The organism is Puia sp., assembly GCF_035546395.1.
Taxonomy (GTDB): Bacteria; Bacteroidota; Bacteroidia; order Chitinophagales; family Chitinophagaceae; genus Puia.
This window is the reverse complement of the sequence record NZ_DASZXR010000016.1, coordinates 400,630-515,972: the sequence shown is the minus strand read 5'-3', so window position 1 is coordinate 515,972 and position 115,343 is coordinate 400,630. Positions and strand designations below refer to the sequence as shown.

Here is a 115,343-nt window from a genome sequence, read left to right as displayed (position 1 = left end):
CGAAGGCCGTAGCCGGCGCGCCCGGCAACAATTTCCTGTCCGTGTTCAGGAACCAATTCATATACCCATAGCCCGGGTTGGCCGGGGTAGGGGTCAGGGCCTGTTTTACCCACTGCTCCGACAACAGCGATCTCCCATTCCAGTTTCCGCGATGCAGCGTCAGCAATCCGAACCGCCCCATATCGTATGCGTTGATGAACATCCCGCCGCCCCAGTGACCGCCGCCACTCACCGACTGTACGGGCTGGCCGTCCAGCACGATCCATGAATTGCGATAGCCGTTCCAGCGCCAGGTGGTCGAAGCCCCGATCGGATCCATGATCGTTTCCTTCAGCACCTGCGGCAGCGGTCTTCGCCAGACGCAGGTGGCCGCCAGCGCCAACGCATTTACCCGGACATCATTGTATTTCCATACGGCGCCCGGTGCATTGCGCGGCCGGGCGGTCCACTCTTCGGGTTTGCCTTGCGGCCGGTCTGCCCAATCGGGTTTTCCCCACAAGATGCCTTCCCAGTCGCTGGTCTGCCGCAGCATTACGTCCCAGGTGAGCAGGCGGTCATGGGCGCCTGCAAAGGGATAGAGGAGATCCTGTTTCATCGAAACAGGATCATACACTTCTACCGGCGGAACATAATCCGCCACGGTATCGAAGACGCTGCCGATGAGCCCCCGGTCCACCGCTATGCCGATCACCGATGACAAAAAGCTCTTGGTCACGCTATGGGTCATGTCCACGCGTTTCGGCTCGCCCCATTCGGCGACGATATATCCCTTGTAAATGATGATGCCCGTCGGCTCGCCCCGCGTCTTCATCGGCCCGACGATGTCGTCGAAGGGCTCGGCCTTGCCGAAACTTTCGGACTGCGCCAATGCCTGGTCCCGCGGCGCCTTCGACTCATGCTCGCGGGCAAACGCGATGGCAGAAGCCAACGCACCGGAATCCAGGTTGAGCGCCGAAGGGGCACGATGCGCCCATTCGCCGCGTGGCGGGAAATAGGCGCCGCTGCCGGGAATTTCGGCCGGATGTTTTCGGGCATTGGCACTGTTGGCTTGCGCAAAAAGGGAAAACGCCGCAAACAGAAGCGGCAAAAAAAGGAGGGCTCGTCTCATAGCCCTCCGAATATACTACAATTTCTTTCTTAACACGGCGAGATCCACCCGCTTATCATACGTCTTCATCGTTCCCGCCAGCTTCACCAGCAGGCTCCGGGCCTTGCCCCAGTCGTCGGATCGGAACACGGGCGCATTCAGGCTCATCACCTGGTCATCAAACAACGTGGATACATATATCTGGCGGCTGATCAATTTCTCGTTCTCCGGGGCGTCGAAGTACCAAACGAGAAATTGCCGGCCCTGCAAAGTCATCCATTCTTTTTGTAAGTTGCTGTACCGTTGCTTCAGTTTCTTCCGGTAATAGTCCAGCTCGTACTCCATATACTTCTGCAATATGTCCCGCTCCCGGGCCTCCGACATCGAACGCAGATCGATGTTCTTGTCCACGGGGATGACCGTGGCCTGCAGGATCTGTTTGTCGATGGTGATAAATCCCGGGACGTCCGAAGGCTTGGCGTTATGCGCGACCTCCAACGTAAAGGAATGGCCCGCACCGGCATAGGCGATCAGCGAGCGCCTCTTTCCGGTCAGCAACCGGGCATGTTGGTCATCGGCCGGACCACCCGGCCGGGCGGTTGCAGAAATCGCCCAAAACAGGGCCAAAGCCGAAGCCAGACAGCGCATCGCAGGAATTGGGATAGGTCTCAATTTTTTTATCTTTTTAACGTATTAACAGCCAAAAATCGTATAGTTTTACCCCCCTCATATGAACTTAATCAAGAATGCCATTTGGATGGCGGCGATTGCCGTAGCAACGATCTCCCCCGCACTCGCCCAACGCAGACATCGCCCCACGACCCCGGCGCCCGCCGACACCTCCAAACCCAAGCTTCCCGTCTTTCCCGGCTTCGGTATGCCGAAACAAGGCCCCAAACCCTATAAAGAGGTCATCACCGACAAAGCGATCAGCCACCAGGGGCTTTTCACCGTCCACAAGGTGGACGAAAAATGGTTCTTCGAGATACCCGACTCCATGCTCGGCCGCGAATTTATGGCCATCACCCGCTTCAGCAAAACGGCCGCCGGCGGCGGACTTTATGGCGGTGAGCTGGCCAACCAGCAAACCCTCCAATGGGAGAAAGGCCCCTCCAACGTCCTGTTCCTGCGGGTAGTCACTCTCGTCAGCATGGCCGACACCACCAATAAGATCTATAAGGCCGTAAAGAGTTCCAGCGTCAACCCCATCGCCGCCGCCTTCGAGATCCGCGCCTATGGCAAGGACTCCACAAGCGTCGTCATCGACGTGACCGACTTTTTCAAAGGCGATAACCTCATCATCAGTATCCCGCAGGGCATCAAAAGCCGCATGCGCCTCGGCGGCCTGGCTTCGGACAGAAGCTATATCGAACATATCAACACCTACCCGATAAATACCGAAGTAAGAAGTGTAAAGACCTTCTCCTCGGGTGGAATGGGTGCTTCTTTCGGACTTTCGTTCTCTTCACCCACCGATGCCGCCGGCGCCGTCACCCTCGAGCTGAACACTTCGTTCATCCTCCTGCCGCCGACCCCGATGGCGAAGAGACTCTTCGACTCCCGGGTGGGCTATTTTGCGGACGACTATGTCGTCTATAGCGACGAACAACAGAAAATAGAGAACCAGGAATTCGTCGTTCGCTGGCGCCTCGAGCCCCGTCCCGAGGACCGGGAGAAATGGCGTCGCGGGGAATTGGTCCGCCCTGCCAAACCGATCATTTACTATATCGATCCGGCAACACCGCGCAAATGGGTGCCTTATCTCATCCAGGGGGTCAATGACTGGCAGCGGGCCTTCGAGTCCGCGGGCTTCAAAGACGCCATCGAGGCGCGCGAATGGCCGGAGTCGGATACGACCATGAGCCTCGAGGACGCCCGCTATTCCGTCCTCCGCTATTTTGCGTCGGATATAGAAAATGCTTACGGTCCCAATATCCACGATCCCCGCAGCGGCGAGATAATCGAAAGCCATATCGGCTGGTACCACAATATCATGGAGATCCTCCACGACTGGTACATGATCCAGGCCGGCGCGGTAGACCCCCGCGCCCGGGCGATGCACCTCGACGACAGCCTCATGGGTCAGCTCATCCGCTTCGTGTCGTCTCATGAAGTGGGCCACACGCTTGGCCTCCGCCACAATATGGGTAGCAGCAGCACTGTTCCCGTTGAAAAATTACGCGACAAGGCCTGGCTCGACGTTCATGGTCATACGCCCTCGATCATGGACTATGCCCGTTTCAACTATGTCGCCCAGCCGGGGGACAATATCCCCGAAGCAGACCTCTTCCCGCGCATCGGGGAATATGATCGTTGGGCCATCCGCTGGGGCTATGCCTACGCCGGCGGAAAAGATCCGAAGGAGGAGGCAAAGATCCTCAATAAGTGGACCATCGACAGCCTTCATTCCAATCCCCGCCTCTGGTTCGGCGGTGAAGGCTTCAACCAGGACCCCCGCTCGCAGACGGAAGACCTGGGGGACAACAGTATAAAAGCGAGTGAGTACGGCATCCTCAACCTCCGGCGCATCATCGCCGGCCTGCCCGAATGGACCAAAGAGGATGGGGACAAATATGAGAACCTCGCCGAAATGTACCGCCAGGCAACCGCACAGTTCAACCGGTACATGAACCACGTGCTGAAGAACGTCGGAGGCGTCTATGAGACCTTCCACAGCGTCGAGCAACCGGGAGACGTTTATGCACCCGCCCCCCGCGCGCGCCAGCACGAAGCGGTCGTTTTCCTCAATGCGCAACTCTTCGAAACACCTCACTGGCTGATGGTCGACAGCATCCTGAATAAGATCAGCAGTCCCAGCAGCGGCGACCCTGTCTCCCCGATCCAGACCGGGGTCCTCTCCAGCCTGCTGTCGACAAACCGGCTGAACGGCCTCCTTTTGTCGGCAAACCGCTATGGTCAAACGAAAGTATACACGGTTGAAAATCTGCTCGGGGATGTCCGCAAGGGCGTCTGGAGCGAACTCGACAGCCACCGGCCGACCGACCCCTGGCGAAGGGCCCTGCAGAAGACCTATGTGGAATCGCTGATCTCGGCTGCGGGTTCTTCGTCCGGCGGCACATCCGGCAGCTTCCAGGGACTCGTCATCTTTTTCGGTCCGAACACAAAGAATACCGATCTGCCCTCCATCGCAAAGGCCGAGCTCACCAGGCTCCGCCAAAAGCTGCTCACGGCAATTCCGCTGACGACCGATACCCTGACGAAATACCACCTGGAAGACCTCGCGCAACGTATCAGGCTGGCTTTGAACCCGAAGGGATAGCGGCACGCGTCCGCGTCCTTTCGACCGCATTGGCGGGAAGCATGATTTTGATGAACTTCTTTAGTTGATCGTCATAATATTTGCAACGGATCGCTCCACTGCTCTCAAACACCTCCTCGACGATCAGCCTGATATCCAGTAACCCGGGAAAGATGACCTCATCCCCCGCCTTTAAAAACTCATACATAGGTGAGATTTATATAATATAAATATAGGAAAACCATGGCAAATCTTTTGCAAAGCCCTGTCTAAAAAGGCTTATGCAAACCCAAACACACGCCCGGGCCGATATCGGTGAAGGCCAGCGCGTCCTCTCCGCCATCGGCGGTTCTTTACTCGTCTACCTGGTAACGAAGAAGCACAAGGCCGAATCCCTGCTTCTGCTCGGCGGCGGCTACCTTCTCTACCGGGCCGTCTCCGGTCACTGTCCCCTTAGCCAGGCCTTACAGACCCGACACCGGCGGACCCACCCCTCGAATGTCAACGTAAGGACCCATGTCATCGTCGCCAGGCCGCCCGAAGAGGTATATCCCCTCTGGCGCAGCCTCGAGAACTGGCCCCTCTTCATGCGCCATCTCGCCAATGTCGACGAGCTGGATAACAATACCTCTGCCTGGACAATGACCATGCCAGGCATCGGCGATGTCCGCTGGGAGGCCAACATCGTCCGGGATGAAAAAAACCGCGAATTGTCCATTTCCTCCGTGCCCGGCGCACCCATCGATGTCACAGCGAAGATCAACTTCTCACCCACTCCCGGCAATGCCACCCGTGTCGATGTCATGCTTTCCTATCGTGCGCCGGCCGGTCCCATCGGCGAACGGATCGCGCGCCTGCTGACGCCTGTTCTTCGCGACAAGATCGAATCCGATATCGCCAACTTCAAGCACTTTACCGAGAACCTGGGAAAAAAGGGGGTAGAGTAAACCATGCGCTATAGGGTATTCGCATCGGGCTACGACGGCAAGCTTGCCGCGCACGGCCGGGTCGGCGGAGGCCCTGCGTGACCCGGGCGCCAGCCGCCGTCAAATTCTTACCTTTATAAACAGTAAATACTGCGGGTAATGCTTACAAAACATCGGCAAAAGGAATACCTCGACAAGAAGAACCGGGAATGGCAACAACATCTTCGGGAATTCGTCGATTCCCGCGACCCCGAAGCCCTGCATCAGCTCCGCGTTACCCTGAAGAAGGTGAAGGCCCTTGCCCGCTTCATAAAAGCCTGCTCCGGCGGCGATTCCGTCAAAGACTTCAACGGCCTCAAAAAGATGTTCAAGCAGGCCGGCATTATCCGGGATGCAGGCAACCATCTTCAATTGCTGGAACAGTTCCACCCCGCCCCGCAGGAATACAAAGCGCAACAGGAGCAGGTCCAAACGACCGAAACGGAAAAATTCATCCGGGGGGCAAAAAAACATCGCCGCAACGGTAAACGCGCGGGCCGCCGCCTCCTTTCCGGCGTTCACTCTATTCCCGCCGCCTGTATCCACGATTGGTATGCGGTGCAGATGGTGGCGACAGGCATCCTGCTCACCGCCTCCGGCGACGAGCTCCATAAGGCCCGCAAACAGATAAAGGATATGCTCTATGTAGAAAAGCTGCTGCCGGACTCCGTCAGCGGCAGCCTCCGACTCGACAAGGATTACCTGGACAAACTGCAGGATGCCATCGGCAAATGGCACGATGCCTCCATCGTCGTGTCTTCGTGGGCCGGCAAAGACCTGGGCGCCAGCCAGGCCATGCTGCGGGATTGCCGGGAAAAAGAAGCCGCGGTCCGCAGCATGGCCTCGGAGTTCTATCTCCGGGCCCACCGTGCCAGCAATTCCCTTTGAACAAGGGTGATCTCTTTTCCCGCCGTCACGAGTACAGCTTCTGCGGTCCACTCGTTGAATAATTTGAACACTGTCTCATACGTCGTTCCGGCATATGCCGCGATATCCTGCCTCGTCAGGTTCATCGCGATCCGTCCTTCGGTATCCCGGCCAAAGATCTCTTCGATATCCAGCAAGGCGTTGGCGATCCTTCCTTTTACTTCCAGGTGCGTCAGATCGCGCATCCGCTTTTCCGCCTTTTGCAGTTCCGCGGCATAAAAATGCATGAGGGTATAGCTTAGCGAGGGGTTGGCTTTCAGGCTGGCTTCCAGGAATTCATTGGGGACGAAGCAAGCCGTCGTGTCTTCCAGCGCCGTGGCGGAGATAGGGTAGAGGGCTGTGCCCCGTGCGCTTCCTTCACCGCCCGCACCGCCCGGGCCGGCCCACAGACCGCGATGCCCCGCGATCTCCCCGCCGCGGGCAAACCGGAAAATGATCTCCCGGCCATCCGCCCAGGGAGCGTGGATCTTAACGGCCCCGCTGTAGAGGAAAAAGATGCCCTCCACCTTCTCGCCCTGCCGAAACAGCATCTTGCCTTTCTTTATCGACAACGTCTTCTTCTTCAAGGCGATCAGCTCCTTCCATGCCGGAATGCAGTTTCTGCATAAAAAGCAACGTGTCAAATCACAGGTTAATTCATTCATAATATTGTTTATACAATATTTTTATTGATAGTTCGCAAAATTATGACGCAAAAATATGGTTTATGCAATATCTTTGCGACATGTCTCGACATACAGTCAACCGGCGGGTCTTTTACCTGAGCCTCCAGGTAACGGCCAACGCCCTGATCATCGGAATTGTAGCCAAAGGTCTTGTTTATCTGATTGACGGCATCACTAATCTTGCTTTTTACGGTCGCCTTTCGTTCGAACCGGCTTCGCCTGCCGGCAACCACCTGGGTACGCTGGTCATTGCCGTTCCCATCATCGGCGCCCTGCTGGTAGGGCTGATGGCCCGGTTCGGCTCGAGGGCCATCGGCGGTCACGGCATCCCCGAAGCCATGGAGAAGATAATCCTGGCGGAAAGCCGCATCCCACCCGCCATCACCTTTCTGAAACCCCTGTCGGCAGCCATCTCTATCGGCACCGGCGGTCCCTTTGGCGCGGAAGGACCCATTATCGCGACGGGCGGCGCCTTTGGGTCGCTCACCGGTCAGTGGATCCATATTTCCGCCAGTGAGCGAAAGATCGTGCTGGCGGCAGGCGCCTGTGCCGGTATGGCCGCCATCTTCGGCAGCCCGCTGGCCGCGGTCCTGCTGGCGATAGAATTACTGTTGTTCGAGTTCTCTGCGCGCTCGGTCATCCCGGTCGCCCTCGCCTGCGTCACCGGTGCGGGGATGCACTTCCTGCTCTTTGGTCACGAGCCGGTATTTTCGATGCCGGCCATCCCGGCAGCTCCTAACGGCGCGCTGGCCATCTACGTTGTCCTCGGCGCGTTCGTTGGCGTTGTAGCCGCGGGCGTCTCGCGTTCCATCTACTGGATCGAAGATATGTTCGAACACCTGCCCATTCACTGGATGTGGTGGCCCGCCATCGGCGCCATCGCCATCGGAGTCGTCGGCTACTTTGCCCCGCATACGATGGGCGTCGGTTATGATAATATCACCCGGCTGCTGACCGGATCGACCCCGCTGAAGGTGGTTATCTTCCTATGCGCGCTCAAATACCTCAGTTGGTCGATCAGCCTGGGCAGCGGCACCTCGGGCGGTACCCTGGCCCCGCTTTTCACCATTGGCGGCGCCCTCGGCGCACTGCTGGGTAGCGTTATCCTCAGTTGGTTTCCAAACTCGGGCATCAATATCCCCACCGCCGCGCTGGTCGGCATGGCTGCCATGTTCGCCGGCGCCTCCCGCGCCTGGCTGACGTCCATCGTCTTTGCGCTCGAGACGACCGGCCAGTTCAACGGCCTCCTGCCGCTTCTCGCCGGTTGCATTGCTGCCTATTTCATCTCGTTCTTCCTGATGAAGGGCAGCATCATGACCGAAAAGATCCTCCGCCGCGGGGTCAAGACGCCCGACGCCTACGAACCCGATATCCTGAGAAATGTCGCCGTCCGCCAGCTGGTAACCCCGGCCGACGCGGATACCGTCGCGGAATATTCCATCAACGCCTCCGATGATGCCGGCGTGGCCGCGGAATTGATGGGACAGCATAATCTCGACACCCTCCTCGTAAAAGAAGGGGAAAAGGTGATCGGGACCGTCACTTCCAGGGCGCTCATCGACTATTACAGCCGTCAGCGTCAGAAGGAGGTCCGATACGAATCCCCCGCCCGTACCCGCCGGATGCTGGTACAGGGAAGAAAATTATTGCGTCACTCTAAAATTATGGGTATATGAACAACGATAAACAATCCGCTTTCTTCAAGGCCATGATGACCGGCCTCTTTATAGGCATCATCGACACCATCATCTGTCTCGCCTACAACATCGGCTATCGCAGTGAGACCGGATTCCTTCCTTCGGCCATCATCAACGTCTCTTCGCTGATCTTTGCGGTCAACATCCTGCTGACCGTTATCGGCATTCTCTTTTTCTTTTTCCATCGCTATATCCGCGGCGGGGACGTCGTCTACACGATCTTTTTCCTGGCGCTGACTGCCTGGCTTGCGTTTAAAACCTTCTCTTCGGTCCGTTTCGGGGATGCACGCCTCGACAGCGGCTGGCATGGATTGATGGGTGGTGTCGTACTCATCTGTGGCATCAGCGCTACCTGTCTCCCGCTCCTTTACCGGAGCCAGAAGTTCCAGGACGCCGTTATTTAGCTTCCAGTTTCTTCAACGCCTTCGACAGATCCACGCCCTTCCCCAGCACGGGGGTAAACAGGTCCCCCACTTTTTTCAGCCGGTCGCCCATCGTGCGGATCGTAAAATCCTGCATGCTCAGCCCCTTCTTCACCTCTTCCCAACGCAAGGGCGCCGACACCGTCGCCCCCGGCTTCGGCCGGACTGCATAGGGCGCAGCGATCGTCGCCTGCGGCCGGTTTTGCAAAAAGTCTAAATACATCTTTCCCTTCCGGGCGGACACCGTCCGCTCGAGCGAGGTAAAGGCCGGAATTTGCTTATTGACCATCTGCACAACCACCCGCGCAAACTCCTTCGATTCCTCATACGTGTATTTTGCGCCCAACGGGAAGTAAACGTGGATACCCGTCGAGCCGGAGGTCTTTGGATAGCTTTCGATCCCCGCTCCCTCAAGCACCTGCCTGGTCACCTGCGCCGCCTCGATCACCTGGTCGAAGCTGGTCTCCTTGCCCGGATCCAGATCGATGATGCACCAGTCGGGATTATCCGGGGCCTGTACCCGGCTGCTCCAGGGATTCACCTCGATACAGCCCAGGGAGATGATATACATCAGGCTGGCCTCGTCCGTACAAACCAGGAATTCCTTGTCCTCGTTATCCCCTTCCGAATGATAGGGGAAGGTTTCGATCCAGTCCGGCGCCTTCCCCTTTACGTTCTTTTGGTAAAAGCTCGGCCCGTTGATGCCGTTCGGGTACCGGTTCATCGACTGCGGCCGGTCCTTCAGATACGGCAGGATATACGGCGCCACCTGGTAATAATAGTTCAGCAGATCGCGCTTGGTATATTTCTCTTTCGGCCAAAATACCTTGCTCAAATTCGTAAAGCTCAATTCATGCCCGTTGATTTCCCGCGTCTGCGACTCGTCTGCCGGGTTCAACAGCGTCTTCCGATCGCCGCTTTTCACCGGCTTCAGTATCGTGTTCGCCATTTTTTTCTGTTTTGGTTTATCCACCACCGCTTCCGTCTCCGCCGCCGTCTCGCGGACCACGTCCTTTGCCGGTTTATCCTCCCGCATCCCCTCAAAAGAAGGATGCCGCATCACCCCGTCTTCCGTCATCTCCCGGAAGGCCAATTCGCACACCAGCTTCGGCTTCAGCCAGGTCGCTTTCGCATCCGGCGGATCGGGCCGGAACCGGGACGGCTTATTGACATCCGGCACGGTCGTAAACGGCGATTGCTTCTGTTCCAGCGGCTTGAACTGCTTCATCATCTCTTTCTGCATCTTTTCCGTGAAGCCGGTGCCGATCTTCCCGGTATACACCAGTTTCCTTTTTTCGTATACGCCCACCAGCAGGCTGCTGAACAGCTTCGAGGTCCCTTCATTTCGCGTATAACCGCCGATGACCACCTCCTGCCGCATCGAGGTCTTGATCTTCAGCCATTCCCTCGTTCGTATCCCCGGCGTGTAATGGCTCTCCGTCTTTTTTGCCATGATGCCCTCCAATCCCATCTTTTGCGCCGCCGCATAGAACTCCGTCCCGCTGGCGGCAAAGCTTTGGCTATAACGCACAAGACCATCCGCCGGAACGATGCCTTCAAGCAACTTTCGCCGTTGTGCGAGCGGCAGGCCCGTCAGGTCCTTGCCCTCCAGCCACAAAAGATCGAATACATAATAGATCAGCTCGCCGTCCGCCTCGCTCCGCCAGTTCTGCAGCGCGTTGAAATTGGATTGTCCTTTTTCATTCAGCACCACGAGTTCGCCATCCAGCACCGCGCTGACGGACCACTGCTTCAAGGCGTCATAGACGGGGTAGTATTTCTCAAAGGATTTGTTGTTGCGGCTCCGCAATTCTACTTTCCCCTTCTTCAGGTAGGCCAGCGCCCGGTACCCATCCCACTTGATCTCATACTCCCAACCCTCTTCGTCAAAGGGTTTGTCCACCAGGGTCGCCAGCATTGGCGCCACATCCGCCGGCATCGGCGCTTTCCTGCCCTGCGCGGGAGCGGCGGTTCTTGCCGCGCGTGCTGCGGGGGCGGGTTTCGATGCTCTTGCCACGGGGGCGGCTGCGCGGCTTTTTTTCGCCGGCTTATCACTCACCCATTCCCTCGCCTTCGGATTCTTTGCGATCTGCTCCAGGGTCTTCTTCGACAACACCGACTTATCCTTATCCGTCACCGGATCCTCCGACGCATACCGGTCCCGGTGCTTGATCAGCAACCAGCTGTTCTCCCCACGTCCCTTTGTCCGCACCAGCGCAAACTCCCCCTTCAACTTCTTCCCGTTGAGGCGGAACTTCAGCGATCCCTCGCGCAACTCCTTTAACAAGACCTTCTCCTGTGCCTTTTTGGTGTCACCCGCGACGCGTCGCTGACCATTGGTCTCTTCCATCGCTTCGTAAGTCCCCTCGTCCCAGACCATAACCGTTCCCGCGCCATAGTTTCCCTCCGGGATGATCCCCTCGAAGTCCTTATAGTCCCAGGGATGATCCTCTACCATCATCGCCAGCCGCTTGTCCGCCGGGTTCAGCGACGGTCCCTTGGGAATCGCCCAACTCTTCAGCACTCCATTCATCTCCAGCCGGAAATCATAATGCAGATGCGATGCGGCGTGCTTCTGCACCACAAACTGCAATGTCTTTCCCGAGGCCTTCCCGCCCTGCGGCTCCGGAGTGGCCGCGAATTTGCGCTTTTGTTTGTATTCTTTTAGTGCCATAACTTTGCCGGACGGCCCACAGGGTCGGCGCCCGAAGGGCAGATAGCAGGGCTCCCCCAATGGGTGCCGAAGTCGCCGTCAAGGTCACCAACCTCAAAATATAGACCAACAGGACGGATCACCCATCCGGCGCCCGAAGGGCAATAATAAGCGAAATGAGCCGAAGGCGCGAAGGGACTACCACTAAAAACGAGCAAGATGACAACAAATAAGAGCAAATCGACGAAAAAAGACCCCATCCGCGATGCGGAAGAGCAAGCCGAAAAGGATATCCTCGGTGACCCCGAGCTCAGCGACAGCGATCCTACCGATGACCTCGACGAAGGTGAGCTGGCCCAACTGGACAACTCCGACGAGGAGGCTTTCGACGCGGAAGAAAAGGAACGTCCTAAAAAGCACCATCCCGGTAAAGGCAAGTAGAAACAGAGCGGTTCGGCAATAATCCCCTATATTCGCGACGCTCAAAAATGCACACTCGTCAATGCCGTTACTCGAAGATCAGCTACTCGTCAAACGTAGTACCCTCAAAGGCGCCGGAAAAGGCCTCTTCACGACCAAGGATATTCCCAGAGGTAAGAAGATCGTTGAATACAAGGGCAAGATCGTCAAATGGAAGGACGTCGATAGCCGCGACGGCCTCAACGGATACATCTATTATGTCGATCGCAACCATGTCATCGACGCCTTCCCCACGAAGGAAGCCCTTGCCAGATACGCCAACGACGCAAAAGGTATCGTCCGCACCGAAGGTCTGAATAACAACTGTACGTATCGCATCGAAGGCCGCCGCGTATTCATTTATTCGATGAAGAAAATCTCCGCCGGCAGCGAACTCTTCGTCGGCTACGGCAAGGAATACTGGGACATTATAAAAGAGAACCTGGGACTCAAATAGCTACCCTCTCAATAACTGTTTGGCCCTGGCCACGACATTCTCTACGGTGAACCCGAACTCTTTGAAAACATCGGCGGCGGGGGCCGACTCGCCAAATCGTGTCATCCCGATGATATCGCCCTCGTCCGTGATATATTTGTGCCAGCACATCGGACTCGCCGCCTCCACCGCCAGCCGCTTCCGGATGCCTTTGGGGAAGACACGCTGCTTATAGGCGTCATCCTGTTTTTCGAAGATTTCCATGCTCGGCATGCTCACAACCCTTGCGGCTATGCCGTTCTCCCGCAATTTCTTCTGCGCCTTCACGATCAGCTCCACCTCGGATCCTGTAGCGATCAGGATCAGTTCGGGCGCCCGTTCGGGCTCGGACAGGATATAGGCGCCTCTACTGACATCCCCGGTCGTCTTATAGCCACCCGTCTCGATAATGGCCACATTCTGCCTCGTCAGCACGAGCGCCACGGGTCCCCCCTTGTGCAACAGGGCGACCCTGACGGCCTGTGCCGTCTCATTGGCGTCCGCCGGGCGCAGGACGGTCATATTCGGGATGGCCCGGAGGGAAGCCAGTTGTTCGACCGGCTGGTGGGTGGTTCCATCCTCGCCGAGCCCGATGCTGTCATGCGTATAGATGTAGATGGGGCGTATTTTCATGATGGCGGCAAGCCGGATGGGCGGCCGCATATAATCCGAAAAGATCAGGAAGGTGGCGCCATACGGGATCAACCCTTTTGTGACGGCCATCCCGTTCAAAATGGCCCCCATCGCATGCTCACGAACGCCGAAGTGGAAGTTGCGGCCACCGAAATCACCCGGTTGGAAGTCGGTATACTCCTTCAGATGGGTCTCCGTGCTTGGTGCGAGATCGGCTGCGCCGCCGAGGAGCCCCGGCAGGGCGGCCGCGATGCTGTTCAAGGTCTTGCCCAGGGCGACCCGGGTAGACAGCTTCCCCTCTTTTCCATCCGCGGCCTGGAAGCCGGGGATCTTCTTTTCCCATCCCGTCGGCAGCTTGTCCTGCAGGGCCAGCTCATAGGCGCCGGCCAGCTCGGGGTGTTCTTTCTTATAACGATCGTACAGCTGGTCCCATTCCTCCTGCAGCCCTATCCCGCGTTCTCCCGCGGCACGATAATATTCCAGCACCTTGCCCGGAACGACGAACGATTCCTCCGGATCGAAGCCGAAGAATTTCTTCACCAGCCTGACTTCGTCGGCGCCAAGCGGGGAGCCGTGCGCGCCGGCCGTATCCACTTTGTTCGGGCTGCCATAGGCAATATGCGTCCGCACCCGGATCAGCGAGGGGCGATCGGTCTCCGCGCGGGCCGACTGGATAGCCTTGTCAAGCGCCTGCAGGTCGTTCCCGTCTTCGACCGCCTGGACATGCCAGCCATAGGCTTCGAACCGCTTGCCTACGTCTTCCTGGAAGGTAATATTGGTATTCCCCTCGATGGAGATATGATTGTCGTCATAGAGGTAAACGATGTTCCCGAGCCCCAGGTGGCCGGCAAGAGAAGCAGCTTCGCCGCTGACCCCTTCCATCATATCCCCGTCGCTGCAGATGGCGTAGATGGTATAGTTGAAGAGTTGGAAACCGGGTTGGTTGAATCGCGCCGCGAGATGTTTTTGGGCGATGGCCATCCCGATGCCGTTGGCGAAGCCCTGTCCGAGCGGGCCCGTGGTGATCTCGATCCCCGGGGTCAATCCGTATTCCGGGTGTCCGGGCGTCTTGCTGTGCAACTGCCGGAAGTTCCTGATATCCTCGAGCGAGAGATCATAACCGGTGAGATAGAGAAAACTGTATTGCAACATACAGGCATGACCCGCGGAGAGGACAAACCGATCGCGATTGGGCCATGCCGGGTCCCTTGGATTGTATCGCATATGTTTTCCCCACAATAGATGTCCCATGGGCGCGGTGGCCATCGGCGTTCCCGGATGACCCGAATTGGCTTTTTGTACCGCATCGGCGGACAAGACCCTTACCGTATCGATACACAACTGTTCGTCATTGGCAGCAGCGGCTGCCGGCTCTTTCGCTAAGATAGTGGTAGGCATGACTATTGATTTGCTTCAGGCGAGAAAACTCAATTTCTATGCCGCTTCAGGACCTCATCATCGATACGATCCGCACCCAGGGCCCGCTGTCTTTTCACGATTTCATGGAAATGGCGCTTTACCATCCCGGACAGGGCTATTACGCCGCGTCCCGCGATGCCATCGGTGAGGCGGGGGATTTCTATACCAGCCCGTACCTGAGTGACCTTTTCGGCGAGATCGTCGCCGGCCAGCTCGAGGAAATGTGGATGTGGCTGGACCGCCGGCCCTTTACGATCGTGGAGTGCGGTGCGGGCGCGGGTCTCCTCTGCCGCGATATCCTTCACCGGCTGAGGAATAATCCCGGGATGTTCGATCATCTTCAATATATCATCATCGAAAAAAGTGAGTGGATGCGCAAAAAGGAACAGGCGCTGCTCGCTGCCGAAGGCCTTTTGCCAAAGCTGCGTTGGGCCTCCTCGCTGCGCGAGCTGCCCCACATCCACGGCTGCATCCTGTCGAACGAGCTTTTCGACAACTTCCCGGTCCACCAGGTGGTGATGGGCGACAGGCTTATGGAAGTATTTGTGGGGTATGAAAATGGGTTTAGAGAAGTACTTCGGCCTGCATCCCCCGCGTTGACCGGCTATCTGCGGGAATTCCAAATCGTCTTGCCGAACGGTTTCCGCGCCGAGATCAATCTACAAGCCACCGAATGGATCCGCGACGCCGCGGCTGCCCTGGCCTCGGGCTTCGTCCTGACCATCGACTATGGGCACTGCGCCGCCGATCTCTACAGCCGCCAAACCGGAACGCTCGCCTGCTATCACCGCCATCGCGTGGCCCGCTGTCCTTTCGAACATATCGGGAAACAGGACATCACCACCCATGTCAACTTCTCCGCCCTCGACCACTGGGGCCGCCGCTATGGACTCGAATATTGCGGCTACACCAGCCAGACGCGTTTTCTCCAGGGCCTCGGCATGACTGCGCGCCTTCGCCGGGAGGGGGTCGCCACTCCCCAGCTCCGCAAGCTGATCGAGATGAGCGAACGGTTTAAGGTCCTGATACAGCGCAAGGGCCTCCCGCGGGTCTTCCTCTCGGGCCTTCAATTCGCGCAAGCCCTTGTCTAGGCTACGGCTGTCCCCCTGGCCCAATGTTTGCAAAAAACCCGGTAAAACCACCGATGAGCTACCAACCCATCGAAAACTACGGCATTGTCGGCAACCCCCATTCCGTTGCACTAGTGGGCCTCGACGGCTCTATCGATTTCATGTGTTTCCCCCACTTCGATTCTCCCTCGGTCTTCGCGAAGCTCCTCGACGACAAGAAAGGCGGCTACTTCTGCATCGTCCCGGACTTTAAGGAGATGAAGCAAAAACAGCTCTATCTTCCCGACACCAACGTCCTGCTCACCCGTTTTCTCTCACCCGACGGGGTGGGGGAGATCACCGACTTCATGCCCGCGGGGACACAGGAGGAGAGAAAGCTGATCCGGAGGGTCACCACTATCCGGGGCGAGGTAAAATACAGGCTATCCTGTGTACCCCGTTTCAATTATGGAAGGGACGAACACAAGGCTACGAAGCAAGGCGCCAACGAGATAGTTTTCCACGCCGACGGTCCCAACGGACTCAACGTCAGGCTGAAGGCAAACGTCGAATTAACGGTGAAGGACCTCGACGCCACCGCCGAATTCACGCTGGCTGCCGGCGATTCGGCCGACTTTATGCTCGAGAATGCCGACAATGAAAATGTGCCGGCAAAACAGCTCAAGGAAAAGGTCACCCAGCTGCTGATCGCGACCATCAATTACTGGAAGGCCTGGATCGGCCGCTCAACCTACCAGGGCCGATGGCGCGAGACGGTCAACCGCTCGGCGCTGGTCCTCAAGCTGCTCACTTCCGCGCAATACGGTTCCATCATCGCGGCGCCCACCTTTGGGCTTCCGGAGACCATCGGCGGAAAACGCAACTGGGACTATCGCTATACCTGGATCCGCGACGCTTCCTTCACCGTCTATTCCTTTATCCGTCTCGGCTATACGAAGGAGGCGGGTGCGTTTATGGATTGGATCGAAAAGATCTGCCGCCAGATCAAAGGAGACGAACGCATGGGCATCCTATATTCCATCGACGGATCCCGCCAGCTGACCGAAGCCACGCTCGACAATCTCGAGGGCTATAAGGGCAGCTCCCCCGTCCGCATCGGTAACGACGCCTACGGCCAGCTGCAGCTGGACATCTATGGCGAGCTGATGGATTCCGTATATTTGTATAACAAGTATGGGGAACCCATCTCCTATGATTTCTGGAAGGACCTGGAGCGGCAGGTCGAATGGCTGAGCCGCAACTGGGATCAACCCGACGACGGCATCTGGGAGGTAAGAGGAGGCAAGCAGACCTTTCTTTTCTCCCGCCTTGCGTGTTGGGTGGCGCTCGACAGGGCTATGAAGATCGCAAAGGCCCGGTCCTTTCCCCGCAATGGTAGCTGGAAGAAGCAACGCGACAAAATATACAATAGTATCTTCATGGATTTCTGGGACGAGAAAAAGCAGGCCTTCATGCAGTACCCCGGCGCGGAGACCGTTGACGCAAGCTGCCTGCTGATGCCGTTGTTCCGGTTCATCAGTCCAAAGGACCCGCGTTTCCTGTCCACGCTTAAGCGGGTAGAGGAGGAGCTGGTGACCGACTCGCTGGTCTATCGCTATCGGCCGGAGGTCGCCGCACCGGACGGCTTTACCAGCAAGGAAGGGAGCTTTTCGGCGTGCACCTTCTGGTATGTGGAATGCCTGTCGCGGTCCGGACAGCTGGAAAAGGCCCGGTTCTATTTCGAAAAGATGCTGGGCTATGCCAATCACCTGGGACTGTATTCGGAGCAGCTGGGCTTCGAAGGCGAGCACCTCGGTAACTTCCCACAGGCATTCACCCATCTGGGCCTGATCAGCGCCGCGTTGAACCTCGACCAGCAATTTAATGACAGTCGCAATAAGAACATCAACCTCGACGAGATCTAATGGCATCCACCACCCAACCCGCCGGCAAGGCCCGCATCCGGCAGCGCAAATCTTCATCGCGGTTAAAAACCTTGCTGAAGAACCTCGGACCCGGCCTCATCACCGGCGCCAGTGACGACGATCCATCCGGTATCATCACCTATACCCAGGCCGGCTCACAGTTCGGGCTGGCGACCCTCTGGACCGCCCTGCTGACCTTTCCGCTGATGGCAGCCATGCAGGGGATGGCCGCGCGCATCGGCCTGGTCACCAGCCAGGGCCTCACGGGCACTCTCCGGGTTCACTATCCCAAATGGCTGCTCTTCTTTGTCCTGCTCTTTTGCTTCCCCGCGGTGATACTCAACATCGGCGCCGATATCCAGAGCATGGGCGCCGTCACCCACCTGCTCTTCCCCGTTATCCCCGCCTTTTCGGCAAGCATCTTCTTCGCCGGCCTGCTCCTGTTCGTCATCATCCGGTATCCCTATCAAAAGATGGCGGGGATACTGAAATGGCTCTGCATCGGCCTGCTGCTGTACCTCATCGTGCCTTTCCTGGTCCATCCCCACTGGCCCGAGGTCGCCAAAAGCACCTTCATCCCCACCATCCGTTTCGACAAGGACTTTCTCGGTATCCTCGTCGCCATTCTCGGCACCACGATATCCCCTTATCTCTTTTTCTGGCAGGCGACGATGGAAGCGGAAGAGGAGCAACACAATACCCGGAAAAAACGCATCGTCGTCGATAAGAAGACACTCGACAATATGCGCAGCGACGTCAATATCGGGATGTTCTTCTCCAACTTCGTCATGTTCTTCGTCATCCTGACAGCGGGCAGCGTGCTGTTCGTCGCCGGAACCAAACACATCGAGACCGTCGAACAGGCCGCCCAGGCCCTCAAGCCCCTGGCGGGTGATCTCAGCTATACCTTATTTGCCGTGGGCGTCATCGGCACCGGTCTGCTCGCCATCCCCGTACTGGCCGGCAGCATATCCTACATGCTGGCCGAAACCCTCCAATTCTCGATGGGACTCGACAAAAAATTCAACGAGGCCCGGCGCTTCTATAGCGTCATCTTCCTCAGCCTCCTCGCCGGCCTGGCCATGCAGTTCTCCGGGATCTCGCCCGTAAAAGCGCTATTGTACACCGCCATTCTCTACGGGCTTACCTCGCCGGTCCTCATCGCCGTGATCCTGCATATCGGCAACAACAAAAAGATCATGGGCAAGCACACCAATACCCGCCTTTCCAATATCCTCGGCTTCCTGACCCTTATCCTCATGACGGCTTCCGCCGTCGCCCTCGTTTATTTTTCCTTCTGATGGTCCTTTTTCAACTCATCCCTGGCCTTTGTCAACACTTTCTTCCTCGCCGCGGATAAATTTTTCCCCGCCCGGTTGATATAAAAATTCAACATCGACATTGCCGACTGATACGCGGTCCCTTTCTTCCGCTTGCTCTCCGCCGCGCTCTTTTCCAGGGAATGCGCGATCTTTTTGGGGTTATTCCCCTTGAACACTCCCTTCTCGAGGTCCAAAGCATTACTGTGTTTGGTGACCTCTCCCGACCATTTCTTTTTCATGGTATGTAATTTGCCAACATACCCGCAAAACCAAGTCCCACATGGAAAAGGTAAATACCCCGGACACGATGACCACCTCCTCGGAGATACTGGAACGGCTCCGCAAGAAACATATGGATAACGAATTCCGCTGGACCCCGAAAGGTTTTACGACCTGCAACGGCAAGACCTATCGCGCCGAAGAGCTCGAGATCATCCGTATACTGCGATTCGAAGGCATCAGCGATCCCTCCGATACGGAAATTTTGTATATCATCAGGACGAACGACGGGCTGGTCGGCTACAGCCTCGATGCGTATGGCGCCTATAGCAGCCACGACAGCGAATTCGGGTACAATAACTTCATCCGGCAGATCCCGCAGGCCGGCCACGACGAACAGCTTTTATTTCAGCTCTAGCCAGGGCGGCGGGGAAAATCTTTCGCGATGGCGGCTTTTTTCTACGGTCCGGAAATACAAACTAAAACAGACCAACATGACGGTATATCCCGGAAACCCTTATCCTTTGGGTTCTTATTGGGATGGGAAGGGCGTCAACTTCGCCCTCTATTCCCACCACGCAACGGGCGTCGAGCTCTGTCTTTTCGATGAAGCCGAAGGGCGGAACGAATCCCTGAAGATCAGGCTCAGCGAGCGCACGCACGATATCTGGCATTGCTACCTCGAGGGGTGTGGCCCGGGTCAACTCTATGGCTTTCGCGTTCACGGACCATACGAACCTGCGAACGGCCACCGGTTCAACCCGGCAAAGGTCCTTCTCGATCCTTATGCGAAGGCCATCTGCTCGATCGGCAAATGGGATGATACGCTCTTCGGCTATACCATCGGCCAGGACGACCTATCCTGCGACACCCGGGATAACGCGCTTGCCGCCCCCAAATCGGTCGTCATCGACCATTCTTTCGACTGGGAGGACGACAAACCCCCATTGGTCGCTTATTACAATACGATCATCTACGAGGTCCATGTCAAAGGCTTCACCAAATGCTTCACCGGCATACCCGGGAACATTCGCGGCACCTACGCCGCGCTCGCCCATCCCAAGGTCATCGACTACCTGAAAAGGTTGGGTATAACGACTGTCGAGCTGATGCCCGTTCATCAATTCCTTCCCGACCGCCATCTCGTGGACAAAGGCCTGACCAATTACTGGGGATACAATACAATAGGTTTCTTCGCCCCCCACATCCAGTTTTACAGCGGCAAGGAACATGGCGGCCAGGTAAGGGAATTCAAAGAGATGGTCAAACAGCTGCATAAGGCCGGCATCGAGGTTATCCTCGACGTCGTATACAACCATACCGCCGAAGGCAATCAAATGGGGCCGACGCTGGCTTATCGCGGTATCGATAACAGCGAATATTACCGGCTTGCCGATGACAAGCGTTATTATTACGACTATACGGGGACGGGCAACACGCTCAACGCCCGGCTGCCGAACGTGCTGGCGCTGATCATGGACAGCCTTCGGTATTGGGTGACCGAAATGCACGTCGACGGGTTCCGCTTCGATCTCGCCGCGGCCCTGGCTCGGGAGCTTAACGATGTCAACCGCCTCAGCGCCTTCTTCAGCATCATCTACCAGGACCCGGTCATTTCCCGCGTAAAGCTCATCGCAGAGCCCTGGGACGTCGGCGAGAACGGCAACCAGATCGGTCAGTTCCCCCCCGGCTGGGCGGAATGGAACGGTAAATACCGCGATTGTATGCGCGACTATTGGCGCGGCGCCGACAGCGTTCTGGGCGAATTCGCGGAACGCTTCACCGGCAGCTCCGATCTGTATAAGAACGACAATCGAAATCCCACGGCAAGCATCAACTTTGTCACCGCCCACGATGGGTTCACGTTGCATGACCTGGTCTCCTACAACGGGAAACATAACGAAGCCAACGGCGAAGACAACAAGGATGGCACGGAGGACAACCGCAGCTGGAACTGTGGCGCCGAGGGCCCCACGGACGACACCGCCATTATCCAGCTCCGCGGCCGGCAGAAAAAGAACTTCCTCGCCACTTTGCTCCTTTCCCAGGGGGTTCCCATGCTCCTTGCGGGGGATGAAATGGGACATACGCAAAGAGGCAATAACAACGCCTACTGCCAGGACAACGACATCTCCTGGCTCGACTGGAGCACCGCCGACCAGGACCTCATCGAATTCACCAGCCGGCTGATCCGGTTCCGGAAGTCTCATCCTGCCTTTTCCCGCAAACATTGGTTCAAAGGAAAACCTATCCGGCGATCGGACCTGAACGATATCGCCTGGTTCCTGCCGGATGGCAATCAAATGACCGATGAGCATTGGAATACCGGCTTTGCCAAATCGCTGGGGATATTCCTGTACGGGGATGGTCTGCACAGCATCGGCCAGGATAACCAATCCCTCAAGGACGACAGCTTCTATCTCATTTTCAACGCCCATTCAGGCCCGCTCGACTTCAAGCTCCCGGACGAGCAGTATGGTCCAAAATGGACCAAATGCTGGGACACGTCCGGTTCTGCCGCCGAGCGGAAAAAGAGCTATGCTCCCGGCGACACGGTAAAGGCCGGTGAACGGTGCATTATTCTCCTGCAGGCGCCACTACCCGTCGCTCGAACACGGCGAAGCTTCGCGGCGGCACGAAGTCCCCGATCGGACAGGAAACCAACAACGGCTTCCAGTCCCGGTGATCTCGTCCAAAAGGCATAGGCGAATAAGCGGAGAAATTCAGCAGGCAAAGCAGTTCAAGATCGCGCCGCGCCGACCATCGAAGAAGGGCCAACCCGTTCTCGCCGGTGACATCTACGCGTATCCGGTGTTTGGAAAGTTCGGCCAGTAACGGATGTTCGCGCCGAAGCCGGAGCAGCTCCGCTGTCAACGCCAGCAGTTGCGCATGCGGCCCTTCCAGGCGCTTCTCCCACCGTAACCGGGAGTCTTCGAAGGTCTGCATGTCCTGCGGATCGCGGGGGTCGCCGTCGAATTGAAAGGAGGCAAATTGGGTTCGCCGGCCCTCGATCAGCCCTTTTTTCGTGTCTTCTTCCTGGTAGTCGGAGAAGAAATAAAAGGGCGCCTCTTCTCCATATTCCTCTCCCATGAACAGCATTGGAATATAGGGCGAAAGCAACAAAGCGGCCGCTGCCAGTTTCAATGTCGGGGCGTCTACGAGGGCCGCCAGCCGCTTGCCATCCGGCCGGTTGCCGGGCAGATCATGGTTTTGATTGAAAACGATAAAATGTCCGCCGGATATTCCAGCAGCCGATGCCCCATGCCGGCGATGCCGGAAGTAAACATATTCTCCGCTGTGTACAAATCCTTGCTCGTAGGCTTTGGCCAGCTGACCGATGGCGCCGAAATCCCGGTAGTTGCGCCATCCCCCGGGGTCCAGCAACACGTACAAGGCATGATGAAAATCGTCGAGCCATTGCGCGTCAAAACCTTTCCCGCCCAGCTCCGGTGACTGGGTGGTCCGCGGATCGTTGGTGTCGCTTTCGGCGACCAGGTAATATCGCCGTCCGGACCGGGCCTCCCACTGTTTCACTGCTGTATACAACTCATCCCAGATACGGATGGCATTGCGATCGTACATCTCATGGATCGCATCCAGCCGAAGGCCGTCGAGATGATATTCGTCTGCCCAATATACGACGTTGGCGATGACAAATTCCCGCACGCCGTCGGACCATTCTCCGTCGAAATTCATCGCCTTGCCCCATGGCGTCCCATACTTATCCGAGAAATAAGGCCCGAAATGGCCGAGGACGTTCCCTTCCCGGCCGATATGGTTATACACGACATCCAAAAACACCGCAATTCCGCGCCGGTGGCAGGCGTCGATCAATCGCTTCAATCCCACCGGTCCACCATAGCTGTTCTGTACGGCATAGAGGAATACCCCGTCATAACCCCAGTTGCGGCTTCCCGGGCATTGTGCGACCGGCATCAGTTGAATGGCGTTGATCCCTATATTGGCGAGCTCATCCAGCCGTGGGATCATCGCCTCGAAACTCCCTTCCGGCGTGAATGTTCCGACATGTACCTCGTAGAACACCAGGTTGGTGAGCGACTTACCGCGCCAGTCGCCGTCGGTCCACGGGAACGCGTCATGATCCACCACTTCTGAAGCGGCGCAGACTCCCTCCGGCTGGAACGCCGAACAGGGATCGGGATATAAATTCCCTTCGACGACGTAGCCATATCTTGTTCCCGGGCCTGCATCGGGCACATCCACGGAAAAATAACCGCAGGCATCCTTTTCCATGGGAATATCGTTGGCTACGTCGCGCCTGGCTCCGAAGGAGCCAGGCAAGATCCTAAGAAGCATCGCATCTTTCTGCGGCGCCCATACGCGAAACAGGCAACCTTCTTTATGGCATTGCGGCAAGCTCATGAGGATTGGGATTTGTGGACACGGCCCGCCAGTCATCGAGCCGCACGATGAGGCCTTCATCTCCGAACAAGTCGAGGGAATCCTTGACGGATACCTGCTCCTGCTCGGGAAAGCTGTCGACGACGATGACCCCGGTGAAGCGAATGGTCGAAGGAGTGAAATAACCCGGCCGGTGCGTAAGGTTGAGCACGATCAGGAAACCCGGGTGTCCGTCGGCCTGCCGGATATAGGCCAACAGCTGGGTATCCGAATAGACCGGCTTATACGCACCCACCATCAGCGAAGGCTCCTGCTGCCGCAGCCGGATCAGTTTGTGATAAAGACAAAGCGGGGAGTATTCGTCCTTTTCCTGTGTGGCGACATTGCGCCGGCGAAAGCTTCGGTCGATCCGCAGCCAGGGCTGACCCGCGGTGAATCCCCCATTCCGCGTTTGATCCCACTGCATCGGCGTCCGCTCGGGGTCCCGGCTCAGGTTCTTTCCAGGCATATTGAGCCCCTGCGGGTCCTGCACTTCGCCCGGGGGGATGGGCACGTCCCGCATCCCGATCTCGTCGCCATAGTATAGGGTTGGGGTGCCTCTTAGCGTAAGAAGCAGCACTGCGGCCACCTTTGACTGGCCGAGTCCCACGCGACTGCTGATCCTTGGCTGATCGTGGTTGCCCATCACCCAGTTGGGCCAGTCGGTATCCGGCAGCGCGGCCTCGTATTCGTCGATGGCGGCCGCAATCGACCGGGAATCCCAGGGAAGGCTGGTCAGCGTGAAATTGAACGGCAGATGCGCCTCGCGGTCATGCGTACCGTAATAGGCCACCAGCCGGTGCACCGGCAGATAGATCTCGGCGATCATTAGCCGCTGATGGTACTCATCCAGCACCTTGCGCATCCTTGCAGCGATACCATGCATCTCCGGCTGGTCGGTGGAATACACAGGCAACAACTGCTCGTAGCTACCCATGGATTCCTTATAGTCGGGATTCCGCGGGTTGTCCCGCCATTGCGCATCCTTGATCATATGCCACATGGCATCCACCCGGAACCCGTCGACGCCCTTGTCCAGCCACCATCGCATGATATCCAGCATTGCCTTCTCCACCTGGGGATTGCGCCAGTTCAGATCGGGCTGTTTGACGTGAAAGGCGTGATAATAATATTGGCCGGTCTTCCCGTCCCATTCCCAGGCCGGCCCGCCAAAGACACTCAGCCAGTTGTTGGGCAATCCGCCGTCCGGCTTCGCATCCTTCCAGATATACCAGTCCCGTTTGGGATTGTCTCTTGAAGATCGCGACTCCAGGAACCACGGATGTTCATCGCTGCTATGATTGGGCACCAGGTCGAGTATCAGCTTCATTCCCATTGCATGCACGTTGGCCAGCAGCTCGTCGAAGTCGGCCATTGACCCGAATGTCGGCCAGATGCCCCGGTAGTCGGAAATGTCATACCCGAAATCGGCCATCGGCGAAGGATAGATAGGGGAGAGCCAGATCGCTTTGACCCCCAATGTCTTCAAATATTCAAGGCGCAGGATCATCCCCCGCAGGTCTCCGATACCATCACCATTGGCGTCCTGGAAAGACCGCGGATAGACCTGGTAGATGATCCCATCCTGCCACCAGAGGTATTGTTTTTGATTGTTCTCTTGCATGGTATCGTCAGACATGCAACGCAAATGCCATCCCGCCTGGTGGCGCTGTGCCGTGATATACCAGGTCTACCCCCGCAGTTTCCAGGATTCGAACGCGGACGGTATCGGCGATCTGCGGGGAATTCTCTCCCGTATCGACTACATCGCCTCCCTCGGCGTCGATGCCCTTTGGATCAATCCGGTCTTCTCCTCCCCCGGAAAGGACAACGGTTATGACATCAGCGACTATCGGTCCATCGGGCCCGCATACGGGACGATGACCGATATGGAAGAACTGATCCTCAGGGCCCACGAGAAGGGGCTGCGCATCATCCTCGATATGGTCTTCAATCACACCAGCAATGTGCACGAATGGTTCCGCCAGGCCTGCCTGTCGCGCGACAATCCTTTTTACTCTTACTACCACTGGTGGCCCGCTGAAAGGGGAAGGCCGCCCTATCGCTGTGGCTTCTTCGACGCCGCCGGCGAAGCCTGGCAATACAATGCTCCGACCGACTCCTGGTATCTACACTATTTCTCGCCCGAGCAACCCGACCTTAACTGGGAAAATCCGCGCGTCCGCCGGGAACTCTATGACATCCTTCGCTTCTGGATCGGCAAAGGTGTGGACGGTTTTCGGTTCGACGCCATCACCTTTGTGGCGAAAGATACCAGTTGGCCGGAGATTGCCCTTTCGACGCTCAGAGACAACTATCAGGGTGACTGGGGGAACTATTATGCATCCTCTCCTCACCTGCATGGCTATCTGAAGGAGATGCGCCGGGAGATACTGGGAGCGCCTGGCGGACCGGGCGGCAGCGACGGGGGAGCCCCGGAGATACTCCTGTTCGGCGAAGCGCCCGGTGTTCCACCCGAACAGTCGCTGCTGTTTGTCGGCGAAGACCGCGGTGAGCTGGACCTCATCTCGCATTTCGACGGAATGGTCCTTGGCTATCTCCAGGGGGAATACCGAAAGCCGGACCCTAACGGCTATAACCGATCGCAATTTAAGCAGGTCTATTCCACCTGGACGGACTTATTCCGGCGGGACGGGTGGGGGACCGTCTATCTCGGCAGCCATGATCAGCCCCGTATGGTCAGCCGCTGGGGGGACGACCGGGGCGAGTTCCGGATCCGCTCGGCAAAATTGTTACTCACCTTCCTGCTGACGATGCGCGCAACTCCAATTATTTACAATGGCGATGAACTCGGCATGCGCAATATCCGGTTCGCGAGTATCGACGACTATCGCGATATCGAAACGATTCAGAACTATCAACGCATCGCAACCGCGGGCGGCGATCCCGAAGCGTTTCTCCGCGATCAGCAGCTGGCCGGCCGCGACAACGGCCGCACTCCCTTCCAATGGACTGCGGGGCCGCAGGGCGGCTTTACTACCGCGACGCCCTGGCTCCGGGTCAACCCCGACCATCGGTGGGTCAATCGCGAAGCGGAAGAGGCGGACCCCGGCTCCGTACTCAACTATACCCGGGCGCTCCTCCGCCTCAGGCGCCGGTTTGCGGCCCTGACGGCCGGAGACTTCAACCTTTTGAACCACGATGACAGCCCGGTATTGGCCTACTCCCGGTCCCTTGGAAGGACCACTATCGCCGTCCTGCTCAATTTTTCGGGCGAAGAGGCGCCGTTCGATGGCTTGCTTTCGCTTTCCGGTCAGGTCCTCATCAACAACGATGCTTCGGTGAGCCGGGCCGGCAAAAGTCTGCGGCTGGCGCCCTGGCAGGCACTCGTCTTTGATTGTTGAACAGCGGAACGGCCTGGAAGGCCGTTGGCCGAAGGCCCGACATTAGCGGTGGCCCCGCGCCCCGAAGAGGCGCGAAAATTGCTATATTCGGTCCCATGACACCCATCGTAAAAGAGCTCGAAGCCGCGCTTCAAAGGGGCAATGCCCATGCCGTCTTCGAAGACGCGGTAAAGGATATTCCCTATAAACTCCTCGGCACGGTCCCCGAAGGTCTGCCATACAGTCTCTGGCAACTGATCGAACACATCCGGATTACTCAGTGGGATATCCTGGAATTCTCCCGCAACCCCCAACACCAGAGTCCCGCCTGGCCGGAAGGTTACTGGCCAAAGGAAAGGGCTCCTGCTCATCTCAGCGATGTCAAAAAGTCGGTCGACCAGGTCATTGCCGATCGCCAGGCCTTCATCCGCCTGCTTGGCAAAGCAGGCGACGATCTCCACAAGCCTTTTCCGTACGGCGACGGCCAGACCCTTTTCCGCGAGGCCCTGCTCATCATCGACCATACTTCTTATCACACGGGCGAGATCATCGTCCTGCGGCGGTTGCTGGGGAATTGGGGCTAGGCCGGCGCCTCGAAGAGGCGCAAGAATTCTTATCTTAGCCATGTGAAAGAGATCCGAACCATCGTCGCTGCCTGGCAATCCCTCGATCTTGTTGCAACAAAGGCGGCCCTTGCCACCGTCGTACGCGTGGAAGGCTCCTCCTACCGGCGGGCCGGCGCGCGTATGCTCGTCCTCGACGACGGCACTTATCTCGGCGGCATCAGCGGTGGCTGCCTCGAAGGCGACGCCCTTCGTCGCGCCCGGAAAGGCATCGCCCTCCAGCGCCCATCCGTCATCACTTATGACACGACCCAGGACGATGACTACCAGATCGGCGTTGGCCTTGGCTGCCAGGGTATCATCGACGTTCTATTTACTCCCCTGCGGCCCGATGACCCGACCTGTCCCCTTCGCCTCCTCGCCGGCCTCACGACCATCCGCCAACCCGCAGCCCTCATCACCATCACCGGCGCCTCCGATCCCGGCCGGCTGGGCGCCTGCTGGTTGCACGGCGATGCAACCCCCGTTGCGGTTGGCCCGGAGGTCGATCGGGCACTTGCCGATCGCCAATCCCGCACAGTCACCGTAGGCGACACCCGCTATTTCATTGAAATAATCCTCCCGGCCATCCACATCGCCGCCTACGGCGGCAGCTACGACATCCACACCCTTCGCCGGCAAACGGTCGAACTGGGCTGGGATTTTACCGTCGTCAACAAATCAAACCCCCAACCGCCGGTCATCGACGACTATACCGCGGTCCTGCTGATGTCCCATGACTACAATACCGACAAGCGGAACCTCGAATCGATCCTCCCTTCCCCCGCCACGTATATCGGCATCCTTGGCCCGCACAAACGTGCTGCAAAACTCTTCGCCGAACTCGCCGTCAAAGAAGACGATGTCCGTCGCATCTACGCTCCCGCGGGCCTCGACATCGGCGCCGCAACTCCGGAAGAGATCGCGCTCTCCATTCTCGCGGAGGTCCGCGGCCATTTTGCCGATCGACAGGGGACTTCTCTTCGCCTGCGCGAAGGGTCTATCTATAATTGACCGACCATGCCGCGCAACGCCTGCGCATTCAAAAGCGCCTCTCCGATGGTATTGTTGAAATAGACATATACTTCCCGCCCTTCGTTGAGCCAGCTCTTCATTCTTCTCGCATCCCGCAACAACAGTTCCTCCCCATAGCTTCCCTTATAATCCCCGGTGAGGCCGTGATAGCGAATGTAGATAAATAAGGTCCTCCCTGAGGGCGTTTCGCGTTTGGATCCCGGCATGTCGTGCAGGACCATCCCCGCCTTGTACCGTTCCAGCAGTGTGGCCGTCTCGGCCCGGTACCAGCTGGGATGGCGGAACTCCACCGCCACCCGCCATCCCCTGCCCGGATCGGCGACCCCGATACGCTCCAGCAACCGTTCCAGTTGCGGCGCCTTGTCCGCGTGCAACCCCGGCGGAAGCTGCACCAGCAGGCAACCCTTTTTCTTTCCCAGTTCTCCCGCCTCATGCAGGAATTTGTTGACATCGACCGGCATAAAATTCAGTCCCTTCCCGTGAGTGATCCCGCGCCATAGCTTCACGGTGAATTTAAACTCTTCCGGCACCTCGTGCGCCCATTTCCCAAAGGTTGCCGGCTGCGGGATCTTGTAAAAACTGCTGTTGATCTCGATCGTGTTGAACAGCGAAGCATAATATCTCAGCCGGGTACCCGAACGGTATTCTTCTGGAAAATGCAGTTTGTTCGGCACGGGCAAAACCAACCCGCTGGTTCCGACATAAAAATGGCTCATGCCCGGACTATGCAAATGCGCGGCCAGCGGCGGAGGCACATTTCTCCCTGGGCCGCAGCGCAATCCAGGCCGGGTCACGGACCCGGCGGCCGAAGGCCCGACATAAGCGGAACGATTGCGGCGGAGGCACATTTCTCCCTGGGCCGCAGCGCAATCGTTCCCGGGAACGAATGCGTAAATAAAGGCCGCCGTACGCACTGATTTTCAAAATCTTCTGCTTAGACTTACGCCACGTTTCCATCCGATTGCCAATAAAAAAAAACTACACTGCCATATGAAGAGAATCCCAATTCTCCTGCCCCTGGCGCTTCTGATCAACGTCGCCCTACAGGCCCAGACCCTCCGGGGCCGCGTCGTCGACGACAGCACAGGCACAGGCCTTCCGCAAGTTTCCGTGATCCTATCGGGTACCCGTATAGGCGCCTCCACGGGCTCCGACGGGCAATTCACGATCCAGCTGCCCCCGGACGGGAAAAAGCATTCCCTGACCATTTCCTCCACAGGCTACCTCGCCGTGACCGTCCCCGTCTCCGCATCTACGCCCGGCATCGTCGTCCGGCTGAAACATGCAGCCACATCCCTGGATGATGTCGTCGTCATCGGGTACCAGTCGGTGCGCAGAAAGGATGTGCTGGCATCGGTGTCCTCCGTCAGCTCGAAGGACCTCAAAGACATTCCCATCAATTCCGCCCAACAGGCCCTCACGGGCCGCCTGGCCGGCGTCCAGGTCACCGGTTCCGAAGGTTCACCTAATGCCCAGGTGCTCATCCGCGTCAGGGGCGGCGGCAGCGTCACGCAGGACAACTCCCCTCTCTACGTCGTAGATGGCATCCAACTGGATAACGCCCTCAATTTCATCTCCCCGCAGGACATCGCCTCGATCGATGTTCTAAAGGACGCAGCCTCCACCGCCATCTATGGGGCCCGCGGCTCCAACGGCGTCGTCATCATCACGACCAAGGGCGGCCGCAATACCGGCGGTAAGACCACCGTCGCCTACAATGGCTTTGTTGGCTTCAACAAGCTCTCCAAAGAGCTGTCCGTCCTTTCGCCCTATGACTTCATGTACTATCAGTATGAACGGGCAAAGCTTACCGGCGACAGCTCCGGGATCTCTCCGTATGGCTACAGCTGGGACACGGTACAGAAATACCGCACCGTCAAACCCTACGACTGGCAAAACAAGATGCTCGGCCGCAATGCCTTCCAAACGACCCATAACGTCAGCATGTTTGGGGGAACGGAGGAAACCCAGTATAACCTTAGCCTGACCGACAACCACTCCGATGGGGTCATGCTCCTCTCCGGTTATGACCGCAAGCTCGTCAACTTCCGCCTCGATCACCAGGCCAGCAGTATCCTGAAGGTCGGCTTTAACGCCAGGTATAACAATACGAGCATCGATGGGGCCGGTACCTCCAACCCCGGTTCTTCCTCGCTCAACTTCCTGCGACAGGTTATTCGCTACCAGCCCTTCCTCCGGGCGGGACAAACGGCTACCACGTTCGACCCCAACTATTACTCGGAGACCAACGCCAACAGCCTCGCTCTCGTCAATCCCGTGCTGCTTAACCAGCAGACCTATCGGAAGACCTATACGAATGTTCTTGACCTCAATGGGTATGCGAACCTGAGGCTCACCAAATGGCTCTCTTTCCGGAGCACGTTCGGGTATGACAATAACAGCATGCGCGGCGATGCTTTTGACGACACCCTCACCACCAATGCAAAGAACAACGGCGCCGGGCTGCCCATCGCCGATATCACTACCACCAACGTTCAAACGGTTGACAATTCCAACGTGCTTACCTTCAACAACGGCGAAATGCGGGGCGGATGGAAAGACAAGCACCGGGTGATCCTGCTGGCGGGCCAGGAGACCTACCAGACGCATGAGAGGGATGGTTATGTAGAGACGCGGTATTTTCCGCTTGGGACGACCCATACCGCCGCACTCGGCAATATGAACCTCGGGACTCCTCCCAACAGTACGCTGATTGAGCCAAAGCCCACCACCTCGGATGTAAGCGTCCGGCTGCTGTCCTTCTTCACCCGTCTGAACTACGGATATGACAATAAATACCTGGGCTATCTCAGCTTCCGGGCAGATGCCTCGTCGCTTTTTGCCGAGAAGAATCGCTGGGGATATTTTCCCTCGGCGACCGTCGCCTGGCGGGTCTCGCAGGAGAACTTCATGCAACGGGTCGGCTGGATCAACGATCTGAAACTCCGGGGTTCGTACGGATCGGCGGGGAACAACCGCATCAGTCCCTATCTCTACACGACCAATTTCAGCACCACAGTGCAGGACGGGCTTAGCAACAACCTTGTGACGACCTTTACCTCGCCCTCCCTTGCCAACCCCAACCTGAAATGGGAAACGACGATCTCCCGGAACATCGGTTTGGACGCGACGATGTTCAACAACCGTTTCGGCGTTACCGTCGACCTCTATAGCAACAAAACCCATAACCTGCTGGTGGCTACGCCCATTCCCACCAATACGGGATATACCAGCCAGTTGCAGAATGTAGGGTCCACGACCAACCGCGGAGTGGAGGTGCAGCTTACGGCAACCGTCATGCAGCGGCAGTCGTTGCAGTGGACAGCCAATTTCAACATCTCGTTCAACCAGAACAAGGTCACCGATCTCGGTCCCCAGTTGTCCTATCTGCAAAACTCGGGCTGGGCGGGCAGCGGCAACCCTTCCGACTTCATCGTCAAAGTGGGTCAGCCCGTCGGCGCCATGTGGGGTCTGAAGAACGATGGATTCTATAAGACCAGCGACTTCAACTATAATCCCGCCACGCGCGTCTATACTCCGAAGCCGGGCCTGGTCAACGACGCAACCATTACCGCATCTACGCCGATGCCGGGATCGATCAAATACAAAAGCCTCGATGGGGATAGCATCGTCACGGCCAATGACCGGACCATCATCGGCAACGCCCGGCCCAAATTCTTCGGCGGCCTCGCACAGAACTTCTCCTACAAAGGGTTCGATCTGAGCGTCTTTATCAACTTCCAGTACGGTAACAAGGTCTTCAACTACAACAAGCTCGAGTTCTCCAGCGGGTATACTCCCGGCGCCAACCTCATGGGCTTTATGAAGTCCCGCTGGCATATCGTCGATGGCAACGGCGTGGTATACGAAGGGCTCAACTCCGCGGGCCAGATCGTTGGCGCCTCCCCCGACAGCCTCAACCGGCTGAACGCCGGCGCGAAATACTGGATCCCGCTCGTTGGCTCCAGCGCCACCACCTTCAGCCCCAACTCCTGGGCCGTGGAAGACGCTTCCTTTATCCGCATCAACAATATCACCCTTGGTTATACACTGCCGCGATCTGTCGTCAGTAAGATGAAGATCTCGCGTCTCCGGGTCTACGCGACAGTGAACAACGTGGCGACGATCACCGGTTACAGCGGTTATGATCCCGAAGTAAGCACCCGGCTCAACACTCCGGTCACGCCCGGCGTCGATTATTCCGCCTATCCCCGTAGCCGCAGCTACGTGGCCGGCGTAAACGTAACCTTCTAATCGAAAAAAAATGACTATGCGACATCAATCACCCATACTCCGAATAGCAGCCCTCTCCCTGGCAGCGGTATTCCTCCTGGTGGGTTCCTGTAAGAAATACCTCGAGCCGCAAGCCGTCTCCTCCTTCAGCCCCGACTATGTCTTCAGCAATGTCCAAAACGCGCAAAAGGCCGTACTGGGAGCCTACCAGGACCTGGAAGGCGATAACGGCTACGGGATCCGGATCAGCATGTACTACCCTTATGACAATGATGAGATGATGGGCCTCCACCAGATCGGAGACAACGACCGCGGCGATATCGCCCACTACAACGTCAACGCCGGCAACGCCCAGCTATATTCTCCCTGGAACCAGCTCTACCAGGGCATCGAACGCGCCAATATCTGCATCTACAATATCCCTAAAATGGCGCTCTATTCGAATGGTACCCCGGCACAAGTCGGCGAATTGAAGCGCCTTGTGGGAGAGGCGCTCACCCTCCGCGCTCAATACTACTTCGAGCTGGTCCGCAACTGGGGGGACGTTCCCGCCCAATGGGTTCCCTCCTCCCAGTTGACCAATTTCTTCCTCGGTAAGACCGATCGGGACACGATCTATAACCATCTCCTTGACGATCTTCTGCAGGCGGAAAGCCTCGTCCCCTGGCGCACCGAGGTCGCCGCCCTCGGTGATCCCGTCAACGATGAACGCATCACCCAGGGTGCCGTAAGAGGCCTGCGCGCCCGCATTGCCCTGTTCCGCGGCGGCTACTCCCTGCGCAGCGCCGCAAGTTCCTACGGTCAGACGATGGCCCGGCCCGCCGACTATAAGACCTATTACCAGATCGCCCACGACGAATGCCAGGCGATCATGGCCCGTCCCGATCAACACGCACTGAACGCCAGCTTCAACACCGTATTCAAGGGATCCCTGGACGCCCATTCCCCCGACCCTGTCGGCGAGATCCTGTTCCGCGTGGCCATGACCGGCGGAGCCGGAGCCAATGACAGCAAGCTGGGATATTACGACGGCAACAAGGTCAATGGCCTCGGTAATGCCGCCATCGCCGTTCTGCCCACCTACTTTTATCTCTTCGATTCCACCGACAGCCGCCGCGACGTAACCTGCGCCGGCTATGACGTCGGAAAAGATCTCAATATCCTCGCTCCCCGCACCCCGACGACGCTTGTAGAGGGCAAGTTCAGAAGAGACTGGATCTCCAATCCCTCTCAGCTGAACAGCTCCACCGCCCAATATTTCGGCATCGACTGGCCGTTGCAGCGGTATTCGGACATCCTGCTTATGTTCGCCGAGACCGAGAACGAACTGAACAATGGACCCACGCCCGCGGCCATTACGGCCTTTCAAAGCGTGAGAAAACGGGCTTATGGCAAAAACTCCATCGGAACGACCCCGGCCGACTACACCGGCTTCTTCAATGCGATCGTACTGGAACGTTCGCTGGAATTCGGCGGCGAAGGCATCCGCAAATTCGATCTTATCCGCTGGAACCTCATCGCGCAGCGTCTTGCCGATGCAAAGGCCAACCTCAACGCCATGGCGGCGAGAAAAGGCGGATTCACCGGTAGCTACAACACCAACCCGCTCAACTTCGCCAACCTGCCCGACTCGATATTCTATGACTCGGCAAAATCCGTCGTCGCCACCGGCCTCCAATTCAAGACTTCCTTTTATACCCCGCGCCAGGGCTCGACAGACTCGAGCTTCAAACGTATCCTTTGGATCTCGAAGGCCGTGAACGGCATCCTGAGCGCCTCCGGTTCATCCAACGGTTACGCCTACTATTTCACGCCCAATCACAGCGAACTGCTGCCCATACCCCAGCAGGCGCTGGATGCCAATAAGAACCTAAAACAGGACTATGGATATTAAGCGGATCGCATCTACATTCGCTCTCCTCACGCTGACGGCTTTCGTCCCGCGTCCGACCCGCACCACGGTCTGGCTCATCGGGGACAGCACGATGTCCGATAAAGAGATAAAGGCATACCCCGAGACCGGTTGGGGTATGCCTTTTGAACATTTCTTCGATTCCACCATTCTCGTCGACAACCGGGCAAAGAACGGCCGGAGCACGAAGTCCTTTATCGCCGAAGGCCGCTGGGACGCGGTGGTGAAGGACCTTCATCCCGGGGATTATGTGTTGATCCAGTTCGGCCACAATGACGAAGTGCCTACGAAAGCCACTTACACTCCCGAAGACGCCTTTGCGGCTAATTTGATCCGGTTTATAAAAGAATCCCGGGATAAGGGGGCCATTCCTATCCTGATCACTCCCGTTGCCCGCCGGAAATTCGACGCCGGGGGACATATCGTGGAGACGCATCCGGTGTACGCACCGATCGTTCGGAGGGTGGCCGGGGAACAGAGGACGCCGCTGATCGATCTTGACAAAGAAAGTATGAGCCTGCTGCAGGAGGCCGGTCCCGAGGGCTCAAAATGGCTGTTCAACTATCTCCGCCCGGGCGAACACCCGAATTATCCCGATGGGAGACAGGACGACACCCACTTCAGCGAGCTGGGCGCGCGGAAGATGGCTGAGCTGGTGCTGGCGGATATCCGCAGCCTCAAGACCGGACTTGCCGATCATATCGTAAGCGCCAACGCGGTCGCGGCAAATGGAGTTGCAGCAACGGCAGCCGGCGCCGGGCAGGCGCAGATGGATCCCGGGCCATTCGCCGACAATGCCGGCCACTGGTACGCCATCTTCAACAGGGAAAACATTATCAACCCGCTTCCCGGCCGGCCCCGCCATCGACCCACGGAAGTAAAAGCCATCGCCGACAACATCCTCCTGCTGCAAAAAGCCAACGGCGGCTGGCCAAAGAACTACGATCCGTTCGCGGTGCTCAGCGCCGCTCAAAAGGACAGCCTGCTGGCCGCCAAAACCCAGACCAACACCACCTTCGACAACGGCGCCACGTATAGCCACATCGCGGCGCTGGCCTTCGCGTGGAACTCCCTCCATGATGACCGTTACAGCGATGCTGCAAAAAAGGGTCTCGAATTCATCCTTGCCGCCCAATACAACAACGGCGGCTGGCCCCAGTACTATCCCCTCGAGAACAACTACAGCCGCCGGATCACTTTCAACGACGGCGCCTATGAAGGCATCATGCGCGTATTGAAAGACGTCAGGGATAACAAACCCCAATACGCTTTCGTCGACGGCCGTCTCCGTCAACGCCTCGGCGCCGCCTTCGACAAAGGCCTGGAATGCATCCTGAAGACCCAGATCGATGACGCGGGCAAACCCACCGCCTGGTGCCAGCAGTACGACGAAAAAACGCTCAAGCCCGCCTGGGCCCGCAAATTCGAACCGCCCTCCATCTGTAATAAGGAAAGCGCCGACCTTGTGCTCTTCCTCATGAGCCTCGACAACCCCAGCCCGGCTGTCAAAACCGCCATCGATAATGCCGTCGCCTGGTTCCGCGAGTCGGCCATCGCCAACACCCGCATCCAGACCATCCCCGCCGACCGCATGGTCACCCCCTTCCGCGTCAGCAACAGCGACCGCATCGTGGTCGTCGATTCCACGGCCCCGCCCATCTGGACCCGGTATTACGAGTTGAAGACCCACCGGCCGCTCTTCTGCAATCGCGACAGCAAGGTTGTTTATTCCCTCGCCGAAGTCGACCGCGAACGCCGTGACGGTTATGGCTGGTACACCTATTCGCCCCAACGCGTCCTCGACGAATATCGGGGGTGGAAGGCGAAGTATTCCTTACATCGCATCAGCGTGCCGCCCCTGGCGTCCCTATGCCAGTGTCGTCTATGTGCACTGCCGGCCCGGAAAACATATCCCGCCCGGAACGTTTTCGGAGATTGGACACCCGGAGGGTGACCGCCGAAGGCCAATAATTAAATTAAATGTCACGTTGACAGCATATCTTTATGGCAAATAAATCGACCTGTATGCGTGCTTTATGGACAACTGTGATGGTGCTTACCGCTCACACTCTTTTCGCCCAAAATTACTCCTGGGCCAACCTGCCCCGGGTCCATAAACCTTCTTTCAAAAAAGATACGTTCAATATAACCCGATTCGGCGCCGTCGCAGATGGCGTCACCCTGAACACGAAAGCGATAAACGCGGCTATCGACGAATGCAGCCGCAAGGGTGGGGGAGTCGTGAATGTCCCGGCGGGCCTCTGGCTCACCGGTCCTGTTGTCATGAAGTCCAACGTCAACCTTCACATCGATCGCGCAGCGATCCTCCAGTTCACCGCCGACAAGGACCAATACCCCATTATCGCCGGCAACTGGGAAGGCCACCCGGCGGCCCGCTGCCAGTCACCGCTGTCGGGCACCGGCCTCATCAACATCGCCATTACCGGCGGCGGCATCATCGACGGCAATGGCGACGGCTGGCGTTGGATCGCCAAAGACCGGCTCACGGAGGGTGAATGGAAACATAAGGTCGCCTCCGGCGGGGTCGTTACCGAAGACGGCAAGACCTGGTTTCCCTCCGAACGATCGCTGAAAGGCTATCGTACAAAGGATGCGGGTTGGCTAAAACCCGGGATGACGGTTGCAGATTTTGCCGACATCCGCGATTTCCTCCGGCCCAACCTCCTCGTCCTCAACAATTGCAAAAAAGTGCTCCTTGAAGGCGCCACCTTCCGGAACTCTCCCGCCTGGTGCCTCCATACCCTGCTTTGCGAAGACCTTTCCGTCGACGACGTCCACGTCCGCAACCCCTGGTATGCCGCCAACGGCGACGGCATCGATGTCGAATCCTGCCGGCGGGTCCTCATCGAGAACAGCACCTTCGATGCGGGCGACGATGGCATCTGCGTCAAGTCAGGCCGTGACGAGGATGGCCGCAAACGAGGGCGTCCTACCGAAGAAATGATCGTGCGTAATGATGTTGTTTACCGGGCGCACGGGGGCTTTGTTATCGGCAGCGAAATGTCCGGCGGCGCGAGGAACATCTTCGTCTCCGACTGCTCCTTCATCGGCACCGATATCGGCCTGCGGTTCAAAACCGTCCGCGGCCGCGGCGGCATAGTGGAAAAGATTTATGTAAAGAACATCAATATGCGGGACATCGTCCACCAGGCCGTCTTCCTCGATATGTACTATTTTGCCCACCCGCCCGCCATTGCGGATGTCTATTCCGGCAAGACGACCGTCGATGTCCCGGCCGTCACCGAGGCGACACCCCGATTCCGGGACATTCATATCAGCAATATTGTCTGTGATGGGGCCGAAGAGGGTATATTTGTGCGTGGACTGCCTGAAATGAACATCCGGGAGATCGAACTCTCGGATATGGTGCTAAAGGCTGCTAAAGGCGCCGAGCTTATCGAAGCACAAAACATCGGCCTGAAGAATATCCGGCTGATCACTACCGATACGGCCCAACCCGTCGTGTACGTGGAGAACAGCAGCAACCTGCATTTTGATACCATCGGCTACAATGCAGGCGCCGGCTTGCTTTTTAGCATCAACGGGAATAAAAGCGCGAATATATCCGTCGCCAATACCGATCGTTCCAAAGCAGTCCACGAGGCGGCCTTTAACTATGGGGCCGCGCAAAATGCTTTGCAACAAAAATGATGATCAATATGACACCCATCAAGACGGCCATCTGCAGCTTCGGTATGTCGGGACGCGTATTCCACGCCCCCTTTCTGCACGTAAACCCCGGTTTCGAATTCTACTCGGTATGGGAACGCGAGAAGAACCTCGCAAAAGCCATCTATCCCGATGTAAAGGTCGTCCGCACCTATGAAGAGTTGCTGTCCGACCCGGCCGTCGAGCTGGTGATCGTCAACACCCCGAACTTTACGCATTTCGAGTACGCCCGGCAAGCCCTCCTCGCCGGAAAGCATGTTATCGTCGAGAAACCCTTCGCCGTCACCGAGGAAGAAGGATGGCAGCTGATCGACCTGGCAGAAGAACAGGGCAAAAAGATATCCTCCTACCAAAGCCGCCGCTTCGACAGCGACTACCGGACCGTAAAAAAAGTCATCGACTCGGGCGTACTCGGCAAACTCGTCGAAGCGGAGTTCCACTACGACCGCTATACGCCTGCCCTGAGCCCCAAGGTCCATAAGGAAACACCCGGTCCCGGCCGCGGCCTGCTATACGACCTCGGCTCTCATATGATCGACCAGGCCTTGCAACTCTTTGGCGACCCCGATGCAGTGTTCGCCGATATCTTTATCATCCGCGAACACTCGCTGGTAGACGATTACATGGAAGTCCTCCTCTTCTACCCGGGATTCCGCTGCCGCATCAAGTCGAGCTACCTGGTGCGCGAGCCGATTCCCGCCTATAGCGTGTTCGGTCATATGGGTACCTTCCTCAAGAACCGAACCGACGTGCAGGAACGGCGCCTGCTGGCCGGTGAGATGCCCGTCGGCGACGATTGGGGAGTCGAGTCGCAAACCGAGCAGGGACTGCTTCATACCGAGATCGACGGAAAAGAGGTAAGAGAACGCGTCCCCACCGAACGCGGCAACTATATGGACTATTTCACCGGGATGTACGAGGCGATCCGCAATAATGCCCCGTTGCCCGTTACGCCGGAAGAAGGCGTCCGGATCATCCGGGTCATCGAAAAAGCCTATGAGAGCGTCAGAACAAAATGCACGGTAACGTTTGCGTAAAAAAACGGGCGATATTAAAATAGAGTCCCGAAATTAACGATATGAAGCTGCTTCTCGCCATTACGATCATCGTCGATGCGTCAGGTCACGGTAATTTCACCAGCGTTCAGGCTGCCATCAACAGCCTGGCGCCCGACTCTGTCGCGCCCCGCCATATCCTGGTCAAAAAGGGCGTCTACAACGAGAAGATCTTTATCGAAAAGAACAATATCATCCTCGAGGGCGAAGACAGGGAGAAGACCATTCTCGCTTTCGCCCTCGCCCGCGACGCCTGGCGCTGCGAGCACGAAACCGACTGGGGCGTCGCCACGCTCAACCTCCGCGGTAGCGATATCACTCTGAAGAACCTTACGATAGAGAACACGTACGGCTACGATAACCCTGCACCCAACACGACCATCCGATGCGGGGACTCGGCAAAGACGATCGGCCGCGAAGGGCATCAGATGGCGTTGAGAAGCTTCCAGACCACAAGATTGAAAGCCATCAACTGCATCTTCAAGGCCTATGGCGGCGATACGGTAAGCCCCTGGAACGTTACCGACGGCTTGTTTTACTTTAAGGACTGTTATATGGAAGGGGGTGTCGACTTTTATTGTCCGCGTGGCTGGGCCTGGGCCGAACATTGTACCTTTAAGGCCGATAACGGACCTGCCTGCATCTGGCACGACGGCTCCGCAGACCCCGACTCGAAGACCGTCCTCAAGGACTGTACCTTCACCGGGTACGATGGGTTTAGGCTCGGCCGCTATCATCGCGACGCCCAATTCTATCTCATCGGCTGCCATTTCGCCGCTAACATGGCCGACCAGGATATCTATCTCGTCCCCACGACCAATGTGATCCGGTGGGGCCGCCGGATCTACTACTACGGCTGCGATAAACCGGGCAAGGCCTATTCGTGGTATGCGAATAACCTGGCGATCCCTCCGCGGTCCATCACTTTGGCCTGGCTTTTCCATGACAAATGGGATCCCACATTAAACTAGATACATGAAAAAACCATCCATAATCGTCCTTGCGATCCTGATCGGCGCCGGCGCCGCCGCTCAATCCGGCGGCGGACCTTCGGACGCCGCCGATCCCGCGATTTCCATGGCCTCCACCGTCCTGCAACTCTGGCCCGACACGGGCGACTCCACAAAGATCCACTGGGCCTATGACAATGGCGTCGTTTGGAAAGGCCTCGAAGGCCTCTGGTACAACACCGGCGACGCCCGCTATTTCAAATATATCCAACACCAGATGGACCGGCTGGTCGACAAAGAAGGCAATATCCGCACTTACAAGTCCGAAGACTATAACCTCGACAACATCCTCTGCGGCCGCCTCCTGCTGATGCTCTACAACGTCACCGGTCAAAAGCAATACTACAAGGCCGCAAATACGCTCCGCGAGCAATTAAGGCAGCAACCCCGCACCTCCCAGGGCAGCTTCTGGCATAAAAAGAAATACACCGAGCAGGTCTGGCTCGACGGCCTGTATATGGCCCAGCCCTTCTTCGCCGAATACGCCGCCGAATTTCATGAGGACAGTGTCTTCGGCGACATCGTAAAACAATTCACGGCGATCGAGGCCAACACCCGCGACAAGGCCACCGGCCTCCTTTATCATGGCTGGGATGAATCCAAAAAGGAGAAATGGGCCGACAAGGAAACCGGCCGTTCCCCCCATTTCTGGGCCCGCGCCATGGGCTGGTATGGCATGGCCCTCGTCGACGCAATGGACTATCTACCTGCCAACCGGCGCGTATTCCTCGAACCTATCCTCACCCGCTATGCCGCCGCGATAAAAAAAGTCCAGGACCCCGCCACCGGCTGCTGGTGGGACATCCTCGACAAACCCAACGAAAAAGGCAACTACCTTGAAGCCTCTGCCAGCTGTATGTTTGTCTATACCCTTGCCAAAGCCGTCCGGAAAGGCTATCTGCCCGACACCTACCGCCCCGAAAAAGGCTGGCAGGGTATCCAAAAGAAGTTTTTCAGCAATGGCGCCCTCGAGGGCACGGTCAGCGTCAGCGGCCTCGGCGGTAATCCCTACCGGGACGGCAGCTACCATTACTATACCAGCGAAAAGGTGGTCCCCAACGACCCCAAAGGCGTCGGCGCCTTTCTGCTGGCCGCGGACGAAATGGCCATGAAGCCGCCAACGGGCAAAACCGTCCTGCTGGACCAATATTTCAACAACGAACACCATAAGGACATCACCGGAGCGAGCGTCCGTTTCCACTATATCTGGGACGAATTGGATAACAACGGGTATGCCATCTGGGGCCATATCTTCAACAAACTGGGCGCCCGGACCGACACGCTTTCCATAGCGCCCTCTGCCGGCAACCTCGCAAAAGCCTCCGTTTATATCATCGTCGATCCCGACAACGAAAGAGAATCGCCTGTTCCCAATTATCCCAGTGACGCCGATATCGATGCCATCGAAAATTGGGTAAAGGCCGGGGGCGTCCTGGTCCTGATGGCCAATGACTCCGCTAACTGCGAATTCACTCATTTCAACCGGCTGGCCGCCCGTTTTGGCGTCCAGTTCAACTACGACTGTTACCACAAGGTAACGGGCAGCCAGTTCGAAATGGGCGCCTTTGCCATGACGGGGCAGGATGGCCAGGCCAACGGAGTTGGCTATTTTCATGAGATTTTCAGGAATACCCGAAAAATTTACATCAAGGAACTCAGCACCCTGACCTTATCCGGACGCGCCAAACCGGCATTTACGGACGCAGGCCACAACATTATGGCCGTCGCCAGGGTGGGGAAGGGCGTCGTCTTCGCCGTCGGCGACCCCTGGTTCTATAATGAATACACCGACGGAAGAAAGCTTCCGGCCGATTTTGAGAACTACAATGCTGCCCGCGATCTGGCCCAGTGGCTGTTGGCCGGAGCACATACAAAATGAGAAAAACATGAAAAATTTCCTGGACGAGAATTTCCTGCTAAACAGCGAAGCCGCCCGCAGGCTTTACCATGACTATGCCCGCGAAATGCCGGTGATCGACTACCACTGTCACCTGTCCCCGCAACAGATAGCCGCCGATCACCAGTTCCAAAACCTGACGCAGGCGTGGTTGGCCGGCGATCACTACAAATGGCGGGCCATGCGCACTAACGGTGTAGACGAAGGCTATTGTACGGGCGACCGCCCCGACTGGGATAAATTTCAGAAATGGGCCGAAACGGTTCCCTATACCCTGCGCAATCCTCTCTATCACTGGACCCATCTCGAACTCCAGCGGTATTTCGATATTCATGACATCCTCTCGCCCCGCACGGCGAAGAAGGTTTACGACACCTGTTCGGCTAAACTCCAGACAAAGGAATACTCCGTCCGCAACCTCCTTCGCCGGATGAATGTCCGCACCGTCTGTACGACCGACGATCCCGTCGACACCCTCGAATTCCACGCCCAACTGAAACAGGAGGGGTTCGAGATACCGATCCTTCCGGCCTTCCGCCCCGATACGGCAATGAATGTCGACGAGCCGTCAAAATTCAATGCGTATATAAAGCGGCTCGAGGCCAGCACGAATGTCGCCATCTCCAATTTCAACGACTATCTCTTCGCCCTCGAGAATCGCCACGACTTCTTCGCCTCCATGGGCTGCACCGTCAGCGACCACGGCCTCGAGGAGATCTATGTCGAGGAATTCACCGGCTGGGAAGTGGAAGCCATCTTCAATAAGGTCCGTGCGGGCAAAGAGCTCAATGATACCGAGCGCCGGAAATTCAAGTCCGCCATGCTCGTTCACTTCGCCGAATGGGATTGGGAGAAAGGATGGGTCCAGCAGTACCATCTCGGGGCCCTGCGCAACAACAACAGCCGGATGATGCAAAAGCTCGGGCCCGACACCGGCTGGGACTCGATCGGCGACTTCTCCCAGGGCCGCGCTCTCGCGCGGTTCCTCGATCGCCTCGACAAGGAAGACAAGCTGGCCCGCACGATCCTCTATAATCTCAATCCCGCCGACAACGAGCTCTTTGCAACCATGATCGGCAACTTCAACGACGGCTCCATCGCCGGTAAAGTGCAGTTCGGTTCGGGCTGGTGGTTTCTCGATCAAAAGGACGGGATGATCCGGCAGATCAACGCGCTCTCCAATATGGGCTTGCTCAGCCGTTTCGTGGGGATGTTGACGGATTCCCGCAGCTTCCTTTCCTTTCCCCGTCATGAGTACTTCCGCCGTCTGCTCTGCAACCTTTTCGGCGAGGAGATGACCAACGGGGAATTGCCCGATGACCTGGAATGGATCGGCAAGATCGTCCGGGATATCTGCTACTACAATGCCCGTCAATACTTTAATTTTCAACCCGCCGGAGCGCTGGCGTATTCGGAATAAGATTCAGGCTGCACTTTTTCAATAGGATAATTGGTATTATGGCGATTATCCTATTGTTTTTTGACCAAGGAATGTAAAATTATCAAGGGATAATCGGTTTTCTGCCAATTATCCAACTGATTTATTACATTTGTGGAGTTGGACATCCATCAGACCATACGATCATTTGCCACTCAACCCTTGACACACCAGGTATTGCTTTCACTGTTAAAGGGTTATAAGCGGCCGAACGAGAAGGTACACGACCTGCGGCGCAAGGGGATATTATCGCCCGTTCGCAAGGGACTCTACGTCGCCGGTCCTGCACTTGGCGGCGGCCGGCCCGAACCCTTTCTTCTCGCCAACCATATCCTCGGTCCAAGCTATGTATCTCTCGATTCGGCCCTGTCTTACTATGGGCTGATCCCCGAAAGGGTATTTGAAACGACTTCTATGACCACAAAGACATCGAGGACATTCCATACGCCCCTTGGAACTTTCAGTTACACGAGCCTGCCGTTGCCTTACTATGCCTTCGGGATTCGCCGTATCGGACTCTCCGAAGATCAATATGCCCTCATTGCTGTTCCGGAAAAGGCTTTAGCCGATAAGGTGATTTCCACCTCCGGGCTCATCATCAGAAGCCGAAAGGCCGCGAGTGAATGGTTATTGGAAAATTTGCGAATGGACGAAACGCAACTCCGGGAATTAAATACCCGGATAATGGGCGAATGGCTAAAGGATGCACCAAAGAAGACCAGTCTGCAAATGCTGATAAATGCAATTCAGGGCTTATGATAAAAGAATGGTTGGAAACCTATCATCCTGCCAATAAAGAGGAGGCTATGCAGGCGCTACGCGAGATCATGCAGGATATTGCGCTTGCCGGCCTCTCGAGGACGGGCTTCTTTGAAAAGGCGGCTTTCTATGGGGGGACGGCCTTGCGGATCTTTCACGGTCTCGATCGGTATTCGGAGGACCTGGATTTTTCCCTGCTGCAGGTGGATCCGAAATTTTCCCTGGATCATTACCTGGACGGGATCCGCAATGAATTTGCGGCAGTGGGAATGGAGGTCTCGGTACGAGAAAAGGACAAAACGAATAAAACGAATATCGAATCCGCCTTTCTGAAATCCGAAACCGTGTGGAAAGAACTGGTGCTGGAAAGCATTATCCCTCAAAATGGCCTGGACCAAAAGGCCAATATAAAGATCAAATTGGAAGTGGATACAAAGCCGCCGCCTGGCTTTGAAACGGAAGAAAGGCTTCTGCTTCAACCGTTCTCATTTTACGTCAAATGCTTCACGCCCGACAACCTGTTTGCTGGAAAAATGCACGCATTCTTATTTCGAAAATGGAAGAACAATGTAAAAGGCCGTGACTGGTATGATCTCGAATGGTACATCAGGAAAGGCGTCCCGCTGAACCTGCATCATTTTTTGTTGCGTGCGCAGGACAGCGGCGATTGGCATAAACCGGCTATCTCGGAACCGGAACTTCGACAACTGATCAGCACCAGGATCGACTCCGTTGACATGCAACGGGTCAAAGCCGATATCAGCCGTTTCATTGCCCATCCGGAAAAAATAGCGCTTTGGTCTCCTAAATATTTTCATGATCTTGTCCAGCAATTGAAAATCGAACAAAAATGAGAACTCTTGCCATCGCCCTGTCACTTCTCGCCCTCACTGCCTGCGCCCAGGGGCAATCCAACTACAAACTGGTCTGGTCCGACGAGTTCAACTACGGCGGTCTGCCGGATTCCACCAAATGGTCATACGACGTTGGCGGTAATGGTTGGGGCAATAACGAGCTCGAATACTATACCCGGGCCGATACCAGTAATGCCGTGGTTCGCGAGGGATATCTTTGGATCACGGCCCGCAAGCAGGAAAAAGGGAGCAAGGACTATACTTCGGCGCGATTGGTGACCAAGGGCAAGGGCGACTGGCTCTACGGCCGCATCGAAGTGCGCGCGAAACTCCCCGCGGGCCGCGGCTGCTGGCCCGCTATCTGGATGCTGCCCACCGACTGGAAATATGGCGGCTGGCCGGCCTCCGGCGAGATCGACATCATGGAGAACGTCGGCTTTATGCCCGACAGCGTGTTCGGCAGCATCCACACAAAGAGTTTCAACCATGTCATCCACACTCAAAAGACAAAGGGCCTTTTTCTAAAAGACCCTTACACCGCCTTTCATGTATATGCCGTCGAATGGGACGCAAAAGAGATCCGCTTCTTCGTGGATGGCAACAAATACACTTCCTTTGCAAACACGGGCAGAGGCTTCGCCGAATGGCCCTTCGATCAGCGTTTCCACCTCATCCTCAACATCGCCGTCGGTGGCGGCTGGGGAGGCCAGAAAGGGGTGGATGAGGCTGTTTTCCCCAGCTCGATGATAGTCGATTATGTGCGGGTCTATAAGTCTGCGGGATAGCCGCGCTAAAAACCGCTAAAAAATGAAAAACCCGGTATGAAAATACCGGGTAGTGAGTCGACTCGAATTTAGACCTTATCCTACTGCTAATGTAAGGAAGTTCTAAATATAACCCTTATTATTTATGGAGAATTCATTGATTTTTATATAAAAAACTTACTCTTTTTAAAATTAATAACTAATGAATAAGGGTTTTTTATATTTATAGTAGATAAAACGTATTAGCAAAAAATACTGTTTAAATCCTGAATTCGCTCTCCGGGGCATTCCTATTGCATAACCAACCCATTCCCGGCGATCCACAGTCCAATTCACCCCTTAGCCCAACTCAAAAATCAAGTAACTTACAAGTCTAAAACGTTTGGTATGGCAAAGAAAGACAAGAATTCGATCGACCTCCCGGAGGTGAAGGACATTCCAGGACAGGAAAATGTAAAGCCGCCCCGGCTTGGGGAACTGGCCGACACCACCGCTTCCTCCGACGATGAGGAAGGGGACGACGTGCTCGAGCCCGATGATCTTCTCGACTCCGAGAGCAATGTGACCCGTGAAGAACGCATTGCGCTGGCCCGTGTGGGTGGCCGTGAGGTGGGCACCGAAGACGATGTGCTCGACGAAGCAGCCCTCGACAGCACCGACGACGACGGCGACCCGCTCAACGAGGGCAGTTTCGGCCGTGACGTCACCGGCGACGACCTCGACGTTCCCGGCGCCGATGAGGATGATGCCGATGAAGCCATTGGCGAAGAAGATGAGGAGAACAACGAATACAGCACCGACAAGAACGACGACGACAGCGACATTAACTACGATGCATAGCTATTGCCGGAACCCTCTGCCGCCGGCGGAGGGTTTCTTTTCAGAAGGACCCTGTCCATCGGGAAGGCATCCGGATAGTTCTTTTGCAAATAGACAATGAGCCCCTCGCGGACATTGCACCGCAGGTCAAACGCATTCCCGCTGCTGCTCGCGCTCATCAACGCACGCACTTCCATCGTTCGTTCACTGGTATTGGTCACCTGCATGACCTTCACCCGCCTGTCCCACAGGGGATCGTTTTCCAGCAGCCGGCTCAACTCGTTACGGAGTCCATCCAACGAAACGGAATAGTCGAGATAGAGAAAGACGGTGCCCAGAATATCCGCCGTCGTACGCGTCCAGTTTTGAAACGGCTTCTCCACAAAATAGTTGATCGGCAGGATCAGCCGCCGCTGGTCCCAGATATTCAGGACGACGTACGTCAGGGTGATCTCTTCCACCCGGCCCCATTCCCCTTCCACAACCAGCACATCGTCGATGCGCAAGGGCTGCGTGAAAGCGATCTGGAACCCGGCGAGCAGGTTCCCCAGTGACTTCTGGGCGGCGAATCCGATGATGATGCCCCCAACGCCAACCCCGGTGAGCAAGCCCGTCCCCAAACGCCGCAGATTGTTAAAGCTGAGCAGGATGAAACAGGCCGCAAGGATCAGGATAAGGCTGATCGCCAGCCGCCGGATAAATTGCAGCTGCGTCCGGATCTTCCGTTCTTTCAGGTTGTCCGCTTTCTGGATGTCGAAAGTGTGGTAGGCATAGTCCTCGAATACCTTTACCACCGCGATCAGCACATTGGCAAATGCGACGGTGAGCAGGATGCCCACCGACCGGTCGACAAAGGCCTCCACTTTAGGCTTCATCTTCATCAGCGGCAGCAGGAAATTCAAGGTCAGCAGGGGCAAAAAGTAGCTGAAAGGCTGGCCCAGGCGCGATAATATGCTACGGGTGACCGAAAAGGCGGGTCGCCCCGGCCTGGGCTTACGCCTCAGCATTAAGGCCAGCAGGAACTTGAGGACAAGCCCGATCACCACGGCAACTCCGAGCAGGATCCCGTCCCATACGATGTTTGGAAGGCGATTAAAGGAATCCAGGAGTTGATCGAACGGTCCGGGCATAGATGAATTCTTGACCCACAATGGTCGCAATCATTAGGCCAAAAGTCTACAATCAAGCCCCAATCCGCCCCAATTCAGCGCCGCCCGTGCCAAAAAAACCCCTGGCATAACATTTTCTTCCCCGCTAAATGAAAATTCTTTTGTGCGATAGAGGTTTAGGTTAATGGACGTCGCCCCGGTTCACCGGGGCGACCTTATTTACCGTTCGCGTCGGCCACGACCGGGAACAGGCCGCCGGGCTGATACAACTCAAGACTATACTTCCACACCCGCGCTCGTTTCCGCCTCCTGAGGCGCCGCAGGCGTTTCGGCGCCTGCCCCCTGGCGGCTTCTCAACTTCGCATGCAGCATGGAATAGCGCTTAAAATGATACTTCTGCGGCTTCCCCAACAGGAATCCTACCGCCTTGAATCCCGGCAAGGTATCGAAGATGATTTTGCAGATGGCGGTTACCGGCAACGCCAGGATCAATCCCGACAGTCCCCAGAGCTTCCCGAAAAGCAGCAGGGAAAATACGGCCACCAGCGGATTGATCGACACCTTCGATCCCACTACATACGGCGTGATCACGTTCCCCTCGAGGATATGAACGAACAGGAATACCCCCAGGACCCCGCCCGCATACCAGTACGAGTCCCTGGTCACCAGTGCGACAATGACCGGCAGCGCCGAGCCGATCAAAATGCCGATATAGGGAATGATCACCAGCATCCCGCCCAAAAACCCAAAGAACAGCGGCGATTCGATCCCCAACGCCCAAAGTCCAACCGAATTCAGGGTCCCGATAATGACGATCACCTTTAACAGTCCCAGGAGGTAATTCTGGATCACCACGTAGATCTTCTGCAGGGTATCGTCTATCAGCAGCTTATCGGAAGAAGGGAATACTTTGTAAAAGAACTCCAGGAAAAATACCCGCAGGTACAACAGGAAAAAGCTGAACAAGAGCACCAGCAGAAATTCAGACAGCAGGCCTGTCGTAAAGGTCATCGTGGACGAAAGATAGGCGCTGCTGTTATCCAGCGCTTTTTGCAGCAGCCCGTGAACATGGTCAGCCTGCGCCGCTTTCTCGATGTGAAAGTGCTGGGCGACAAAGGTCTCCAGGCGGTCCAGCAAGGCCCCCAGTTTTGCCACGAACTGTGGGGTCTGTCCCATCAGATGCATCACCTGGGTGATCACCACTCCCAGGAAGGCGGCCGTCACGATCCCCGCCGCCAGTACCGGGAGGAAGGCCGCCACGCCCTTATGACAGCCCCACCGTTCGAGCTGAAAGCACAGCGGGAAGAGCATACTGGAAAAAATGATGGCGAAAAGCAGCGGCACGATGACATCGGCTGCCCAGGAGAGGATGACGAAGCAGATCACCAGGATGATCAGGATGGATGCGCTGCGGAGCGGGGAGGCAAACTTCAGCTCTTTCATATTGTAAGATTTTCATGACTGGACGATGCCCCTTCGGGGCATCCTTTGTAAAGCACTAATGTTTGTCCTTCGGACTTCCCGCTTCCAGCGGCAAAAGAAGAGCCGGTCTTTCGACCGGCCCGAGGGCTCTTTAAAGCCCTTTACCCCGAAACAAACCGGTCATGCTCTCCGGATGATCCCCAGGATGAGCGATATTACTGCCAATACGATCAGTACATGGATCAGCCCGCCGACGCTGTAAACAAAAACCCCCAAAAGCCAGCCTATGATGAGGATAACCGCGATCAGATAAAGTAAACCGCTCATAACTCAATTTTTTTTTGTTAGGAATAATTTTACAAGGCAGACCACGGGTCTGCCGGCCGAAGGCCAATCATTGGCCATTGTATGTCGCTATTGGCCTATTTTTAGAGTAAGGCTATTCGCGACACCTGATCTGTAGTGAAAATTGCTTGCCAATTTTCCGCGCACGTGAAAAAATTGGAAAAACACCAGTTAGTACGTCAAACTGGGGAATAAACTCTACATAAATGAAGAAACCGTTCAAATTTTCGGCCGTCTGGAAGGCCATGAAAACGGCGGCTGTCGACTTCAACAATGACAATGGGTTCAAGCTGGCCGCCTCCCTTTCCTATTCCATGATCTTCGCCATTGGACCGGTGCTGATCGTTGTGATCTCGCTGGCGGGCATTTTCTGGGGCCGCCAGGCGGTCGAAGGACAGATCTATACGGAGATAAAAGGCCTGGTGGGGGCCAGCGCCGCCCTGCAGATACAGGACATCATAAAGGCTCTCCGGCATAACCACCATACCGTCACCGGCGCGATCATCGGCGGAGCCATCCTGGTAGTCACGGCCACGGGGGTATTCGCCGAGATCCAGGGCTCGATAAATTACATGTGGTCGGTGCTGGCCAAACCGAGGAAAGGCTGGTTGAAGCTGCTTATGAACCGGCTGCTCTCCTTTTCGCTCATCGTGGCCTTCGGCTTCATATCCATGGTCGCGCTTGTTGTCAACTCCCTGATGGACCTGCTGAGCGAGTACCTGAAAAGATACATTTCCCACGCGACCGTCTATGTCTTCTATGTGGTGAATCTTGCACTTGGGTTTGCGGCGATCATGCTGCTGTTCATGATCATCTTCCGCATCCTGCCCGACGCCATCCTGCGCTGGAAGGACGCGTTTATCGGGGCGGTTTTTACCGGCATCCTCTTCCTGCTGGGGAAATTGCTCATCGGCCTTTACCTCGGAAACTCCAATATCGGCGTCCTCTATGGCGCCGCCGCCTCCATCATCGTAATTCTCACCTGGGTGTACTATTCGAGCATCATCCTGTACTATGGCGCCCAATTCACAAAGGCCTACGCCAACCTTGCCGGCTACGGCGTACGCCCCTCGGAAAACGCGGTATTCATCGTAAAACGCGAGACCCGCGAGATCGATGGCGAGCTCGGCTCGGACTAGCCCGCTTTTTTCTTTCCACCCAATGATGCCTTCAACTGCGAAAGCAGATCCTCGCTCTTCGCCTTGTGCACCACCCGCAACGGAGCCTTCGGCGCCTTGCCCCTGGCCTTCGCTTTGATCAACGCCAGCAGCTCGTCGGAATAGGTATCCCGGTACTTCGCAATGTCGAAGGGTCCCGACAACTGTTTGATCAGCTCCATGGCCATCTTCATTTCGGCCGGCTTCGGCGCACTGTCAGGCACTTTGATCTCTTCGGTCGACCGGATCTCCTGTCCCCACCGGATGCGGTTGAGCACGAGGATATCCTCCATCGGCTTGATGAGGCAAAGCCCCTCTTTATTACGCATCACGAAGCTCCCGAAGCCGACCATTCCCGTCTTGTGCAACGCATCCCGTAGCAGCACATAGGCTCTTCCCCCGGACTTCTCCGGCTCGAGGTAATACGGCGTCTCGTAATAGATGCCGTCGATCTCGGTCTCTTTTACGAATTCTTCGATGGCGATCACCTTTGTCTTCTCCGGGCTCGCCTTCTTGAAATCCTCATCGGTCAGGACCACGTATCGATCGTTCAGCTTGTAACCCCTCACGATATTCTCCCAGGCTACCTCCTTGCCCGTATTCTCGTTCACCCGCTTGAAGCGGATATTCGACAGGTCCTTTTTGTCGAGCATATCCAGGTCCAGCTCGCTGCCCTGGGTTGCACTGTATAACTTAACGGGGATGTTCACCAGTCCAAATCCGATGGCCCCAGTCCAGATCGATCTCATAAAAAGACGTTTTATTTTTCAACGATAAAATAATGCCAGCCGGGCATAACAATTGATCGGGTAAGACCAACTATTAAAAATGTAATCTATGAAACGTACGATCCTTACGCTGAGCGCAGCCCTGCTGCTAACTGCCTCCACGGCCTTCGGCCAGCAACAGCAAACCTCCTCCGAACCCAATCTGAAAGCAAAGTTCGGAATAAAAGGCGGATTTGATCTGACCACGCTTTACAGCAGCGACGTCTCCACCAACCACATGAAGGCGGGCTTCGACGCCGGGGTCTTCGCCAAGCTGCCGGTCACCCGTGGCTTCTCCATCCAGCCGGAACTGTTGTATAGTTTAAAGGGTGCGAAGAGCACTTACAGTAATTTCGTGCAGGGGAATGGGGAATATCGTTTCAACCTGGGGTATATCCAGGTTCCCGTGCTTGCGGTCGTCAACCTGGCTCCCAATTTTAACCTCCACCTGGGCGGTTATGCGGCCTACCTCGTCAACTCCAATATCAAGAATGTCAGCAACAATGGCGATCTGGTAAGCGCCACGGAACTGAACACGGGTGATTTCAATCGTTGGGACTTCGGCCTGGCCGGCGGCGCCGCCTTTGATATCGGGAATGTCACGCTCGGCGCCCGGTACAACTACGGCCTGTCCGAGATCGGGAAGTCGGGCAGCGCCTCGGGCGACCTGACAAAGGGAATGAAGAATGCGGGCTTTTCTTTCTATGCAGGCTTCGGCTTTTAAGGCCGGAGGCCTTAAGCCCGAAGGGCAGATATCAGTGCTAAAAAAAGCCCTCGCGTCAGCGAGGGTTTAATTTTTCTAATTCCAAAGTCCCCTAACCTGGGCCACCGGGATATTCATCAGCTCGCGGTACTTGGCTACCGTCCTTCGGGCGATCGAATATCCCCGTTCCGCCAATATCGTCACCAGCTGCCGGTCCGTATACGGCGCCTTCTTATCCTCGGACTCGATCACCTCGCCGATGATATTCTGGATCACTTTATTACTGATATTGTTTCCCTCCTGGTTGACGATACCCTCTGTAAAAAGGTCCTTTAACAGCACCGTCCCAAAGGGCGTCTCCGCGTATTTGTTACAGGTCAGCCGGCTCACCGTCGAGATGTCCACCTTCACCCGGTCCGCGATATCCTTTAGCTTCATCGGCTTCAGCATGAGGATGTCCCCGTATTTGAAGTAGTCATATTGCATATCGAGGATGGCCCGCATGATCTTCAGCATATTGTTCTCGCGCTGCTGGATGGCGTTGATGAACCATTGCGCGGAGGAGAGTTTACTCCGCAGGTATTGTTTGGTGGATTTGTCCGTATTCGTGTTCTGTGACGCATGCTGCACCATTTCCATCCAGGACTGGCTGATATGCAGGTTGCTGCTGCGTTGCCGGTAAAGCGCCAGTTCGAGGGTATCCCCTTCGTCCAGTACGACAAAGTCCGGCAGGATCGATGGATTGGCCTGGATGGTGCTGCTCTCGGGATTAAAGGGGCGGGTGTTGAGATGCGCCAACAGGTTCAATACAATGCGGATCTCGTCATCCTCCAGTCCCAATTGCTTTCGCAACTTGTCCAGGTTGCAGCTGCGCAAGTCGTGGAAGTGCTCTTCCAGCAGCAGGATCGCCATTCGTACATCGGGCCGTTTCACATTCATCCGCCTCAACTGCAGCAGCATGTATTCCTGAACGCTGCGGCAGCCCGCGCCGAACGGCTCCAGTTCCCGCATCAACTTTAACACCTCCTCCAACTCTTCCGGTTCTATCCACACCTTCTTTTTAAAGGTTATCTCCGAAGCCAGTTCCTCGAGATCCTGCTCGAGGAATCCGTTCTCGTTCAACGAATCGATCAGGAAGTCGAAAAGTTCCTGTTTCTCCTCGGGAACTTCGAGGAACCGGCACTGCTTCTTCAACTCGTCCCGGAAATCGGGCACCTCCGCGATCGGTTTCTCCGGCACCTTCTCCGTATTGATGTAATTGTTATACTCTGTCTTATAATCGGGAATATCATCGTATCCGTATTCTTCCCAACCCTGAAAATCCTGCACCGTATCCTTTGTGAACTTGTCCGTCGCCACCTCATCGCCCGATCCCAACTCCTCTAAAGCAGGGTTCTCACTCAGCTCGTCCTGTATGCGCTGTTCCAATTCGAGCGTATTGAGGTGAAACAGGTTCAGGAGTTCGATTTGCTGGGGGAGAATGGTGTGCTGCTGTTTTTGCGTCTGTACTTGCTTCAACATGGTTCCCTGATTTGAGACAAACCGTACGACAAACGCATTGCCAGAATCTTAACCCGCTGTCCTGAAACGGGAAACGCGCCTCCGTAGGCCCGGTCTGTAGAAAAAGATCGACGCGACTGGGGAATTTTATGTGCAATACATGCGGTATCAATAAATTAGCGACTATTTGGACTAAATTTTGTCAGTAGTTGATATTGGTCTATCTTATATTATGTTGAATTATAATTTATGAGCGCAGAAGAATCCGAACGTTCGTCCCGCCGATCATGGCCCCACCGGTTGCTGCGCATCCTCATCCGGACCCTGCTGACCCTATTCATCATTATCCTTCTCGTCTTCTTTCTGATCCAAACGCCTTTCGTTCAGAACTTTGCACGAAGCAAGGCCGAAACTTACCTTTCCCGGAAGTTAAAGGTCCCCGTGCGCATCGGCCAGCTCGATATCACGTTCTTCCGCAGCATCACCCTCAAGGATATTTACATCCCGGACCCCCAAAAGGACACCCTCCTGGCCGCGGGCGAGATCCATGTCCGTCTTAGGATGTTGGGTCTGTTGCACAATCAATTGGATGTGCAGGAGATCGATCTCAAGGACATCACCGCCAATATCCTCCGTCGTTCGCCGGCCGACACTACTTTCAACTACCAGTATATTATCGACGCTTTCACCAATCCCCATCCCGGCCCCACGGACACGACAAAGAGCAGTCCGTTCCAGATCGGGATGAACAAGCTGGTGCTCGACAATATCCACTTCTTATATGCCGATACGCTTACCGGTAACACGGCCGTGCTGGCTATCGGCCACAGCCAGACCGATATGCGGACCCTCGACCTGCAAAAACAGCTATATACGGTGGCCGACGCGAACTTCGAAAATACCAGCTACTTTTATCGGAACACAAAGACGAAGATGGTGACCAGCGGCAGCCTGGGGGCGTTAAAAGCCGAAGGGCTGGACCTGAACCTGAACAAACTGAGCTTCCAGGCCCGCAAACTCGAGCTCGACAGCACGGAATTCGCCTTCGACGATAACACCAAACCGTGTCAGAAGAAAGGAATGGACTATTTCCACCTGCTGGCCCATAACATCTCCCTGGCCGGCGAGGCCTTGTCCTACAGTCCCGACTCCCTTAGCGGCCGTCTTACAAAGGGTGAGTTGGCCGAACGATCCGGTTTCCGGCTCGACCAATTACAGACCCGTTTCTTCTATTCCGATCACAAGACCGTCCTCGACGGCCTTCTGCTGAGAACCCCGGGTACGCTGTTGCAGCGGTCCGTCACCCTTCGCTACGACTCCGTCGGCGGCATTACGACCCATCCCGCCCGCACCTTTATCACCCTCGATCTCCCAAACAGCCATGTCCAGTTGAAGGACATCCTCGTCTTCGCGCCGTTCCTGGCCGCTCAGCCCGTCTTCCGGAATCCCGGCGACACCTGGCAGGTCAACGCCGAGGTCCGCGGCACGCTCGATGACCTGACCATTCAAACCATCCAGTTCACCGGGATAAAGGACCTGAAAGTCGACCTTGCCGGCCGCATCCTCCATCCGATGGACAGCAGCCGCATCCGGGCTGACTTTATGGTCCGCAATCTCTCGGGCAGCCGCGCGGCGCTGCTCGCGCTGGTTCCAAAAAATACGCTGCCCTCCCATATCACTATCCCGGCTCATTTTACCCTGCATGGCCATCTTGACGGCAGCATGAATAACCTCGTCTCCGATCTGACCCTGAATACGACGTCGGGCGACGTCAAGCTCAAAGGCACCGCCGGTAACTTCCGTTCCACCACCGGCGCGACCTATGACCTGGGCCTGCAGACCCGGTCCCTGCAACTCGGCGCCATTCTGCAGGACACGGTGCAATGGGGCGCCGTCACCGCGGATCTTCATGTTAAAGGCAGGGGTCTCGATCTCCATAGCGCCAATTCCAGCTTCTCCGGCAAGATAGAAGCCGCAACGTATAAACGCTACACGTATCAAAACCTTCTTGTCGACGGCAATATCGCCCACCAGCAGGCCGTCCTTCACAGCGCCATCAATAATACGGCAGTTCATTTCGAATTACAGGCCTCCGCGGATCTGGCGGGTAAGTTCCCGGCCCTGAAACTCGACTGGAACATCGACACCGTCGATCTCCACGCCCTCCACCTGCTACCCGATACCCTGCAGGTCAAAGGCCACCTGGTCGCCGATTTTGCGAGCACCAACCCCGACTCCCTGCGGGGCGATCTGACGATCACCGGCCTCGACGTCCTGCAGGGCGCACGGCATATCGCTACCGACAGTCTTGCACTCATCGCAACAAGGAAAGCGGATATCCAGGACATCCGGCTGCATACGGAGATGGCCGACATCGACTGGAAAGGAAGGTACAAGCTCACCGAAACGGCTACCGCCCTGGAACATACGATCAACCGGTATTTCCGGCTGAAGAACTTCAAAGACACGGCCTTCACCGCCCAGGACTGGACCATCGATTTCCATCTTCGCACCTCTCCGCTGGTGTTGACCCTGCAACCTTCATTGAGAGGGTCCGATACCGTCGGCGGCCGCCTGAGCTTCAACAGCGACCGGAACGATCTCCATCTCGGCCTGAAGGCGCCGCGTATCGTGTATGGAACCGAGTTTTTCCACAACATCGACGTCAATGCGGGCACGGCGGACAGCAGCCTCCGGTATGCGGTGGCCATGAGCGATGGCCATGGCAGCGGTATCCTCCTGTACAGGACGGCCATCTACGGGGATATTCATGATAACGACCTCTCGACGACGCTGCTCCTGAAGGACGCAAAGGGGAACGACCGGTTTCGCCTGGCCGGCGACCTCGACCAGCCGGATAACCGCCTGCGATTCCGGTTCAAACCCGATAGCCTCCTGCTCAACTACGACCCCTGGCAGGTCGCCCGCGACAACGCCATTCTGTACGACTCCACCGGTGTCGTCGCTCGCGATTTCACCATCCACAACGGCAGCGACTCCCTTTCCTTCAACAGCAGCGGGACCACCGGCGCCGCCCCGCTCGATGTCCGCTTCGGCAACTTCCGCCTCAGCACCATCAGCCGGCTCGCCAACCAGGACTCGGTGATCGCGGACGGCATCCTCGCCGGCAACGCGGAAGTGAGGAATGTGACCACCAACCCGGTATTTACTTCCGACCTGGTCGTTCACAACCTATCCTATAAGATCGATACCCTCGGTGACCTGACCCTCAAGGTCAACAACAAAAAGGAAAATGCCTTCTCCGCCGATATCGGCCTCAAAGGCAAGAATAACGATATCCGGATCACGGGTGACTATTATACGGGAGAAAGTAAAATGGATCTTACCCTCGACCTGCGGCGCATCAACCTCTCGGCCTTTTCCCATTCGGCGGAAGGGATCGTGGACTCCATGAGAGGGTACATGATGGGAAAATTCACCGTTGCGGGAACCTTTGACAAACCCAATGTTCGCGGCAATCTTTACTTCGACAGCAGCGTGATCACGCCTACGGTCTCGGGTGAGGCCCTCGACGTCTCCAAAGACCGGATCGCCTTTGATGAGGACGGCTTCAACTTCAGTGAGTTTACGCTGAGGGACTCAGCGGGCAACAAACTCATCCTGGACGGTAACGTCTTTACAAAAGACTACCATAGCTTCGGATTCGATATCTCCCTCAACGCACAAAACTTCCGGATGGTCAACGCGCCGGAGAACAGCTCGCGGCAGTTCTATGGCCAGCTCAACCTCGATGCGGCGATCAACCTCGAGGGGAAAATGGAGGCGCCAAAGATCGATGGCGCCATCCGGGTGAACAAGCGCACCAATTTCTACTACGTCTTACCCGGGGATGATCCAGAGGTCAGCGACCGCCTGGGGATCGTCCGCTTCGTCAACCACCATACCGGTGATACGCTGGTCGATAAAAAAGCGCTCGCCTTGCACCGCAATAAGGAATTAAAAGGTCTCGATGTAAGCCTCAACCTCCTCACCGACACCAGCGCCCTCCTGAACATCGTCATCGACCCGCGCAGCGGCGACGCCCTCAATGTCCGGGGGCGGAGCAACCTCGTCTTCCAGTTGGAGAAGAGCGGCAAGATGGACCTCACGGGCTCTTACCAGGTCACCGGCGGCTTCTATACGCTTTCCTTCAACTTGCTCAAACGCAAGTTCGCGATCGATCGCAACAGTATCGTCACCTGGACCGGCGATCCGCTGACCGCCACCGTCGATCTCACCGCCTCCTATACCGCCCAGACCCCCTCCATCGATCTCGTCTCCAACGAGATCTCCGGGCTTAGCCAAACCGACAGGAACAAATACCGGCAAAAGCTGCCATTCCTCGTTACGCTGAAGATGAACGGGGACTTGCTGAAACCTTCCGTCACCTTCGATATCTCACTGCCCAACAACATACTTTCCCTCTGGCCCGATGTCGATCTTCGGCTTACCCAATTGCGCTACCAGCAGTCCGAGATGAATAAACAGGTCTTTGCCCTGCTGTTGCTTGGCCGCTTTGTCGGGGAGGATCCGCTGGATGCCGGTCCCGGCGGGTCCACCCTGGGTAACCTCGCCTTTTCCAGCGCCAGCCAGATACTCACCAGCCAGATGGATCAGCTCGCCGCCAGCCTGATCAAAGGAGTGGACATCCACTTCGACCTGAACAACCAGCAGGACTGGACGACCGGCTACGAGATCGACTATACCGAGTTGGACGTTATGGTTTCCAAACAATTGATGGAAGACCGGCTCCGGGTCGGCGTCGGCAGCGCCTTCGACGTCGTGGGGACCGGCGCGCCGAACCAGGCCCCTTCCAATCTTGCCGGGAATGTTGCCGTGGATTATAAACTTTCCCGTGACGGGCGTTATCTCCTCCGCGCTTATCGCCAGAACCAATACCAGGCCGTGTTGCTGGGACAGGTCGTGGAGACGGGTGTCGGTTTTGTCTTTACGTTCGACTACGACCGGTTCGCAGAGATCTGGCATCGGGCCAAGGGTGAGAAGCTGGAGGAACGAAAAACATCACAACCCAACAAGTCCACTGCTAAATGACGACCTTTTTTCAATGCCGGCTACCGCTTCTTCTCCCGACAGGACTTTTGTTGGTCGCCCTTGCCTCCTGCCATGAATCCAAATACCTCTCCGGCGCCCAGACCCTGTATGCGGCCAACAAGACCGAGGTCAGGTCCTCGGCGAATATGACGAAGAAAGAACAGAGGAAATGGGCAGAGGACATGGAAGGCTATCTCCGGCCAAAGCTGAACGGGAAGACCCTCGGCGTCCGGATCAAGCTTTGGATCTATAATATCGCGGGCCCGACGAAAAAGACAAAAGGCTTCAAACACTGGCTGAAATACAAGGTGGGGGAGCCCCCCGTGCTCGCTTCGCCGGCCATCCTGCACAACAACGCGGCCGTCCTGCAAAGCCATCTCGAGAACAAGGGATTCTTTCACGATACCGTCATCGTCACGACCTTCGTAAAGGATAAGCACCTCACGGCCACCTATACTGCCGAGGTCGGTCCCCGATATACCATCCGCAACATCAACTACCCCGATGATTCGGACCGGGTCAGCAATATGATCGATACCCTGCAGCGCCGGAGCCTGTTGAAGAAAGGCGCGTTTTACGATCTCGAGACGATAAAGGAGGAGCGCGTACGCATCGACGACCGGCTCAAGAACCGGGGCTATTATTATTTCAGCCCCGACGATCTCGTCGTCGACCTCGACACGGCAGTGGGCGAACACCAGGTGGATATGTTCATGCGGCTGAAGGAGGAGATGCCCGACCCGGCCCGCGAGGTCTATCATATCAACCAGGTTACTGTGTATGCCAACTATGCCAACCGGTCGGATACCAACGCTAGTCATGCCTATATTACCCCCGAGGGATATCGGATCATCGATACGGCCCACTATCTGAAGCCGCAGGTGTTCAACAAGACCCTCGTGATCAAGCCCGGCGACATTTACAAGGAGAACGATCACAACACCTCGCTCAGCCGGCTGGTCAGCCTCGGCGTCTTTCAGTTCGTAAAACCCCGTTTCGAGCCGGCTTCCAGCGCCGACACCAATAACAAGCTCGATCTTTACTATTATCTTACTCCCGCTCAAAAGAAATCGCTCCGTTTCGAGGTCACCGCCCTTACCCGCAGCGATAACACGACGGGTACGGAAGTCTCGGTCAACTGGCGGCACCGCAATCTTTTCCGGGGGGCGGAACTCTTCAGCGCAAGAGTATATGGAGGTATCGAAGGACAGAGCGTGGGATTTACCACCCCGTCGAGAACTCAGAAGAAAGTGGTCTTTACCCGCCGTACCGGCGCCGATCTGAATCTCATTATTCCGCGCATCGTCGCGCCCTTCGATCTCAACACCAGCGGCAAATTCGTGCCCAAAACCAAGATCAACGCCGCTTATGACGTATATGTGAACAGTTCCGAATACACCCTGACCTCTTCCCGTGCCAGTTTCGGCTACCAGTTCAAGAACAAGATCACCTCCGAGAACGGCATCACCGTCTTTGGCATCAACTATGTTCACCCCACGCATATCGATCCCGCATACCAGGATTCTCTCGACAAGTATAAGAACCTGGCTTACGCCATCGAGCCGCAATTGATCATTGGGCCAAGCTGGAACTTCAATTACATTTCGCGTCTGGATCCCCGTAATGCGCGAAAGCCGAACAATTACTGGTTCAACGCCAATGTCGATTTCTCCAACAACCTCCTTGGCCTTGTCTCCGGCGCCGACTTCAACAAGACCGGTAAACAAAAAGAGATCTTCGGCGTTCCCTTCGCGCAGTATATGCGCTACGAGGTCGATTTCCGGCACTACCTGACCACGGGGAAATATAGTATGCTGGCCAGCCGTTTCGACGCCGGCGTCGGTATTCCTTATGGAAACAGCAAAAACCTGCCGTTTGTAAAGTCGTTCTTTGCCGGGGGGACCAACGATATCCGCGCCTTCCGCGCGCGAGCCCTCGGGCCCGGCAGCTATTATGCCGGAGATCCGAACAGGGACGCCACGATTCCGGACCAGCCCGGGGACGTAAAGCTGGAGTTCAACGTTGAGTACCGCGCGAAACTCTTCGGGCTCGTCCGCTGGGCCATCTTCACAGATTGGGGCAATGTGTGGACGCTTCGCAACGACGCCAGCCGCCCCGGCGCCGTCTTTACCTCCCATTTTCTCAATGATTTTGCCGTCGGCGCGGGCGCCGGCCTCCGCTTCGATCTCACGATCATCGTGCTTCGCATCGACGTTGCCGTTCCGCTTCGGACTCCCTGGAAACCTGTAGGCTCCAAATGGAACTTCAAGAGCGCCACGGACATCTCCGATATGGTGCTCAACCTCGCTATCGGCTATCCGTTCTAGACATGGCCGCCGATGCCTCGGCGCCCCGGCGCCCGACGGAGGGGAAGGGGGCGGTGGCATATTTTTTTAAGGTTATTTCTAAAACATAGTATATGAAAGATCAACAGAAAACGCCGCAGAGGAACCCCGAGGTTCACGATCCTTCAAAGATACTGCACAAGACGCCGCGCAAAGCGTCGGTCGGGAACCCGGATCAACAAGAGCGGCCCGATCCCGGGAAGACCCATAACATCGACGACGATCCGGATCAGACAAAAAGGAAAATTCCCGTGGAAGATCCCAGGGAACGGGATGGATTATAAAACCGGCCGCTATGAGAACAAACATTCATCGCGGCGGCAGAAAGACCTTACACGTATTGAACGATCTTATCCGTATCAATATCGACCGGATAACCGGATTGGAGAAAGCGGCCCATGAAGAAGAAACACCCGATGCCCGGTTACGCGAGGCATTCTACCGGATGGCCATTGAAGGCAGGAGTAATGTCAATGACCTGCATGCAAAGGTCATCCGGTTGGGGGGGGCGCCGGTGACGCAGGCGACGATCACCGGGAAACTTTATCTTCATTGGCTCGAAGCGCACCCGGGTTTCGAGGGGCCCGATCACTCTTCCCAACTGGCCGCCTGTATAGCTGCCGGACAGGCCACGGAAGAGGCTTATCACTGCGCGCTCGACGAACACCTTCCTTCCGAACTCCACGAACTGATCGAGAGCCAGCTGTGGACCCTGGAGCGGACCCACCGGCACCTGGCGGAGCTGGCTACCCACGCTTAAAGTACTGGATCTCCCGCTCATGTTTCTTCGCGGCCTCAAGGCTATCAAATGTCCCCAGGTTCCTGCGCTTATTCGTCTTCGCATCCTTCTTCCGCGAATAGATGCGATATTGTCCCGATTTTAGTTTCCGTATCATGGTAGAAGATTGATCGTTAAGATGCATTGGCCCCCGTGAAAACGGGGGCCAGGTGTTTATTCTTTCAGGTTTATTGACGAATCTGCCTATTAAAATATTATGCCACCGAAACTGCCACCCGTGTGTATTTTTTTCCTCAGCACGTGGAAAGGGGGTCGGGGGCGCCAAAAGGGGAGAGCCTTGATAATGAACCGCTCCCACGGCATCGGCAGCCAAAAAACCCTTATGGGGCACAATGGTACTGAATTTGAAAAATTCTCTAAAAATGATTACTCTATGTTGCCAAAATCGGATCTTCAATTTTTGCGGCAAAAAATTCAAGACTTAAAGAACGCCTTATTTTTTAGCCAAAACACCTCGCTGCTTAGGATCGCAACGACGATCGTATCGGTTATAAAAGTGGACGAACTGGGACAAATGTGGTTTTTCGTCCCCCGCCCGAAGCAAGCCTTACACGAATTCGATCGGGAATTCCCGGTGCGACTCGAATTTTTCAGAAAAGGCAGGGAGTACTTTCTGCATGTCTCCGGCAAGGCATTTATCGTCACCGATCCCGAAGACATCAACGGTCTCGTGCATGACGACATCCGCGAGCAGATCGGGGACGACCTCGTGCTGATCCGCGTAAAGATGCTCAAGGCCGATTACTTCGACAGCTCCGTCTCTTCCCTTCATGCCGGCTGGTGGGGCGACCTGAAACGTCAGCTGCATACCTGGATGTACAATACCCGCCCCGGTTACAAGCCCTACTATCTCGCAGATGCTCCGTTGCCGCTTTCGGTCGCATAGACTGCATAGACTTTGTTCGCTCTTCTTTCTCCTTTTGCAATCCGTTGATCTCCCGCCTATCCATTCCTGTGACATTCCCTTCCGTGGCATTGTCCGCATCCTTCCGGTATCCTCGCATGGCATGACAATTGAATGCCTATCGGTGAAAATCAAACTGAAAAATAGCCGAATATGAAAAAACTCTCCTCGTACCTCGTCATTGGATGCCTTACGGCCTTTTCCGCCGCCAGTTGTGGAGGTAACTCCGCTCCCGACAGCACACAGGCAGCAAAAGATTCCAACATGACGAAGATGGACAGCACCGGTGCGGATACCAGCGGACATGGTAAGATGGCCGCCGTTCCCGCCACCGTGTCAAAAGGCGACCAGGATTTCGTCGTTAATGCCGCCAATGCGGGCATGGCCGAGATCCGGGCAGCCACCATTGCCCAGCAGCAGGGAACCGACGCAGATGTAAAAAAATATGCCGCCATGATGATAAAGGACCATACGGCTGCCGCGGACAGTCTGAAAATGGTCGCTGCAAAAAAGAACCTGACCCTGCCATCCGACATTTCGCCGGAAACGCAGAATGATATAGCCGATCTCCAGAAGAAGACCGGGAAGGACTTCGACAAGGCCTATATGAAAATGATGGTCAGTGACCACAAGAAGGTGATAAAATCCTTTGAAGACGAATCGAAGAACGGCTCTGACGCCGACATCCGCGCCTTTGCCGATAATACACTGCATACGTTGCGTCACCACCTGGATGAGGCGCAGAAATGCGAAAAAATGGTCTCGAAAATGTAATTACGCGCCTTACCCAGTGAACGGACGGGCGGGAAATTCCCGCCCGTTCTGCTTTTTTTTGGCGCAGGACTTTGTGAAACCAAAAGGTTTCATAACTTCGCGGTATTAAATCGACTGTTATGGCCGAAAATAACTTCACGCTCTCCCATCGGGACGGAACCTTCTTCCGCAAGGGCGACACCTGCGGCGTTCGCTTCGAACGCATCCTCGATCACCCCGTTCCCGCGGTATGGGAAGCGCTTACCGATCCGGACCGGATGGCCCAATGGCTGGCTCCCGCCACGATCACGGACGGAACCATCTCCCTCCGGTTGACCGGCGGCACGATGGGAGGCAAGATCCTCCAATGGGAAGAGAACCATCTGCTCGAGTATGAATGGCATAACGGGAGCGTTGTGCGTTACGAGCTGCTCGGGGAAGGGGCCGGCCGCTGCCGGCTGGTCTTCACGCACAGCGCCGTGATCGAATCGCAGCTTATGGGCGCGGCCACGGGCTGGCATTACCATATGGACGTGCTGGAGATGATCCTGGCCGGTCAGGCGCCTCCGCCGGATGCGCCGAAAAATTGGGAAAACATCTCCCGCGATGCGTCGGGTCGTTATAAGCTGGCTTTGCAGAAATTCGATGGGAGCCGGCATTCGACGATCGCGATGCCGCGATAGTCAATCGTTGCGTAAAGCGCCGGTGGGATTCATCTTTGCCGCCCGCATCGCCCGCAGTCCGACGGTCAGCATCGCGATGGCTGCCGCGAGCAGGCCCGCCGCTATAAAGATCCAAATGCCGATATTGACGCGGTAGGCAAACCCTTCCAGCCATTTATGCATGGCCCACCAGGCAAGGGGCGTGCTGATGACGATGGCCAGCGCCACCGGTTTGATCAGGTCTTTCGACACCAGCAACACGATGCCGCCTACGCTGGCGCCCAGCACCTTGCGGATACCGATCTCCTTGGTTCGCTGACCTACGCTAAAGGTGACCAGGCCCAGGAGCCCCAGGCAGGCGATGAAGATGGCCAGGACCGTGAACACCAGCAGGATGCTCCCCTGCTTTCGTTCGGCCGCATATTGCCGGGAGAAATTGTCATCGAGGAAATGAAAATCCAGGGTTGTCGCCGGGTCCATCCGGCCATACACTTCCGCGATATGCTTCAGCCCCTGCGGAATATGCCCCTTTTGCAGCCGCACACAAAGATTGTCCTCCTCCTTCCATACCGGCGGCATGCGCAGCACCAGCGGCTCGATGGTATGTTGCAGCGAGTAGATATTGAAATCCTTTACCACCCCGATCACGGAGGCCATCAGCACTCTTCCGCTGTCATCGGTTCCCAGCTTTGCCCTTTTCCCGATCGCATCTTTCCAGCCCATCTTCTTCACCAGCGTTTCGTTGACCAGCACCGATCCCAGCACGTCCGTAGGGGTTGCGGCGGAGAAATTCCGGCCGGCGGCCAGGCCTATCTGCAGCGTTGGCAGATAGTCGGCGTCTACATAATACATCTTCACTTTCATCGCCTCGGATTGCAGCGCGCCATTCTCCTCCCACCACATCGCCCGGTCGCCGATATCGTTATTGCCGATCGGATTGCCCGCGGCCGCCACCGCCTCTATGGATGGGTCCCGCAGCAATTGGGTTTTCAGATCGTCGATATGTTTGCGCACTTCGGGATTGGGAAGATGAAAGGTCAGCACCTGGTTCTTGTTGAACCCCAGGTCCCTGCCCTGCATGAACCGCAGCTGCAGATAGATCATCGCCGAACCCGCGATCAGGAAGATCGTTATCACGAATTGAAAGGTGACCAGCGACTTTCGGAACAACACCGTCGTCGACACATCGCCCACCTCTCCCTTCAGGGCCGGGATGGTATGGAAGCCCGAGAGGAAGAGGGCGGGGTAGAGGCCTCCCAGCAGCCCGATCAGCATAGCGGCGGCCGCCAGGATGCCCATCGTTCGCCACATCCCAAACTGAAACAGGACCAGCGCCTTCCCCGACAGTTGGTCGAAGGCGGGCAGCGCGAGGTACGCCAGTATGGCCGCTATCGCTGCGGATAATAATGCAAAGAAGATGGACTCGGTCAGGAAGAGGGTCACCAGCTGACCGCGGCTTCCCCCGATGACCTTTCGGACCCCGATCTCTTTCATGCGGATCGAGGCCCGGGCCGTGGCCAGGTTGATATAGTTGATGACGGCGATGCCCAGCACCAGCAGGGCCACTGCCGCAAAAAGATAGATGTAGCGGATATCGCCGTTGCGGCCCAGTTCGTAGTCCAGGTGAGAGTGGAGATGGATCGATGGCAGGGACTGAAGTTGCATCCGGTAGCTCGCGCCCTTACCCAGCTGGGGCTTGATATGGCGGTCGCAAAACCCGGGTATCCGCGCCTCCACCGAACGAATGTTCACCCCCTTCTTTAGTAACACATACGTATAATCGTAGGAATTCTTCCATTCATTGGCCGTCTCTTTCATCGACAGCAGCGCGCTGAACCGGAGGTGACTGTTCTCCGGCCGGTCCTCGATGACCCCCGTAACCTCCTTCGGCCCATCGCCCCGGATCGTCAGCGTCTTGTGCAGCGCTTCGTCGGCATTTCCAAACAGCCGTTCCGCAAGCGTCTTCGTCAGCACGATGGAATTCGGCGCCGTCAGGGCGCTCTCCGCGTCGCCTGCCAGGAAGGGAAAAGGAAACACCGTCAGCGCCGAGCTGTCCGCGAAGAATATGTCGGCCACATCCAGTTTCTTGTCCCCATTGATGATGGTTCCGCCGCCTTCGGCATTGATGCGCGTCGCCGCCTCGATGCCCGGGTCCTCCTTCACCAATGCGGGCCCGAAAGCCGGCGGCGTCTGCGCCATATTGAAATGCCCCCCTGCCCATTGTCCCGAATGCACCACCCGGTAAACCCTGTCCGCCGTTGTGAGATCCCGGTCATAGCTTAACTCGTCGGCGATATACAACGCCATCATTCCGAACACCGCCAGCCCAACGGCCAGCCCGGCAATATTGATGAGGGAATAGATCTTATTCTTGGCAAGGTTCCGCATCGCGAACCGCAGGTAACTGTGTAGCATGCTCATGTGAGTCCCTAATTCGTGCCAATTTACGCAATTCTTTGTTGTCCAGATCTTTGCTGCGGGGGCTGTGCTGCGGCGTGATTCGGTTTCAATACAGTTGCTGTCCGGTTTCGATACAATCACTCAAACCCCTTTGGCCGCTGCTTGTTATAAGGTGTCGCATCCTGAAACAGCTTCGCGAACGCCAGCAACTTCGCCTCCCCGTACAATTGCCCGATAAACGAGATACTGCCGGGCGTTCCATCCGGATGGTAGCCGACAGGCAACGTCACCGACGGATGCCCCGTCAGATTGGTGATCGCCAGCTGATCGCCCGTCTCCGGCGGCGCAATGATGATATCGTATCGACTGATGAAGGGATCCACGCGACGCATGATCGCCGACCTCATCCGGCATGCGTTGACATACTCTACGGCCGGCACGAACCGCGCCGTCCGGAAGGTATTCGGCCAGCGGTCCTTGTTCTGCTGCACCATCTCGTCATCGCGGTTGCTGCGGGTCAGCTGGTCAAAGGCGGCCGCCGATTCCACGCCGATGATGAGCGACAAAATATCGTTCCCATGCAGATCGTCGGGGAAATCCACGGCGACGGGTTTGACGCCCAGCCTGCGTAAGATCAGCAGCGTCTGTTTCTCGGGACTGCTCTCCGGCAGGGTGTCGATATAATTCCGTGTATACGCCACTTTCAACCGGGCCACATCCACCTTTCCGGTATAGTTGAACGGCATGAGCCGGGAAGACGCGTCGACGCTATCGCCTCCATGGATATACGCAAAGACATAGGCCGCATCTTCCGCGCTCCGGCAGATAGGACCGACCTTGTCGGAGCTCCAGCACAGGGCCATACAGCCTGTCCGGGCGATGCTGCCAAAGGTCGGCCGCAGACCGGTGGCGCCACACCGCATCGAAGGATCGACGATGGACCCGTAGGTCTCCGTGCCGATCGCAAATGGTACGAGGCCGGCGGCGGTCGCTGCGGCCGAACCTGCGCTGCTGCCTCCCGATCCCGTTGCCAGGTTCCAGGGATTGCGCGTCAGCCCGCCAAACCAGACGTCGTCCATCGCCAGCTCTCCCAGCGACAGCTTCGCGACCAGCACGGCGCCCGCATCGTCGAGCCGTTCGGCTACATACGCCGTGGCAGGGACCACCTGGTCCTTATAGGGCGGGGTGCCCCAGGTCGTATGGGTGCCGCGAACGGCAAAAAGGTCTTTGATGCCATAGGGTATGCCCTGCAGGGGACTATGCACGATCCCCCTGGCAAACAATGCGTCCGCCCAGCGGGCCTGGGCGAGCGCGCTGTCTTCCGTCAGCTCGATCACGCAATGCAGCACCGGACCGTATTTCTTCAGCCGGTCGATAAAGAATTTCGTCAGTTCTACACTGGTGATCTTTCGCCGCCGCAGCAAGCTGGCCAGTTCCGGGATGGAATAGAAGGCCAGGTCGTTCCGGTTGGCCGGCAGGGCGACCTCGCCGGGAATTTCCCAGTGCAGGGGATTCTGCCGGCGCTCATAGGGCGTTCCCGGCAACAGCGGGTCGAAGGAAAGCGACAACGGCACGGCATTATTAAGGTTCTGCGAATGCAGGTATCGATACAACTTCAGGTGATCGATCAGCCCGCTGACGATGGAATCCCGTTTGGCGGGGGAAAACCGGAGGTCAAAAAGCTTCTCCGCGGCTACGATCCCGGACACGCCCGGCGAAACGGAATCCTGGGCGGTGAGGGCGCCTGGCGCGGCGGCCAGCCCGAACGAGGTCAGCAAAAGGGTATGGAGCCATTTTTTAGCAAGCATACAGGGAATTTACTGTAACATTAGTCTTTTTCTTCCGTCATCTCAACAGTAATGTCGTTAGAAGTTTTCAAAGGCCGCATCTTGCCAATGAAAGACAAGCTGTTCCGCTTTGCTTTCCGCCTGCTCCGGGATATCCCGGAGGCCGAGGACACCGTGCAGGATGTCTTCGTGGGCGTCTGGGCAAAACGGGCCGAATGGCCGCAGTGGAAGAGCATCGAAGCCTATTGTATGACGGCTACCCGAAATGGCTGCCTCGACCGGCTCCGCCGCCGCCGGGTCCGGACCGTACCCGAATCTTCGGCCTATCCCCTGGCCAGCCCCGATAACGATCCGCATGAAAAAATGACGAGTAAAGAAATGATACAACGGATACGTCAATGCATGGACGCCCTGCCCGAGCAACAGCAATGGGTCGTCCGGCTGCGTGAGATGGAAGGATTCAGCTACAACGAGATCGCCGAAGTGCTCGACATTACGCTCGATCAGGTGAAGATCAATCTCTTCCGGGGCCGCAACGCGATCCGGAAAATGATCCCGGAGAGGCGGGGCGCCTCTCGTCCGCGACCGAGCTAAGCGAAGGTCGCGACCGAGGAGGAGCGTGGCGAAGCAGCTCCGACGAAGGCCACAAACATTAACCATTTGCCGGGAATGCGCTATTTTCTATGTGGCAGCGCATTCCCGGCAAATAAAGATCAGGAGGCAAAATGGATACTGTAATGATAAAAGCCCTGCTGGAAAAGTATTGGCAGGCCGAGACCACCGTGGAAGAGGAGCGGGTCCTGGCGGGATATTTCAGGGGACCGGGGGTGGATCCCGATCTCCGGCCATACGCCGATCTCTTCGCCTATTTCGAAGAGGAGTCCCGGGTTAGCCCGGGCCCCGATTTCGAGGCGCGCATCCTGCAGGCCATTACACCGGTCCGGCAGTTCCGCTGGGGAATGGCGGCCGCCGCTGCTACGGTCCTCGTCGTCGTCGCGGGCCTCTTTCTTTTCGAATCCACGGCGCCTACCGGCGGCCGGGGCGTTGCCAATCCCGCCACCGCCGGCCGGCGCATTGCCGGCCCCGCGACCGGTAACCCCGCGGCCGGTAGCCCCGCGACCGGTAACCCTGCGACCGCTCCCGTCGCCGACACCTATGACAATCCCGAACAAGCGCTAGCCGCGGTCCGCCATGCATTGCTCATCGCCTCGGTTCATCTCAACGAAGGCCGCAAACAAATCTCGAACAGATGAAAAAGATATTCTTCCTCCTCCTGATGTCGATCGCCGCTTCCGCCCACGCGCAGGATGACGCCATCGGCCGGTTCTTCGGTAAATACCTCGAGGACCAGCGCTTTACTGTCGTCTCGGTCAGTCCCCGGATGTTCCGGCTGATGGCCAAGGTCAACTGGGATACCGTATCCGCCGACGTGAAGCAAACGGTCACCCATCTCCAAAGCTTCCGCATCCTCAGCACCGAATCCACACCGTACGCCTTCTATAAAGAAGCCCTGGCGATGATCGACAGGAAACAATATGAAGATCTGATCATGGTGCGCGGAGGCAAAGACGACTTCAGGTTCATGATCCGCGCCACCGGCAACACGATAAACGAACTGTTGATGATCGCCGTCGACAAGGACGGTTTCACCCTCATGAGCTTCGTCGGCGATATCGACCTGGACCGGCTCTCCCGGCTCGCCGCCGACATGGATATAAAAGGAATGGAAAATTTAAAGAACGCAAAACGAAAATAACATGAAAACCCTCACACTCGCCCTCCTGCTTACGGCAGCTGTCTGCGCCCAGGCGCAGCCGATCCACCTGGAAAAGGTCTGCCGTCAATACAATGATGAGAACTCTCAGATCGGGATCGACCCAGGCATCCTGCTGAATGTAACTTTCTCCTCAAAGAAGATCTCCACCCTGCACTGCCTCCTCATCGACGGGAAAAAGACTCCCAACGCCGCCCGCGAGTTCCGCGATCTCGAACATGCCGTCCGGGACGACCATTTCGAGGAATGGTTCTCCATCCGGAAGGGAAAGGGTAGGGTGGCCGCTTATTCGCTGGACGGTCCCGGCGACGTGAAGGACCTGGTCTGTCTGCTCGTGGGCGACGACGACGGCGGACTGTTCTTTCACCTCCGGGGGCACTTCACGGATGCCGATAAAGCCAGGCTGGAAGCGGCTTTGCAGGACCATGAGGGTCAATAAGTAGTTCTACTTTGATAATCGTCAAGAATTGTATTTGGTAAGTGTTTTTACTTAGGCTGCCGAGTCCTGATTATAATTTATTCCATTTATCTTGTCGTTAAGTTCGATCGTTGGTTAAGCTCCTCTTGCGTAACATGTTAGTAGCGCATCTTATTTTCTGAATTTCTGACCTGTCTTACTCTATTCATTAACTTAACCACAAAGAACTATGATCAGGATTTTACTCGCTGATGATTTCACGATCATCAGAAAAGGGGTTAGACAGATCTTAACGCAGGCGTATCCCCACGCAGAGATCGAGGAGTTGGAAGAAGGCGAGGAATGGGCAGACAAGCTCAGGGCCAGTCCATGGGATATGGTCATCTCCGATATGCCCGGACAGGAGACCCGCGGATGGGAAGCGCTCGAACAGATCCGGCAGCAATTTCCCGATATTCCCGTCTTAATTCTAAGTGTTTACAAGGAGCAGCATCATTACCAGGCTCTCGAGTCCGGCGCTGCGGGATTTTTAGGCAGGGACGCTGCTCCCGATGAGTTGATCTGGGCCGTTGGCCAGATATTGGCCGGAAAGAAATACCTGACGGTCCCGGCCAAGGAAAACTAGGGGGCCTAAATCGCGGAGTCCGGTTCGAAATCCCTAAATTTAAGGATGAAAAACAAGTCCTTACAAAACGATTCTCGCCGCGATTTCCTGAAAAAAGGCCTGATGGCCGCCGCCGGCTTCTACATTGTCCCTCGCCACGTTCTGGGTGGACCCGGTTACACCGCACCCAGTGACAAGCTCAGCATTGCCGGCATCGGCGCCGGCGGCAAGGGCGAATCCGACATTATGAACTTTTATGGCGGCGGCAGGGCCGACATCGCCTATCTCTGCGACGTTGACGACCGCCGCGCCGCCAAAATGCGGGCTCAATTCCCTAAAGCAAAATACTACAAGGATTACCGCGAGCTGCTCGACAAGGAGCATAAGCATATCGACGCGTGCTCTGTTTCCACGCCCGACCATATGCATGCCGTCATCGGCATGGCCGCCATGCAGTTAGGCAAGCACGTCTACATTCAGAAGCCCATGGCGCACGATATCTATGAGGTCCGGATGCTGACCGAGGCGGCGCCCCGCTATAAGGTGGTGTCGCAGATGGGCAACCAGGGAGCGTCCGGCGACGGGGTCCGCCAGCTGGTAGACTGGTACCGCGCCGGCGTCATCGGCGATGTTTCGGAGGTGTACTGTTTTACGAATCGTCCCGTATGGCCCCAGGGCATCCAATGGCCCACGACAAAGGGAACGGTCCCGCCCGAGCTGGACTGGAACCTCTGGCTCGGCACCGCGCCCCAGAAAGACTATGTCGACAACCTCGTCCCTTTCAACTGGCGCGGTTGGTGGGACTACGGCACCGGCGCCCTGGGCGACATGGGCTGTCATATCATCGCCCCCGCTTTCCAGGTCCTCGAACTGGGTTATCCCACGGAGGCCGAATGCAGCGTCGGCAGCGTGTATGTAGGTGAGTTCAAACAAGGTTATTTCCCCGACAGCTGTCCGCCCTCATCGCATATCACCCTGAAATTCAAAGGGGCCCCCGGCAAGCCCGATGTCAAGCTGCATTGGATGGACGGCGGCATCCAGCCCGAACGCCCGGATGAGCTTGCGCCCAGCGAGATCTTTGGCGACGGCGATAACGGAACGCTTTTTATCGGTACGAAAGGAAAGATGATGTGCGGCACCTATGGCCGCGATCCCAACCTGCTGCCCACCGCAAAGTCGAAGGAAACGGTCGTCCCTCAAACCCTTAAGCGCGTCCCCGGGGCAGACATCACCGGTCACTACACGGCCTGGGTCGATGCCTGTATCGCCGGCTATGGCAGCGAGCAGGAAAAAGAGCTGAGCAGCAACTTCAGGGTGGCCGGTCCCCTTGCCGAGACCGTCCTGATGGGCAATCTTGCCATTCGCAGCTACGACTTCCGCAAGCCCGGGACCGGTACCGGCCGTCGTGGCGAGTGGGACTATCCCGGTCGCCATATCAAGCTGCTTTGGGACGGCCCCAATATGAAGATCACCAACTTCGATGAGGCCAATCAATTCGTAAAACGCACGTACCGCCAGGGCTGGAGCCTCGGCGTATAGATGTTCTGCCCGGGCCGGCGTTAGCCGGTCCGGACTTTTTTCCTCCGGCTCAGGCGGGCCCGGGGCTTATTGCCGTCCATCCACCGTCTACGATGAGGGTCTGGCCGGTGATGTGTTTCGCCTCCGGCGACACCAGGAACACTACAGCCTTTGCCACATCCTCCGGCGAAGCAGGTCTTCCCATCGGCGTCAGCTTCGACCAGGTGTTCTCATAGCCCGCATCTTCTGCCGTCCGCTCCGTCATCGTTGCTCCAGGGGCAACCGCATTCACCGTGATGCGGTAAGGGGATAGCTCGATGACCAGTCCTTTCGCCAGCATCTCCAGCGCCGCCTTGGTCATCCCATAGGCCACCAACCCTTTATGGGCCTGGTGCCCGGTGACCGAAGAAGTGAATAGTATGCTTCCTCCCTCCCCCTGTTGCTTCATCTGCCGTGCCGCGGCCTGCGCTAAAAAGAAGCTGCCCGCGAGGTTCAAGTGCATCACCCGATCCAGCATAGCGGGTTCATACGACAAAAAGTCGCCAAACACAGTTAACCCTGCATTGGCGATGGCCATATCCAGTCGCCCAAAGACCCTTACCGCCTCTTCTACCATCCGGCGGACAAACGCGACATCGCCGGCGTCCCCCGGATATGCCACGCAGGGCAGACCCGAAGCATCCAACCCGCCTGCGAGGCCCGCTGCCTCCGCATTCAATGCGTCCGCCGCTTTTCCCGCCAGCGCCGCATCCCGATCGTTCAACAATACGCTCGTTCCCCGCGCCAGCAGCTCGCGAACGATGGCGTAGCCGATGCCCGAGCCGGCACCCGTAACAATGGCAACCTTATCTTTCATACCTCGACGTCAAAATAGATTTTATAAAAATGTTTTCCCATCGCCTCGTCATATCCCTTTTCGATGAGCTCCCGGTCCCCGTGGACGTAGATATGGAAATTCTTATCCAGCTTTATAACGCTCTTGAACACACGCGACTGCCGCTTCACCGCCTGGGATGAGATATCGAACGATTCAGCCGGCTCTACAAAATTGCGAAAAGATTTGATCAGATCGTCATGATGCAGCACCTCTGTCTCAAACTCTTCCCGGTGGAAGCTTCCGTGCGTCTTGAAATAGTCCATGCTGCGATTCAGGATATCGATCTGTTCCGTCTTGCTCACCTCGAACTCATCCGGCATCTGACGGGTCACGAAATTCTTCGTCTGTGTCAGGAAATCGTTGGTCTGCACAAACTCATTCTGCCGGATCATCACGCTGAGGAACTTGTCCTTCCAGTATTGGGCCTCTTCGCCTTTGCCGTTCGAATCGAAGATCAGCAGCTGGTATCCCTGTGCTTCCTCGCGGTTGACGATCAGGCAGCCTTTGTCCACCTTCGACAGTTCTACTCCTTCCTTCAGTTGCAGGTCGAGGTCCTCGTCGGCGGGGACCATATCGGCGAACAAGACCTTTGTCTCCGCCTTGAAGATACCCACGGCCTCCAGGTCGGTCCCATCGTCGTCGATGCGGCTGAAAACGGCGGTATATAGTTCGCCCGGCTTGATCCTGGGATGCGCCGACTGCTCGAAAAGATGCCCCGCGATCCGCACGGACTGTTCGTAGAGCGCGGTTTGGTCTTCGAAGATGGCCCGGACATACTGGTAGACTTCGTTATAATCGAGGGAGGAGGGGTGGTGAAAGGTATAACGTTCATGGCAATGGGCAAACTTCGAGAGGAGGGCCTCCGTCAACCGGGCCCGGAGACGGCTATCGGGTTCCTGCTCCTGCTTCGAGATCAGCAAGGCCCCGCCGTTGTGCTTATTTCCGATGTAATGTACAGTCAATCTGTCAATTGTAGCGTCGGTAAAGATCATGGTAAAACCGTAAAGATAGGGCCCGGAAATGCGTGGCGAGACCCTCTTTCACAGAAAACGAGAAAAATGTGAATAACTATTTTATCCTACGACAAAAGACAGATGTGTTAATTATCAGAGGATTACGGTAAAAACTATTCGATAATGCCAAACGCGGTCAAAATTATCCCCTGACGGATACAATAAAACAGGTGTATTTTTCCTTTTATAAAGTAGTATAAATCCGATATACCCCTACGAAGACTACAAGTAAAACCCAATTATTATGAAACCCAAACCTTACACAGCCTTTTTACCGCTCCGGCACGTTGCCCGAATGTGACAGACATTATAGTGTCTTCTCTCATGCTGTCACCGCAACGACTTCTGTAGGTGTCTTATTATCGTTTCTTCCACTTTGCAAAGTAGGTTGCTTTGTCTCCATGAGATCGTAAAAGATTGTGTCGGGTGAAACCTCCGTGTTCTATGACCCTGACATTGAAAAATAACGATGCGTTGGCGCTGATCCCCGGCCGTAAGACCCGGAATCGGTTCGTCGCCATGCTGCTGTTGAGCATGGGGCTTCTCGTGGGCGGACTACGGGCAGCGGCGCAGACCACCGCCAACTATGTTTGGACAGTCGAGTCCGTTAAAGATAACCAGGTCTATTCTACCGGTAGCGATATCGCGCGGATAGTAGCCACGCCCATTAATATTGTTCCTTCGCCACCCCCTTTCAACGGGCCCGTCACGATCAAGATCAAGGATGGATCCGGCGGTTCGGTATCGGTAGTGGTAAACCTGGTCAACGGCGTTGCGCTTGTACCCTTTTCCAACGACCAACCGGGGACGGTGACCTTTGAGGTGGATCAATACCTGGCCCCGCTAGGGACGCCGGCATTGGCTTCGAGGGTTTTCACCTTTAAGGCTGCACCGGGCCCGCCGGACCCCGCCCTGAGCTATGTCATCGTAAATCAGTCTACCAGCCCGGCCGATGGCACCTCCACGGATGTCGTATCGGCTTATTTGTTCGATGCGGACGGCAATGCATGTACGAGCGGCCAGTTGGTAACTTTTTCCCTTCCAAACGGTACGCCGGTCACCATCACTACCAACACGGCGACGCCCGGAGTCGCCTCCTCCATCGTCAACAAGGCCACGGCGTCTTTTACAAGCACTACTCCGGGTACCTACTTCGTAACGGTTACCTACAATGGCTCCGTGATCAATGACGGACAAACGCATACGTCCCCTTCGCAGATCCAGTTTACGGTCCTGCCTCCCAGTACCAGCACGAGCTATATAATCGGGATCACGACTTCTACGGCGGCCGATAATTCCAGCCAGGATGAAGTCGACGCCATCGTCAAGAACCAAATTGGCGGCAACGTGCCCGACGGTACGCCCGTCACCTTTACCATTCTATCCGGGGCGGCGACCATAACCACCACCGGCATTGTAACCGGGGGCGTGGCAAAGGCCTTTTTCAAAAGCGCCGTCGTTGGCACGGTCCAGGTGCAAGCGCAGGTGGACATCAACGGCACGCCGACCTATCTCAATGATTTCAACGCCCCCGCCAACAACTATACTCCGGTCCAGTTCACGTTGCCTCCGCCAAATGCGGCAACCAGCTATATTGTCGGGATCGTAACTTCGACCGCGGCAGACAACAGCAGTACGGACGAAGTGGACGCTGTCGTCAACAATGCACTCGGCCCGGTGCCGGACGGTACGGCCGTGACCTTTACGATCCAATCAGGTACGGCCACCTTCACAACCACCGGCATTACCCAGGGCGGAGTGGCAAAGGCCTATTTCAAAAGCTCCGTGGTAGGTTCTGTCCAGGTGCAGGCGCAGGTGGATATCAATGGTGTCCCGACCTACCTGACCGATCAGAATGCGCCTGCAAACGACTATACGACAGTCCAGTTCACGACGCCTCCTCCGACGTTGGCGACCAGCCACATCGTGGGCATCGTCACTTCCACTGCGGCGGACAACAGCAGCACCGACGAGGTGGATGCCATCGTCAACAACGTGAATGGCCCGGTACCCGATGGTACGATCGTGACCTTTACGATAAAATCGGGAACGGCTACCATTACCACGACCGGCGTCACGCAGGGCGGAGTAGCCAAAGCCTATTTCAAGAGTTCCGTGATCGGTTCGGTCCAGGTACAGGCGCAAATAGATATCAACGGAACCCCAACCTACCTGACCGACCTGAATGCAACCACTAACGACTACACCACCATCCAGTTCGTCGCAGGCCCGCCCGTCGGTGGAGGCAACGGCGGCGGCGGTAATGGTGGAGGCAACGGAGGTGGCGGTAATGGCGGTGGCAATGGTGGCGGCGGCGGCGGCAATGGCGGTGGCAGCGGTGGCGGCACCGGTACCGGAAGCAACAACGGGATCACCAACCTTTTTATCCGGCAACCCTATGACTACCAACTCGCCGATGGCGTTAAACAGGATAGCCTGATCGCGTATGTTACGGATGCCGGCGGAAATCCGCTGACCGGCATTAAAGTAACGTTTATCTGGCACACCACGCCGGAGCAAGGTACGATCGCCAATGGCGCGAAGTTCGTCGGCGACTCGGTCGATCAGCTCACGGTGGGTGGATTTGCGCGGATAGCGGTCACCAGCATCGATACCGGCACCCTGTTTGTCGAAGCGTACTTTACGGATCCCGCTACGAATCAGCCGGTTTCCATTTGGGTTGCTGACAACGGGCCGATCAACAACTATGAGACCATCCACTTTGTGACGGCGCCCGATGTGACCAATCCGCTGACCGCCCTGTTCACCATCATCCCCGAAGCGCTGGCCGACGGGCAGCAGCAGACGGAGGTCAAGGCGCACATCGTCGATCTCAATGGTTATGCCATGCCTGATCAACCTGTTACTTTTGCGGTGGACTCCGGTTCGGGCACGATCGTCACGCCGCAACCAGTATATACGGACGCCAACGGCGACGCTTATATTTTCATCACCAGTAAAACCCCGGGTGACGTCCTCATCACCGCTACCGTCGATGACAAAAAGATCATTTTCGGCAGCCCGGCGCGAGTACGCTTCGCCCCGATCAATATCTATGTTCCGCGCGTGTTCACGCCGAATAACGACGGCACCAACGACATTCTCCGGCCGATACTCGTAGGTATCGCCCAATTCCACTATTTCAGCATCTACAACCGCTGGGGCAACCTGATCTTCACGACGCAGGATGCAGGCCAGGGTTGGGACGGCACCTTCAGGGGCGTTCCCCAACCGGTAGAGACCTATCTGTGGATCGCCGAAGGCATCGACACCAACGGCAAAAAGATAGTTCAAAGGGGAATGGTGTCGCTGGTAAGATGACAATATGAAAACTAACTAAACCCAAACCCAGATGATATGAGGCATACGATAACCATATTGATCCTTCTCTCGCTCACGGGCATCGCCCATGGACAGGAGATCAATTTCTCGCGGGTCCAGGACATGACCATCTGGTACAATCAATCCCTCAAAACGGAAAAACAAAATACCATCAACCTCAACTACCGCAGCGTCCAGTATGGCGGACAGATAGCTTACAACAGCGTTGCGGCGATGTTCTCGATGCCTTTGCTCTCGAAAGATGGAAGGAACAAGCCCAACTCCGGTTATTTCAGTCTCAGCGCCGGTGCGGCTTCCGACAAGACCAACGACGGTATCCTGAACAACACCCTTGGGATGATGGGCATCTCCTATGCCATCCCCATCGGCCGTCATGAGACCTACCTGGCTGCGGGCTTCCAGGCGGAATATTACCAGAGCCAGCTCAATGTGGCCGGCATCAGCGGCGCCTTCGGCGACCAGTTCGACTCGTATGGTCCCATCGAAGGGGCGCCCAGCGCCGACCGGCTCGCCAACGGCTGGTCCTACGGGCACTTCAATCTCAACGCCGGGGTGTCCGTGTTCAGCAACGGCCGAACCGACAAATGGTATGTCGGCGGATCGGTCATGCAGGTGAACCAACCCTATGCCTATAAAGTGAAATCCGACTCCACCCGCCTGAAACCCGTTATCGGCATACAGGGCGGCTATAGGTTCACAACAAAGGAAGAGGATGAAGTAGGGTTCTATCTATCCATGAACTGGGAAGGCCCGGCTTATCGTCACTACTACAACCTGATCTATACCAAGGCCATTCCCGGAGTCGCGGGTGGCGCCGCCGTCGGTTTGGGCCTGGGCTACCGGTATAATGACGCCCTCGTGCCCAACCTCGAATTACGCTATCAGAAATTAACACTTGGAATTCTATACGATGTAAACATCTCCACCATCAGCGCAGCCGGTATCGACCGGAACGGCGTAGAGCTCGCGCTGAAGATGGACTTTTAAAAAATATCCCATGAAGAAGGTAATGATTGGTTTGATCGGTTGCTCTTTACTGGCCCTGACGACAGTCCGGGCAACCTGGACAGATCCCGCCCGGGGGACGCGGCCCGTCGCCGGCCGGTTCGCAACGGACACCGCCGGGAAAACCGGGGATCACTCGGTCATTGCACGGGATACCGTTCCTCCGACCACTCCGGATACCTCGTTCCGTTATCGCGGCGATAGCTCGGGTTCGGTCAAAGTAACCGATACCGTTATCTCTTTGGCCGACGATGTGCCGGCAAAAAAAGATACGACTACGAATCCGCCGAAGGCGGATGCGCCAAAGAACGATCCACCGAAGGCGGATCCGGTAAAAACAGAGACGATCTCCCTGGATAATACGAGCACAAGACCCGATTCTTCAGCTGCGCAGACCGCACAGGCGACACAAACTCCGCCTGCGCCCGCGGCCAAGGCATCCGGCGACACCACCGCCGAAGACAGGGCCGAAGAACAAAAGCGTGAACTGGACCGTCGCTGGTTCATCGCCCCGGGCACAAAATTCCAGTTCCAGGATTTCGCCCTGCTCGAGAAGAACCGTAAGGGCTATCTCAGCGACGCCAACACCCTGCCGTTCTTCCAGCGGGGAAACGCCTCCTTTGCCGCCTCGGCCTATAAGAACCTGACGCAACGCCTTTCCATCAGCGCCGACATCGGCCTGAGCTTCGGCCATGCGACCAACAACGACGTGCTGATCAGCCAGACACCCAAGAAGACGTACAACCTGCTCAACGCAGCCCTTTATTATCATCTCATCGGCCCGACCTATCGCCTGCAACCCTACCTCACCGTCGGGTTCAACGATATCATCAACGACAAGTCCTATCCGTCAGTGCCCTTGGGCATCGGCGCGAAATTCAATGCCCGTAAGATCATGGTCCTCGGGCAGGTGACCTATGGCCAGAGTATCTCCAAGTCCGTCGCCAGCACTACGATGTACTCTGTCGGCATCTATATCCCGATCAAGAGCAAGAAGCAAAAACAGCTCGACACCGACGACGATTCGAAGAATAAGAAGGACGAAGCCAAAAAGAAGGACACCGTCAGCAAAGGAGGTACCGGCAACGTCACCAACAACATCTATATCACCATCAATATGGACTCCGTCCTGAAGGCAAAAGGCCTCCTGGACGACAACGGCAATCCTTTCACTGCCGGCGGCGGCAGAAGGGGCAACGGGGACGACGACGGTGACGACGCAGCCGGCCGCAACCGGCGCAAGAAGAAGGCGTTCCGCTCCATGGGCCTCGACGACTTCAACGATGACGATTATAAGATCGATTCCCTCGATGGTAAACCGGTGATCCGTTTCGTGGTCTACTTCGAGTTCAACGAGTACGGTCTCAACTCGAAGGCCTTCGGCAGCATCGACAAGGTCATCCACCATCTCCGCTCCAGCAATGACGACTTCAGCGTGGAGATCAAGGGATATACCGATTCGGTGGGGACCGATCAGTACAACAATTTCCTCTCCCGCAAGCGCGCCAAAATGGTGCTGGACTATATGAACAGCCGCGGCGTCCCCGCGAATCTCATGCAGGCAAAGGCTTACGGCAGTGACAACCCGGTTGCCGATAACAGCGACCCCAACCAGGCCTGGCTCAACCGCCGCGCGGAGATCATTGTCCACAAAAAAGAAGGACTAGCCGCGCAGTAACAACCGCGGCGCCGGGACCAACGGGCAATTGCCGGGGCCGCCACCTGTTAAGGAACTATTAAAATTTAAAAAATCAGGCAATAATGTCCCAATTCGGGAGTTATTTTATATATTCGTAAAGGACCCTAAAAATCCATACTTTCATGTTAAACCTGTACGCAAATTCGCTCTGGAACCATCTTCCATCGACCATCAAGATCCGGCTCATCGATGAATCCGGCAACCGTGTCGATCCCTATCAGATCAATGAAGTCGATTATCTCTCCCGATTTATCAATAAATGCGTGGTAAATAAGGTGTTGCAAAGAATGATGGCCTCCAACCAAAAGGGCGTCGTCGAAGTCTACAACGATAAGGTCGTCGTAAAAGAGAATTAGCGCCGGCCGGGCCGCTCAGCCCGGTCATTGTCCCGTTATCTTCCCGATCTCCCTTGCGTAGCCTGCGCCGATAGGCAGCTCGCGACCCGCGACCCAAAGGGTCTCGCGTTCGATCCTTTCTACCTTTCCGCTGGCTACCAGGTAGCTGCGGTGTATCCGCACAAAGGCCGGCGGCGGCAACAATGCCTCTGCCTCGGACATGGTCAGCCTGGACAACACCTTCTCCTCCCGTAATACAAATTGCATGTAATTTCCCGTGCTCTGCAGGTACAGGATATCGTCCAGCCGAACCCTCACCTGCCCATAGCCGCTTTTTATGAACAGCTGTTCGGCCACGGCCGGCATCGCGGGGCCGGAGCTCTTCCGCTTCAGTTCGTGCAGCTCGTAGGCCTTGTTGCAGGCCTTCAGGAACCGGCTTTGGCTGAAGGGCTTCAGGAGGTAGTCGATCGCGTCCAGCTCGAAGCTTTGCACCGCATGTTCGCTGTAAGCCGTCGTAAAGATCACCATCGGGGGATGGGGGATGCTTCGCAGCAGCTCGATGCCCGAGATATCCGGCATCTTGATATCCAGGAAGAGCAGATCGATCTTCTCCTGCTGCAGCCGTTTCAGGGCCTCGTAGGCATTGGTGTAAACCCCTACCAGGTCCAGGAAGCCTACCTTTCCCGCCAATGCCTTCACGACATCCAGCGCGATCGGTTCGTCATCGATGGCGATTGCTCTGAGCATGGACTTATTTTTTATGGTTCGATCATCAATTGTACGAAAAATTCCCGTTCGTCCTGGTTGACGAAGAAGACGTGTTTGCCGGGATACAGGAGTTTCAGCCGGTGCAGGACATTCTTCAGGCCGACACCCGATCGTTCCTTCTCCGGGTCGTTGCCTTGCCGGGCGTGAACGCTGTTCCGGATCTCGAACAACATCTTCTTCCCGTCGGAATTGAGCCGGATATTTACCCAGGAAGGTTCCCGCAGCGAGATCCCATGTTTGAAGGCATTCTCTACGAAGGGGATCAGCAGCATGGGTGCGATCATGGCGTCGGGCAGCGCATCGTCGATGGCCGTTTCTATCCGGATCTGCGGTGAGGGGTCCGTCCGCAGCCGCTGCAGTGCGATGTAGTTCTTCAGGTATTCCACTTCTTTGCTCATGGGGATCCGATCCTGTATATTCTCGTGTAACATAAAGCGCATCATATCCCCGAGCTGCTGGATGCCGCCGGCGGTCCGCATGGCGCCCTCCTGCAGGGCCGTTCCATACAGGGTATTGAGCACATTGAAGAGGAAATGGGGGTTGATCTGGCTGCGCAGGAACTGGAGGTCGGCCTCCGACTGCCCCAGCGCCTCCTGCAGGCCCCGCAGCTGAAGGATCTTGTCCTTGCGGCTCTTGAACAGCAGCCAGGTCAGGGGAGTGACGACGAAGAGCTGCCCGAGCCATAGCATCAAGATGACGGGCACGATCTCCTTTGCTTCGGGTACCGAGAATAACGGCGCCGGGAGGCTACAGGCAAGCGTCGACACGAGCAACCGACGCCTGACCTGCCAACGAAAGAAACGGCCGTCGCCCACGACGGGGAACACCCAATAGATATTGGCGATGCCCGCCAGTGCAATCGAGGGGATGATCCCAAAAAAAGTGAAGTAAAATCCCGGCTCATCGCCGATGATCCGGAAGGAATACAGCACGCAGCCCAGGATAAGCCAGACCAGGGTATAGGTGCTCACCTGGTTCAGCAGCGCGATGCGGAACGCATTCCGATGGACGTCCGCGACGAGCCTCCGGATGATCCACTCCCGCAGGAATCCGTACCCTATATAGGAAACGACCAGCAGCGCGGCATTCTGCCAGCCGAGGCCCAGCACGCGGTTGGCCGCGCTCCTCCAGTCCCAGCCGATATAGTCGTACTGCCGTTCGTAATAGATCACAACGCCCCAAATGGCGCCAAGCAGCAGGATCAGCAGGATCGCGTGGAGAAGCCCCCAGATAAGGCGTTTCAGCGTTTCTCCTGCCGTCCCATCGATATCGATCCGCCCGCGAAGGGAGAACGCGACCCGGAATCGTCCCGGTTCGGCCGCCTCCGCCTGCACCAACCGCGGAAGGATGTAAAAATTCATCCAGAACCAGGCAAGGAAAACGGCAAGGTACAGCCCGGTCTCCGGCAGGAGGTGGTTGACGAAGAAATCGAAATAGAGGTGCTGCTCGTTAAAAGCCCAACCCCACCGCTCCCGCAGGTAGTCCCCGGTGTGTTCAAAGATGCTCCACCAGGTACCGGCGATGCCCAATACGCAGTAGACGGTTACCAGGATCAGTTCGTGCTCTCTCCATCGGGTTGGGTTATGTTTGCGAAGTTCCATCTCGTTTTTTCAACAAGATTAACCCAAATCCGCCCCGGCGCCGGTCAAATGTGATAAAGCTGCCGGAAAATGTGATGGATCGCTATTTGTCGGCCTTAGCGGATTCTCCCTTTGATCCTTCGCTCTTTGCCGATGCCCCGCGGGCCGCCGCCTTTTCCATATTTTTCCTGAGGATCGTGATATACCGCGCCGCATCTGCATTCCCCGGGTCCAGCGTCAGCAGCCGGCCGAAATAATCGATCGACCCTGCGTAGTCCTTTTCGGTATTCGCCTTATAGGCCGCAATATATCCATAGGCCTCGATCAGGTGCTTCCGGTTCGTTTTATTGGTCGTATCCTTTGAATCGATCTCGATCAGCTTCGTATAGTGCGGGATCGCCATCCCCGACGCCATGGCCGTATCTATCGCCGCGTCACACCGCGCCCGCCAGTAATACCCGAAATCCTGATCCGGATACTTTGTTTCATAAAGACCGAACACGCTGTCGGCGGGCGTATACTCTTTGGCCATGTAGTGGGCGAGGCCCCAGTTGAAGAGGTCCAGGTTGGTGGCCTTGCTGTTGCCGCAATAGTACCGGCCCAGCCAGAGAGCCTGGTTGGAATAGTCCTTCTGCTGCTTGTAGAGTGCTGCCAGCTTCCGGGCATACTCGATGCGTGCGGCGCTGTCCTTTTCGAGGTTTCCGGCCTTGACAAAATAGGCGGCCGCGCTGTCGGCCTTCCCAAGTGAAGCATAGATCTCGCCCATGGTGCTATAGTCTTTTACGACAAATCCCGTGTCGTGCTGAACCTGGAAATATTGGGTCATAAAGTCCAGCGCCTTCAGGCTGTCATGCTGTTCCTTATAAGAGTAGGCGATGAGCTTGTAGAGCCTTGGCTCGGTAACTTTTCCCTGCTGTGAGATCAGTTGTTGCGCATGTTCGATCGCCTCGGGGTATTTCCGGGAGGAGTAGAGGAGATCGGTCACGAGGTAGTCGTTGTTGATGCTGGGATCGGTGGCCGCGATATAGTGATCGAGGTACTCCTTGGCCTTGTTCACATCCCGGAAGTAATAGTGATAGTAGAGTTCGTACCAGGCGGGGCCATACAGGGGATCGGCCGCGACGGCGTCATTGAAATACTTCAGATACATCTCCGGGTTGTTCTGGGTGACGAAGATCTTGCCGGTGCGATACAGGGCTTCCGCGTTCTTTGGGTCCTGGGCCAGGGCATCCTGGTAGGCCTTATAGGAGTTCGTGCCATCCATGAGCCGGCGATAGATATTCCCCAGCTCGACATAAAGATCGGCGTCGTGTTTGTCCCGCTTGATCGCCTTGTTCAGCACTTCGATCGCAAAGGGGTAGTTGGCGTCCGTGGAATCGGCCGTTTCCTGCGCCCGTGCGACGGCGAGCAATACCGGCACGTCTTTTTCCTTCGTCATCTGCAAGGCCTTTTGAAAATAGGCCGTCGCGCTGTCCTTGTGGTGTTGCATTAAAAGCAACTGTCCATAGGCGCAGATGCCCAGCGGTTGTTGCCGGACGTCGTATGGCATCCTGGAGAGAGTGTCTTGAAGGGCGGGAATGTTTTTCTGATGGATATACACCTGCGTCAGCAGCAGCCAACCTTCCGAATTGATCGGGTTGGCTTCCAGGAAGGAATGAAGTTGATGGGCGGCCCCGTCGTAGCGATCATAGTACAGCAGTTTCCGCGCCTCGGCCAGCGACTGGGCCTTGGAGCCACCCATCATGAAAAATGTTACCGCAAACAATAGAATTTTGTTCATTCTCGATCAATTTTAAATTTTTCAGTTTAAGGGCTGAACACGGTTCAGCCGGCCGAAGGCCCGACATTAGCAGATATCGGCGCGGGGCTATTTTTCTTTATAGCCCCTTCGTGCCGATATGGTTCAATATCTAATACCTGTATCTTGGAATCCTTCTTCAGCAGGTCGCTGATATGCCGGTAGCCCACGAGTCCCGAGACGCCGCTTTCCGTCTCCGGGTTGACGACGATCATATCCGCCATGATCAGCTCGGCACAGTTCAGTGCAGCCTTTCCCGCGCTTTGTTTTCCGGTCGCTGAATATTCGATCGGGTGATGCAGATGCTCGCGGAGCTGGTGGTAGGCCTTCAGGAATACCTGGGGCAAAGCCCAGTCCTTGTGTTCCTGCCGGTCCTGGATGGCCAGCAGGTGTACCTGGGCCCGGTAACGTTTGGCCAGCATCACAGCCCATTCCAGTTTCCGTTCGGGCAGGAAATTGCGGATCGGGATCAGGATTACGCGGGTCTTGCTTTCGGCCGAACCCGGTTTCACCGTCAGTACCGGGCAATTGCTTTTCCTGGCGATGACATCGGGAGAGACACCCCTCCACTGGAACCAACGTTTGGGCGGCTTGCTCTTCCCGATGACGACCAGATCGGGTCGCAGCAGTCCCGCGCATTCGATGATCGTCCGTTGGACGGACCGCCCGGGCAGGGCATGGGTCTTTATCCGCAAGCCGGGGTACTGGTCGGCGATCAGGGTCCCGAGGCGGTCAAGCGCCACGCACACCTCACTTCCCCGCCCCTTGTTGCCGTTCGGGTCGCTGCCGATGTTCCTGGCGCCGGGCCGGACGACATGCAACAGGTGCAGCTCGGCCCCCTCCCTGCCCGCCAGCTCGGCCGCTTTCTTCACGGCGATATCCGTGTTCTGTGAGAAATCCACGGGGATAAGGAACGAATTAAAAGCAATGGCCATGTCGGGAGTTTGACCGAAAATATTCCTCAAACATTAACATACCCTTAGAGCGGCATTAGAATTGGATTAGAGTAATTGGCACTCCATTCAAATACGTAATTTCGTCTTATTGAGCGAGGCTGACCACGGGTCAGCCGGCCGAAGGCCCATCATAAGACGTTAAGCTTTGGAGGGCTATATTCCGCCGACGCCCGACAAAGCGTACTATGGAAGACAGAAGAATACTTATCGTCGAAGACGAACGAAAGATCGCCGACACCCTCAAAATGGGATTGACCGAGAATGGCTTCGAGGTCGATGTGGCCTACGACGGCAAGATCGGCCACCAGCTGATCCTGTCCCGCCCCTTCGACCTGGTCATTCTCGATATCAATCTACCGGGTATGAATGGATACGAGCTTTGTAAGACCATCCGTCACAACAATCAAAAGACCCTTGTCATCATGCTCACCTCCATGAGCTCCCTCGATGACAAGATCGAAGGCTATGATGCGGGGGCCGACGACTATCTTGTAAAGCCCTTCGAGTTCCGCGAGCTTCTGCTCAAGATCCGGGCCCTGCTCAAGCGCACGCCCGGCCAGGCCGAGCCGGTGGGCAATTTCCTGCGCGCCGCGGACCTCGAAATGAACCTCGACAATAAGGAAGTGCATCGCGCCGGCAGGCGTATAAAGCTTACTGCAAAGGAATTCCAGCTGTTGGAGTACCTCATGCGGAACAAGAATCGCGTCGTTTCCCGCGCCGACCTGGCCATCAATGTATGGGACGTCGACTTCAATACCAATACCAATGTCATCGACGTATATATAAGTTATGTCCGCAACAAGGTGGACAAGGACTTTGAGCACAAGCTCATCCAGACCCATGTAGGCATGGGCTATATCCTGAAATCCCAACCCAGCTGAGATGGCGGTGCGCACCCGCATAACGCTCCTTTTCACCCTCCTCGTGGTGGCCATCCTCACCCTCGTGTGCGCCTCGGTGTATTATTTCTCGTATACCAATCGTATAAAGGATATCCAGACCCGGCTGGTCAACCGCGCCATCACCACCGGCAGGCTGTTGAGCCAGCGCGGCGTCTTCGACGAAGCCCTCATCCGGAAGATCGACGCCTCCACGTCCATGGCCATGCAGGATAAGGTCATCGAAGCCTATGACAGGTCCAACCGGCTCATCTATTGGTACAGCGATAACCTGGCCGATACCCTCCGCACCGACGGCAACGTGCTGGCCAGGGCCCGGAAAAGTAACGACCGCATTTACTTCACCCAGCAACGCAAGGACGCCATCGCGATCAACTTCAGCGATGACAATGCCTCCTTCATCATCGTCGCCGCGGCTTATGACGAGGCCGGCAATGAAAAACTTCGCCATCTCCGTCTCGTGCTCTCCCTCAGCTTCGTCGGCGGGATCCTCATTTCGGTCATCGGCGGCTATCTCTTTTCCATAAGCCTGCTCCACCCGATAAAACGCATTGCCGACGAGGTCAACGATATCTCGGCACGCAACCTTACCCGCCGCATCCGGCCGGCGAGGGCGGATGCAAAAGACGAGTGGTATTATCTTTCCGATACGCTGAACCAGCTGCTCAACCGGCTGCAGGAAAGCTTCGAGATACAGGGCCGGTTCATCGCCAACGCGTCTCACGAGCTGTCGACCCCGCTGACTTCCATCTCCAGCCAGTTGGAAGTGGCTCTTCAGCGGGTCCGCACGGTGGAAGAATACCGGAAGGTCATCCAGTCCGTTTACCAGGACGCCCGCCAGCTCAGCAAGCTCACCCAGACCCTGCTGGAGTTTGCCCGGGCGTCGGGGACGGCAGGCGGCCTCGAGATCGACCTGCTGCGCATCGACGAGGTCCTGCTGCGGCTTCCCGCCGAGATCAAGAAGGCCAGTCCCTTATACACGGTCACGCTGGATTTCGACCGGCTGCCGGAAGCCGAGGAGGCGCTGTTGGTCTTTGGGAATGAGGACCTCCTGTTCACCGCCATCCGGAACATCGTCTCCAATGCCTGCAAATACTCCGACGACCATCACGCCGTCGTCCGGCTGGTCGTCAACGGTACCGAGATACTTATTGCCGTAGAGGACAAGGGGCGGGGGATAGGGGAGGAGGAATGGGAGAAGATCTTCCAGCCTTTCTATCGCAGCGACGATGGTGTTGCGGTCCCCGGTTTCGGCCTCGGTCTTTCCCTGGCCCGCCGTATCCTCCTGCTCCATAAAGGCTTCATCGGCGTTCGCTCGGTCCTTGGCGAAGGTTCGGTCTTCACTATTACCCTCCCGTCTGCGGCCAAACTATAACTTCGCCCACCCAACGCCAACCTCCCCGGGCCGGCCTGGCCAAACTCCGGCCTCGCCCACATCCCAGGCCCCCCGGCAAAACTCTAATCAAATTCTAATCTCCCTTTAAGCCCGTTATAATATCCGCGTCTAACCTTGTCGGATAATTCAATCAATCAAATAATCATGCGTATCAAGCACCTGGCACTGGTGGGAGCCGTCCCGCTAATGCTTTTCTCCTGCGTCAGTAGCAAAAAGTTCAAAGGTCTCCAGTCAAAATACGATAGTCTCAACAACGCCTATGGCGCCTTGCAGAACGATCTGAAGAACTGCAACGGCAAGACGGCCACGCTCACGCGCGACAAGTCCGATTGCGACGCAAAGGTCGCCGCTCTGCAAAAGCAGATCGATTTTCTGAAGGCCAACAACACCCAGGCCCTCAAACAGCTCGAAGATATGTCGGTCATCAGCAGTTCTCAGGCCGAGAGCATTCGCAAGTCGCTGGATAACCTCGGGGCAAAGGATGCGTATATCCAGAGCCTGCAGGCCGCCATGGCGCATAAGGATTCCCTTAATATGGCCCTCGTCCAGAACCTCAAGGGGGCCATCGGCAACCTCAATGATCAGGACATCAATATTAAAGTGGATAAGGGCGTGGTTTACGTCGACATCTCCGACAAGCTGCTTTTTGCCACCGGCAAATACAATGTGTCGGCCCGCGCCGAGGAGGTATTGGGTAAGGTGGCCCAGGTGTTGAAGGCCCAGCCCGATATCGAATTCATGGTGGAAGGCCACACCGATAATGTTCCGTTCCGCCGCGGCGATCTCCTGGACAACTGGGACCTCAGCGTCAAACGGGCCACTGCCGTCATCCGCATCCTTCAAAACAAATATGGCCTGCAACCGGCCCATATGGCCGCCGCCGGCCGCGGTGAATACGTTCCCGTCGCATCCAACGACACCAAGGAAGGCCGCGCTCTCAACCGTCGCACCCGTATCGTGATCCTGCCGCAGCTCGACCAGTTCTTCAAACTGCTCGAACACAAATAATGTTCAGGTTGTCTGTCATCAGTTGGTTTTAGCCTTTCCGTGCTCTGGAGCCCTGCTTTTAGCGGGGCTTTTTTATACTACTTACTCGTTTCGCAGCGATCTCACAGGATTGGCCATCGCCGCCCGCACGGCCTGCGAACTCACCGTCACCATCGCGATCAGCATGGCCACCGCACCCGCCAGCGCGAACATCCATCCCCTTATCGGGGTCCGGTAAGCAAAGGCATCCAGCCAGCTGCTCATGGCCCACCAGGCAATCGGCGTCGCGATCACAATAGCGATCCCGACAAGGATAAAAAAGTCCTTCGACAGCAAGCTGGCAAGATCGAGCACACTCGCTCCGAGCACCTTCCGGACGCCGATCTCTTTGATCCGTTGTTCGGCGCTAAAGGCGGCCAGCCCGAAAAGCCCAAGACTCGAGATGACGATCGCCATGAGGGTAAAGGAATCGATGATCTTCGAAAGCGTGATCTCCGCCGCATACTGCTTCTGCGCCTCCTCGTCCGAAAAGGCGTATTCAAAAGGAACGCCCGGAACATCCGTATGCCAGATCGCCCCGATCGCCGCCAGCAGGGCTGGAAAATTCGCGCTCCTCGCACTGATGAACACTTCTGTCCCCGGCCGCGGACTATACTGGATCACCAGGGGCTTCACCTCTTCATGCAGCGAGCTGAAATTATAATCCCTGATAACCCCGGCAATCTCATAGCTCACGTCCTGTCCGTTGAATTGTGAATGCAGGATTACCCCCTCGGACTTCTCGGGCCGCATGCCCAATTTTTTGGCCATCGACTCGTTGATGAGTATGCGCCCCGAGTCATTGGCCCTGAGATCGCGCCCACCGGCCATTCGGATCCCCGCCGTCCGGACAAAATTCTCATCCGCCGAGATCAGGCTCGCATCGGGCGCAGTAGTTATATTCCCACCGGCGAGAAAAAAATGGTTATCATATAACACCGGCTGCCCGGGATAATTATTGGCCCTGCACACCGACTTTACGCCGGCGAGCCCGCGCAGGTGATTTACAAACGCAGGGATATTCTCCACAGCGTCGTTGGTGTAAAAACTAAACGCGATCTTTTGTTCCTTGTCATACCCCAGGTCTTTGTTCTTCATATAGTTCAACTGGCTGAAAATAACGATGATCCCGGCGATCAAAACGATCGACAGCACGAATTGGAACACGACAAGCCCCCGGCGGATACCCGTGGCTGAGATGTGATTGGTAAAGTTTCCCTTGATCACCCTGATCGCCTGGAAGGCGGAAAGGTAGAAGGCCGGGTAGCTGCCTGCCACAAGCCCGGTGAAACCCACCAGGGCGCCCAAAAGCAGTAGGATGCTGCTATCCAACAACATCCCCAGGGCGATGTCCGCCCCGGTAATGGAATTAAAGAACGGCAACAGCAGCGCCAGCGCGGGAACGGCGATGACAACTCCAAGCAGCGAAAGAAGAAAGGATTCCCCGAGGAATTGTCTGACCAGGTCCTTTCTCTGCGCACCGATCACCTTTCTCACCCCTACTTCCTTTGCCCTTTTTGCGGCCCGCGCCGTGGATAGATTCATGAAATTGATACACGCGATCACCTGGATCATCGCCGCGATCAGGACGAGGATGGAAAGAAATTTCGGACTCACCGGCCGGCTCAGTTCGACGCCCCGAAACCCGGGCGTCGTATGAATATCGCCGATCGGCTGCAGGTGCAGCTCTTTTTTCATCCCGACCTCCTTCAACTGCTTCTGTCCATATTTGTCGAGAAAGGCCGGCAATTTCTTTTCCAATTCGGCGACATTCGTATTGGGCCGCAGCTTTACATAGGAAATAACGAAATTATTGCCCGCCCAGGAATTATTGTGACTGATGAACTCCCCATAGCCGCCGCTGTTCATCGACATAAAGAAATCCGCATGGATATGCGATTTGCCGGACCTTTCGTCGACGACCCCGCCAACCGTAAAATCGTGCTTCCCGAATGCATTGTCCATTTGGATCACCTTGCCAAGCGGGTCCTCCATACCAAAAAGCTTGTCCGCAATCCCTTTCATCAGGACGACTGAATAAGGCGCCGCCAATGCGGTCCTGGGGTCTCCATGATCAAAGTGAAGATCGAACAGGGTAAAAAAGTCAGGATCGGCATAGACGCCATCTTTCTCATAGAAAGACTTGTTCCGATACTGCAAGATATGATGATCGATCCCCACCGCGGGAACCACCCGCGCGTAGTCTGCCACCTCCGCAAAATCCTTCTTCATTGCCGGCGCGACGGGACCGGTCACCGTCGCCCAGTTGCCCTTATCCTCCTGTACCGTCCAGATAGTCGTAAGCCGGTACAGGTCCTTTGCATCGGCAAAATACTTGTCATAACTATACTGGTCCTGTACATACAGGATGATATAGAGGCTGCAAAGCATTCCCGCCGCCAACCCAAAGATGTTGATGAAGCCGTAGGTCTTGCTCTTGGTCAGGTTACGCCAGGCAAGTTTAAGGTAGTTATTCAGCATATCTCCCGACCCCTAAAAGAGTGCCACTTGTACAATATGTTTAATATCAACAAGTTAATTGGTGTTCCAGCCGCTTGCCCGTTCGGATTTGATACAGCCACCGTCCGGTCGTACCTTTTATCCACGATCTTCAAAACCGTCGTTCCCATCCTCTACCCGCAAGACGTGGCAGCCAGCATCGCGTATTATACCGACGTGCCTGGATTCCAAAATCAATGGACCGTCGGCGACCCGCCGGACTTCGGCAGCGTGGCCGAGCGGCTCCCTAATTCACCAGGTACATCCGCGTAGCGCTGTTGATATAATCGTTCGGATCAAAGGCCGCGTCAAAGGTGTCATTCAGCGCATTCAGCTTCACGTCCAGCGCCTGTACCTTCAACCCGATCTCCGGATCGTTATGGTATTTAAAGGTCAGCTCCTTATACTTCGCGAGGATGCCGCGGATGTCGAAGGTCAGATCGCCGAACCGCAGCTTCAGCGATTGGACGTCCATCAATTCGTAATAGATCGGCTGCTTCCAGTTCTTTGGATCGTTGGCTTTGCGATCGGTGACGAGTGTCGAAGCGTCTTTGCGGAGGGCAGTGAGGAACTGGTATCGCTTTTCCGCATCCGTCTCCCGGTTGAAGTCGGAGTTATAGGAACCCCTCGGCACCCGCAGCAGCGAGAGATTTTGGTTCAGGATGGTATCGTAATGGATCTGCAGTTTTTCCAGTTCCTTCTGCACGATCTCCCACTGCTGTTCGACCAGGTCCTTGTCATAGTTGAACTGGCTGAGCTTGGCCGTCAGCAGCAGCATCTTCTGGCTCTGTTCCCGCAGCTCCTTTTTCTTGCTGCCGAGGCTGCTGATGTAGGAGTTGATGCCGAGGAACAGCGCCTGCGAGACGGGACCGGCGATGGGCGTGGCGCTGGTGATATTTCCCGTGGCCTGCACAAAGTCGTTCAGCACGGCCAGGGAGGCCTCGTGCTCCTTTTCCTTCTGGATATACTCGTAGAAATGCTTGTACCATTCCTGGTAGCCCGGATAATTCATCGGGTTGGCGGTCTCGTTCAGCGTCGAGAAGAAGCTCTTGGACGCATTGAACAACACCAACGGCTTGATCTCCTTGTCCATCGATACAAGATTGATGATGGCCGACTGGTAATTGGCCTGGTAGACATACAGCTCGTTCTCTTCGATGGCCTGCTGCCGCTTTTCCAGGGCCTGCACGCGCAGCAGCAGCTTGTCCGCCTTGTCCCGGGCATCCCGCGAGGCAGCGATCTCCTGGTCGAGGCTATCGACCTTGTGGTCGAGTTTAGCCAGGGTTTGGTCGATGTTTTTGGTCTTTTTATCCAGGTTGTCCTGGATGTCGCCGAGGACCTTGTCGCGGATATTCTTATTGGAGGAAAGGGTGGTGTCCGGCGTCTGCCCGTAGACGGTACAGACGATGATCGCAGCGGGTAGGAGGGAAAGGATTTTTTTCAACTGATTTGAATTTTTCGGAATCCAAGTTAATAGGGAATACCCGAAAAATGGCGTTAGAAAGCGATTAGAATCGTAAATCTACGATAAAAATCGAGGGACTTTGCGCTTTTTTAACAACTCATTCTGATCTACTTTTGACCTATCCAATACCAATGAACGCCGACCGTTAAGATCCAAAGAAAAACCAAACATCCAATTTCTCTTGAAAGGCCCTCGACTAATCCTTGAGGGTTTTTTCGTTGGATGGACCCGGAGGGGCCATCGCGGCGCGATAGCGACGCCATCCTTAGCCCTACGGAAGCCATCGAAGATGGCGGATGCGGAGCAACAAGCTTCAAATAGCATCCGATAATGAAGTAAACGTAAAATCGCGAATCCTCATCGGCGGCACCAAGGCCGTCGCCCCGCCCTCGCCACTCACCGTCCTCACCGGTTTGCCCATCGCCTCCAAATTATTCAGCATGATGATCGGACTCTCATTGAACCGGAAATTCTTCACCGGGTACTTGATCTGGCCGTTCTCGATATAAAAGGTGCCGTCGCGGGTGAGGCCCGTATACAATAGAGTCTGCGGATCGACCGCGCGGATGTACCACAACCGGGTCACCAGGATACCCTTCTCCGTCGTCTTGATCAGCTCGTCCAGGGAAGCGCTGCCGCCCGTCACGATAAAGCCGTCGGGGAACGGCATGGGCGGGACGCCCTTTTTCTGTGCCCAATAACGCGAATACATGAGGTTCTTCACGACCCCTTTCTCGATCCATGAGACCTTCCCCTGCGGAAGTCCCTCGCCGTTGTAATTATAGGTCGGCAACTGCTCGTTCCAGGGGTCCGAATAGATATTCACCTGTTCGTCGACCAATTTCTCTCCCAGTCTCGTCTTGCCGCCGGGCAGGCTGAGGAAGCTCCGGCCTTCATCGGCACTCCGGGCGTCCAGTGCGCCATATAGATTTTCCAGCAGCACGATGCCTGCTGCGGGTTCGAGCACGACGGTATATTTACCCGGCTCCAGCGCCCGCGCGCCGGTGCTATGGGCGGCCTTCCATGCCGCGGCCTTGGAAGCTGCGACTACATCCAGATAGCCGATGTCGTTAAACCCTCCCGCGGCATATCCGCTGCCGTTGCCGTCATTGGTCCGCATGGTGATGGAGAAATCGACATTGGTCCCCGTGCCATAGGCGAACAACCCTTTCGAATTCATCAGCGCCGAAAAGCCTGCGTAGTTTTCCAGGAATCCTGCTGCCGTAACGCCGGCATCCCCGGCGATGGCCAGGCTTTGCTCTACGAGGCTCGCCCGTTGCCGGGTCGAGATCGCGGCCGTGGCCGGGCTATAGGTCTTTGCCGCCGGCGCATAGGTCTGCGGCCCGAGCACCGGCATATACTCGGGATTCTCCGGCGCCAGCTGAGCCAGCGCCTCTGCCCGCCGCACCGCCTTCTCCAGCGACGCGTCGTCATATTCGTTGATCGTAGTGATCCCTTGTTTCTTCCCGAAGCTGGAGGCGATCGTGAGCTGTGTGCTGCTGGTGGCCCCGCTGGTGGAAACGGAATTGCGGGCGTAGCGGATATTGCCGCCATCCCCACCGCTGACCGACACCTGGCATTCGCCGGCCTTCGAGAAGTTCAGCACTTTGCTCAGCAAGGCCTTTGCCTCGTCCTGTGTAAATAATGGCATATCAGATGTTTCTTGCTGTATTGATGACGTTGATCCCATTGAACCGGGTTGTGGCCGCCCCATGCGACACGGCGCTTACCTGCTCGGGCTGTCCTTTGCCGTCAAAGAACGACCCTCCCAGCCGATAATCCCTTTGGTCACAGATGGCCGTACAGGAATTCCAGAACTCCTGCGTATTCGCCTGGTAGGCTGCATCCTTTAGCATACCCGCGATCTTCCCGTTCCGGATCTCGTAGAATAATTGACCGCTGAACTGGAAATTATACCGCTGCTGATCGATGCTGTAACTGCTGTCGCCGACGATATAGATACCCTTCTCGACGTTGCTGATGATCTCTTCAGGAGTAAGGGGCGTCCTGCCCGGTCGAAGGGACACATTCGGCATTCGCTGGAACTGGACGTCGCGCCAGCTTTGCGAATAGCAGCATCCCTGCGATTCGTTCAAACCGATGATGCGCGCCTGGTCGCGGGTGGCCTGGTAATTCACGAGTATTCCGTTGCGGATCAGGTCCCATTCCTTTGTCTTCACGCCTTCATCGTCATAACCCACTGCCCCCAGCGATCCCGTCTGTGTCTTGTCGGCCACGATGTTCACCAGCGGGCTTCCATAATTGAACTTCTTCGATTCCCATTTATCCAGCGTCAGAAAGCTCGTCCCGGCAAAATTCGCTTCGTAGCCCAGAACCCGGTCCAGCTCCGTGGGGTGACCACAGGACTCATGGATGGTCAGCCAGAGGTTGCTGGGATCGAGGACCAGGTCATACTTACCCGCTTCCACCGATCTCGCACTGTGTTTGGCTGCCGCCTGTTCCGCCGCCAGCTGCGCATCCTCGATCATGTCATATCGGTCACGGTATAAGGTGGTAACTCCGCTGATCTTCTCCGCGGCGGAAGGGACCAGGTACTCATAACCCATGCCCCGCGGAGCACTCAGCGCGTCCCGGGTCTCGAACTTGCCCGTCTTATCGTTGGTTTTGGTCACGGTAAAGGTGGGCCAGATACGATGGATATCCTGGTCGATGTACGATCCATCCGTCGAGGCGAAATATTTTTGTTCGTTGACCAGGAACAACGAAGAGTCGACCCAGCTGGCGCCTCCTTTCATCGCCGCCGCATTTACGGCCAGCAGCAGTTCGGCCTTTTCCCCGATGGGTATCTCAAATCCATTTTTCTCGATCGGCGTCTTCCAGCTTACCTCTCCGTATCCTTTTTGCGGCGCCAGCTGCACCGGCTCTTTTAGCAACCGCGCGTTCTCCCGGGCGATGGATACGGCCAGGGCGGCGGCTTGCGCAATGCCGTCCTTATCCATCTTGTCGGTGGCCGCAAATCCCCAGTTGCCACCCGCGATCACGCGGATGCCGATGCCGTAGGACTCCGTGTCCACGGTGTTCAGCACCTTGTCTTCCCGCGTAACGATGAACTGGTTGCGGTACCGGCCGATCCGGACATCGGCATAACTGGCCCCTTTGGATCGTGCCGCGTTCAGCGCGATATCCGCCAATTGCTTTTTCAATGCCGGGTCCAATAACACATCCGGCAATGGCGAACCCAGCACCGGCATCCCGCTCAGCAACGCGCCACCGATTCCCATCCCCGACAGATAGAGAAAGTCTTTTCTTTTCATATCCTAATATAGAATTTTATAATTTAGCCCCCTAATAAAATAGCAATGATCAAGAAGCTCGTGCTGTCAACAATTGTCTCATTCTACCTACTTACCCTGAATGCGCAACAAGAGTATAAATCGCTGCCCGAAGCCCTGCAGGCCGGCTTCCTCCTTCGCGGCCAGTCCGGTCCTGCCAGTGTCAACTGGATCGACAACGGCAACCGCTATTCTTTCATTGCCGGCAGCGAGATACATATTATGGATCCTAAAACGTTAACGGAGTCCACCGTATTTGACAACAAAGACCTCCATCTCCCCGGATCGACCGCTCCCTTCAGCTATGAGTCCTTCCAATGGTCGAAGGATTCGAAGCACCTCGTATTCCGGACCAACTTCCGCCACATCTATCGCAACTCAGGGGTATCGGATTATTATATCTATGACGTCGCCAGCCGCCAGTTGAAGCAAGCGGCAAAGGACGCACGCTCCGCGGAACTGTCTCCCGACGGGGGTAGGGTTGGGATGGAACGCAACGGCAACCTCTATGTGTATGACTTTGCCACTGCCACGGAGAAGGCCCTTACCACGGATAGTACCAGCGAGGCCGGCATCTTCAATGGCCATTATGATTGGGTGTATGAGGAGGAATTCGGTCAGGGCCAGGCCTGGAACTGGTCAAAGGACAGCCGCTATATCGCCTTCTGGCAGTTCGACGAGTCGAAGGTTCCCGTATTTCAGATGACCAACTTCGAGGGCTTCCATCCTCCCCAGGAGAAGATCAGCATTCCTCTGCCCGGCGATGCCAACCCCACGGTCCGCATCGGCGTCGTCGACGTGGCGTCGGGCAAGAAGGTTTGGCTTACCCCGGATGAAACGGGCGATTTTTATATCCCCCGCATCTATTGGACCAGCGACCCGGATGTGCTGGCGCTGATGACCCTCAACCGCAGTCAGAACCACATGAAGCTGTATTTCTTCAATGTAAGGACAGGCGAACACCGGGTGGTCCTCGAAGAGAAGAACAACACCTGGGTCTCCATCTTCGACTTCTATACGGATGTCAACGATATGGTCTATTTCCCGGAAAAAACGAAGGATTTTTTCTGGGTGTCCGACCGGTCCGGGTACTATCATATCTATCGCTACGGCTACGATGGCAAGCTGATCGACGCGGTAACAAAGGGCAATTGGGACCTGATAAAGGTTACCGGGATCAACCCCGATACGAAGACCATTTATTATCTCTCGGCGGAGGCCTCGCCGCTTGAGCAGCAGTTATACAGTATCCGATACGATGGCACGGGCAAGAAAAAGCTGACCGAAGCGGCGGGGCATCACACGATCAATATGTCCACCAATACAAGCTGGTATCTCGACGAATACAGCAACACGACCACACCCACGCAGGTGGCGCTCTGTAACAACCAGGGGAAAGCGCTCAGGAAGCTGGAGGACAACCATGGCGTCAGCGAGTTCATAAAGACCCATGCCTATTCGCCGCAGCGGCTGTTTCAGTTCAAGACGAGTGATGGCGTCACGCTCGATGGGAGCATGATAAGGCCGTTTCATTTCGATTCGACGAAGCGATATCCCGTATACCTCAACGTGTATGGCGGACCGGAATCGCATGATGTTTTCAATAGCTTCGCCACCAGCGGTTTCCATCAGTGGCTTGCGCAGAATGGGTATATCGTGGTGGACATCAACAATCGCGGCAACGCCGATTATGGCAGCGCCTTTATGAAGATCGTTTACAAACAGCTGGGGAAATGGGAGAGCAATGATTTTGCGGAGGCCGCCCGATATCTCTCGACATTGCCGTATGTCGATCCCGGGAACATGGCGATTGGCGGCACCAGCTATGGCGGATTTAGTACGACCTATACGTTGCTGACCCATCCCGGGGTCTTCAAGGCCGGCATCGCCAATTCGCCCGTCACCGACTGGCGGTTATACGACGACATTTACACTGAACGGTATATGGGAACCCTCGGCGACAACGCCGAAGGGTACAAGAACAGCAGCGATATGACCCATGTGGGGAAATTGCAGGATCACCTGTTGATCATCCATTCGATGCTTGACGACAACGTGCATCCCGCGCAGACCATGGAGTTGCTGACGGCCCTCACCAACGCCGGAAAGGATGTCGATCTCCGTATCTATCCTCCCGGCGCTCATGGTGCGGCTTATAATTGGCCAAGTTATCTGCTGATCTCTAAGGTAACCTTTGAATACCTGGAGCGGTACCTCAAGCATTAGCTGCTTGTCTCCGGCGGTTTGCTTACGGGTTCGCCGCGTTGACAAAACCCGGCGCCATCCGTTTCTTCGAAGCCTGCTCGTAGGCGTAGGCCATCCAGATCAGGGCCGGCTCGCTATAGGCCGTTCCCACGAAGGACAACCCTACGGGCAGCCCCAGCACCAGCCCCATCGGGACTGTGATATGCGGATAACCCGCCATCGCTGCGGGCCCGGAGAAGCCGCCACCCGTCCGGTAGTCGCCGGCGACCAGGTCGATACAGCAGGCCGGCCCGCTGGTAACCGAGATAATGGCATCCAGCTGATCGTGCCGCAACAGGTCGTCGATGATGGTTCGCGCCGTGAGCAACTTCTTCAGGGCATCGAGGTATTCGGTGCTGTCGAGTCCGCCGCGGCTGTCACTCCGTTCCAGGGTTTCCTGTTTGAAATAGGGCATGGCCTTTTTCTCGTTGGCCTTGTTGAAGGCGATGACGTCGGAGAGCGTCTTCACCGGGGCGTTGGCCGTGGCGAGGTATTTATTGACGCCGTCCTTGAATTCGTATTGAAGGATCGTGCCTTCTACGGAGCCGGGTTCTGACATGGATTTCTGTAACTCCACTTCGACGATGGTCGCGCCCTGGGCCTTGAGTACGCCGAGCGCCTCCTGTAACGCGGCCACGATCCCTTCATGCCCCGTCAGTGCGGATTTCTCGATCCCCAGCTTTTTTCCTTTCAATCCATTCCCGTCGAGGCCGGTGACGTAGTCTTTCGGGGCCTTCCCCCGGCTCTCCTGTGTCACCGGGTCATCGGCATCGACGCCGGTCAGGGCCGCCAGTAGCAGGGCCGCGTCCTTTACCGTTCGCGCCATCGGCCCTGCGGTGTCCTGTGTCTTCGATATCGGGATGATTCCGCTGCGGCTAAGCAGTCCAACGGTAGGTTTGATCCCGACGATGCCGTTGATGGAGGATGGCGACACCACGGACCCGTTCGTCTCGGTGCCGATCGCCACGGCGCAAAGATTCGCCGACACCGCCGACCCCGACCCCGCGCTCGACCCTGAAGGATTGCGGTTGAGCAGGTAGGGCATCTTCGTCTGTCCGCCCCGGCTGCTCCAGCCGCTCGTGGAGCGGGTGCTCCGGAAATTCGCCCATTCGCTAAGGTTCGTCTTTCCCAGCAGCACGGCGCCCGAAGCCCGCAGCTGGCGGATGATAAAGGCGTCCTTCGCGGCCCGGTGCCCTTCCAGCGCCAGGGCTCCCGCCGTCGTCTGCATCTTGTCGCCCGAGTCGATGTTGTCTTTTATCAACACCGGGATCCCATGCATGGGGCCGCGCACCCGGCCTGCTTTGCGTTCGGCATCCAGTGCTGCGGCGATGCTCAACGCGTCCGGGTTTAATTCGATGACCGCGTTCAGCGCCGGGCCTTTTTTATCGATGGCCTCGATGCGTTTTAGGTATGCTTTTGTTATTGCTACTGCCGTCAGCGACCCGTCGGCCATTTTTTCCTGCAGGTCGGTGATGGTTGCTTCCATAAGGGGGAAGTCCTTGCCGGCTCCTTCCCATTCGGTAAAGGACAGTGCTGAAACGGCCAGCCCGGCGAGCGAGCCGTTCTTTAGGAACTTTCTACGATCCATAATGCAGTTGTTTTAATAATGGACTTGAAAATAGGAAAAAAAAGACCCCCGCGGTCACGCGGGGGTCGCTATAAAATTACAAAGTGATCAATCTTTCGATAGTATCCCTGCCTTCCTCAGCATTGCCTTCGCTGCTTCGTTCTTCTTTAAAATGTAAGGATCGTTACTAAGGTCAGGTATTTCAAAATAACGGGAAGATTTCTTCTTCGCTGTTTTCTTAGACTTCACATTCCTCTTATTTTTGCTTACAATTCCCATATTTCAAAGTTACGCTTTTCTTTCGAAAATGAAACCTTCGTAGTTCTCGCCCTTCCTAAACGGAACGGACTTGCCCGTTGCTGTTTGGCATTGAATATCAAATATTTCGGCGATCATGGAGTAATGAAGCGCAATTTTCATTTGGTAAAGCCTGGTTCTGGCAGGTGTACTCTCTTTTACAACAATCCGACTGCCTGGATAATGCCGGGTAAATTCCTCCGCCGTAGCCGCGACCGTAGCCAAAACTTTATCACGATCCAAATTATTGCTTATGGCAAAATCGTTGAGTTCGTTTGCCACGGCATCATAATCTCCAAATCCGAGGTTGTAATAGGCATGGCCGTCCTCGGTAGCGAGATAACTATAGATGACCAGCTTCCTAATCTTTCCCTTTGGCCCTTCACTAAAGAACTGATATTCCCTGTAACCTCGTGCTCTCCGATACTCATATCTCTCCGGTAACATAACTCCTCTTTTCAACGAGGAGCGAATGTAATTATTTTCTCCCGATCAACGCCATCACCGCCTCTTTATAATTCACGCCAATGGGTATCGTCACCTTTCCCAATTCGATGGAATTCCCGTAGATCGCGCGGATATGGGCGATCGCCACGAGGTAGCTTCGATGGACGCGGATGAACAGCCGCGCGGGCAACAGCTTCTCGAGCTCGTTCATCGTCTGATGCGTCACGAGGGTATAGTCCGGCGTATGGATCTTCAGATAGTCTTTCATTCCCTCCACATACGTTATCTCCGAGAAATTGACGCGGAAGAACTTGCTGTTGGACTTGACGAAGATATGATCGCCCTGCGGCAATGAGGCGATGCCTGCGGAACCCTCGCTTCCGGGGAGGGGCGACCCCGGGGGGCCGGTTATTCCACGACCAGCCGGGGTATACAGGCGTCCATCGAGCAGTTTGTTGACCGCCTTGGAGAACCGCTCGAAGGAAATGGGCTTCAATAAATAGTCGATAACATTGAACTCGTAGCTCTCCAGTGCATATTCGGCGTAGGCCGTCGTGAGCACGACCAATGGCGGGTCGGTGAGGCCGCGGAGAAAGTGCAGTCCGCTGATCCCCGGCAACCGGATATCGAGGAAGATCACGTCGACGTCAAGGGTCTGCAAGGCCTCCATCGCCTCCGGTCCCGTCCGGAAAACACCTACCAATTCCATCCGGTCGATCCGCGAAAGATGGCTTTTGATAACATCCTGGGCCAGGGTCTCATCTTCTACGATGATGCATTTTAACAAGCGGAAAATGTTTTTAGGATTAACGATACCGTAAATGTACTCTTATTTAGGATGACGTCTAAGGTATGCGAATCCGGGTACAGGCTTTCGAGTCTTTCCCGGGCATTGCGCAGCCGCAGCTGGCTGGTCCGGCTTTCGTCCTTATCGGTTTGAATGATGTCCAGGTCGTAGGAGGAGGGATACAGCAGTTCGAGCAGGCTGCGGCTATGGGCCATCCCCATCCCGTTGAGTTTTTTGGCCTGAAGCTCGAGGTCCGTATTGGTGCTGTTGATGACGTTCAGGATCAGCTGGCCGTTGGCCACCCGCAGGGTGATATAGATGAACGGCTCCCCGGAGGTATGGTCCATTGCGTGCTTGAACCCGTTCTCGATAAAGGAAATGAAAAGAAAGGGTTCGATCATCAGCCCTGCCGTTTCCCCTTCTACCACCAGCCGGATATCGGCCTGGTGACGCAGTTTCTCGATCTCGATATAGTTGCGGATGAATTCGATCTCCTTGTCCAGTGGGATCTTGTCCTCATTGCATTCATAGATCAGGTAGCGCATGATATCCGCCAGCTTGACGACGATCTCCGCCGTCCGATCGGATTTCTGCAGGCTTAGGGAGTAGATGCTGTTGAGGGTATTGAAAAGGAAATGGGGATTCAGCTGTGCACGGAGATAGCGTAGCTTGAAAAAGGTATTGTCTTTTTGCATGGCTTCCAGCTGGTCCTTTTCGTCGTCGGCTTTCCGGATATAGAAGATGGCCATCGCAAGGGTCATGTTCGCGATGGTCCACCAGCCTTCCCGGATCATGTGACGGGAGGTCATGGCGAAATATTCCTTCATGGGAAATTCGAGGATCTTGCCGAACAGCGAATAAACGCATAGCAGGAAGGCCTGGATCACCAAAAACGCCGAGATGGAAAGCAGTACCGGGAACCATTTCCGTCCGCGGATCGCCAGCGCGGTACCCATGATCCGGGTATAGATGACATAGGCGGGAAAGACCAGCAAGCTGGCTATCAGCAGGAAGATCCAAAGCCAGCGGAAGGGACTCAGGACCCAGTTGGTCATCGGCTGCAACAGGATGAGGAAGATCCAGTAGAAGGTCTCCAACCGGGGGCGACGTTTTCGCAGCCTGTCGTTATCGTATTCCATGGCCTAAACTATCCTTTGTTCCGGGCACGGGGAAATCTTTTCGACTAATTCCTTACAACGTTCGATGAATTACCTATTTTCGCGCATGCCCACAAAAATCACCGTTAACAACAACGGTTCATTAAAGATTGAAGGAGATTTCGAGATTGTAGACCGTAATGGCCAGCCTTATGGCCTTGGCGGCCGCGAGGTAGTTAGCCTGTGCCGCTGCGGCAGGAGCCAAAACAAACCGTTCTGCGACGGCTCCCACAAGGGGCATTTCGAACACGATGCCACTGCTTTCGATCTTCCGCCCAAGAAGCAGGCTTAACCGGTTCGCATCGCCAACCAGGCAAAATGCCCCGCCTTGTCGGTAAATCACTTAATCCCCTGCCAGGTCTAGCTGAATTTATAGGCCAGCGTCAACCCCGGCCCTGTCGGGCCCACCGGGGCGAAGCTGAGATGTTTGGCAAGCTTCCTGGGCATATGGAACCGCGGGGTCAGTATCCCGGATGCGACGCCTACGATGGCTCCCACCGCGATATCCGAAGGGAAATGTTCTCCCGCCCGGCTCCGCCAGTAGCCGGTCAGCCCGGTGATGACGCCGGCGCCGGTATACCACACCCATTTTATATTCGATTCGGGATGATAGGCCGCCCAGGCTGACGCGATGAAGAATGCCGACGTGCCCACGAGCGCCACATGACCCGCAAAGAAGGAATTCCGGGAATTGGAATTCTGCCGCCGGTCCAACGGGCTCGCCGCCTCATAGGTCAGGGGGCGAAGCCGGGGCACCCAATGCACTGCCGAGCTATACAACACGCCTGTCAGGATCATCGCTTCGCCATAGAGGTAGGTCAGTTTCCCAAAATCCTGCCGCATCCGGTTATCCACTCCAAAGACGATCAGCGGCAATGGGATCGCCACATAGAACGGGACATAGCTCAGTTTATCTATCGAATGGCTGTAGGGATGCACACCCCAGCGATCGAACCCATCCAGGTCGCTTATCCTAAGGCTATTCAGTTTTTCTAGACTGGTCGGGTTTCGCTGACTGATCCTGCTGAAATTGTAAAGGTCCAGCGCCGCCCCGCCCACTGCCAGCGGAATGTCCACCGAAGGCTTGAGCCGGAAGAGCGTGTCTCCGCGCCGCTGTCCAGGCGCACTGCCCGCCAAACCGGCGAAAAGCGCAAAAACTAAAGTTAATCTTCTCATACCGTTAAAGATGCGATGCAAAAGCCGCACAAAAAAGGTATATATAATGGCTTCCTTTGTACATCTGTTTCTTAATCCAGGTTAATGGGCGGCGCTGCCTCAGGGAGTACCTTTGTGTTGTAAAAATAATTACAATGACAACCATCTTACATAAAGCAAACACCCGGGGCCATGCCGATCATGGCTGGCTCAACAGCTTCTTCTCCTTCAGCTTCGCCGGCTACTATAATCCGCAGCGGGTACAGTTCGGCGTTCTGCGGGTGCTCAACGATGATAGGGTAGAAGGGGGTAAGGGTTTTGGCTCCCATCCCCATGACAATATGGAGATCATCAGCATCCCACTGGAAGGCAGCCTGGCGCATGAGGACAATATGGGTCATAAGGGGACCGTCTCCGCCGGCGAGATCCAGGTCATGAGCACCGGCAAGGGGGTCTTCCACAGTGAATACAATAACAGCCCCGACCAGCCCGCCAAGTTCCTGCAGATCTGGGTCTTCCCCAACAAGCTGAACGTGGACCCGAGATACGACCAGGTGCGTCTCGATCCCGCGAAGGGGCACAATGCGTTGCAGCAATTGATCTCGCCCGCGCCTTCGAATGAGGGTACGTGGATATACCAGGACGCCTGGTTTCACATGGGTACTTTCGATGCGGGCCGGAAGATCGACTATGACGTTAAGAAATCCGGTAACGGCGTCTATCTCTTCGTCATCGACGGCGCCTTCCTCTACAACGGCCAGCGCCTCGAGACCCGGGACGGTCTTGGCGTCGTGGATGTCGAACACCTGGATATCGAAGCCGCCGAACCGGGTTCGAGGCTGCTGATCATGGACGTCCCGATGCAAAACAACATCCAATAATATGGAAGTGAATATTTTGGTAGCCGGCCGTGACCGCGCCATCCTGGAAGTCATCCAACGCCTGATCAATGCCCACGAAGGCTGGCATGCGACCGTTACTGAAACGGAAGAAGCCGCCCTAAAGGCTTTCGAAGAAAAGAGATATGCCATCGTCTTTGTCTCCGCCGGTTTCTCGGCGCAGGAAGAAGAGGCAATGCGGCAAAAACTGACAACTCTCGACCCCGGCGTCGTCGTTACCCGTCATTATGGTGGCGGCAGCGGCCTGCTCGAGAATGAGATACTCGGAATATTAAACAAGGAAAAACAATGAAAAATACAATAGCCGGCATCCACCATATCACGGCCATCGCCGGAAATGCCCAGCGCAATTATGATTTCTATACAAAGGTCCTCGGCCTCCGTATGGTAAAACGGACCGTCAACTTCGACGACCCCGGGACCTATCACTTCTATTATGGCAATGAGAACGGAACTCCGGGAACCATCCTGACCTTCTTCCCCTGGGAAGGAATCGTCGGGGGCCGGCCGGGTACGGGCATGGCGACCGATATCGGTTACTCTGTTGCTCAAGGCAGCCTGGACTTTTGGGCCGAACGGTTCGAAAGGAATGGCGTAAAGGTTCAGCCGCAGACTCAGCGATTCGGTGAAACGGTCCTGCCCTTCCAGGACCCCGATGGCCTCAACATCGACCTTATCGTGCCGCGGGAACCCGATAGCCGGGTACCCTGGACGACCTCCGAAGTGAAGGCGGACGCTGCGACAAAAGGCTTCCACAGCATTACCCTCACGCTGAAGAGCATCGCGCCCACCGCATCGCTCCTCACGGAGGTGTTCGGTTACGAACTGAAAGGCCAGGAAGGCGATCGTTACCGGTTTATCACCCCTGCCGCCGATACGGCTTCCATTATCGACCTCGTGGAAGCGCCCCAGGGCGCCCGCGGGCTCAACGGCGGAGGGACCAATCACCATGTTGCCTTCCGGGTCCCCAATGAAGAGGTCCAGATGGAATTCAGGGAGAAGATACTCAGCCGCGGCCTGCACATCACTCCGAAGATCAACCGCGACTATTTCTATTCGCTGTATTTCCGCGAACCCGGTGGCGTCCTCTTTGAACTGGCGACCGACAATCCCGGCTTCACCGTCGATGAGCCGCTCAACGAGCTGGGAACGCATCTGAAGCTGCCGGCTCAGTACGAATCCTCGCGCGCGGCCATCGAAAAGACACTGCCAGCCCTCAATAGCTAAACCATGCACACACTCGATTATATCACAGCAGGAAAAGATCTCATAGGATCAGGCAAGGCCCTGATCCTTCTCCACGGCCGCGGCGGCTCTGCGGACGACATCCTCGGCCTCGCCGATGCCCTCCCGGTGGACGACTTTGCCCTCTTCGCGCCAAAGGCTGCTGCCCATTCCTGGTATCCGTACTCGTTCATGGCGCCGATCAGCCAGAATGAGCCCTGGCTCACGAGCGCCCTGCACGTGGTGAAGCAGCTGGTTACGGATATCAACAACCAGGGGATCCCCAACGAAAATATCTGGTTCGCCGGCTTTTCGCAAGGCGCCTGTTTAACGCTCGAATATGTCGCCCGCAACGCTTCCCGCTATGGCGGCGTGGCGGCCTTTACCGGCGGCCTGATCGGCGACCGGGTCTATACCCAGCACTATAGCGGGGACTTCCGTAATACCCCGGTCTTTATCGGTACGGGCGATCCCGATGTGCATGTTCCCGTCGCCCGTGTCCACGAGACTACGGCGCTGCTGCAAACGATCAACGCCGCCGTCACCGAGCGGGTGTACCCTGGCATGGGCCATACCATTACCACCGCCGAGCTTGCCGAAGCCGCTGAAACAGTGTTCAAAAATAGATTTGGAAAATAATACCGATTGGTACAATTTTGTGCTGTCAAAGGAAGGGAATATGAGCAAGGCCGAAAAAACAAGACAGTTCATCATCGAGAAGACGGCGCCCATCTTCAATAAGAAGGGGTACGCCTCCACTTCGCTGAGCGACATGACCGATGCTACCGGCCTCACCAAGGGCAGTATCTACGGCAACTTCGCCGACAAGGACGAGGTTGCCCTGGCGTGCTTCGATCACAATCATCGCGTCGTTCGTGAGACGGTCGGCATGGAAATGGCCCGGCGAACGGGCTATCGCGACAAACTCCGCGTCTATGTAGACGTGTACAGCGGCAACGGCAAGTTCAACCTGGTGCCCGGCGGTTGCCCGATCCTCAATACTGCGATCGAAGCTGCCGATACCCATCCTGGCCTCAGGAAAAAGGCCGCCGAGGCGATCGAACTCTGGAAACAGAAGATCGTTACGCTTATCGAAGCGGGAAAGGCCAGCAAAGAGTTCAAATCCATCACCGATTCCGAACAGGCTGCTCTCTCCATCATCGCCCTTCTCGAAGGCTCGATCATGATCCGCAGAACGGTCGGCCAGGCCGGCTATGGCAAGCCGCTGATCGCCGCCGTTGAAAACATCATAAACGCGCTTTGATTTTTTTTGCCATAAAATATACCAATCGGTATAAAATAAAATAACTGCATTAAAAAGTACAAAAATGAACACGACAAACAACACCATCCTCATCACCGGCGGCAGCGCCGGCATCGGATTCGAATTTGCAAAGGCCCTCAGCGCCAACAACAAGATCATCATCACTGGCCGCAACGAAGCCCGGCTGAAGGCTGCCCTCGACAAGCTGCCCAATGCAACCGGTATCCTTGGCGACGTCGCCAATGAAAAGGACGTCGCGAACCTGGTGGCCATCCTCCACAAAGATTATAGGGACCTCAACATCGTCATCAACAATGCCGGGAAATCCGCTCCCGTGTATCATCTCGCCACTGAAACAGACGCCTTCACAAAGGCAAGTGAGGAGATGCTCACCAACTATCTCTCCGTGATCCGCCTCAACGAGCGGCTCCTGCCGCTGCTGAAAAAGCAGAAAGAAGCAGCGATCGTCAACGTCAGCTCCATCGTGGCTATCGCTCCCGGCGGCCGTCTCCCAAGCTATTCGGCCAGCAAAGCTGCCTTGCACAGCTATACGATCACCCTGCGTCAGCACCTGGCCAATACCAGCGTCAAGGTATTCGAGATCTATCCGCCTCTCGTCGCCACCGAATTCTCTGCCGAGATAGGCGGTCTGGTCAACGGCATCGCTCCCTCCGTCGTTGCAAACGACCTGGTGAAAGGCCTTGAAGAAAACAACTTCGATATCCGCGTGGGCCAGACAGCCGATGTCTATCAACTCTATCTCTCCAATCCTGCCCAGGCTATTGCGGCCCTGAGCGGCGCCGAAGCATAAAATAAACAATCACCAGCTTCCTGTCGGCAACCTTCGGTCGCCGCAATTATTATATCGGCTCGGTGATCATTTTTACGGTCTTTTCCTTTCTTTGCGGCCAGGCCACCAATATCTGGATGCTGGTGGCCTGCCGCTTCTTCCAGGGCATGGGCGGCGGTGCGCTGCTCTCGGTTTCGGCCTCGATCGTGTATGAGCTGTTTCCGAAAGAAAAGCAGAATGTCGCCAGCGCCCTCTTCGGCGTCGGCATCTTCGTGGGACCCACGATCGGTCCGACCCTTGGCGGCTTCATCACGGAGAATTATAGCTGGCCATGGATCTTCTACATCAATGTTCCCATCGGTATCGCGGTTGCATTGATCTGCAGCCGGTTGCTGGGCGAACCTCCTTACAAACCTGCGGCGGGCCGGATCGATTATGCCGGCATCGGGCTTCTCGCCGTCGGGGTCGGATCGCTTCAAACCGTGCTCGAGCGCGGGGAGACCGACGACTGGTTCAGCGCCAACTATATCGTTATCCTCACCGTTGTCGCCGCGCTGTGCTTATCCTTGTTTATATATTGGGAGCTGAAGGTAAAAAGCCCGGTTGTCAACCTGCGGGTGCTTAAGAGCAAGAACCTCAGCATCGCGGCCCTGCTCACCTTTGTTTCCGGGATCGGGCTTTTCAGTAGTGTCTACCTGACGCCGGTGTATGCACAGCGGCTGCTGGGATTCGCCATCATTACCGTTCCGCTTTCCACGCTGGCCATCTCCGGACTCGAGCCAAAGGACATGCCGCAGGGTAGGGCCCTGAACAATATGATGCGGCAATTGGGCGGGTCGTTCGGCATCGCCATGGTCAACACCTATCTCACCCGCCGCGGGGCGGTGCACCGTACGGACCTGGTGTCGCATATCAACCCGGGTGATGCACAAGTGGCCAGCCGGCTTTCCAACTATACGCAATATTTTGTCGGCAAGGGCGCCACCCTTGCCGATGCCCAGCACCAGGCCCTCGGCCTCCTCGATGCAACGGTCAACCGCCAGTCCAGCGCTCTCAGCTTCGGCGACACTTATCTGCTGCTGGGCGCCATTTTCCTGGGTAGCCTGCCTTTTCTGCTGCTCGCGCGAAAGCGCAAGGGCGCCAAGCCACAGGTGGCTTTGGCCGATCATTAGGGCATACCCCCAAATTTTGTAAATTTGGGGGTATGAATGTCCTTCTCTTCAATGGCTGCAGCGACAACCGCCCCGATACGACAGGTCGCAGACTCTCCGCCTACCTGCATGAGCAGCTGCTCGAAAAAGGTTACACCGTATCCCAGGTCAATGTCTCAGACGCCCACATTCCCTTCTTCGAACTCCGCCAGCCCAACCCGCCGGCCGAGGTCGAGGCCATGGTAGAGGCCTTTACCAAAAGCGATCTCCAGATCTGGCTGACCCCCCTCTATCATGGCGGCATGACCGGGGCAATGAAGAACTGTCTCGACTGGCTCGAACTCACCTCCCGACGCGAGAAACCGTATCTCACCGACAAGGTCGTTGGGTTGGTCTGCTGGGCCGACGGCGGCCAGGCCATGCAAGGCATCAACGCGATGGACGCCGTCGCAAAAGCCCTCCGCGCCTGGGTCATCCCCTATACCGTTCCCCTCGTAAAAAGCCAGATCTATACCGATACCCACCGCCGCGAGCTTTCTGTCGAGCATACCCGAAAACTCGATCGTCTCGTCAACCTTCTCGGTAACGCCGCCCAGGCCTTCACCATAACATCCTAAGCATGGCCCGGTCCACCAAAAAGATCCTCCCCGAAAAAGATATCCGCGTCAACGGGAGCCTTTGGCTCGAACACGAAGGCCGCCGATTTTTCGGCCCAGGACCCGTTCAACTGCTCGAAGGCATCGAAGAGACCGGCAGTATCAGCAAGGCCGCCAAAAAAATGCAGATGTCCTATAAAAAGGCCTGGGACATCGTCAACAACCTCAACACCACCGCCAACACGCCCCTTGTGATCACCGCTACCGGCGGCGAAAAGGGTGGGGGAAGCAGGATCTCGCCAGAGGCGCGCGACCTCATCGCCGGGTACAAACAACTCCGCCAGCGCTTCGCGGCTTTCCTCGAAGAGGAATCCAAACGCGTACAAAAACACTGATCGCCCATCGCCCCCAGTATCGGAAATTCGCTACCTTCGGTGCGTTATATTTTTAAATATATTACGCAATGAAAGCATTCACCTTCGTCCTGCTTTTGTCCATCTCGCTTGGCGCCACGGCCCAACAGGTCACCGTCGGCGGCGAGGTCACGACCCCACTGGCCCTTACCGCTGCCGATCTCGCGGCCATGCCACGAACCACCGCCGTCTCGAAGGATAAGCAAGGCACGCCGCATACCTTCCAGGGAGTGGCCCTCGCCGATATCTTTAAGAAGGCCGGCGTCACCACAGGCCGCGATCTTCGTGGCGGGAACCTCGCCAAATACGTCCTCGTCACCTGCGCCGACAACTACCAGGTCGTCTTCTCCCTGGCCGAACTCGACTCGAGTTTTACAGATAGGGTAGTCATCCTTGCCGACCAAATGGAAGGCAAACCCCTGGCCGCCGCCACCGGTCCCTTCCGCGTCATCGTCCCCGGCGAAAAAAAGCCCGCCAGAAATTGTTTCCAGGTGACTGCGATAGACATTAAATTCGCTAAGAAATAATGTCATATGAAGAAATTTTTCGGGGTCCTCCTCGCAGCCACAACCACCGCTGCCTATGGCCAGCAACCGCCGACCCACTCCCGCTGGGATGAACTCACCGCCAGCGACTGGCCCCGCGCCCTGGCCGCCTCCAACCACACCTGTATCCTGCCGATCGGCATCCTCGAGAAGCATGGTCCCCATTTACCGATAGGGTCCGATTTGATCCAGGTCCGGGAATGGTCGGCCCGCGCCACGAAAAAGGAATATGCGGTGGTCTTCCCCGATTACTTCTATGGACAGATCAACGAAGCCCGCCATGTCCCCGGCTCCTTTGCCCTTCCCGAACGCGTCGTATGGGATCTGCTCGAGGCCACTTGCGACGAGATCGCCCGCAACGGGTTTGACAAGATAGTCATCATCAACGGCCACGGCGGGAATCCCGAACTGATCCGGTACTTCATCCAGACCCGCCTCGAGAAAGCCCGGCCCTATGCGGTCTATTTCTTCGAGCCGGGTAGCGACAGCAGCTTCCGGAGGCAACTGGCCGCCGTGCACAAATCCGATCCCGCCGGCGACCAGCATGCGGGCGAACGCGAGACTTCTTCGATACTTTACCTGCGTCCCGACCTGGTAGAGATGGATTCGGCAAAGAATCAGTCCGGCCTCAACCAGCACCGGCTGAATATTCCCAATGTCTACACCGCCATCTGGTGGTATGCGGACTTTCCCAATCACTACGCCGGCGATGGTTCGAAGGCGACAAAAGAGGAAGGGCAGTTGGTGAACGAACACTATATCGGGCAACTGGCCGAGGCGCTGAAGGCGATCAAGGCCGACACGAAGACCCTGCAGCTGCAAAAAGAATACTTTGATAAAGTACCGCTCACTCCGCGTCCATGAACACCCTCCAGCAAATAAGAACCCACCGGGTCGTCGCCATCCTTCGCGGCTGCGACCCGGCTCATATCCTTCCGATCGTTGAAGCGTTGTATGCCGGCGGCATCCGCCTGCTGGAGATAACGCTTAACTCGCGGGATGCTTTGAACGCGATAAAAGAAACGGCTGGGAAATTCGGCGAACGGCTCGTTGTCGGCGCCGGCACCGTCCTTACGCCCGGCGAGGCGCAATCGGCTATCGACGCCGGTGCAAAGTTTGTGCTTTCCCCTTCTCTTGATATTTCTACCATTCAACGGACAAAAGAGCTTGGCGCCGTCAGTATCCCGGGCGCTTTTACGGCAACGGAGATACTCACGGCCTGGCGCAACGGCGCGGACATGGTCAAGGTGTTCCCCGCATCCGTCGGGCCGCACTACTTCCGCGATCTGAGAGGTCCGCTGCCGCAGATCCCGCTGATGCCTACCGGCGGCGTCAACCTCGAAAATATCCGCCAGTTCCATCATGCGGGTGCGGCCGCCTTCGGCATCGGCAGCGCGCTGGTGTCCGCAACCGATGAACTCACTCCCAGCTACTTACAACAGCTTACGACTTCTGCCGCAGCTTACATGGCGGCAATTGCCTAAATTTGCAAAAAAGAGTCGTATGGAAACAACGGCAAAACCCTCCTTTGGAGATTTGATAAAAGGGCACAAGCCTGTATTGGTTGACTTCTCGGCCGAATGGTGCGGCCCCTGCAAAATGATGCCGCCGATCCTGAAAGAGTTGAAAGAAAAGGTCGGCGATTCGGTCACCATCCTCAAGCTGGACATCGATAGAAATCCGGCGGTCGCCACTGCCTATGGCATCCAGAGCGTGCCCACGCTCATCGTCTTCCGCGATGGCCAGGTAAAATGGCGTCAAAGCGGCGTTTTGCGCGCAGATGAGATCAAGCAGGTCCTGGATGGCGTTCTCCGGCAAGGATAATCAGGCCAAAATCCTTAATTTGGCGGATCGAACCTCATCGCATGAAATTCACCGTTTCTGTCTGCCTGCTGTTGGCAGCCCTGTCCCTGATCGTTGTTACCGGCCCGGCCTGTAAAAAGACGGTCACCAAAACAGTCACGGACACCCTTCGTCACGCCTGGCAGCCTGTTCCGCTGATCAACAACTATGCGAATGCGGCATTGTCCAGCTATAATGCCGGCGACTCGATCCTCGCCGTGGGCGGTTCCTTCAACCTGATCCAGGTACCGGTAAAAACCTTCAACAATCTCATGGGTTTTTATCTGCCGGGAACGACCATCGTTCAACCGACTTACGTCGCGCCCTATATAGATGGCGCCGCGATCTGTTTTGTGACGGCGACAACGCTTTACGTCGAAAGTAACCCGCCGCACGACCAGTATTCCGTGTTGTCCTATACGCCCCAGTATACGCCCGGCGAGTATAGCATTTTCAAGCAGGTCTGTATCTATCCCTCCCAGTCGTATCCGGGTACGGATTATCCGCTTGTCCGGGACCGTTATGCATTGACGCCTGTGGAATCGGTTGGCGCCGGCAATAAACAGGCCCGGTTCGATCTCATCTACTTCGACTCGGCCAAACTCCTTAGCCCCTTTGCCTTGGGCGATACCCCGCATGTAAAGCGGCTCATCCTGCAGGCAGACCCCACGACCATTGGCTTCATCAGCAGTAACTATTTCTGCGCGGCCTTTTACGACAAGTTCTTTGTCTCTTACGGCGGTCAGTTCTTCCGCATCGATACGGCCGGGAACGTAAAGGGGTTCGGCTATTCCCCGGCCCCATACCCGAAGAATTTTGGCACTGCCAATATGTTTCAGTACGGGAATACCCTTTTCGCCAATTTCAGCGGAGTCTTCTATGCTTCGACCGACAGGGGAGAAACTTGGACCCTCTTCAACGATTTTACCGGCACCACGGCCGGCTTATTGACTTACCGGATGGTGGGCAACGATCTCTATGGTACCCTTGGGGACCTCGACATGCAGATCTGGAAAGTGGCGATCTCCGGGAATACCCTCGATTTCAGCGAGCTCAATAACGACGGGCTCCAGTCCAACCTCGTGACCTCTCTCACCAAATGCGGTCCGTATGTTTTTGCCACGACTCCCACGGGCGTCTTCTATCGGGACACCGCCTATTTCAATCAATTAAAAACTCCCATCCGCTAGCCATGAAAAGATTCTTCCCCCTCCTTTTACTGGCGATGACAGCCTGTAAGAAGAACGATGGCGGCAACAACGCCACGGCGATCCTCGGCAGCTGGCGGTATACCGGAAACAATGCAATGATCGGAGAGAACCTCGGAGATACTCTTCGGTTCGCAAAACCGGACACGGTCTATTATACATTTCAGGGCTCGACTACCTGGAGCAACTACCGCGTCCAGGGGAGCAGGCTGGTGCTTATCGGCAGCGGGGCGAACGACACCCTGGTCATCCGCCGTCTCGATGCGACTCAACTGCAGCTGGTCATCGACGATCCGCTGCTGAAGGATACGGCCGCCTTTCAGAAATTTACCCCTTAAGGTAGCCGGACAACGCGCCTCAATTTTATAAACTTTTTACCGTTTTCGGCGTTACCTTTGGGCAAGGCCGCCGGAGGCGGCTTACAAGACATCAGCGAGCATGCAAAGAACGCGTCGGATAGCCTTTATGTTGTTGTTGGCCTTTACCGCCAACTTCACCGTTTTTTGCCATTGCGCCAAGGCCCAAAAGCATTCGTGTTGTTGCGGGAAGAAGGAGAAGAAGGGACCCTGCAACAGCGTGCAGGCCGTCAAGTTCAACCTGGTCGAAAAGCAATTGGCCGACGCCATCGAGGCGGCCCCGGTCCCGGTTATCCAGCTTATCCTCCCGCGCCCGCGCACTGAGGCGGCAAAGGTACTCAAACCTGCAACTTCCGGCAACGCCAAACATCCTCCGCCCGATATTCCCGTCTTTCAACGGCGGCTTTTGATTTGATCCCGGTTGAAAAGAACCCATTTTTAA

General features: G+C 56.3%; 100 protein-coding genes and 1 pseudogene (1 of these 101 running past the window's edge). 68 read left to right on the top strand and 33 right to left on the bottom strand.

Features of this window, described 5'->3' with window-relative positions; genetic code table 11:
• On the bottom strand, positions 1–1,108 hold the 5' portion of the coding sequence (locus VHE34_RS23365) for a serine hydrolase (RefSeq protein ID WP_325592420.1). Its footprint begins 146 nt before the window's first position; only the first 1,108 of its 1,254 coding nucleotides appear in the window; the start codon lies at positions 1,106–1,108; its stop codon lies off the left edge, out of view.
• Between the two features lie 15 nt (positions 1,109–1,123).
• Complete coding sequence (locus tag VHE34_RS23360; RefSeq protein ID WP_325592419.1) at positions 1,124–1,759, bottom strand: hypothetical protein; 636 nt, start codon at positions 1,757–1,759, stop codon at positions 1,124–1,126.
• Positions 1,760–1,817: 58 nt separating this feature from the next.
• Between VHE34_RS23360 and VHE34_RS23355 the strand changes: the two genes are divergently transcribed.
• A complete protein-coding gene (locus VHE34_RS23355) occupies positions 1,818–4,367 on the top strand; it encodes a zinc-dependent metalloprotease (RefSeq protein ID WP_325592417.1) in 2,550 nt (849 codons plus the stop codon).
• Here VHE34_RS23355 and VHE34_RS23350 read toward each other — a convergent pair.
• Positions 4,339–4,554 (bottom strand): hypothetical protein, encoded by a 216-nt coding sequence (locus tag VHE34_RS23350; protein ID WP_325592415.1) that lies wholly within the window; start codon positions 4,552–4,554, stop codon positions 4,339–4,341. The genes VHE34_RS23355 and VHE34_RS23350 overlap by 29 nt on opposite strands.
• Before the next feature lie 73 nt (positions 4,555–4,627).
• Between VHE34_RS23350 and VHE34_RS23345 the strand changes: the two genes are divergently transcribed.
• Together VHE34_RS23345 and VHE34_RS23340 are read left to right on the top strand one after the other, a co-directional pair.
• The gene (locus VHE34_RS23345) at positions 4,628–5,293 is read left to right on the top strand and encodes an SRPBCC family protein (RefSeq protein ID WP_325592413.1); all 666 of its coding nucleotides are present in this window, start codon (positions 4,628–4,630) and stop codon (positions 5,291–5,293) included.
• Positions 5,294–5,431: 138 nt separating this feature from the next.
• Positions 5,432–6,199 (top strand): CHAD domain-containing protein, encoded by a 768-nt coding sequence (locus tag VHE34_RS23340; protein WP_325592411.1) that lies wholly within the window; start codon positions 5,432–5,434, stop codon positions 6,197–6,199.
• Here VHE34_RS23340 and VHE34_RS23335 read toward each other — a convergent pair.
• Positions 6,163–6,882, bottom strand: a complete 720-nt coding sequence (locus VHE34_RS23335; protein WP_325592409.1) for a Crp/Fnr family transcriptional regulator — start codon at positions 6,880–6,882, stop codon at positions 6,163–6,165. The genes VHE34_RS23340 and VHE34_RS23335 overlap by 37 nt on opposite strands.
• Positions 6,883–6,962: 80 nt before the next feature.
• Between VHE34_RS23335 and VHE34_RS23330 the strand changes: the two genes are divergently transcribed.
• Together VHE34_RS23330 and VHE34_RS23325 are read left to right on the top strand one after the other, a co-directional pair.
• A complete protein-coding gene (locus VHE34_RS23330) occupies positions 6,963–8,579 on the top strand; it encodes a chloride channel protein (RefSeq protein WP_325592407.1) in 1,617 nt (538 codons plus the stop codon).
• On the top strand, positions 8,576–9,004 hold the full coding sequence (locus VHE34_RS23325) for a hypothetical protein (protein ID WP_325592405.1): 429 nt from the start codon (positions 8,576–8,578) through the stop codon (positions 9,002–9,004). Before VHE34_RS23330 ends, VHE34_RS23325 begins: the two co-directional genes overlap by 4 nt.
• On the opposite strand, the gene ligD is transcribed toward VHE34_RS23325, so the two are convergent.
• Complete coding sequence (ligD, locus tag VHE34_RS23320; protein WP_325592403.1) at positions 8,997–11,696, bottom strand: DNA ligase D; 2,700 nt, start codon at positions 11,694–11,696, stop codon at positions 8,997–8,999. The two genes, VHE34_RS23325 and ligD, sit on opposite strands and share 8 nt — an antisense overlap.
• Before the next feature lie 198 nt (positions 11,697–11,894).
• Here ligD and VHE34_RS23315 point away from each other — a divergent pair, with 198 nt between their 5' ends.
• Together VHE34_RS23315 and VHE34_RS23310 are read left to right on the top strand one after the other, a co-directional pair.
• Positions 11,895–12,116 carry a hypothetical protein gene (locus tag VHE34_RS23315; RefSeq protein WP_325592401.1) on the top strand — a complete coding sequence of 74 codons (222 nt, stop codon included), beginning with the start codon at positions 11,895–11,897 and terminating at the stop codon, positions 12,114–12,116.
• Between the two features lie 61 nt (positions 12,117–12,177).
• On the top strand, positions 12,178–12,591 hold the full coding sequence (locus VHE34_RS23310) for an SET domain-containing protein (RefSeq protein ID WP_325592399.1): 414 nt from the start codon (positions 12,178–12,180) through the stop codon (positions 12,589–12,591).
• Here the strand turns inward: VHE34_RS23310 and tkt are convergent, their stop codons facing one another.
• Positions 12,592–14,640, bottom strand: a complete 2,049-nt coding sequence (gene tkt / locus VHE34_RS23305; RefSeq protein WP_325592397.1) for a transketolase — start codon at positions 14,638–14,640, stop codon at positions 12,592–12,594.
• A gap of 38 nt (positions 14,641–14,678) precedes the next feature.
• On the opposite strand from tkt, the gene VHE34_RS23300 reads away from it, so the two are divergent.
• Genes VHE34_RS23300 through VHE34_RS23290 form a run of 3 tightly spaced genes read left to right on the top strand, consistent with a single transcriptional unit; the run spans position 14,679 to position 18,936 of the window.
• The gene (locus VHE34_RS23300; RefSeq protein WP_325592395.1) at positions 14,679–15,752 is read left to right on the top strand and encodes a class I SAM-dependent methyltransferase; all 1,074 of its coding nucleotides are present in this window, start codon (positions 14,679–14,681) and stop codon (positions 15,750–15,752) included.
• Between the two features lie 53 nt (positions 15,753–15,805).
• On the top strand, positions 15,806–17,635 hold the full coding sequence (locus tag VHE34_RS23295) for a glycoside hydrolase family 15 protein (RefSeq protein WP_325592392.1): 1,830 nt from the start codon (positions 15,806–15,808) through the stop codon (positions 17,633–17,635).
• Positions 17,635–18,936: an Nramp family divalent metal transporter gene (locus VHE34_RS23290; protein WP_325592390.1), complete on the top strand. Its 1,302-nt coding sequence runs from the start codon at positions 17,635–17,637 to the stop codon at positions 18,934–18,936. Before VHE34_RS23295 ends, VHE34_RS23290 begins: the two co-directional genes overlap by 1 nt.
• On the opposite strand, the gene VHE34_RS23285 is transcribed toward VHE34_RS23290, so the two are convergent.
• A complete protein-coding gene (locus VHE34_RS23285) occupies positions 18,921–19,196 on the bottom strand; it encodes a DUF3175 domain-containing protein (protein WP_325592388.1) in 276 nt (91 codons plus the stop codon). The two genes, VHE34_RS23290 and VHE34_RS23285, sit on opposite strands and share 16 nt — an antisense overlap.
• Positions 19,197–19,237: 41 nt before the next feature.
• On the opposite strand from VHE34_RS23285, the gene VHE34_RS23280 reads away from it, so the two are divergent.
• On the top strand, positions 19,238–19,594 hold the full coding sequence (locus VHE34_RS23280) for a hypothetical protein (RefSeq protein WP_325592386.1): 357 nt from the start codon (positions 19,238–19,240) through the stop codon (positions 19,592–19,594).
• Positions 19,595–19,670: 76 nt separating this feature from the next.
• Positions 19,671–21,881, top strand: a complete 2,211-nt coding sequence (gene glgX / locus VHE34_RS23275; protein WP_325592384.1) for a glycogen debranching protein GlgX — start codon at positions 19,671–19,673, stop codon at positions 21,879–21,881.
• Between the two features lie 16 nt (positions 21,882–21,897).
• Here glgX and treZ read toward each other — a convergent pair.
• Positions 21,898–23,559 (bottom strand): annotated as a pseudogene (treZ, locus tag VHE34_RS23270) (malto-oligosyltrehalose trehalohydrolase); the annotation flags it as partial.
• On the bottom strand, positions 23,537–25,216 hold the full coding sequence (locus VHE34_RS23265; protein WP_325592382.1) for an alpha-amylase family glycosyl hydrolase: 1,680 nt from the start codon (positions 25,214–25,216) through the stop codon (positions 23,537–23,539). The gene VHE34_RS23265 and the pseudogene treZ, both read right to left, overlap by 23 nt.
• On the opposite strand from VHE34_RS23265, the gene VHE34_RS23260 reads away from it, so the two are divergent.
• The 3 genes from VHE34_RS23260 (at position 25,215) to VHE34_RS23250 (ending at position 28,537) form a co-directional block, all read left to right on the top strand.
• Positions 25,215–26,942 carry an alpha-glucosidase gene (locus VHE34_RS23260; RefSeq protein WP_325592380.1) on the top strand — a complete coding sequence of 576 codons (1,728 nt, stop codon included), beginning with the start codon at positions 25,215–25,217 and terminating at the stop codon, positions 26,940–26,942. The two genes, VHE34_RS23265 and VHE34_RS23260, sit on opposite strands and share 2 nt — an antisense overlap.
• A gap of 95 nt (positions 26,943–27,037) precedes the next feature.
• Positions 27,038–27,505, top strand: coding sequence for a DinB family protein (locus VHE34_RS23255; protein ID WP_325592378.1), 468 nt, complete (start codon positions 27,038–27,040; stop codon positions 27,503–27,505).
• 42 nt (positions 27,506–27,547) lie between these two features.
• Entirely contained in the window at positions 27,548–28,537 is a 990-nt protein-coding gene (locus VHE34_RS23250) for an XdhC family protein (RefSeq protein ID WP_325592376.1), read from the top strand.
• On the opposite strand, the gene VHE34_RS23245 is transcribed toward VHE34_RS23250, so the two are convergent.
• The gene (locus VHE34_RS23245; protein ID WP_325592374.1) at positions 28,528–29,274 is read right to left on the bottom strand and encodes a DUF72 domain-containing protein; all 747 of its coding nucleotides are present in this window, start codon (positions 29,272–29,274) and stop codon (positions 28,528–28,530) included. The two genes, VHE34_RS23250 and VHE34_RS23245, sit on opposite strands and share 10 nt — an antisense overlap.
• Before the next feature lie 274 nt (positions 29,275–29,548).
• On the opposite strand from VHE34_RS23245, the gene VHE34_RS23240 reads away from it, so the two are divergent.
• From VHE34_RS23240 to VHE34_RS23185, 12 genes are all read left to right on the top strand, one after another.
• On the top strand, positions 29,549–32,812 hold the full coding sequence (locus VHE34_RS23240; protein ID WP_325592372.1) for a TonB-dependent receptor: 3,264 nt from the start codon (positions 29,549–29,551) through the stop codon (positions 32,810–32,812).
• 16 nt (positions 32,813–32,828) lie between these two features.
• The gene (locus VHE34_RS23235) at positions 32,829–34,685 is read left to right on the top strand and encodes a RagB/SusD family nutrient uptake outer membrane protein (RefSeq protein WP_325592371.1); all 1,857 of its coding nucleotides are present in this window, start codon (positions 32,829–32,831) and stop codon (positions 34,683–34,685) included.
• Positions 34,675–36,657, top strand: coding sequence for a pectate lyase (pelA, locus tag VHE34_RS23230; protein ID WP_325592369.1), 1,983 nt, complete (start codon positions 34,675–34,677; stop codon positions 36,655–36,657). The genes VHE34_RS23235 and pelA overlap by 11 nt, the downstream gene beginning before the upstream one ends.
• A gap of 71 nt (positions 36,658–36,728) precedes the next feature.
• Positions 36,729–38,375, top strand: coding sequence for a glycoside hydrolase family 28 protein (locus VHE34_RS23225; protein ID WP_325592367.1), 1,647 nt, complete (start codon positions 36,729–36,731; stop codon positions 38,373–38,375).
• 8 nt (positions 38,376–38,383) lie between these two features.
• Positions 38,384–39,430, top strand: a complete 1,047-nt coding sequence (locus VHE34_RS23220) for a Gfo/Idh/MocA family oxidoreductase (protein WP_325592366.1) — start codon at positions 38,384–38,386, stop codon at positions 39,428–39,430.
• 41 nt (positions 39,431–39,471) lie between these two features.
• Complete coding sequence (locus VHE34_RS23215; protein ID WP_325592365.1) at positions 39,472–40,419, top strand: pectinesterase family protein; 948 nt, start codon at positions 39,472–39,474, stop codon at positions 40,417–40,419.
• A 4-nt stretch (positions 40,420–40,423) separates the two neighbouring features.
• Positions 40,424–42,337, top strand: coding sequence for a glycoside hydrolase family 88 protein (locus VHE34_RS23210; protein ID WP_325592363.1), 1,914 nt, complete (start codon positions 40,424–40,426; stop codon positions 42,335–42,337).
• 7 nt (positions 42,338–42,344) lie between these two features.
• Positions 42,345–43,775, top strand: coding sequence for a glucuronate isomerase (uxaC, locus tag VHE34_RS23205; protein ID WP_325592362.1), 1,431 nt, complete (start codon positions 42,345–42,347; stop codon positions 43,773–43,775).
• Between the two features lie 180 nt (positions 43,776–43,955).
• Positions 43,956–44,552, top strand: coding sequence for a hypothetical protein (locus tag VHE34_RS23200; protein WP_325592361.1), 597 nt, complete (start codon positions 43,956–43,958; stop codon positions 44,550–44,552).
• Entirely contained in the window at positions 44,549–45,406 is an 858-nt protein-coding gene (locus tag VHE34_RS23195) for a nucleotidyl transferase AbiEii/AbiGii toxin family protein (protein ID WP_325592359.1), read from the top strand. Before VHE34_RS23200 ends, VHE34_RS23195 begins: the two co-directional genes overlap by 4 nt.
• On the top strand, positions 45,403–46,191 hold the full coding sequence (locus VHE34_RS23190; RefSeq protein WP_325592357.1) for a glycoside hydrolase family 16 protein: 789 nt from the start codon (positions 45,403–45,405) through the stop codon (positions 46,189–46,191). Before VHE34_RS23195 ends, VHE34_RS23190 begins: the two co-directional genes overlap by 4 nt.
• A 366-nt stretch (positions 46,192–46,557) precedes the next feature.
• Positions 46,558–47,010 carry a hypothetical protein gene (locus VHE34_RS23185; RefSeq protein ID WP_325592356.1) on the top strand — a complete coding sequence of 151 codons (453 nt, stop codon included), beginning with the start codon at positions 46,558–46,560 and terminating at the stop codon, positions 47,008–47,010.
• Here the strand turns inward: VHE34_RS23185 and VHE34_RS23180 are convergent.
• The 3 genes from VHE34_RS23180 to VHE34_RS23170 form a co-directional block, all read right to left on the bottom strand.
• Positions 46,998–48,119, bottom strand: a complete 1,122-nt coding sequence (locus VHE34_RS23180; protein WP_325592355.1) for a mechanosensitive ion channel family protein — start codon at positions 48,117–48,119, stop codon at positions 46,998–47,000. The two genes, VHE34_RS23185 and VHE34_RS23180, sit on opposite strands and share 13 nt — an antisense overlap.
• A gap of 255 nt (positions 48,120–48,374) precedes the next feature.
• The gene (locus tag VHE34_RS23175) at positions 48,375–49,541 is read right to left on the bottom strand and encodes an AI-2E family transporter (protein WP_325592354.1); all 1,167 of its coding nucleotides are present in this window, start codon (positions 49,539–49,541) and stop codon (positions 48,375–48,377) included.
• 159 nt (positions 49,542–49,700) lie between these two features.
• Positions 49,701–49,847, bottom strand: coding sequence for a lmo0937 family membrane protein (locus tag VHE34_RS23170; RefSeq protein ID WP_325592352.1), 147 nt, complete (start codon positions 49,845–49,847; stop codon positions 49,701–49,703).
• Between the two features lie 224 nt (positions 49,848–50,071).
• On the opposite strand from VHE34_RS23170, the gene VHE34_RS23165 reads away from it, so the two are divergent.
• On the top strand, positions 50,072–51,004 hold the full coding sequence (locus tag VHE34_RS23165) for a YihY/virulence factor BrkB family protein (protein ID WP_325592351.1): 933 nt from the start codon (positions 50,072–50,074) through the stop codon (positions 51,002–51,004).
• Here VHE34_RS23165 and VHE34_RS23160 read toward each other — a convergent pair.
• Positions 51,001–51,771: a Ku protein gene (locus tag VHE34_RS23160; RefSeq protein ID WP_325592350.1), complete on the bottom strand. Its 771-nt coding sequence runs from the start codon at positions 51,769–51,771 to the stop codon at positions 51,001–51,003. The two genes, VHE34_RS23165 and VHE34_RS23160, sit on opposite strands and share 4 nt — an antisense overlap.
• An 88-nt stretch (positions 51,772–51,859) precedes the next feature.
• Between VHE34_RS23160 and VHE34_RS23155 the strand changes: the two genes are divergently transcribed.
• Entirely contained in the window at positions 51,860–52,513 is a 654-nt protein-coding gene (locus VHE34_RS23155) for a porin family protein (protein ID WP_325592349.1), read from the top strand.
• 75 nt (positions 52,514–52,588) lie between these two features.
• Here VHE34_RS23155 and rpoN read toward each other — a convergent pair whose 3' ends face one another.
• The gene (gene rpoN / locus VHE34_RS23150; RefSeq protein WP_325592347.1) at positions 52,589–54,013 is read right to left on the bottom strand and encodes an RNA polymerase factor sigma-54; all 1,425 of its coding nucleotides are present in this window, start codon (positions 54,011–54,013) and stop codon (positions 52,589–52,591) included.
• A gap of 228 nt (positions 54,014–54,241) precedes the next feature.
• On the opposite strand from rpoN, the gene VHE34_RS23145 reads away from it, so the two are divergent.
• The 4 genes from VHE34_RS23145 to VHE34_RS23130 all read left to right on the top strand — a co-directional run bounded on the left by VHE34_RS23145 (position 54,242) and on the right by VHE34_RS23130 (position 62,149).
• Complete coding sequence (locus tag VHE34_RS23145; RefSeq protein WP_325592346.1) at positions 54,242–59,044, top strand: translocation/assembly module TamB domain-containing protein; 4,803 nt, start codon at positions 54,242–54,244, stop codon at positions 59,042–59,044.
• Positions 59,041–61,371: a BamA/TamA family outer membrane protein gene (locus VHE34_RS23140; protein WP_325592344.1), complete on the top strand. Its 2,331-nt coding sequence runs from the start codon at positions 59,041–59,043 to the stop codon at positions 61,369–61,371. Before VHE34_RS23145 ends, VHE34_RS23140 begins: the two co-directional genes overlap by 4 nt.
• Positions 61,372–61,463: 92 nt before the next feature.
• Positions 61,464–61,673, top strand: coding sequence for a hypothetical protein (locus VHE34_RS23135; RefSeq protein ID WP_325592342.1), 210 nt, complete (start codon positions 61,464–61,466; stop codon positions 61,671–61,673).
• An 11-nt stretch (positions 61,674–61,684) separates the two neighbouring features.
• Entirely contained in the window at positions 61,685–62,149 is a 465-nt protein-coding gene (locus VHE34_RS23130) for a PA2169 family four-helix-bundle protein (protein ID WP_325592341.1), read from the top strand.
• Here the strand turns inward: VHE34_RS23130 and VHE34_RS23125 are convergent.
• A complete protein-coding gene (locus tag VHE34_RS23125) occupies positions 62,136–62,285 on the bottom strand; it encodes a hypothetical protein (RefSeq protein WP_325592339.1) in 150 nt (49 codons plus the stop codon). The genes VHE34_RS23130 and VHE34_RS23125 overlap by 14 nt on opposite strands.
• A 276-nt stretch (positions 62,286–62,561) precedes the next feature.
• On the opposite strand from VHE34_RS23125, the gene VHE34_RS23120 reads away from it, so the two are divergent.
• The 3 genes from VHE34_RS23120 (at position 62,562) to VHE34_RS23110 (ending at position 64,528) form a co-directional block, all read left to right on the top strand.
• Positions 62,562–63,074 (top strand): pyridoxamine 5'-phosphate oxidase family protein, encoded by a 513-nt coding sequence (locus VHE34_RS23120; RefSeq protein WP_325592337.1) that lies wholly within the window; start codon positions 62,562–62,564, stop codon positions 63,072–63,074.
• 171 nt (positions 63,075–63,245) lie between these two features.
• A complete protein-coding gene (locus VHE34_RS23115; protein ID WP_325592335.1) occupies positions 63,246–63,866 on the top strand; it encodes a DUF4142 domain-containing protein in 621 nt (206 codons plus the stop codon).
• A gap of 119 nt (positions 63,867–63,985) precedes the next feature.
• The gene (locus tag VHE34_RS23110) at positions 63,986–64,528 is read left to right on the top strand and encodes an SRPBCC family protein (RefSeq protein WP_325592333.1); all 543 of its coding nucleotides are present in this window, start codon (positions 63,986–63,988) and stop codon (positions 64,526–64,528) included.
• Here VHE34_RS23110 and VHE34_RS23105 read toward each other — a convergent pair whose 3' ends face one another.
• Together VHE34_RS23105 and VHE34_RS23100 are read right to left on the bottom strand one after the other, a co-directional pair.
• Positions 64,529–66,928, bottom strand: a complete 2,400-nt coding sequence (locus tag VHE34_RS23105; RefSeq protein ID WP_325592332.1) for an ABC transporter permease — start codon at positions 66,926–66,928, stop codon at positions 64,529–64,531. It abuts the gene before it with no gap.
• Positions 66,929–67,044: 116 nt separating this feature from the next.
• Positions 67,045–68,715, bottom strand: a complete 1,671-nt coding sequence (locus tag VHE34_RS23100; RefSeq protein WP_325592330.1) for an amidase — start codon at positions 68,713–68,715, stop codon at positions 67,045–67,047.
• Positions 68,716–68,766: 51 nt separating this feature from the next.
• On the opposite strand from VHE34_RS23100, the gene VHE34_RS23095 reads away from it, so the two are divergent.
• From VHE34_RS23095 to VHE34_RS23070, 6 genes are all read left to right on the top strand, one after another.
• Entirely contained in the window at positions 68,767–69,288 is a 522-nt protein-coding gene (locus tag VHE34_RS23095) for a sigma-70 family RNA polymerase sigma factor (RefSeq protein WP_325592329.1), read from the top strand.
• Positions 69,289–69,419: 131 nt separating this feature from the next.
• Positions 69,420–69,947: a hypothetical protein gene (locus VHE34_RS23090; protein ID WP_325592327.1), complete on the top strand. Its 528-nt coding sequence runs from the start codon at positions 69,420–69,422 to the stop codon at positions 69,945–69,947.
• Positions 69,944–70,450 (top strand): DUF4252 domain-containing protein, encoded by a 507-nt coding sequence (locus tag VHE34_RS23085; RefSeq protein WP_325592324.1) that lies wholly within the window; start codon positions 69,944–69,946, stop codon positions 70,448–70,450. Before VHE34_RS23090 ends, VHE34_RS23085 begins: the two co-directional genes overlap by 4 nt.
• Before the next feature lies 1 nt (position 70,451).
• Positions 70,452–70,907, top strand: coding sequence for a DUF4252 domain-containing protein (locus VHE34_RS23080; protein ID WP_325592322.1), 456 nt, complete (start codon positions 70,452–70,454; stop codon positions 70,905–70,907).
• A 208-nt stretch (positions 70,908–71,115) separates the two neighbouring features.
• Entirely contained in the window at positions 71,116–71,511 is a 396-nt protein-coding gene (locus VHE34_RS23075; protein ID WP_325592321.1) for a response regulator transcription factor, read from the top strand.
• Positions 71,512–71,556: 45 nt separating this feature from the next.
• Positions 71,557–73,029: a Gfo/Idh/MocA family oxidoreductase gene (locus VHE34_RS23070; RefSeq protein WP_325592320.1), complete on the top strand. Its 1,473-nt coding sequence runs from the start codon at positions 71,557–71,559 to the stop codon at positions 73,027–73,029.
• 49 nt (positions 73,030–73,078) lie between these two features.
• Here the strand turns inward: VHE34_RS23070 and VHE34_RS23065 are convergent, their stop codons facing one another.
• Together VHE34_RS23065 and VHE34_RS23060 are read right to left on the bottom strand one after the other, a co-directional pair.
• A complete protein-coding gene (locus tag VHE34_RS23065; protein WP_325592318.1) occupies positions 73,079–73,864 on the bottom strand; it encodes an SDR family oxidoreductase in 786 nt (261 codons plus the stop codon).
• Positions 73,861–74,847, bottom strand: coding sequence for a nucleoid-associated protein (locus tag VHE34_RS23060; protein ID WP_325592317.1), 987 nt, complete (start codon positions 74,845–74,847; stop codon positions 73,861–73,863). The genes VHE34_RS23065 and VHE34_RS23060 overlap by 4 nt, the downstream gene beginning before the upstream one ends.
• Positions 74,848–75,342: 495 nt before the next feature.
• Here VHE34_RS23060 and VHE34_RS23055 point away from each other — a divergent pair, with 495 nt between their 5' ends.
• The 4 genes from VHE34_RS23055 (at position 75,343) to VHE34_RS23040 (ending at position 81,300) form a co-directional block, all read left to right on the top strand.
• A complete protein-coding gene (locus tag VHE34_RS23055; RefSeq protein WP_325592315.1) occupies positions 75,343–78,219 on the top strand; it encodes an Ig-like domain-containing protein in 2,877 nt (958 codons plus the stop codon).
• 36 nt (positions 78,220–78,255) lie between these two features.
• Complete coding sequence (locus tag VHE34_RS23050; protein WP_325592314.1) at positions 78,256–79,227, top strand: type IX secretion system membrane protein PorP/SprF; 972 nt, start codon at positions 78,256–78,258, stop codon at positions 79,225–79,227.
• Positions 79,228–79,237: 10 nt separating this feature from the next.
• On the top strand, positions 79,238–80,923 hold the full coding sequence (locus VHE34_RS23045) for an OmpA family protein (protein ID WP_325592312.1): 1,686 nt from the start codon (positions 79,238–79,240) through the stop codon (positions 80,921–80,923).
• A gap of 143 nt (positions 80,924–81,066) precedes the next feature.
• A complete protein-coding gene (locus VHE34_RS23040) occupies positions 81,067–81,300 on the top strand; it encodes a hypothetical protein (protein ID WP_325592309.1) in 234 nt (77 codons plus the stop codon).
• Positions 81,301–81,324: 24 nt separating this feature from the next.
• On the opposite strand, the gene VHE34_RS23035 is transcribed toward VHE34_RS23040, so the two are convergent.
• From VHE34_RS23035 to VHE34_RS23020, 4 genes are all read right to left on the bottom strand, one after another.
• Complete coding sequence (locus VHE34_RS23035; protein ID WP_325592307.1) at positions 81,325–82,026, bottom strand: LytTR family DNA-binding domain-containing protein; 702 nt, start codon at positions 82,024–82,026, stop codon at positions 81,325–81,327.
• Between the two features lie 11 nt (positions 82,027–82,037).
• Positions 82,038–83,648, bottom strand: coding sequence for a sensor histidine kinase (locus tag VHE34_RS23030; protein ID WP_325592305.1), 1,611 nt, complete (start codon positions 83,646–83,648; stop codon positions 82,038–82,040).
• Between the two features lie 82 nt (positions 83,649–83,730).
• Positions 83,731–85,407, bottom strand: a complete 1,677-nt coding sequence (locus tag VHE34_RS23025; RefSeq protein WP_325592303.1) for a tetratricopeptide repeat protein — start codon at positions 85,405–85,407, stop codon at positions 83,731–83,733.
• 44 nt (positions 85,408–85,451) lie between these two features.
• Positions 85,452–86,360, bottom strand: a complete 909-nt coding sequence (locus VHE34_RS23020) for a universal stress protein (RefSeq protein WP_325592301.1) — start codon at positions 86,358–86,360, stop codon at positions 85,452–85,454.
• A gap of 206 nt (positions 86,361–86,566) precedes the next feature.
• On the opposite strand from VHE34_RS23020, the gene VHE34_RS23015 reads away from it, so the two are divergent.
• The 3 genes from VHE34_RS23015 (at position 86,567) to VHE34_RS23005 (ending at position 89,684) form a co-directional block, all read left to right on the top strand.
• Positions 86,567–87,262, top strand: a complete 696-nt coding sequence (locus VHE34_RS23015) for a response regulator transcription factor (protein WP_325592299.1) — start codon at positions 86,567–86,569, stop codon at positions 87,260–87,262.
• A gap of 1 nt (position 87,263) precedes the next feature.
• Entirely contained in the window at positions 87,264–88,655 is a 1,392-nt protein-coding gene (locus tag VHE34_RS23010) for a HAMP domain-containing sensor histidine kinase (protein ID WP_325592294.1), read from the top strand.
• 165 nt (positions 88,656–88,820) lie between these two features.
• A complete protein-coding gene (locus VHE34_RS23005) occupies positions 88,821–89,684 on the top strand; it encodes an OmpA/MotB family protein (protein ID WP_325592293.1) in 864 nt (287 codons plus the stop codon).
• A gap of 81 nt (positions 89,685–89,765) precedes the next feature.
• Here the strand turns inward: VHE34_RS23005 and VHE34_RS23000 are convergent, their stop codons facing one another.
• Positions 89,766–92,183 (bottom strand): ABC transporter permease, encoded by a 2,418-nt coding sequence (locus tag VHE34_RS23000; RefSeq protein WP_325592291.1) that lies wholly within the window; start codon positions 92,181–92,183, stop codon positions 89,766–89,768.
• A 36-nt stretch (positions 92,184–92,219) separates the two neighbouring features.
• Between VHE34_RS23000 and VHE34_RS22995 the strand changes: the two genes are divergently transcribed.
• Positions 92,220–92,474, top strand: a complete 255-nt coding sequence (locus VHE34_RS22995) for a hypothetical protein (RefSeq protein WP_325592289.1) — start codon at positions 92,220–92,222, stop codon at positions 92,472–92,474.
• Here the strand turns inward: VHE34_RS22995 and VHE34_RS22990 are convergent.
• The 3 genes from VHE34_RS22990 to VHE34_RS22980 all read right to left on the bottom strand — a co-directional run bounded on the left by VHE34_RS22990 (position 92,449) and on the right by VHE34_RS22980 (position 96,941).
• Positions 92,449–93,645: a hypothetical protein gene (locus VHE34_RS22990; RefSeq protein ID WP_325592287.1), complete on the bottom strand. Its 1,197-nt coding sequence runs from the start codon at positions 93,643–93,645 to the stop codon at positions 92,449–92,451. The two genes, VHE34_RS22995 and VHE34_RS22990, sit on opposite strands and share 26 nt — an antisense overlap.
• A 334-nt stretch (positions 93,646–93,979) precedes the next feature.
• A complete protein-coding gene (locus VHE34_RS22985) occupies positions 93,980–95,317 on the bottom strand; it encodes a TldD/PmbA family protein (RefSeq protein WP_325592286.1) in 1,338 nt (445 codons plus the stop codon).
• A 1-nt stretch (position 95,318) separates the two neighbouring features.
• On the bottom strand, positions 95,319–96,941 hold the full coding sequence (locus VHE34_RS22980) for a TldD/PmbA family protein (protein ID WP_325592284.1): 1,623 nt from the start codon (positions 96,939–96,941) through the stop codon (positions 95,319–95,321).
• Between the two features lie 45 nt (positions 96,942–96,986).
• Here VHE34_RS22980 and VHE34_RS22975 point away from each other — a divergent pair, with 45 nt between their 5' ends.
• Positions 96,987–99,185 (top strand): S9 family peptidase, encoded by a 2,199-nt coding sequence (locus tag VHE34_RS22975; protein ID WP_325592282.1) that lies wholly within the window; start codon positions 96,987–96,989, stop codon positions 99,183–99,185.
• A 22-nt stretch (positions 99,186–99,207) separates the two neighbouring features.
• On the opposite strand, the gene VHE34_RS22970 is transcribed toward VHE34_RS22975, so the two are convergent.
• The 4 genes from VHE34_RS22970 to VHE34_RS22955 form a co-directional block, all read right to left on the bottom strand.
• Entirely contained in the window at positions 99,208–100,791 is a 1,584-nt protein-coding gene (locus tag VHE34_RS22970; protein ID WP_325592280.1) for an amidase, read from the bottom strand.
• 267 nt (positions 100,792–101,058) lie between these two features.
• Entirely contained in the window at positions 101,059–101,514 is a 456-nt protein-coding gene (locus tag VHE34_RS22965; RefSeq protein ID WP_325592278.1) for a DUF6934 family protein, read from the bottom strand.
• A gap of 31 nt (positions 101,515–101,545) precedes the next feature.
• Positions 101,546–102,301: a LytTR family DNA-binding domain-containing protein gene (locus VHE34_RS22960; protein ID WP_325592276.1), complete on the bottom strand. Its 756-nt coding sequence runs from the start codon at positions 102,299–102,301 to the stop codon at positions 101,546–101,548.
• Positions 102,295–103,440, bottom strand: a complete 1,146-nt coding sequence (locus VHE34_RS22955; RefSeq protein ID WP_325592274.1) for a sensor histidine kinase — start codon at positions 103,438–103,440, stop codon at positions 102,295–102,297. The genes VHE34_RS22960 and VHE34_RS22955 overlap by 7 nt, the downstream gene beginning before the upstream one ends.
• A 64-nt stretch (positions 103,441–103,504) precedes the next feature.
• Between VHE34_RS22955 and VHE34_RS22950 the strand changes: the two genes are divergently transcribed.
• A complete protein-coding gene (locus tag VHE34_RS22950) occupies positions 103,505–103,750 on the top strand; it encodes a CDGSH iron-sulfur domain-containing protein (protein WP_325592272.1) in 246 nt (81 codons plus the stop codon).
• A 68-nt stretch (positions 103,751–103,818) separates the two neighbouring features.
• Here the strand turns inward: VHE34_RS22950 and VHE34_RS22945 are convergent, their stop codons facing one another.
• On the bottom strand, positions 103,819–104,634 hold the full coding sequence (locus VHE34_RS22945) for a phosphatase PAP2 family protein (RefSeq protein WP_325592270.1): 816 nt from the start codon (positions 104,632–104,634) through the stop codon (positions 103,819–103,821).
• Between the two features lie 134 nt (positions 104,635–104,768).
• Between VHE34_RS22945 and VHE34_RS22940 the strand changes: the two genes are divergently transcribed.
• From VHE34_RS22940 to VHE34_RS22865, 16 genes are all read left to right on the top strand, one after another.
• A complete protein-coding gene (locus VHE34_RS22940; protein ID WP_325592269.1) occupies positions 104,769–105,494 on the top strand; it encodes a pirin family protein in 726 nt (241 codons plus the stop codon).
• A 1-nt stretch (position 105,495) separates the two neighbouring features.
• Entirely contained in the window at positions 105,496–105,804 is a 309-nt protein-coding gene (locus VHE34_RS22935; protein WP_325592267.1) for a hypothetical protein, read from the top strand.
• The gene (locus VHE34_RS22930; protein ID WP_325592265.1) at positions 105,801–106,739 is read left to right on the top strand and encodes a ring-cleaving dioxygenase; all 939 of its coding nucleotides are present in this window, start codon (positions 105,801–105,803) and stop codon (positions 106,737–106,739) included. The genes VHE34_RS22935 and VHE34_RS22930 overlap by 4 nt, the downstream gene beginning before the upstream one ends.
• Positions 106,740–106,742: 3 nt before the next feature.
• Positions 106,743–107,375, top strand: a complete 633-nt coding sequence (locus VHE34_RS22925) for an alpha/beta hydrolase (protein ID WP_325592264.1) — start codon at positions 106,743–106,745, stop codon at positions 107,373–107,375.
• Positions 107,365–108,000, top strand: coding sequence for a TetR/AcrR family transcriptional regulator (locus VHE34_RS22920; RefSeq protein WP_325592262.1), 636 nt, complete (start codon positions 107,365–107,367; stop codon positions 107,998–108,000). The genes VHE34_RS22925 and VHE34_RS22920 overlap by 11 nt, the downstream gene beginning before the upstream one ends.
• Before the next feature lie 64 nt (positions 108,001–108,064).
• Entirely contained in the window at positions 108,065–108,811 is a 747-nt protein-coding gene (locus tag VHE34_RS22915; protein ID WP_325592260.1) for an SDR family oxidoreductase, read from the top strand.
• 8 nt (positions 108,812–108,819) lie between these two features.
• Positions 108,820–109,962, top strand: coding sequence for a DHA2 family efflux MFS transporter permease subunit (locus VHE34_RS22910; RefSeq protein WP_325593079.1), 1,143 nt, complete (start codon positions 108,820–108,822; stop codon positions 109,960–109,962).
• Positions 109,963–109,994: 32 nt separating this feature from the next.
• Positions 109,995–110,558: an NADPH-dependent FMN reductase gene (locus VHE34_RS22905; protein WP_325592258.1), complete on the top strand. Its 564-nt coding sequence runs from the start codon at positions 109,995–109,997 to the stop codon at positions 110,556–110,558.
• A 2-nt stretch (positions 110,559–110,560) separates the two neighbouring features.
• On the top strand, positions 110,561–110,932 hold the full coding sequence (locus VHE34_RS22900; protein WP_325592256.1) for a winged helix-turn-helix domain-containing protein: 372 nt from the start codon (positions 110,561–110,563) through the stop codon (positions 110,930–110,932).
• Between the two features lie 68 nt (positions 110,933–111,000).
• Positions 111,001–111,477: a molybdopterin-dependent oxidoreductase gene (locus tag VHE34_RS22895; RefSeq protein WP_325592254.1), complete on the top strand. Its 477-nt coding sequence runs from the start codon at positions 111,001–111,003 to the stop codon at positions 111,475–111,477.
• Between the two features lie 6 nt (positions 111,478–111,483).
• On the top strand, positions 111,484–112,359 hold the full coding sequence (locus tag VHE34_RS22890; protein WP_325592253.1) for a creatininase family protein: 876 nt from the start codon (positions 111,484–111,486) through the stop codon (positions 112,357–112,359).
• Positions 112,356–112,979 (top strand): bifunctional 4-hydroxy-2-oxoglutarate aldolase/2-dehydro-3-deoxy-phosphogluconate aldolase, encoded by a 624-nt coding sequence (locus VHE34_RS22885; RefSeq protein WP_325592251.1) that lies wholly within the window; start codon positions 112,356–112,358, stop codon positions 112,977–112,979. Before VHE34_RS22890 ends, VHE34_RS22885 begins: the two co-directional genes overlap by 4 nt.
• A 19-nt stretch (positions 112,980–112,998) precedes the next feature.
• On the top strand, positions 112,999–113,319 hold the full coding sequence (gene trxA, locus VHE34_RS22880; protein ID WP_325592249.1) for a thioredoxin: 321 nt from the start codon (positions 112,999–113,001) through the stop codon (positions 113,317–113,319).
• A gap of 41 nt (positions 113,320–113,360) precedes the next feature.
• On the top strand, positions 113,361–114,527 hold the full coding sequence (locus VHE34_RS22875) for a hypothetical protein (protein ID WP_325592247.1): 1,167 nt from the start codon (positions 113,361–113,363) through the stop codon (positions 114,525–114,527).
• A gap of 2 nt (positions 114,528–114,529) precedes the next feature.
• Positions 114,530–114,883 (top strand): hypothetical protein, encoded by a 354-nt coding sequence (locus VHE34_RS22870; protein ID WP_325592246.1) that lies wholly within the window; start codon positions 114,530–114,532, stop codon positions 114,881–114,883.
• Positions 114,884–114,983: 100 nt separating this feature from the next.
• Entirely contained in the window at positions 114,984–115,316 is a 333-nt protein-coding gene (locus tag VHE34_RS22865; RefSeq protein ID WP_325592244.1) for a hypothetical protein, read from the top strand.
• Positions 115,317–115,343: the final 27 nt, after the last annotated feature.

Excerpts from the sequence above, each read along its gene's own strand:
- VHE34_RS23355 (WP_325592417.1), top strand. The coding sequence starts at position 1,818 with ATGAACTTAATCAAGAATGCCATTTGGATGGCGGCGATTGCCGTAGCA.
- VHE34_RS23350 (WP_325592415.1), bottom strand. The coding sequence starts at position 4,554 with ATGTATGAGTTTTTAAAGGCGGGGGATGAGGTCATCTTTCCCGGGTTA.
- VHE34_RS23345 (WP_325592413.1), top strand. The coding sequence starts at position 4,628 with ATGCAAACCCAAACACACGCCCGGGCCGATATCGGTGAAGGCCAGCGC.
- VHE34_RS23340 (WP_325592411.1), top strand. The coding sequence starts at position 5,432 with ATGCTTACAAAACATCGGCAAAAGGAATACCTCGACAAGAAGAACCGG.
- VHE34_RS23335 (WP_325592409.1), bottom strand. The coding sequence starts at position 6,882 with ATGAATGAATTAACCTGTGATTTGACACGTTGCTTTTTATGCAGAAAC.
- VHE34_RS23330 (WP_325592407.1), top strand. The coding sequence starts at position 6,963 with ATGTCTCGACATACAGTCAACCGGCGGGTCTTTTACCTGAGCCTCCAG.
- VHE34_RS23325 (WP_325592405.1), top strand. The coding sequence starts at position 8,576 with ATGAACAACGATAAACAATCCGCTTTCTTCAAGGCCATGATGACCGGC.
- ligD (WP_325592403.1), bottom strand. The coding sequence starts at position 11,696 with ATGGCACTAAAAGAATACAAACAAAAGCGCAAATTCGCGGCCACTCCG.
- VHE34_RS23315 (WP_325592401.1), top strand. The coding sequence starts at position 11,895 with ATGACAACAAATAAGAGCAAATCGACGAAAAAAGACCCCATCCGCGAT.
- VHE34_RS23310 (WP_325592399.1), top strand. The coding sequence starts at position 12,178 with ATGCCGTTACTCGAAGATCAGCTACTCGTCAAACGTAGTACCCTCAAA.
- tkt (WP_325592397.1), bottom strand. The coding sequence starts at position 14,640 with ATGCCTACCACTATCTTAGCGAAAGAGCCGGCAGCCGCTGCTGCCAAT.
- VHE34_RS23300 (WP_325592395.1), top strand. The coding sequence starts at position 14,679 with ATGCCGCTTCAGGACCTCATCATCGATACGATCCGCACCCAGGGCCCG.
- VHE34_RS23295 (WP_325592392.1), top strand. The coding sequence starts at position 15,806 with ATGAGCTACCAACCCATCGAAAACTACGGCATTGTCGGCAACCCCCAT.
- VHE34_RS23290 (WP_325592390.1), top strand. The coding sequence starts at position 17,635 with ATGGCATCCACCACCCAACCCGCCGGCAAGGCCCGCATCCGGCAGCGC.
- VHE34_RS23285 (WP_325592388.1), bottom strand. The coding sequence starts at position 19,196 with ATGAAAAAGAAATGGTCGGGAGAGGTCACCAAACACAGTAATGCTTTG.
- VHE34_RS23280 (WP_325592386.1), top strand. The coding sequence starts at position 19,238 with ATGGAAAAGGTAAATACCCCGGACACGATGACCACCTCCTCGGAGATA.
- glgX (WP_325592384.1), top strand. The coding sequence starts at position 19,671 with ATGACGGTATATCCCGGAAACCCTTATCCTTTGGGTTCTTATTGGGAT.
- VHE34_RS23260 (WP_325592380.1), top strand. The coding sequence starts at position 25,215 with ATGCAACGCAAATGCCATCCCGCCTGGTGGCGCTGTGCCGTGATATAC.
- VHE34_RS23265 (WP_325592382.1), bottom strand. The coding sequence starts at position 25,216 with ATGTCTGACGATACCATGCAAGAGAACAATCAAAAACAATACCTCTGG.
- VHE34_RS23255 (WP_325592378.1), top strand. The coding sequence starts at position 27,038 with ATGACACCCATCGTAAAAGAGCTCGAAGCCGCGCTTCAAAGGGGCAAT.
- VHE34_RS23245 (WP_325592374.1), bottom strand. The coding sequence starts at position 29,274 with ATGAGCCATTTTTATGTCGGAACCAGCGGGTTGGTTTTGCCCGTGCCG.
- VHE34_RS23240 (WP_325592372.1), top strand. The coding sequence starts at position 29,549 with ATGAAGAGAATCCCAATTCTCCTGCCCCTGGCGCTTCTGATCAACGTC.
- VHE34_RS23235 (WP_325592371.1), top strand. The coding sequence starts at position 32,829 with ATGCGACATCAATCACCCATACTCCGAATAGCAGCCCTCTCCCTGGCA.
- pelA (WP_325592369.1), top strand. The coding sequence starts at position 34,675 with ATGGATATTAAGCGGATCGCATCTACATTCGCTCTCCTCACGCTGACG.
- VHE34_RS23225 (WP_325592367.1), top strand. The coding sequence starts at position 36,729 with ATGCGTGCTTTATGGACAACTGTGATGGTGCTTACCGCTCACACTCTT.
- VHE34_RS23220 (WP_325592366.1), top strand. The coding sequence starts at position 38,384 with ATGACACCCATCAAGACGGCCATCTGCAGCTTCGGTATGTCGGGACGC.
- VHE34_RS23215 (WP_325592365.1), top strand. The coding sequence starts at position 39,472 with ATGAAGCTGCTTCTCGCCATTACGATCATCGTCGATGCGTCAGGTCAC.
- VHE34_RS23210 (WP_325592363.1), top strand. The coding sequence starts at position 40,424 with ATGAAAAAACCATCCATAATCGTCCTTGCGATCCTGATCGGCGCCGGC.
- uxaC (WP_325592362.1), top strand. The coding sequence starts at position 42,345 with ATGAAAAATTTCCTGGACGAGAATTTCCTGCTAAACAGCGAAGCCGCC.
- VHE34_RS23195 (WP_325592359.1), top strand. The coding sequence starts at position 44,549 with ATGATAAAAGAATGGTTGGAAACCTATCATCCTGCCAATAAAGAGGAG.
- VHE34_RS23190 (WP_325592357.1), top strand. The coding sequence starts at position 45,403 with ATGAGAACTCTTGCCATCGCCCTGTCACTTCTCGCCCTCACTGCCTGC.
- VHE34_RS23185 (WP_325592356.1), top strand. The coding sequence starts at position 46,558 with ATGGCAAAGAAAGACAAGAATTCGATCGACCTCCCGGAGGTGAAGGAC.
- VHE34_RS23180 (WP_325592355.1), bottom strand. The coding sequence starts at position 48,119 with ATGCCCGGACCGTTCGATCAACTCCTGGATTCCTTTAATCGCCTTCCA.
- VHE34_RS23175 (WP_325592354.1), bottom strand. The coding sequence starts at position 49,541 with ATGAAAGAGCTGAAGTTTGCCTCCCCGCTCCGCAGCGCATCCATCCTG.
- VHE34_RS23170 (WP_325592352.1), bottom strand. The coding sequence starts at position 49,847 with ATGAGCGGTTTACTTTATCTGATCGCGGTTATCCTCATCATAGGCTGG.
- VHE34_RS23165 (WP_325592351.1), top strand. The coding sequence starts at position 50,072 with ATGAAGAAACCGTTCAAATTTTCGGCCGTCTGGAAGGCCATGAAAACG.
- VHE34_RS23160 (WP_325592350.1), bottom strand. The coding sequence starts at position 51,771 with ATGAGATCGATCTGGACTGGGGCCATCGGATTTGGACTGGTGAACATC.
- VHE34_RS23155 (WP_325592349.1), top strand. The coding sequence starts at position 51,860 with ATGAAACGTACGATCCTTACGCTGAGCGCAGCCCTGCTGCTAACTGCC.
- rpoN (WP_325592347.1), bottom strand. The coding sequence starts at position 54,013 with ATGTTGAAGCAAGTACAGACGCAAAAACAGCAGCACACCATTCTCCCC.
- VHE34_RS23145 (WP_325592346.1), top strand. The coding sequence starts at position 54,242 with ATGAGCGCAGAAGAATCCGAACGTTCGTCCCGCCGATCATGGCCCCAC.
- VHE34_RS23140 (WP_325592344.1), top strand. The coding sequence starts at position 59,041 with ATGACGACCTTTTTTCAATGCCGGCTACCGCTTCTTCTCCCGACAGGA.
- VHE34_RS23135 (WP_325592342.1), top strand. The coding sequence starts at position 61,464 with ATGAAAGATCAACAGAAAACGCCGCAGAGGAACCCCGAGGTTCACGAT.
- VHE34_RS23130 (WP_325592341.1), top strand. The coding sequence starts at position 61,685 with ATGAGAACAAACATTCATCGCGGCGGCAGAAAGACCTTACACGTATTG.
- VHE34_RS23125 (WP_325592339.1), bottom strand. The coding sequence starts at position 62,285 with ATGATACGGAAACTAAAATCGGGACAATATCGCATCTATTCGCGGAAG.
- VHE34_RS23120 (WP_325592337.1), top strand. The coding sequence starts at position 62,562 with ATGTTGCCAAAATCGGATCTTCAATTTTTGCGGCAAAAAATTCAAGAC.
- VHE34_RS23115 (WP_325592335.1), top strand. The coding sequence starts at position 63,246 with ATGAAAAAACTCTCCTCGTACCTCGTCATTGGATGCCTTACGGCCTTT.
- VHE34_RS23110 (WP_325592333.1), top strand. The coding sequence starts at position 63,986 with ATGGCCGAAAATAACTTCACGCTCTCCCATCGGGACGGAACCTTCTTC.
- VHE34_RS23105 (WP_325592332.1), bottom strand. The coding sequence starts at position 66,928 with ATGAGCATGCTACACAGTTACCTGCGGTTCGCGATGCGGAACCTTGCC.
- VHE34_RS23100 (WP_325592330.1), bottom strand. The coding sequence starts at position 68,715 with ATGCTTGCTAAAAAATGGCTCCATACCCTTTTGCTGACCTCGTTCGGG.
- VHE34_RS23095 (WP_325592329.1), top strand. The coding sequence starts at position 68,767 with ATGTCGTTAGAAGTTTTCAAAGGCCGCATCTTGCCAATGAAAGACAAG.
- VHE34_RS23090 (WP_325592327.1), top strand. The coding sequence starts at position 69,420 with ATGGATACTGTAATGATAAAAGCCCTGCTGGAAAAGTATTGGCAGGCC.
- VHE34_RS23085 (WP_325592324.1), top strand. The coding sequence starts at position 69,944 with ATGAAAAAGATATTCTTCCTCCTCCTGATGTCGATCGCCGCTTCCGCC.
- VHE34_RS23080 (WP_325592322.1), top strand. The coding sequence starts at position 70,452 with ATGAAAACCCTCACACTCGCCCTCCTGCTTACGGCAGCTGTCTGCGCC.
- VHE34_RS23075 (WP_325592321.1), top strand. The coding sequence starts at position 71,116 with ATGATCAGGATTTTACTCGCTGATGATTTCACGATCATCAGAAAAGGG.
- VHE34_RS23070 (WP_325592320.1), top strand. The coding sequence starts at position 71,557 with ATGAAAAACAAGTCCTTACAAAACGATTCTCGCCGCGATTTCCTGAAA.
- VHE34_RS23065 (WP_325592318.1), bottom strand. The coding sequence starts at position 73,864 with ATGAAAGATAAGGTTGCCATTGTTACGGGTGCCGGCTCGGGCATCGGC.
- VHE34_RS23055 (WP_325592315.1), top strand. The coding sequence starts at position 75,343 with ATGACCCTGACATTGAAAAATAACGATGCGTTGGCGCTGATCCCCGGC.
- VHE34_RS23050 (WP_325592314.1), top strand. The coding sequence starts at position 78,256 with ATGAGGCATACGATAACCATATTGATCCTTCTCTCGCTCACGGGCATC.
- VHE34_RS23045 (WP_325592312.1), top strand. The coding sequence starts at position 79,238 with ATGAAGAAGGTAATGATTGGTTTGATCGGTTGCTCTTTACTGGCCCTG.
- VHE34_RS23040 (WP_325592309.1), top strand. The coding sequence starts at position 81,067 with ATGTTAAACCTGTACGCAAATTCGCTCTGGAACCATCTTCCATCGACC.
- VHE34_RS23035 (WP_325592307.1), bottom strand. The coding sequence starts at position 82,026 with ATGCTCAGAGCAATCGCCATCGATGACGAACCGATCGCGCTGGATGTC.
- VHE34_RS23030 (WP_325592305.1), bottom strand. The coding sequence starts at position 83,648 with ATGGAACTTCGCAAACATAACCCAACCCGATGGAGAGAGCACGAACTG.
- VHE34_RS23025 (WP_325592303.1), bottom strand. The coding sequence starts at position 85,407 with ATGAACAAAATTCTATTGTTTGCGGTAACATTTTTCATGATGGGTGGC.
- VHE34_RS23020 (WP_325592301.1), bottom strand. The coding sequence starts at position 86,360 with ATGGCCATTGCTTTTAATTCGTTCCTTATCCCCGTGGATTTCTCACAG.
- VHE34_RS23015 (WP_325592299.1), top strand. The coding sequence starts at position 86,567 with ATGGAAGACAGAAGAATACTTATCGTCGAAGACGAACGAAAGATCGCC.
- VHE34_RS23010 (WP_325592294.1), top strand. The coding sequence starts at position 87,264 with ATGGCGGTGCGCACCCGCATAACGCTCCTTTTCACCCTCCTCGTGGTG.
- VHE34_RS23005 (WP_325592293.1), top strand. The coding sequence starts at position 88,821 with ATGCGTATCAAGCACCTGGCACTGGTGGGAGCCGTCCCGCTAATGCTT.
- VHE34_RS23000 (WP_325592291.1), bottom strand. The coding sequence starts at position 92,183 with ATGCTGAATAACTACCTTAAACTTGCCTGGCGTAACCTGACCAAGAGC.
- VHE34_RS22995 (WP_325592289.1), top strand. The coding sequence starts at position 92,220 with ATGTTTAATATCAACAAGTTAATTGGTGTTCCAGCCGCTTGCCCGTTC.
- VHE34_RS22985 (WP_325592286.1), bottom strand. The coding sequence starts at position 95,317 with ATGCCATTATTTACACAGGACGAGGCAAAGGCCTTGCTGAGCAAAGTG.
- VHE34_RS22980 (WP_325592284.1), bottom strand. The coding sequence starts at position 96,941 with ATGAAAAGAAAAGACTTTCTCTATCTGTCGGGGATGGGAATCGGTGGC.
- VHE34_RS22975 (WP_325592282.1), top strand. The coding sequence starts at position 96,987 with ATGATCAAGAAGCTCGTGCTGTCAACAATTGTCTCATTCTACCTACTT.
- VHE34_RS22970 (WP_325592280.1), bottom strand. The coding sequence starts at position 100,791 with ATGGATCGTAGAAAGTTCCTAAAGAACGGCTCGCTCGCCGGGCTGGCC.
- VHE34_RS22965 (WP_325592278.1), bottom strand. The coding sequence starts at position 101,514 with ATGTTACCGGAGAGATATGAGTATCGGAGAGCACGAGGTTACAGGGAA.
- VHE34_RS22955 (WP_325592274.1), bottom strand. The coding sequence starts at position 103,440 with ATGGAATACGATAACGACAGGCTGCGAAAACGTCGCCCCCGGTTGGAG.
- VHE34_RS22950 (WP_325592272.1), top strand. The coding sequence starts at position 103,505 with ATGAATTACCTATTTTCGCGCATGCCCACAAAAATCACCGTTAACAAC.
- VHE34_RS22945 (WP_325592270.1), bottom strand. The coding sequence starts at position 104,634 with ATGAGAAGATTAACTTTAGTTTTTGCGCTTTTCGCCGGTTTGGCGGGC.
- VHE34_RS22940 (WP_325592269.1), top strand. The coding sequence starts at position 104,769 with ATGACAACCATCTTACATAAAGCAAACACCCGGGGCCATGCCGATCAT.
- VHE34_RS22935 (WP_325592267.1), top strand. The coding sequence starts at position 105,496 with ATGGAAGTGAATATTTTGGTAGCCGGCCGTGACCGCGCCATCCTGGAA.
- VHE34_RS22930 (WP_325592265.1), top strand. The coding sequence starts at position 105,801 with ATGAAAAATACAATAGCCGGCATCCACCATATCACGGCCATCGCCGGA.
- VHE34_RS22925 (WP_325592264.1), top strand. The coding sequence starts at position 106,743 with ATGCACACACTCGATTATATCACAGCAGGAAAAGATCTCATAGGATCA.
- VHE34_RS22915 (WP_325592260.1), top strand. The coding sequence starts at position 108,065 with ATGAACACGACAAACAACACCATCCTCATCACCGGCGGCAGCGCCGGC.
- VHE34_RS22905 (WP_325592258.1), top strand. The coding sequence starts at position 109,995 with ATGAATGTCCTTCTCTTCAATGGCTGCAGCGACAACCGCCCCGATACG.
- VHE34_RS22900 (WP_325592256.1), top strand. The coding sequence starts at position 110,561 with ATGGCCCGGTCCACCAAAAAGATCCTCCCCGAAAAAGATATCCGCGTC.
- VHE34_RS22895 (WP_325592254.1), top strand. The coding sequence starts at position 111,001 with ATGAAAGCATTCACCTTCGTCCTGCTTTTGTCCATCTCGCTTGGCGCC.
- VHE34_RS22890 (WP_325592253.1), top strand. The coding sequence starts at position 111,484 with ATGAAGAAATTTTTCGGGGTCCTCCTCGCAGCCACAACCACCGCTGCC.
- VHE34_RS22885 (WP_325592251.1), top strand. The coding sequence starts at position 112,356 with ATGAACACCCTCCAGCAAATAAGAACCCACCGGGTCGTCGCCATCCTT.
- trxA (WP_325592249.1), top strand. The coding sequence starts at position 112,999 with ATGGAAACAACGGCAAAACCCTCCTTTGGAGATTTGATAAAAGGGCAC.
- VHE34_RS22875 (WP_325592247.1), top strand. The coding sequence starts at position 113,361 with ATGAAATTCACCGTTTCTGTCTGCCTGCTGTTGGCAGCCCTGTCCCTG.
- VHE34_RS22870 (WP_325592246.1), top strand. The coding sequence starts at position 114,530 with ATGAAAAGATTCTTCCCCCTCCTTTTACTGGCGATGACAGCCTGTAAG.
- VHE34_RS22865 (WP_325592244.1), top strand. The coding sequence starts at position 114,984 with ATGCAAAGAACGCGTCGGATAGCCTTTATGTTGTTGTTGGCCTTTACC.